The organism is Streptomyces sp. NPDC005483, from assembly GCF_040606035.1.
Taxonomy (GTDB): Bacteria; Actinomycetota; Actinomycetes; order Streptomycetales; family Streptomycetaceae; genus Streptomyces.
This window is the reverse complement of sequence record NZ_JBEXEA010000010.1, coordinates 1-113,663: the sequence shown is the minus strand read 5'-3', so window position 1 is coordinate 113,663 and position 113,663 is coordinate 1. Positions and strand designations below refer to the sequence as shown.

Genomic DNA, 113,663 nt, shown 5'->3' with positions numbered 1-113,663 from the left:
GGCGCTCCTTCTGGGCACCCACGCTCGGCCTGTACGGCATCTAGCGCATCCAGCTGCTGGGCAACGTCGTGGCGCTGGCCGGCGTGGGCGGCTGCTCGCTCGCCTACGCCAGCACCCTCCAGGGAGGGGACGATGCGGCGCAGCGTGCTGATGTGCCGGGCCTGCGGGCCAGTGTTGCATCGTGGGTTCTACCCCGAACGGTTGCTGCCACCACGATCGCCTTGGTGACGGCCGCGGGGGCATCGCCCGTTCCGTGACCGCCGTCGCGAGAACCTGATCGGTGATGCGACGCTGCTTCTCGTAGGCATCCAGGGGTGTGCCGGGCTGCGTGCTGCTCGTCGCGAACCCGGTGCCGGTCCGGCCGGGTTCGACGATCAGGGCCCGCACGCCGCGTTCGCGGACCTCGCGGTCGACAGACTCGAAGAGTCCCGCGACCGCTTGCTTGGAGGCGGCAGAGGCGCCCAGGGTGTCCGGGGACACGGGCTCATCATCATCTCGCGTCCGCCTTCGGACTCACCGCTCCGGCGTACATGGCCCACCTGCCGGATGGCGGTGGTGGTGGTGACCAGACCTGCCGCTGACCACGTTGAGGTCGATGAACGCCAGGCTGTCGAGCGGGGTGACGCGTGCCAGCCCTTCGGGACATGGCGAACGCCTACGCGCGGCTGATCGGCTGGTTTCGACGCGACCCGAGAGGCTCGACAGGCAGATGAATGGGTCCGCGCGGTCTGGATGAGGGTCTGGGAAAGCGTGCAGCTGCCCCGGATGCCGAACCGGACCGCACGAGTCTTCGCCAAGTAGCCGGAAGGCACGGAAGGCACGAAGCCTTCTGGACAGACGAGGCGTCAGCGCACGCCCGCCGCATCCAACAGGGTGACCACCGTGGGGGCGATGAGTCCCGTCATCGCGTCGGCTCCGATCCCCGCGCGGGCGCTGGCGCCGTCGAAGACCAGGCTGAGCTGTCGGGCCAGCAGGTCGGGGTCGCTCGCGCCGCCCTGTTCGGCCTCGGTGCGGAAGAAGTTTGTCAGTTTCGCCTTGATCCGGTGAGCCACCTGACTCGCGGAGTGGCTCTGGTCCTTCAGCTCGATCTGCACAGCCAGGTACGGGCAGCCTCGGAACTCGGGCGCGCCCGCCTGCGACTCCAGTTGCTCGAAGACGTGGAGGATCCGCTCGCGGGAGGAGCGGCCGTCGGCCGCCGGGGGCAGGAGGGCGGCCACGAAGGCGGCACTGCGCTCCTTCAGGCTTGCTGCCAGCAGTTCGTCCTTGCTCTCGAACAGCTGGTACATGGAGCGCTTCGACACTCCCGCCGCCTTGCACAGTGCGTCGACGCCGATGTTGACACCGTCTCGATAGGTGAGCGTGGCCGCCGCTTCCAGCAGGCGCTCTCTGGAACTTGGCTTCACTTCGGTGGTCATACCGTGAGGGTAACTCGAATCGGACGAAATAGAAACCGATCGGTTTCCTTGGGTGCCGGGAGCCGTCGGCACCGTCCGGGGCACCTGGAGTCCGCGCAGCGGCTCGGCGGCTGTCTCGGGGGGAGAAGGAAAGGCTGTCGCCGAGCCCTGATGGTGCGCCGCCCCTCGTCCCCACAACGGACGTTACGCACGGGGCCGCTCCGCACAACGGCCCCGCCCTGGGTGATGCGGGAGGCGTTCCGCTACACCGCGCTGGCGTTCTTCTCGGGCTCCGCCTCGACCGGGATGCGGTGCAGCCCCTTGCGGTCGTACCACCCCAGCACGCCGAAGCCGAACAGCAGGGCCGCCACGAGGCCGGCGGCCATCATGACCCAGCCCCGGGTCAGACCCGCGTCGCCCTGGGCGTCGTAGTAGAGGATCGAGCGGATGCCGCCGGTGATCTGCCGCAACGGCTCGAACTCCGCGAGGAACCGGTAGAAGCCGGGCAGTGCCTGGATCGGCGTGGTGGCGTTGGCCGTCGGCACCGCCATCCCGATGAAGACCAGCGTGGCCACCAGCATGCCGGGGGTGCCGAACACGGCGAGGAGCGTGAGCGCGCCGATCCCGGAGACCGCGACGGCGCACACCGAGAACAGCCACAGCAGCGGCAGGTGGGAGGCGTCCATGCCCATGATGCCGACCGCGCCCACCATGACCAGCGTGCCCATCACCAGGGACAGAGTCGCCAAGAGGGTGCTGCTGACGGCCAGGGTCTGCACCCGGGTCGCCCGGATCAGCGGGCGGTGCATGCGCAGCGGGCCCATGTCGTTATGGGTGTAGCCGAGAGCGTGGTCGACCTGGCCGCTGATGACGTTGGCGGAGAGCATGCCGCACACCACGAGGGCGAGCGCGTAGTAGAACGCCGACAGGCCCAGGCCGCTGTGCGCGTCGAGCGGATGGCCGTCCTTCACCGTGACGGCGGCCGGGTCGGCGAGCAGAACACGGGCCGCGGCGGGCAGCTTGGCCTGCGCGGGCCCGATCTGGGCGGTCAGCTCCTTGCCCACGTTCAGCGAGGCGCTCTCGGCCGCCTGGGTAGTCGCCGTCCGGGCCAGGCCGGAGCCCAGGCTGCCGGCGGACTGGTTGGTCAGCACCGTCAGCGCCGGGCGGACCGGCGTCCCGGTGGCCGCGGTGCCGGTCAGGGCGGTGACCGACGAGGTGAAGTCGGCGGGGACGACAAGCGCGCCGTACAGCTTGCCCTTGCCGAGTTCCTCCTTCACCTCCTTCTCGTCCATCACCTTCCAGTCGATCTTGTCGCCGCTCGCGGTGGATTTCTTGATCGACCCGGTGATCTGGGCCCCCAGGTTGACCTGCTTGCCGCCGACGGCAGCTCCCTTGTCGGCGTTGACCAGGCCGACGGGCAGCTTCTTCATGTGGCCGGCCGGATCGATGTTGGCGCCGACGTACAGCACGGCGAACAGCAGCGCGAGAACACCTGTGATCACACCGCTGGCGATCCACAGGGGTTTCGCGCGCAGCACGCGGAAGGGATGGATTCCATTCATGACTTACTCCGGCCTGGACAACACAACTGGATCGGGAAGTGACCGGACGGCGCCATCGCAGACCGGGGACTTTCTGCCTCAAGACCCTTCAGCACGGTTCGCGGCGACCGGTTGAGGATGAGCCCTGTCGGCGCCCCGACCACCGTCGACGAAGCTACGACGGCAACCGTGGATCACGGTCCCGGCCGCCCCCCAAACGGAAACCGGCCGGTTTCACGCCATCGTAAACCGACCAGTTTCCAAATCCAAGTCGAGAGGCTGACGGCACCCGTCGTGTTGCGTGAGGAAGCGAGGAAGCAACGTCACTGCCCGCCTGGCAAGTGCAGAGCTGGCCGGACCCGCTGGTAGTCCTCACCGGTGGGCACAGCCCCGAGCAGGACCGGCAGATTCGCCGGATCTTCGCGCACCGGCTCCACCTGGTGAGCGAGCTGCACGGCGCGGGTGGGCGGCCGGCTGTGGGCACCGACACCGGCACGGGATACCTCGTCCCGCGCTTTGCCCTGCACGGCGAACTGGTGCTGCTCGTGGCAGCCGGCCTCACCTCGCGCGAGGCCCTGCGCGCGGCCACACAGGACGCGGCGGCCCGCGCCCTCGGCCCGCCTGCCCTGCCTGCCTGCCTGCCTGCCTGCCTGCCTGCCGTAGGCACCGTGGCCCGTGAGCAGGTTGCAGATCTGTTGTCCTCGACGCCGACCCTCTGCGAGACATCCGCAACACCCGCCGTATCCACGGCGTGGTCGTAGACGGCCGTTGGACAGGTGGATCCCGCTGCAGGAACGCCACCGGCTGCTCGCAGCGTGGAACACGCCGCCGCGCACACCCCACCGCCCCAGGAAGGGGTGGCCATCACAGGCTGGAGCTGCGGCGGGCACCCCTGAGGGCCCTGCGTCGACGCCGCCGAGGCCGCACCGTTCGGCCACCGATCGACGGCGCCGCAGACGGCCGTACCGTCGACAATCGGCCCACGGCGCCAGCGATCTGCGGGAAGGACGGGCGAACTCCCGGTGGGCGCCCGCTTCTTCGGCAGGGGGGTGGACGAGCGGTCATGGTGCGAGTCAGAACTTCGGCAGCGGGCTGTCCGCCTCGCGTCGGCCACCCTTATTCAAGGTTTATCTTTCCCGTCCGCGTGCATTCGGGTGGGGAAGGTATTCCTGAACGAGGAGGAGACGTGGGCATCATCGCCTGGATTCTGATCGGCCTGCTGGCCGGCGCCATCGCCAAGCTTCTGCTGCCCGGCAAGGACCCGGGCGGAATCATCATCACCATGCTGATCGGCATCGTCGGCGGTCTTCTTGGGGGCTGGCTCGGCAAGGTGATCTTCGGTGTCGACTCGATCGACGGTTTCTTCGACCTGTCCACCTGGGTGGCCGCCATCATCGGCTCCCTCATCCTGCTCGTGCTGTACCGAGTGGTCACGGGCAACCGGCGGTCCCACCGCCACGCCTGATGTGCGGCCTCGGCCGGCCTCGCCGTTCAACGCCAAGGCCGGCTGAGGCGCGTACCTCCGTGACACGCAGCCCGAACGCCGCGTGACACGGATGCGGTCCTCCGGTGCGGGTCGCGGACAGTGTCCGCGGCCCGCATCAGTTTTTTGCCGATCCCCGAGAACTCTTCCGAAGGCATCTTTGGCGTGATGTCGGTCGACGACCCATCGGTGTCGATGTCGATCGGCCTATTGCGCGGCGCGGTCACCGGCCTCCGTCGAGGAGGGGAAGACAGGGGCGTAGGTCAGACCGAGGTGCACGGTCAGCCGCCTTCACGCGAGGGGCCTGTTCGGGGCAGTGCCGCCGATCCGTTCCGAGTCGATGTGGGCAGTGGCGCTCTCGGGAAGCCTGGTCGCGGCCGGTACGGGGTACGGGTGCGCGGTGCTGGGCGGCGCAGCGGCTCCTGCGCGTGGGCCTGGAGCGACGGCGCATTCCGCAGGGAGCCGAGGCGCGGCAATGGATGAACGGATCGACCACGAGACGACTTCTCCCGCAGAAAGCCAGAGGACCAGAGGGCGCGGGCGCAGTCCGCGGCCCGACGCAGGTTCTCGTCGACCGCGTGCGGTATGCCGAGGCCCTCGGAGCAAGATGTGCCGTACGGCCGGCCCGTCAGGCGTCGACGACGGGACAACCACGCCACATCAGCGACGCCAGGCCAAGCGTGCTCCAGGGCGCACATCGGCGGTCGGCCACCGGAACTGAACAGTCCCCCGACGGCTTGGCTGTTACGGTCTGAATGCCGGTCCGTCCCGCCAGTGGGCGACCGGATACAGTGCGCCAGACGGCAGCCTGGTCAGAGAGGACAAGCGTGAGCGCCACCAGCAACACCCAGTCCGCGGAGGGTGAAGCGCGAGCGCCGCGGCCGAGCCGACTGCACCGCCTGATGCGCTACCTCCCCCTGATCGCCCCGGTTCTGCTGTGGGCCGTGCCGTGCGGCGTGTTGCTGTACAGCGGCCAGCACTGGCCGCTGCCCGTCACGCTGGTCGGCACCACCCTGTTCGTCCTCGGCCTCGTCGGTATGCCGCTCGCGATGGCGCGCGGCCACGGCCGGCGCCAGCAGGACTGGGCAGCGATCATCGGTGACACCCTGCTGGGCACCAGCTGGGTCCTGTTCACCTGGTCCGTTCTCCTCGGCGTCTTCTTGCGGCTCGCCCTGACCCTGGCCGGCGTCGGCGAGAGCCAGGACCGCGCCCGCATCGTCACCTGGGCCGTCCTCGGTGTCACCGCCGTCCTGCTCGCCTGGGGGTACGCCGAGGCCCGCCGCGTGCCACGCGTGCGCCGACTCGACGTGCAACTCCCGCGGCTGGGTGCCGGGTTGGACGGCCTCCGGGTCGTCCTCATCACCGACACCCACTACGGTCCCCTCGATCGCGCCCGCTGGTCAGCGCGGGTGTGCGAGACGGTGAACTCCCTGGAAGCGGACGTGGTCTGCCACACCGGCGACATCGCGGACGGCACGGCCGAACGCCGCCGCGCCCAGGCCGCTCCCCTCGGTACCGTGCGGGCAACTCGCGCCCGTGTCTACGTCACCGGCAACCACGAGTACTACAGCGAAGCCCAAGGCTGGGTCGATCTGATGGACGAGCTGGGCTGGGAGCCACTGCGCAACCGCCATGTGCTGGTCGAACGCGGAGGCCACACCCTCGTCGTCGCCGGCGTGGACGACGTCACCGCCGAGTCCTCCGGTCTGGCGGGCCACCGCGCCCACCTTGCGGGCGCCTTGAACGGCGCTGACCCCGACCTGCCCGTCCTGCTCCTGGCACACCAGCCCAAGTTCATCGACCGGGCAGCAGCAGCCGGCATCGACCTCCAGCTGTCCGGACACACCCACGGCGGCCAGATCTGGCCCTTCCACCACCTCGTCCGCATCGATCAGCCCGCGCTAGCAGGTCTCAGCCACCACGGCTCCCGCACCCTCCTCTACACCAGCCGCGGCACCGGATTCTGGGGCCCGCCGTTCCGCGTCTTCGCCCCCAGCGAGATCACCCTGCTCGTGCTCCGCTCCCCGCACTCGCCCGCCTCGGCGTAGCACAGGATCCTGCTCCTCAGGTTCACGGTTGTTGTGCCCAAAGCGCCCCAAGGGCCTCCAGCTCTCAGGGGATTCGGAGTGCTGTCCCGGAGTGTTGTCGGCCCGCCACCGATGCCCACGAGTTGCGGCTTCGGTGACGGGCCGACGGCGGCGCCTTCGCGTCGGTTACGGGAACTGCGTGACCTTGGAGGGCACCGTGTCGGTGCCGGACGTAGGCGCGCCGGTGTCGTTGACGACGTGGGCGTACTGGCCCTTGCCGCCCAGCGAGATCACCAGCAGGTCATGCATCCTGACACCGGATCTGACGGGCACCTGGAAGCCATGGTGCTGCACGATCGAGGGGTCCGAGGTGTAGTTGCAGTAGCTGCCCAGCCCCCACGCCTCGTGCTGCGCCACCGTGTCGGCGACCTTGTAGGCCGCGTAGCCGACGATGCCGTCATGGGAGATCGCGGCGGCGTTCGGGGCGTCGTAGGCCTTCTCGTTCTGGAAGAAGATCGTGCGGCCTCGTTCGCCGCTCCACAGCACGTCGTACTTGTTGAAGTGTTCCACGAACAGACCGGTGGCCAGGACGTCGTCGCCGTTGACCTTCAGGCCGTAGTCGGCGCGGTTGGTGTCCCAGCCGACGCCGTCGCCGTGGTCGGCGCGCCAGAGCCAGGTGTGGTCGATGACCACGTCGTCGCTGTTGACGACGACGGAGTTGGTCGCGAGCCCCGGTCCCGCCCCGCCGATCCGGACGAAGACGTCCTGCATGGTGGTGGGGTCGGCCGCGTGGTCGGCGGAGGCGCCGGGCTCGCCGATCCGCAGCAGTGTGTCGGAGTTGGCGCGACCGGCGTCGATGAGGAAACCGGCGAGCCGTACGCCGTTGACGTCGGCCACGTGCAGGGCGTCGACGCCGTTGTCCGGCACGATCGTGGCCAGGCCCAGTCCGAGCACCACCGTGCCCGGCCTCGTCACGTCGATGGTCCGGTCGAGGTGGTAGACCCCGGGGGTGAACAGCAGGTTGAGGCCCTGGGCCAGCGCCTGGTTGATGGTGGCGGCGGTGGCGCCCGGCTTGACGACGTAGAACTGGTCCAGCGGGAGCGAGGTGCCGGCGTTCGCCGGCCAGGACACCCCGCGCGCATTGGTGCGCTTGGCGGGCACGAACACCTTGTAGGTGCCGCCGTCGAGGTAGAGGAACGGCTTCTCGCGGGAGACGGGCGTCGTGTCGAGGGTGGTGTACGGGCCCGAGTCGAAGTTGGTCGCCGGCGCGCCCTGCACACCGGTGAACGTCATGTTCCACACGCCGTTGGTCCAGCCGCCGACAGAACTGTCGCGGGTGTACCACTGCTGCTGGGAGTACGGGCCGACGGTGCCGTCGATCCTGGAGTCGGCGATGTAGCCGCCCGAGGCCCAACCGTAGCCGTTGGGCGCCAGGTTGAGGCCGCCCTGGATGTGGATGCGACGGAAGGGCGCGGCCTGTGCCACGGCCCAGCGGTCGGTGCCGTTGGACGGTCTGATGGCGAGGTTTTCGGCCGAACGCCAGAAGTTCTGGGTGGCGTTGCCGTTGAACCAGCCCGCGTCGACGGTGACGTCACCGTTGATCTGGGTGTCGTCGGGGTTCAGTCCGAGGCCCGAGATCGAGGTGTAGAAACCGAGTTGGGCGTTGATGCCGTTGTAGGTGCCCGGCTTGAGCAGGAACTGGTAGCGCCCCGAGCCGAACTGCGCCGACTCCTGCTGGGCGAAGACCTGATCGAACTTCTGCTGGAGGTTGGGGGTGGAAGGGTCCACGACGATCACGTTCGGGCCGAGGTCACCGCCGCCCTGGATCGGGCCGCTGCCACCGCCCATGGCGCCGAAGACCTCGAACTCCCAGGCGGAGTAGCCCCATTGGGTGGCACGGTGGACACCCAGGAGCCGTACGTACCGGCCTTGACCGGAGACGTCGAGGGTGTCGGTTCCGCCGTCTCCTCCGGTGACCGAGCGCAGATCGGTCCAGGTGCTGCCGTCGTTCGAGGACTGGATCTTGTAGTCCTTGCCGTAGGCGGTCTCCCAGTTGATGACGACTTGGCTTATGGAGGCCGTGGCGCCGAGATCGACCTGCAGCCACTGGTCGTCGGTGAATGCCGAGGACCACCGGGTGGCGGTGTCGCCGTCCACGGCCGCGCTCGCGGGGGTGCCGGGGTTCTCGGTGGAGGAGGACGTCGCCGTCCTGCCCTGGGACAGGTTCGCGTCGGCGCTCGGGGCTGCGGCCGCCGGGAGTCGGGTGATGGGCAGGGTGATCAGTGCTGCCGTGGCGGCAAGCGCGACACCCAGGGATCTGAGTCTCATGAAGGTTCCTGCGGGTGCGTCGGGGAAGCGTGGGGAGCGCCGACGGCAGGGGCCTGGGACATGGTGCATTCGCCGCGGCGGCGCTTAGTTCACGTCTTGATTTAACTGATGAGTCGTAAGTTTCGGCAAGCCTTCGGAAGTTGAAATCTTTCCCGGTCCACTCCCGCCGGATCCCTTGACATCTTGATGACATGCCCTCAACACTCCTCGTCGAGAGAGCGCTCTCGGGCATCGCCCGCAATGACGTCGCCGACTCGCTCCCGCACGCCCCGGCCCGGGAACACCCGCACCGAGAGAGCGCTCTCACATCTGCTGTTGCTCCAATCCCCCCGCACGCCGCAACGGCTTGAGGAGACTCACATGCAGAGGCTTGTCAGCGCCCCCACCAGCAGTCCCCCGCCGGGCACCACGCACTCACGCGCCGCACTCGGCATAGTCCTCGCCCTGATCGCCGCCTTCTTCACCGTCCTGGCCCCTACGCCCGCGCGCGCCGGGGACCAGCTGTTGTCCCAGGGCAGACCGGCCACCGCCTCATCGACCGAGAACGCGGGCACACCCGCGAGCGCGGCCGTGGACGGCGACGCCGGCACCCGCTGGTCCTCCGCTTTCTCCGACCCGCAATGGATACGGGTCGACCTCGGATCCGTCCAGCAGCTCAGCCGCGTCAGCCTCAACTGGGAGGCCGCCTACGCGACCGCCTTCCAGATCCAGACCTCCACCGACGCCGGCACCTGGACCACCGTCCACTCGACCACCACCGCGACCGGCGGCACCCAGAACATCACCATCTCCGGCAGCGGACGCTACGTCCGCCTCTACGGCACCGCGCGCGGCACCCCGTACGGCTACTCGCTGTGGGAGTTCCAGGTCTACGGCCCCGGCGGCACCACTCCGCCGGACGACTTCTGGGGCAGCACCACCGGCATACCCCCGGCGAACAACGCCGTCGAGGTGAAGATCCTCAACCGCACCAACGGCAAGTACCCCGACAGCCAGGTGTACTGGAGCTTCAACGGCCAGACGCACTCCATCGCCGAGCAGCCCTACCTCGACATGGCCGCCAACTCCGCGGGCCGCATGTACTTCTACCTCGGCTCACCCGACGGCCCGTACTACGACTTCATCGAGTTCACCGTCGGCAACAACGTCTTCAACGGCAACACCACCCGGGTCGACGCCTTCGGCCTGAAGCTGGCCATGCGCCTGCACACCAAGGATGGTTACGACGTCGAGGTCGGCGAGAACCGTCAGACCTTCGCCGAGGACCGCGCCACCACCTTCCAGCGCTTCACCGACGCCGTGCCGAGCGAGTTCAAGGTACTGGCCCGGACCCAGGCCCCGTACCGGATCATCGCGCCCGGCAGCGATCCGAGCTTCCGCGCGGGCGGCGCGAACGCCAACTACTTCACCGCGTACGCCCAGTCGGTGGGCGTGAACGCGGCCACCTCCGACATCTTCGGCTGCGCCGCCTCCCTGGCGGGCAACCCCGACATGTGCGCCGCCCTCAACCGCCACGTCGCCACCCTGCCGGCCTCCCAGCAGTCCGACCCGGCGCAGTTCTACAAGGCGGCACCGGCGAACTACTACGCAAAGTTCTGGCACGACAACGCCATCAACCACCTCGCCTACGGTTTCCCCTACGACGACGTGGCGGGCCAGTCCACCTTCATCTCCCACGCCAACCCGCAGTGGCTCCTGGTGGCCGTCGGCTGGTAGACCGGACACACAGCCGGTCGAGTCACTACTGCCGTCCGACACTCCCGTGGAGGCGCCGGTCGACGTGACCGGCGTCCACGACGAATGCACCGGTCCACGGTGGTCAGTCTTCCGGGGCCGATGGGTTGCACGGAGCCGTCCCAGACGTTGCGGAAATTGGCGACCAGCATGCCGAGTCCAGACCCCAGGCGGCGACTCCTCCGGCTTGGCGGCACGTGGGCCACTTCACCGAAGCCGGCGATACGCGTGCCCTTTCGGGTGCCGGCTGCGGCGGCCCCCGGCGTTCGTCGTGACTGCCTGGGGCCCCTCGGTCGGCCGGGCCCACCCGTCACGACTCGGCTGTCACGCCCCACGGCAGGGCTTCTCCCGAGCGCACGTGGCCTCTCAGCCACTGCTCGGTGTTGCTGACGTGCAGTAGCGCGGCGGCCTGGCTGAGGGGGGCGTTGCGGGCGGACAGTGCCCGGAAGATCGCCTCGTGCTCGGCGAGGGTCCGGTCCGAGGCCTGGGTGTCGACAAGGCCGCGCCAGATGCGGGCACGCAGGGTACGCCCGGAGATGCCCTCCAGGAGCGTGAGCAGGGTTTCGTTGCCGGTGGCGGAGATGACGGCGCGATGGAAGGCGGCGTCGTGAGCGTTGAGCCGCTCGACGTCGTCCCGGGCTTCACGCATGGCCTCCAGGTGCCGCTCGACTTCGGCCAGTTGCCCGTCGGAGATGCGGGTGGCGGCCAGCGCGGTGGCGACCGGTTCCAGGAGCCGCCGTGTCTCCATGAGGTCCTGCAGCGCGGTCAAGTCACCCTGCAGCAGTTCCACCGCACCGCCGAGCCCCTCCAGGAGCAGGCTCGGCTGCAGGCTGGTCACGTAGGTGCCGTCGCCCCGCCGGACCTCCAGGACCCGGGCGACGGACAGCGCCTTCACGGCCTCCCGGGCCAGGTTGCGCGAGAGGCCGAGCTGGGCGGCCAGCTCCGGCTCCGGCGGGAGCTTCGAGCCGGGCGGCAGCGCTCCGGTGCGGATCAGCTCCCGGATCTGCGATATTGCCTTGTCCGTGAGAGACACCGCGCACTCCTTCCGGGCCCGTTCGCCGCGGGCACGTCCGACCTGTTCCGCGGTCCGCATCCCGAGGGTGACGTTGATGATAAGGGGACGGCAGTACGGGAAGGAGACGGCCGGCCATGGGCAGCGTCCTGGCGTGCGCCGTGCAGACGTCGGCAATCGCCAGAGCGCCGGTCACCAAAGCCGGGGGGCCTCCTGGTAGTCGTACTTCGTGCCCTCGGTGGGCCGGTCGCCGGAGAGCAGTGTTGACGTTTCGTTGTCGTACTGGCGCTGGTAGTCGGCGACGGTGTCACCGAACTGGGGGCCTCCGAGTTGGTGCAGGCCGCCGTCGCGCCGGTCCACAACGATGGGGCCGGTGCCCACCCACAGGTCGCGGGTCCGGCGGGTCCTGGCCCAGGTGGCGCTCTGATAGTGGAACTCCCAGCCGAAGCGGTGCTCGGTGATGCTGATGATGACGGCGGCGATGTCGTCTTCTGCGGGCGTCTGGGCGAGATGCATCTCGACGACTCGGTGTGCTTGCTCGGCTGTGATCACGGGGTGAGGTTACTTCCGCGGAACCGGTGCCCAGCCGCTGTTGGTGGTGCCGGCGTGAAAAGACGGTTGTCGCGGAGGAGGGCCCAGAGGATGTCGACGTGGCGGCGGGCGAAGCAGGCGACGGCTGTAGCGCTGGGGCCGGTGAAGGTTGCCGGTGCGGCGTCCGGAGTCCTCGGCGACAGACACCAGGCGGGCGCGGAGGCGAGGTGGCCAGCGTCGGGGTAGGCAGCCAGGTCGCCCGCGGCCACAAGGAACGGCTGAGTGTGCAAGGCGCCGCCGGTCCGCCGGTCGAATTGCATGAGCTGTTCGTCCAGGGCCAGTAGCTGTGATGCAGGCGGCCTCATGATGAGCCAGGTCCTGGGCCGCGTCCGGCGGAAGATGCTGCGCGTCGGTCTGTCCGCCGTGCTCGACGACCTCGGCGAGGACGGCGCACTCCGCCCCGGAAGCAATCTCAAGCCCAGGAGCTGATTTTCGAAGGACGTACGCGGCAGCGGATACCGGGCCCCTGAGCCCCTACAGCAAGGATGTCGACGGCCCCGAACTCCGCCGCCCGGATCCCGAAAGACCCGGGCGGCGGTGTGCTGTCAGGTCAGGGTGCCAGCTGCCAGCGCGCGATGTACCCGACGTCGATGGAGGCCCGGTCCTGCACCCGCAGCTTCCAGGTGCCGTTCAGCGGTTGTGCGGAGGCGTCGACCGTGAAGGTCTGGTCGACGTTGTCGGCGGAGCCGCCGCTGCGGTTGAGCAGGGAGTAGACGGTGCCGTCGGGGCCGACGAGGTCGACGGTCAGGTCACCGCGGTAGGTGTGGACGATGTTGACGTAGACCGTGGTGGTCGCGGAGGCGTTGCCGTCACGGCCGGTGATGGTCACCGGGGACTCGACGGCGGCCCCGTTGTCGGGAATGTCGACGCGGGAGGCGTTGGCGTAGACGTAGGCGATCTGCCAGCTGAAGGTGTCCGAGGTGCTCGCCCCGGTGCTGTCGGTCACCTTGACGGTGACATCGCTGGTGCCGAGTGCGGTCGGGGTTCCGCTGATCAGACCGTTCGGGCTGATGGCCAGGCCGTCGGGCAGGCCGGTGGCCTCGTAGGTCAGCGCGGCTCCGGTGTTCGTGGTGTAGGCGTCCAGCTGAAGGCTGACCGCCTGGTTGATGCCGCTGGTCTGGTCGGCGATCGGGGCGAGGTTGACGCCGAGGGCGATGCGGTTGCCGACGTTGATCGCGGCCCAGGCGTCGGCGACGGCGAGGTAGGTCGGGCTGTAGGCGCCGAACAGGTCGGCGGCGGCGGACAGGGTGGCGGTGCGGGCGCCGGCGTAGTCGGTCGTCGAGGTCATGTACGTCGTCAGCGCGCGGTACCAGACCGCGGCGGCGTTCTCGATGCCGATGCCGGTGACGGGCCGGCCGTCGTAGGTCGGGCTGTCGTAGGAGACGCCGTTGACCGTCTTGGTGCCGCTGCCTTCGGAGAGCAGGTAGAAGAAGTGGTTCGCGGGACCGGAGGAGTAGTGGACGTCGATGCCGCCCAGGGTGGAGCTCCAACTGTCGCGCGAGGCGCCGTCCTTGGAGGGCTCGTCCATGTAACGCAGCGGGGTGCCGTCGCCGTTGATGTCGATCTTCTCGCCGACGAGGTAGTCGCCGGGGTCCGCCGAGAGGTTCTCGTGGAACTCGACGGCGGCGGCGAAGATGTCGGAGGTCGCCTCGTTCAGACCGCCGGACTCGCCCGAGTAGAGCAGGCCCGCGGTGGCGGCGGTGACTCCGTGGCTCATCTCGTGGGCGGCCACGTCGAGCGCTGTGAGCGGGTGAGTGTTGCCCGAGCCGTCGCCGTAGGTCATGCAGAAGCAGGAGTCCTGCCAGAAGGCGTTGACGTAGTTGTTGCCGTAGTGGGCGCGGCTGTAGGCGGCGACACCGTCGTTGCGGATGCCGTTGCGGCCGTAGGCCTCCTTGTAGAAGTCCCAGGTGGCCGCGGCGCCGAAGGCCACGTCGACGCCGGCGGTCTGACGGTCGGACGGCAGGCCGCTGCCCCAGACATCGTTGTCGTCCGTGAACAGGGTTCCGGTACCCGAGGTGCCCTGGTTCAGGTCGTACGTCTTGTGTCCGGCGCGGTCGGGGTCGACGAGCTGGTACGCCGATCCGGACGGGGTGGTGCCGAGCGGGACCGTACCGACGTACTGTCCTGTGCCCTCGCCGGTGTGCACCTTCTCGGCGCTCAGGAGTTCCTTGCCGGTGGAGGCATCGGTGACGACCTGGAGTTCGCTGGGCGTGCCGTCCCTCTGGACGCCCTTGACGAGGTTCTCCCATGCCAGTACGGGTTTGCCGGTTGCCGCCCAGACGACGAGGCGGGAGTCGTTGCCCGCCTGGGCGTCTTCGACCCGGTCCCGCTTGGAGGTCGCGAGGGCCTTGGCGGTGGCGCGGGCGGCCGTGATCCTCGGGTTGAGCGAGGGCACCGAGAGCCGTGCCGCGTTCGCCTTGGTGACGGTCGTACGGCCGCTGCTGTCGTGGACGACCAGGTCACCGCCCAGGACGGGCAGGCCGGCGAAGGTGCGCTCGTAGCGGGTGTGCGTGGTGCCGTCGGCATCGGCGATGACGTCCTTGACGACGAGCTTCTCCTTGGCGCCGAGGCCGATGCGCCGCGCTGTACCGGCCGCCGCGGACTGGGCGCTCCTGACCAGCGCGGTGCGGCGGGCTGGGGTCAGGGAGGTCTGGGCCGCGCCGGCCCGGGGGGTGGCAGTGATCTTCGCGCGCCCCGGGTCCGCCGGGGCCGGGCCGGCCAGGGCGGGGGTGGCCGCGACGAGCAGGGAGCCAAGAGCGGTGAGGGCAAGGGCACTTGCGCGTCTGCGTCGCACGAGCGCGCGGTGGGTCAGGGACAACGGGTTCTCCTTCGGTACGAGGGCCGGCCCGTGGTGGGGGCCGTGGACGAGCGGATCGGCGGGGTGCGCCGGTCCGGAGCGCTGCACGGCATGCGGGTGGAAGGAGGTGGGGGGTGGCGGAAACGCGGCTGATCTCGGCGCGCTGAACCTGTGAGGGAAATGTGATTTCCCGGAGAAGGGTGGCACTGCGTGCCCGATGTTGTCATGCAAGCATCAACGTAACGGCTTGAATTGACCATGCCAGACGGGCAAATCGCCACACGTGAACGCCGGTTTTCGGCCGACGAGGGAGCGCTTCGGCGGCGCCGTTCCCGGAGTCCCCGGCGTCACGGACCGCACGCACACGTAGAGCGGGTGCGTATCCGCGCGCTCCGTGGTGCGTGGCCGTGGTGCGCTGCCCCGTTCGCCCCAAGACAGTGTCGTAATCCCTGTTGACGCCCGTGCCCGTGGGAACCCGGGGGCCATGAGCAAGACCGCACTGATCGTCATCGACATGATCAACACGTACGACCACCCCGACGTCGAACAGCTGCTCCCCTCGGCTCGCAAGGTGGTTCCGGTCCTCTCCGACCTGCTCAAGGCAGCCCGGTCCAAGGACGTCACGGTGATCTACGTCAACGACAACTTCGGTGAGTGGCGCTCTCATCACGGTGAGCTGCTCCAGCAGGCTCTCGCGGGGCCGCATGCCGATCTGGTGGAACCGGTGAAACCTGACCGTTCGTCGCTGTTCGTGCTCAAAGCACGTCACTCGGTGTTCTTCGAGACGCCGCTGTCCTATCTGCTGCGCCAACAGGACATCGAGCGGTTGGTGCTGTGTGGCCAGGTGACGGAGCAGTGTGTGCTCTACTCCGCCCTCGACGCCCACATCCGCCACTTCGAGGTCGTCGTTCCGCGCGACGCGGTCGCCCACATCCACTCCGACCTCGCGGACGCGGCTCTGCACATGATGGAGCGCAACATGGGTGCGCGGGTGTGTGACAGCAGTGAGCTGTGGGACTGAGCCGCGTACCGATGTCTGTCGGACGCGGGGCGTCGGCTGCTCTTGGCTGGTCAGCAGCACGTCGGTCAAGGCCGCGGCAGGAACCGTCCCCTATCGTGACGCCCTCAACCTGCGCTGAGCCCTTGTCACCGGGTTGGGGATCGGGAGGTCAGGTCACCGGCCACGCCCGTCCTGCATTTCTTTCAGCAGCGCCACGGTGACCTGCCGCGTCACCATGACGACTGCCGGTGCGTCGGCGTCGTGGTGCCCTCCTGGCACGGGGAGGATCGGCCCCTTCGCTTGGGTCGTTCGGCCCCTGTGGGGACGTACGGCGTCGGTGCACCGTGACGGACATGAGCCCGCCCACACGCATTGCCGTCATCGGCGTCGGGAACGAGTTCCGGCGCGACGACAGCGTGGGCTGGGCCGTGCTCGCCCTGCTGCGGGAGCGTGCCACACCGCGCCCCCTGCCGCCGGGCACCGTTCTCGTCACCTGCGACGGCGATCCCGGACGCCTGATCGGAGTGTGGGAGGGCGCCGGTCTGGCGGTGGTCGTGGACGCCGCCCACGCACACCCCGCCACCCCCGGCCGTGTGCACCGTCTGGAACTGGACTCCGGACACCTCGCCCAGCCGCCCACGACCAGTTCACACGGCCTGGGCCTCGGTGAGGCGGTCGAACTGGCACGGGTCCTGGGCTCGTTGCCGGACCGCCTGGTCGTGTACGCCGTGGAGGGCGCCGACAGTGCGCTGGGCACCGGCCTCTCCCCCGCCGTCACGGCCGCCGTGGAACCGCTGGTCCGGGCCGTCGAGTCGGAGATCTCCCGGTACTGGGAGACGGTCGCGAGGGGGCGGGCATGACGGTGCGGCGGTTCCATGTGGAGGGGATCGTCCAAGGCGTCGGCTTCCGGCCGTTCGTCTACCGCACCGCGTCCGGCCTCGGCCTGGACGGCTGGGTCGCCAACGTGAACGGACACGTGGAGGGCGAGGTCGCCGGGACGCTCCGCGCGATCGACGAGTTCACCGTCCGTCTGCGCACCGACGCGCCAACCCTGGCCCGGGTGCGCCGCGTCCGGCTGACCGGCGGCACCCCGGAGCCCGCGTACGGCCGGGGTTTCCAGGTGCGGCACAGCGCGCCCGCCGACGCGGACACGGCGCCGCGCGAGACCCCGCCCGACGCGGCGATCTGCGCGACCTGCCTGGCCGAGCTGCACGATCCGCGCGACCGCCGCCACCGTTACCCGTTCATCAACTGCACCGACTGCGGGCCCCGGGCCACGATCATCGAGGACCTGCCCTACGACCGGGTCCGGACCACCATGCACCGCTTCCGGCTGTGCGCGGACTGCGCGGCGGAGTACGCCGATCCGGCCGACCGGCGCTTCCACGCCGAGCCCGTCGCCTGCCCCGCCTGCGGACCGCGTCTGGCCTGGGCGGGGCTGCGCGGCGAGGAGGCGCTGCGGGCGGCGGTCGAAACCGTCGCCGAGGGCGGGATCATCGCGCTGAAGGGCCTCGGCGGCTACCAGTTGGTGTGCGACGCGGGTGACCCGGTGGCCGTGTCGGAGCTGCGGCGCCGCAAGCACCGTCCGGCAAAGCCGTTCGCCGTCATGGTCCGCAACCTCGCCACGGCCGCCGGGTTCGCGCGGATCGGTGTCACCGAGTCGCAGGAGCTGACTTCCCCGGCTCGCCCGGTGGTGCTGCTCGCCCGGCGCCGGTGGCGGGGCGCCGCTCCGCTCGCCCACGAGGTGCACCCCGGGCTGCCCCGGGTAGGCCTGTTCCTGCCCACCACAGGCCTGCACCAGCTGCTCCTCGACGACGTGGACCGGCCCCTCGTGGTCACCAGCGGCAACCTCAGCGACGAGCCCATCGCCGTCGACGACGCCGAGGCCCGGCGCGCCCTGAAAGGGGTCGCGGACGGCTTCCTCACCCACGACCGGCCGATCCGCTCCCGCTACGACGACTCGGTCGTGCAGTTCGCCGGCCGGACCCGGATCACCGTCCGCCGAGCCCGCGGGCTGGCCCCCGCCCCGCTGCCCCTGGGTGTGCGGGAGCCCGTCGCCGGGGCCGGAGCCCAGCTCAAGCACACGTTCACGCTGGCCGCGGACGGCCGGGCCCACCTCGGTCCGCACGCCGGCGACCTGGCCGATCTCGCCACCCACGACGCGTTCCTGACGTCGTACGAACATCTCAAGCAGCTCACCGGCATCGAACCGGTCATCCTCGCCCACGACCTGCACCCCGGCTATCTGTCGACACAGTGGGCGCGGGCGCAGGCGCTGCGGCGCATGCCCGTCCAGCACCATCACGCGCACGTGGCGGCCTGTGCGGCCGAGCACGGGGTGCGGGGGCGGTTCCTCGGCGTCGCCTACGACGGCCTCGGGCTGGGCGACGACGGCACACTGTGGGGCGGCGAGATCCTCGTCGCCGATCTGAGCGGCTACCGCCGCGTGGGCAGGTTCGCGACCGCGCCCCTACCCGGCGGCGACGCGGCGGTACGCCATCCCGGCCGTACGGCCCTCGGCCATCTCCTCGGCGGCGAGACCCTGGGCTCACCGCACCCCTACCCCTGGCTCACCCGGCCCTTCACGGAACGGCTCGATCCGGCCGAGCTCGCCACCGTGCGCGCCATGGTGGAGCGCGACGTCAACTGCCCGCGGGCCTCGAGTGCCGGCCGCCTCTTCGACGCGGTCGCCTCGCTGCTGGACCTGTGCGACCGGGCCGGTTACGAGGGCGAGGCGGCCGTCCTGCTCGAGGCGGCGGCGGGCGACGTACACGCCGCCGCCCTCGCCCATCGCGTCGTACGGGTGCAGGGCCTGTGGGTGTACGACCCCGCGCCGACGCTCACCGACCTGCTGGAGCGCCGGCTCGACGGTGAGCCGGTGGCCCGGCTGGCCGCGGCCTTCCATCTGACGCTCGCGAACGTCACCGCCGAGCTCGTCGCACATGCCGTGGCCGAGGGCGCGCCGCGCACGGTGTGTCTGGGCGGCGGCTGCTTCGTCAACCGCCGACTGCTGACCGAGGTGAAACGCCGACTGCGCGCCCAGGGGCTGCGGGTGCTCGTGGGCGGTCAGGTCCCCGTCGGAGACGGCGGCATCAGTTACGGCCAGGCCGCGGTCGCGGCGGCGCGGCTGGCCGGAGAGAGGTGAACGCGTATGTGCCTGGGCATTCCGGGGCGGGTCGTGGAGGTCCACGACGACGCCGGCCTGCGCATGGCCACGGCGGATTTCGGCGGGATACGGCGCGAGGTCTGCCTGAGCTGCACGCCGGAAGCAGACGTCGGGTCGTACGTCATCGTGCATGTCGGCTTCGCCATCACCCAGGTCGATGAGGCGGAGGCGCACCGCACCCTCGCCGTGCTGCGGGCGATGACGGGGGCGGTGGAGGGCGAGCTGGGCGAACCGCTGCCGTAGTGCCGCTGTGCTGCGCCACGTCGGAACCGCACGCCGTCGTTGCCCCGCTCTCCCTTCGGCGGGAGGAAGATCCGGTCGGCGCGGTGCAAGGGCCGGTCGGCCCCTGCTGCCGGAGCCCTTTCCGCCGGAACCTGACGTTGGACAGGCACGTTCCGCCCCGGACAAGGAGGACCGCCATGACCGCCACCGCAGCCCCGGCCGTACTCGACCGGGACGGTCTGGACGCTCTGGTCTCGGCATTGGTGGCGCAGGGACGGACCGTCGTAGGACCGACCGTCCGCGACGGGGCGATCGTGCTGGCGGAGATGACCTCGGGGCACACGCTGCCGTACGGGTGGGGGGTCGAGCTCGACGCCGGGCGTTACCGGCTCGTCCCCCGTGCGGACGGCGCCGCCTTCGCGCACAGTGCCGGCCCGCAGTCCTGGAAGTCGTACCTGCACCCGCAGCGCGAACTGCTGTGGAGCGCCGACCGGACGCCGCAGGGCGACGTCTCCTTCACCCCGCACGAGCCGGACACTCCGGCCTACGCCTTTCTCGGCGTCCGCCCCTGCGACCTCAGGGCCATCGCGATCCAGGACCGCGTCCTGACCGGCGGCCGCCACGAGGACACCGGCTACGGGCAGCGGCGCCGGCGAGCGCTGCTGATCGCCGCCGAGTGCACCGAGCCCGGCGCCACCTGCTTCTGCGTCTCCACCGGCGGCGGACCCGCCGCCGACCCCGGCTACGACCTCGCGCTCACCGAGGTGGTCGACGAGGGCGGGCACCGCTTCCTCGTGCGCGTGGGAAGCGAGGAGGGCGCCCGGCTGCTGGAGCAGGTGCCGCACCGGGGCGCCGACGGGGTCACCGAGGCCGCCGCCCGCGCCTCGGTGGACAGCGCCCGTGATCGGATGGGCCGCTCGCTCCCCCCGGTCGACCTGCGTGCCCTGATGAGCGCGAGCCTGGACGCCGAGCGGTGGAACGACGTCGCCGGGCGCTGCCTGACCTGCGGAAACTGCACGATGGTCTGCCCGACCTGCTTCTGCACCACCACCGAGGAGGTCACCGACCTGACCGGTGACCACGCCGAGCGCTGGCAGCACTGGGACTCCTGCTTCGACCTGGACTTCTCGTACCTGCACGGCGGACCGGTCCGCGCGTCGGCCCGCGGCCGCTACCGGCAGTGGCTCACCCACAAACTCTCCACCTGGCACGACCAGTTCGACACGACGGGATGCGTCGGCTGCGGGCGCTGCATCGCCTGGTGCCCGGCCGGCATCGACATCACGGAGGAAGTCGCCGCGCTGCACGCCGCACACGAGTCGGAGACGGAGACGGAGCGATGACCCCCTCGATCACCCTGCGCATGGCGCACGCGCTGCCGCCCGCGCACCGCGACCGGCTCCTGCGCACCGCCCGCCAGGTCGACTGGCGGCAGGACACCCGCGTCTTCGAGGAAGGCAAGCGCGCCGACCGTTTCTGGATCGTCCGCGACGGCACGGTCGCCCTCGACATGCACGTGCCGGGCCGTCGCCCGCCCGTGATCGAGACCCTGGGCGTCGGTGACCTGGTCGGCTGGTCCTGGTTGTTCGCACCGTACGTCTGGCAGCTGGGCGCCACGACCATGACACCGGTGCGGGCCTACGAGTTCGACGCCGTCGCCGTGCGCCTGATGTGCCTGGACGATGCCGAGTTCGGCCGCTGTCTCGAGCACTGGGTCGGCCAGGTGCTGGCCCACCGGCTGAACGCTGCCCGCGCCCGGCTGGTCGACCTGTACGGGACCGACGAGATGAAGGAAGCGCGATGACCGCCGTACCGGTCCCCCATCGCGTGGTCGACCGCCGGCCGGAGACCGCGGACACGGTCACCCTGCGTCTCGAACCGGTCGGCGAGGCAATGCCCGACTTCGCGCCGGGGCAGTTCGCGATGGTGCACTCCTTCGGTCGGGGCGAGATCCCCGTCTCGGTGAGTTCCGTGCAGGCAACAGGCGGCCTCGCGCACACGATCCGGTCGGTGGGCGCCGTCTCCGAGGGACTGTGCGCGGTCCGGGTCGGTGAGGTCGTCGGCCTCCGCGGCCCGTACGGCAACACCTGGGGACTGGAGCGGGCACGCGGCCGGGACGTGCTCGTGGTGGCCGGTGGCATCGGTCTGGCCCCGCTGCGGCCGTTGATCCTCGGCGCACTGGCCGAGCCGGAGGCGTACCGCCGCGTCAACGTCCTGGCCGGGGCGCGCACGCCGGGCGATCTGATCGCCCGGAAGGAGCTGGAGAGCTGGGCCACGGCCTACACCGGAGTGACGGTCGATCAGCCCGACCCGGGCTGGCGCGGCGACGTGGGCGTGGTCACCCAACTGCTGGGGCGGGCGCTCTTCGATCCGGCGACCACGACGGCGTACGTGTGCGGGCCCGAGCCGATGATCCGCGCCACCGCCCGCGACCTCGCGGCACGCGGTGTGCCTGACGAGCACATCCGGGTCTCACTGGAACGCAACATGCGCTGCGCCACCGGGCACTGCGGTCACTGCCAGCTCGGCCCTCTCCTGTTGTGCCAGGCGGGTCCGATCGTGGACTGGAAACAGGCCCAACCGCTGCTGCTGGTAAGGGAGTTGTGACATGCCGACCACCATTCCAACCACCAGGACGCTGCCGACGCTCGCCGTGTTCAAGCTGGCCTCCTGCGACGGCTGCCAGCTCACCCTGCTGGACTGCGAGGACGAACTCCTGGCGCTGACGGGCCAGGTGAGGATCGCGCACTTCCTGGAGGCGTCCAGCGCGGCGTCGCCGGGGCCCTACGACCTCACCCTGGTCGAGGGCTCGATCACCACGCCCGAGGACGCCGAGCGGATCCGGGCCATCCGCGCCGCCTCGCGGCACCTGGTGACCATCGGGGCGTGCGCCACGGCCGGCGGCATCCAGGCTCTCAGGAACTTCGCGGACGTCGACGAGTTCCGGCGCACCGTCTACGCACACCCGGAGTACATCTCCACCCTCGCCACCTCCACGCCCGTATCGGCCCATGTCGACGTCGACTTCGAGTTGCGCGGCTGCCCGATCGACCGCCGTCAGCTCATCGAGGTCATCACCGCCTTCCTCGCCGGACGCAGACCGGACATCGCGAACCACAGCGTGTGCTTCGAGTGCAAGCGACGCGGCACCGTCTGCGTCACCGTCGCCCACGGCACACCCTGCCTCGGCCCGGTCACGCACGCCGGTTGCGGGGCACTGTGCCCGGCGTACCACCGTGGCTGCTTCGGCTGCTTCGGCCCGTCCGGGTCGGTGAACCTGCCCGCGCTGATCCCGCTGCTGCGCCGCGACGGTCTCGACGAGGACGACGTGGAGCGATTCCTGCACACCTTCAACACGGCTGCTTTCGACGAGGAGTTGGGCAAGTGACGCATCGCGGATCCCGTGTCCTGCACGTCGGCTCGCTGTCCCGGGTCGAGGGCGAGGGCGCGCTGCGCCTGCACGTGCACGACGGCACGGTGACCGACGCACGGCTGGAGATCTACGAACCGCCGCGCTTCTTCGAGGCGTTCCTGCGCGGCCGCTCCTACACCGAGCCGCCCGACATCACCGCGCGGGTGTGCGGGATCTGCCCGGTGGCGTACCAGATGAGCGCCTGCGCGGCGATCGAGGACGCGTGCGGGGTCACGGTCGACCCGGTGATCCGGGACCTGCGCCGACTGCTCTACTGCGGGGAGTGGATCGAGAGCCAGGTGCTGCACATCTACCTGCTGCACGCGCCGGACTTCCTGGGCCGGGCGAGCGCGATCGAACTGGCCCGCACACACCGAGCGGAGGTCGAACGCGGGCTCCGGCTGAAGAAGGCCGGCAACTCCCTGATGGAACTGCTGGGCGGGCGGGCCGTGCACCCGGTCAACGTGCGCCTGGGCGGCTTCCACCGGGTACCGACGCGCGCGGAACTCAGGCCCCTGCGGGAGCAGTTGAAGCAGGCGCTGGACGATGCGTGGGAGACCGTGCGCTGGGTGGCCGGCTTCGAGTTCCCGGACGCCCGGGTCGAGGCCGACCTGCTCGCGCTGGCCGACCCGGACACGTACGCCATCGAGGGCGGGACGCCCACCGTGCTGCACGCCGACGGGACCAGGACCTCCTTCCCCGTACGGGAGTTCACCGAGCACGTCACCGAGACCCACGTGCCGCACTCCACCGCCCTTCACTCGCGGCTCGACGGACGCCTGCACCTCACCGGCTCGCTCGCCCGGTTCGCCATCGGCGGCGCACGGCTGTCGCCGGCGGCGCTGCAGGCGGCGGCCGAGGCCGGGCTGGGCGATCCGCGCGAGGGCGCGGTGTGCCGCAATCCGTTCCGGTCGATCCTGGTGCGCGCGGTGGAGAGTGTGTACGCCGTCGAGGAGGCCCTGCGGATCATCGACGCGTACGAGCCGCCCGCGCACCCGTACACCGAGGTGCCGGCGGTCGCGGGCGTCGGCCACGGCGCCACCGAGGCGCCCCGCGGACTGCTCTACCACCGCTACGAACTCGACGCGGACGGCCTGGTGACCAGCGCCCTGCTCGTGCCGCCGACGGCACAGAACCAGGGTGCCATCGAGGACGACCTGCGTCGGCTCACCCAGCACGCGATCAGCGAACACGACCCGGACGACGCCGAGTTGACCGCGCTGTGCGAGCGAGCGATCCGCAACCACGACCCGTGCATCTCCTGTTCCACCCACTTCCTCGACCTGACCGTCGTCCGCACCTCGGGAGACACCCCGGGGGACATCTCGGGAGGCTGCGATGCCTGAATCTCCGTACACCGTGAGCGACGTGATGACCCACACCGTCATCGCCGTCGGCAGCGAGGCGACCTTCAAGGAGATCGTCGAACTGCTCGACCAGTGGAAGGTCAGCGCCCTGCCGGTCCTGGTGGGCGAGGGCCGGGTCGTGGGAGTGGTCTCCGAGGCCGATCTGATGGCCAAGGAGGAGTTCCGGGACACCGACGAGGGCGATCCCGACGCGCGCCGGAAGGCGGGCGGGGTGACCGCGGGCGAGCTGATGAGCGCCCCGGCCGTGACCGTGCACGCCGACGCCTCACTGGCCGAGGCCGCCCGCATCATGGCCCGCCGCCACGTCAAACGACTGCCCGTCGTGGACGGGGTCGGCCTGCTGCAGGGTGTGGTCAGCCGCAGTGACCTGCTCAAGGTCTTCCTCCGCGACGACGAGGAGATCGCCTCGGAGATCCGCCGCGGCGTACTGGGGCACCTGCCGGTCATGACACCCCTGACGGTGCGTGTGTCCGAGGGCGTGGTCACGCTGAGCGGGGCCCTGCCGGACCGGATGCTCGTGCCGGTGGTGGCCCGGGCCGTACGGGCGGTGGAGGGGGTCGTCGACATCCGGCTCGATCTCACGCACCGATGACGCACCCGGAGGGCCGATGAAGTACCTCGACGAGTACCGCGATCCCGTCCTCGCCCGGCGGCTCCTGGCCGAGCTGCGCCAGACCGCCACGCGGCCCTGGCGGATCATGGAGGTGTGCGGCGGCCAGACCCACACCCTGGTCCGCCAGGGCATCGACGAGCTGCTGCCCGCCGCGATGCGGATGATCCACGGCCCCGGCTGCCCGGTCTGCGTGACCCCGCTGGAGACCCTGGACCGGGCCATGGCCATCGCCGCCGAGCCGGGCGTGATCCTCACCAGCTTCGGCGACATGCTGCGCGTGCCCGGCACCGGCACCGACCTGCTGTCGCTGCGGGCACGCGGCGCGGACGTGCGCGTGGTGTACGCCCCGATGGACGCCGTGCGCCTGGCCGCCGACCACCCCGACCGGCAGGTGGTCTTCCTCGCCGTGGGCTTCGAGACGACCGCGCCGGCCAACGCGATGGCCGTGCTGCACGCCGCCCGGCTCGGCCTGGCGAACTTCTCGATGCTGGTCAGCCACGTCCTCGTACCGCCCGCCATGACCGCGCTGCTCGACGACGCCGACTGCGAGGTGCAGGCCTTTCTCGCGGCCGGGCACGTGTGCGCGGTGATGGGCTGGACCGAGTACGAGCCGATCGCCGCCCGGTACCGGGTGCCGATCGTGGTCACCGGCTTCGAGCCCCTGGACCTGCTGGAGGGCATCCTGATGGCCGTACGACAACTGGAGGCCGGCCGGGCCGAGGTGGAGAACCAGTACGTACGGGCTGTGCGCCGCTCCGGCAACACCGACGCCCAGGACGCCGTCCGCACGGTCTTCCGGGTCACCGACCGGGCCTGGCGCGGCATCGGGGCGCTGCCCGACAGCGGACTCGAACTGGCCGAGGAGTACCGGGAGTTCGACGCGGCCCGTCGCTTCGACGTCGGCGGACTGTGCCCCGTCGAGGACCCGGAGTGCATCGCGGGCGCCATCCTCACGGGGGCGAGACTGCCCACCGACTGCGCCGCGTACGGCACCCGCTGCACCCCCCGCCACCCCCTGGGCGCGCCGATGGTGTCGTCCGAGGGCACCTGCGCCGCCTTCCACGCGGCCGGACGCGTCGCTGCGAGGAGCACGGTATGAGCATCGAATGCCCCACCCCCGTTCACGAGGACGAGGTCGTCCTGCTGGGCCACGGCGCCGGCGGCCGCCTGACCGCGGAGCTGCTCGACACGCTGGTGCTGCCCGCCTTCGGCGGCTCCACGGGCCCGCTCGAGGACGCGGCGCTGCTGCCCGGATACCGGGAGCTGGTGATCAGCACCGACAGCTTCGTCGTCAGCCCGCTGTTCTTCCCCGGCGGGGACATCGGTTCCCTCGCCGTCCACGGCACGGTCAACGACCTCGCCATGCGGGGGGCCTCGCCGCTCGCCCTGTCCGTCTCCCTGATCGTCGAGGAGGGCCTGCCGCTGGCCGAGTTGCGGGCCGTGGTGGAGTCGTTGGGCAAGGCGGCGCAGGATGTCGGCGTGCCCGTCGTCACCGGGGACACGAAGGTCGTGGACCGCGGCGCCGCGGACCGGCTGTTCATCAACACCACCGGAGTCGGGCGGCGGCACGGCGCGCTGCACCCGTCCGCCGCGCTGGCCCGCCCAGGTGACGCGGTGCTGCTGTCCGGGCCGATCGGTCTGCACGGCACGACCGTGCTGAGCACCCGGGAGGGCCTGGGCTTCGAGAGCGACATCGCCTCGGACAGCCGGCCGCTGCACCGGCTGGTGGAGGTGCTGGCCCCGCTGGGGGCGTCCGTCCACGTGCTGCGGGATCCGACCCGGGGCGGACTCGCCGCCGCCCTCAACGAGATCGCCCGTGACTCCGCCGTCGCCGTCGAGATCGCGGAGAGCGCGATTCCAGTGCCCGCGCCTGTCGCCGCCGCCTGCGACCTGCTCGGTCTGGACCCGCTCGTCGTCGCCAACGAAGGCTGCATGGTCGCCTTCATCGACGCGGTGGCGGCCGAGGCGGCGCTGGCCGCGCTGCGGTCGGTGCCCGAGGGTGCGCAGGCGGTGCGGATCGGAGAAGTGCTGCCGACGGAAGCGGGCGGGCGGGTGACCGTGCGGACCCTGGTCGGCGCGCGGCGCATCGTGGACATGCCTCTGGGTGAACAGCTCCCCCGTATCTGCTGAGTGCACTGATCCGCACGAGCCGTGCGGGCCTCGGTCCGCGCAGGGCGCGGCCGGCTTCGCGTCAGCCGGTCTTCCGGCCCCACTGCGGGCCGATCAGGGTCCACTCCATGTCCCACTGCTCCTGCCGCCGCCGGTCCAGGCCCGCGCAGGCGAGGCAGCCGAGGAGGATCACCGACGCGCCCGCGCTCACGGCGGCCGCGGCGCCCAGCACCGCGCCCTGCAACTCCGCCTCGTCGACTGTCGCGGGCTCGGGCACGAGACGGCCCTTGGCGTCCAGCCACACAAGGGTGGTGCTGCCGATCCTGCTGGCGGTGTCGACTCGCGCGACTCCCGTCCGGGGCGTGCCGTCCGCTGCCTTCCACCGCACGTGGGCCCACGCCCGGTCACTGTCCGTGCCCTCGACACTTATGTTCCGTTTCGCGTCCTCGGTGACCACCGCCGGTACGGCGTGGCGCTCGGCGCGCAGTCCGTCGAGGTCGCCTTCGACGGCGTGGGCGGTCAGCACACCCGCGACGATCGCGGCTGTCACCGCGAGGATCCCGGTGGCCAGCCGCAGCCAGGCCTCCACGAGGTAGCTGCGTCGCCGCAGCGGGTTGCGGCGCAGACGCCACCACCGAACCTGACCCTGCCTTCGCCTCCTGATCCGGATCATCGTCACCACCGGGCCGTGACGTCTTCGCGGACGAGGACCTGCGCGGGCGGGCGTCGGTGTGTACACCACGCTTGCTGCTGCGGCGGCGACACGTGTCCGAGGCGCAGGGCCAGCTGCGGATACCGGCCGGCAGTGCATTCCGTCCGTCGGAGGGCACGCGGGGCGGGGAGCTCCAGGGGCTGCGTGGGGAAGGCGGCCATCACGTCGTGCGCCGCCGCGTACAGCAGCACACGCTGCAGCGCCTGCCAGGCCCGCAGCCAGTCCGGGCGGCGGCAGTGGGGCGTGGACAGGACCACGACGGTCCCGGTCCCCCCACCGCGATCGCGGGCGGAGACGAGGTGTCGCCGGGTGAGGGACAGGTAGCTACGGCCGGGCAACAGAGTCGCGTCCGAGTGCTGCCGACAGGCATCGACGGGCACCCGGTGAGGGCCGGCACAGCGCGCCGGTTCGGTGACGTGCCGGATGTCCGCTCGGTGCGCGTCCTTCGCGGTGCGCACCAGATCCGCGACCAGCTCCGGCTGGTCCGCGTCGTCGACGACCTGGAGAGTGGCGCCCTCGGCCCGGGCCTGCTCGTACAGCTCGGCGAGGGGCGCGTCCGCGACCGGCTCGGCGCCGAACCGTCCCCGGTGGGTGTGCCTACGGGCGATCGCCCGGGCCGGAAGCGGCTCCTCGGCGGTGCTGGGCGCGTGGGCCTGGTGGTGGGCGTCCCCTGGAGCCGGCAGGAGGTCGAGCACGGGCCGGAAGCCGAGCTGCCGCACGGCGAGGCGCACGTTGAACAGTGTCGCCCCGCAGGCTATGACGGCCGCCCTGGCGAACAGGAAGAACCAGGGCTGGCTGTGGTGCGGCGAGGGCGCGAGGGATGCGGCGCGGGCCAGATGGAGCGCGGCGCGGCCGGGCCTCTCGTACGTGACCGACATGATGCATCCCGCCTTTCGCGAAGCCTTCACCTCCAGGATCCGCTTCCACCGGGCTGGCGCACTTGGGCCGTCCGTCCCGCCTGATCGGACCTGCTCCGAGCACAGCGGCCTCGCCGGCCTCCTGGCGCCCGTTCGCGACGCCGCAAGGGTCACATCCGCCCGGCTCCGGGCTGCGAAGACGATCGGCGGATCTGGTTGGGCCGGCGTGCCCAGGGCGGATGAGGCAGGACTCGAGGGGTCGCGCTCATTACTCACTCGACCGCCCCTACGACCTGCCAAGTGCGAGGGCGTGTCCGTGGACGACGCCCGCAGCTCCCCGCTTCCGAACTCACCGCTGATGACCCTGTGTGGGCCGAGCAGCCATCTGCGGTGGGTCGAGTACCACTGGGTCCGAGTGATCATCTGGCGTCGTCGCAGGCAGCGGCGGTTGCGGCGACAGGAAGGCGGCTTGTCGCCGACGACCACGACCGCGTCGTAGCACGTCATGTCCGAGACGGATCCGGCCGCCGGCGCCTCGGCCGCGAGGCCCGCCTTGCGCAGGCTCTCGGCAACGCTCTCGGGGATCTGCGCGGTCGATCCGTTCGTCGTCCCGTGGGCGACCAGCCCTTGGTGCGCCTCACGGCCTGTGCAGCCAGTCGTCGGCGACACCGTGGAATGCCGGCTTGTCGGGCCGCAGATGGGAGTCGTCCATCCGGGAGGTGAGCTTGTCCACCACCGCGACGACCCCGTCGATCTGGCGAACCATGGAGACGGCGATCTCCGTCTCGCTCTTGCGTTCCATGTGGCCGGTCAGCGTGACGACGCCTTCGGTCACGGAGACGTCGATACTGCGCGGCGGCAGCCACAGTGCGCGCACCAGCACCTCTTCGACGACCTCGGTGCGGATCTCCGCGTCCGGTCGCAGGAAGACCGTCAGCAGGTCGCGGCGGGTGACGATGCCGACGAGCCGGTTCTCCTCGTCCAGGACGGGCAGCCGCTCCACGCGGTGCTGAGCCATGGTCCGGGCGGCCTCGACGATGCTGTTGTCCGCGTGCACCGTGACGGGTGGCTCGGTCATCAGGTGGCCGGCGGTGCGGGCCCGGGTCTTCACGGCCCGTGTCCTGCCTTCGCGGGTGAGCGAGGCGAGGCGGTGGTGCTTCTTCGGCTCGTACGGGTCCGGCGTCTCCGCCTGCCGGATCATCAGGTCCGTCTCGGAGATGACGCCGATGACCTTCTCGTCCTCGTCGACCACCGGGAGTCCGCTGATGTGATGCTCGCCGAGCAGTCGCGCCACCTCCTTGAACGGGGTTCCGTACATGGCGCGGACCACCTCCGTGGTCATCACGGAGCCGACCTTGTTGTGCTTCATGTCCCTAGCCTCCTCATGTGTCCAGCCTCCTCAGCGAAGTCGCCGCAGATACGGGTCCTGGGGCCTGCGCGGCAGCAGGCGCACACGCGCATCGAGCACACTGACTCCGCCCGGCGTCGCGAGGACGGGGTTGAAGTCGGCCTCGGCCAGTTGCGGCAGGTCGGCCGCCATCCGGGACAGCCGCAGCAGCAGCTGTTCCAGGCGCGCGAGGTCGACGGGCCGCGCGCCGTTCGCACCGAACAGGAGCGGGGCGCAGCGGGGGGCCGTGATCAGGTCGTGCACGTCGTTGTCGGTGAGCGGGGCGAGCCGGGCGGCGTGATCGGCGAGCAGCTCGGTGGCGGTACCGCCGAGGCCGAAGAGCACGAGCGGCCCGAAGACCTCGTCCTGGACGACCCCCGCGAACAGCTCGGTGCCGCGGTCGGCCAGCGGCTGCAGCACCACGCCCGTCAGCAGGCCGGCGAACCGGGTCTCCAGGTCCCGGAAGGCGGCCCGGATCTGGGCGTCGCCGCGCAGGTCGAGGTGGACGGCGTGCTCGGCGGTCTTGTGCAGCAGACCGGGCCAGTGCCCCTTCATGACCACCCGGCCATCGGCGCCGCGCAGCCGGTCGGCGGCGAGGACTGCGTCGTCCTCGGTCTCCGCCCACGCCCACGGCGACTGCGGAATGCCGTAGCAGCCGAGGAGTTCGGCACAGGTACGCGGGTCGAGCCAGCCACCGTCCGGATGCGCCTCGAGGTAGGTCTCGACGACGGCGTGGGCGCGCGCCGTGTCGACCCCGTCGAGGCTGGGGACGGTGCCCGCGGGCCGGGCCAGCCAGGCGGCGCGCCGGCTCGCGTGGGCGAGCGCCCGCGCCGCCGCCTGGGGTTCGGCGTACGAGGGGACGGTGCCGCCGTCGGCCGGCAGGAGTTCGACGGGCAGGGCCTGTTCGAGCCGTATCACGGCGATCGGCTTGGTCCGCCGGGCCGGGGCCCGGGTGAGGGCCCGGACGAGGTCGTCGCCGGTCGCCACGGCGAGCGCCGTGGGGACCAGGGCCACCAGCACGGCGTCGACACCGCTGTGCCGCATGATCCGGTCCACGCAGTCCGTGAGTTGTTCCTCCGTGACGGCGGCGGTCGCGTCGACCGGGTTGCCGACGGCGGCGCCGTCGGGCAGGACGGCGAGCAGGTCGTCGATCAGTTCGGGGGTGGGCGGTGGCAGGGTCAGCCCGGCCTCGGCACAGGCGTCCGCCGCGAGCACGCCCGCTCCGCCCGCGTTGGTGACGATCGCGACCCGGGAGCCGTCGGGCAGCCGCTGGGAGTGCAACAGGGCTGCGGCTTCCAGGAGTTCGCCCACCGAACGGGTGGCGGTGATGCCTGCCTGTGTGAACAGCGCACCGCGGGTCATGGTGCGGGTGGCGGCGGCCGCCGTGTGCGAGGCGGCGGCGCGCCGTCCCGCGTCGGTGCGGCCCGCGTCCACGGTCAGGAGCGGCATGCGGCGGGTCACGCGGCGGGCGGTACGGGAGAAGGCCCGCGGATTGCCGAAGGACTCCAGGTGCAGCAGGGCGAGATCGGTGCGGCCGTCGCTCTCCCACCACTGAAGCATGTCGTTGCCGCTGACGTCGTACTTGTCACCGAGGGAGACGAAGCTGGAGACGCCGATGCCGAGCCGGGACAGCCCGTCGAGCAGGGCGATGCCGACGCCCCCGGACTGTACGGCGACGCCCGCGGTTCCGGGGCGCGGGTGGCCGGCGGCGAAGGTGGCGTCCAGGGACAGGGCCGGGTCGGTGTGGGAGATGCCGAGGCAGTTGGGACCGACAAGGCGCATGCCGTACGAGCGGCAGGTCGCCGTCAGCGCCCGGGACTGGTCGGCGTCGAGGCCCGCGGTCACGACGAGGAGGGCGCGTACGCCTGCCTTGCCGCACTCCTCGGCGGTCTCCGGGATCGCGGTGGCGGGCACGGCGAGAACCGCGAGGTCGGGTGTCACGGGCAGGGCGGCGACCGACGGGTAGGAGGGCACGCCGAGGATCGCGGAAGCGCCGGGGTTCACCGCGAACAGACGCCGGTTGAACCCGCCCGATTGCAGGTGGTGCAGGATCGCCCGGCCCACCGAGGCGGGTTTGCGTCCGGCGCCGAGGACAGCGACTGCGTTCGGTCGCAGCAGCGGTTCGAGGCTGGCCACGTCGGCGGCGCGGCCGCGTTCCTCCACGGCCGTGAGGTAGGTGTCGCTGTCGTCGAGGGCGATGGTGCAGCGCACCTCCGGGCCGTCGAAGCGGCGGGTCGTGCGCAGGCCGAGGTCGGCGAAGAGCCGCAGCACCTCGCGGTTCTCGCTGAGGGCATCGGCCGTGAAGGCGGTGACGCCCTCGGCGCGGGCGGCGGAGACCAGGTGCTCGACCAGGAGGGTGCCGACGCCGCGGTGGTGGAGTCCGTCGGCCACCGTGATGGAGATGTCGGCCGTGGTGCCGGTGCCGCCTGTGTCGTACTCGGCGAGCCCGATCACCTGGCCCTTCGTCTCGGCCAGCAGGGCGCGGTATCCAGGCCGCGGTGTGCCGCAGGCCCGGTCGGCCGCCATTTCGGCGGAGCGGCGGCTGACGGCGAAGAACCGCAGCCGGAGGTTTTCCGGGGACATCTCCTCGTACAGCCCTTGGAGCTGGTCGTGGTCGCCCCGGTGAACGGGACGGATGCACACGGTGGTGCCGTCCGCGAGCAGGGCGTGAACCATGGGACGGGTGAGTGCTTCGTGCGTCATCGCAGATCTCTCCTCCGGGTCACCTCACCCTTCGAGCCTCCAGCGGAACGGACGGCGGCCACAGGGGCTGTCCGGGCGCTACGGGTGGGCCGATCGGCCCTCGAAGCCCAGCCGGCCCGGGGCATCCGGTCGATGACGTCCCCGCGATCCGGGGCATCGGGCAGGGCCGGCGCCAGCCGCGCGATCTGCAGACCTACGTCCTCGATCACGCCGCGAGCCTGTGAACAGGTCGACGGACGAGTTTGCCGCCACAGCGCGGCCCGGAGTCGACGGCGGCGAAGGCGTCCTCGTTCACCGCCAGGGCGATCGCCGCGTGCGCGGCCGTACCGGTTGAGGACCTGGCCACGTCGTCCTTGCGGGCCCCATGACGAGGGCCGCGCTGCTACGCCGTCAGTCTCCGAGCACCAGTCGGCCCGTCTCCCCCGGTTGCAGGCAGACCGCCCGGTCCGGCAGTCGTACGTCGATCGGTGAGCCGTCGGAGGAGGGCACCGCGATCTCCAGCAGTCCGCGCTCCAGCCTGAGTTGCACTCCCCAGTGGCCCTGGTAGCGCAGGGCGAAGCCGTACGAGGACAGCTCCGGGAGGGGTACGGGATCGAGCCACAGTGCTCCGTTCCGCGTCTCCAGGCCGGTCAGCCCGCGCTGGACGAGGTCGAGGGTGCCGGCCATGGCGCCCAGGTGGATTCCCTCGCCGGTGGTGCCGCCCTGAACGTCGGCGATGTCGCCCTGGAGGGCCTCCTGGCAGAACTTCCATGCCTCCGCGCGCCGGGCGCGGGCCAGCACCCAACCGTGGACCAGACCGCTGAGTGTGGACCCGTGACTGGTGCGCCGCAGATAGTGGTCAACGGTGCGCCGCCAGGTGTCCTCGTCGAGCCGCAGCCCCAAGCGCCGGAAAAGGCCCTGCAGTTCGGCCGGTGAGAAGAGGTAGCCCAGCATCAGTACGTCGGCCTGCTTCGAGGCGCGGTAGCGGTTGACGGTGTCGCCCTCCGCCTCCAGGATCCGGTCGAGCCGCCTGATGTCGCCGTACCGCTCCCGGTAGCCGTCCCAGTCGAGCTCGGCGAGGTCGCCGTAGCCCTCGAACTGGCTGATCACGTCGTCGTGGAAGGGCACATGGAGGGTGCGGGACACGTCCTCCCACTGTTCGAGTTCGCCGCCGTCCAGTCCCGCGCGCTCGACGAGTTCGCGCCGCCGGGGCTCGGGCAGGGAGTCCAGCAGCTCCAGCGTGCGGGCGAGCACCCAGGCGGCCGTGACATTCGTGTAGGCGTTGTCGTCCAGGCCGGGTTCCGCCGCGCCGGGATACGCGTCGTGGTATTCGTCGGGACCGACCACGCCCGTGATGCGGTGCCGTCCGAGGGTCTCGTCGTAGACCGCGGAGTCGGCCCAGAAACGGGCGATCTGCAGCAGCATCTCGGCGCCTTTGGTGTGCCGGAACTCGGCGTCGCCGCTCGCCTCGCAGTACTGCCACACGTTGTAGGCGATGGCCGATCCGACGTGGTGCTGCAGCCGGGAGTGGTCGGGCAGCCAGCGTCCCGAGCGCGGGTTGAGGTGCAGTCGCTGGGTCTCCTCGCGCCCGTCGCTGCCACTCTGCCAGGGATACAGCGCACCCCGGCGGCCCCACTCCGACGCAGCGGTGCGGGCCTGTTCGAGCCGGCGGTGCCGGTAGCGGAGCAGGGCGCGGGACACCTCGGGGAAGTGCAGGTTGAGATAGGGCAGGACGAACAGCTCGTCCCAGAAGACGTGTCCGCGGTAGGCCTCGCCGTGCAGGCCGCGGGCGGGCACCCCGACATCGAGGTCGGCGGTGTGCGGGGAGAGCGTCTGCAGGACGTGGAAGAGGTGCAGCCGCAGGATGCGGCCCGCCTCGCCGTCGACCTGGAGGTCCGCGCGACGCCAGAGCTGGTCCCAGGCCGTGAGGTGCGTCTCCAGGATCTCGTCGAAGGCCGGCGCCCGGGTCACCCGGTCGACGGCGGCGAACAGCGGGTCGCTGATCGCCGGGTCGCGCGAGGTGTGCAGGGCGACGGTCTTGTCGACGACGGCGGTGCTCCCCGCCACCAGTTCCAGGCGCAACCGCTGGACCGCGCGAAGGACTTCGTGGCCGACCGTGGCCGGCTCATCGGCACGGAGGCGAGCCGCCATGCCGATACGGATGTCCGACGTGCGGGTGCGGCAGCGCAGCCACACGGTGTCGGGGGCGGCCGTCCCGGTGTGCACATGGGTGAGGTGGCCGCCGTCCAGGTCCCGGTAGCGGGGCACGCCGGAGTTGGTGACCCCGCCGTCGAGGGCCACTTCGACATCGAGCCCGCCGGAGAAGCCCTCGGCGGTGAACTCGGTACGCAGCGCGGCCAGATGGGGGTCCGCCATATACACGAGGCGCTGCTGACGGACCGCCAGAACCCGTCCTTCACCGAGGTCGTAGCGGGTGCGTCGCTCCAGCAGCCCGGCGGACAGGTGCAGGGTCATGCGGTGCTCGAGCACGGTCGCGGTGTCGGGGGTGACCCACGGCTGCCCGGGGAGGCGGAAGCGCAGGGGGAGCCAGTTCGGCAGGTTGACCATGTCCTCGTTCTCGACCTGGTGACCCGCCACTTCGGAGGTGAGTCGGTTGTAGCAGCCGGCCACATACGTGCCTGGGTAGTGCACCTCGTCCGCGGCGCACTCGGGCAAGGCGCCCCGCGTGGCGAAGTAGCCGTTGCCCACCGTGCAGAGGGATTCCCTCAGGCGTTCGTCGGCGGGCACGTAGCCCTCGTACTCCCAGGTCCAGCCGGTCACTTCGACGCTCCTTGCGCGACAGGTTCTGCCCGGTCGGGTACGACGATGTCGGGCACGTGCCGCAGCACTCCGCCCCCGGCCCTTGGACCGACCGGACGCTCCACGCTGATCACCAGGGCGACTCCGCCGCAATGGCCCGCCACCAGGAAGAGGCCAGGCCGCGGCTCGCCCGGCCGGCCCGGACGGGCTGCCTCGCCGTCGTCCGAGCGGGACGCGGAGGCCGATGCGTTCCGCGGACAGTCGTGCCCTACGTCGAGCCGGCGGCGTCGGTCCGGGTCATGCGTCGGACGGGCGTGCAGGCAGGCGTCGAAGACCGTCTTCCACGCCGCTGCACGCACCCGGGCCGAGTCGGTGATCACTCCGTCGGTGTCGAAGACGACGGCGCACACGTCGCGCAACACCGGTGCGAGCGCGTTGCGGGACGTGGCGCGGGCCGGCGGACGGCGCACGGTCATGCCTGCTGCGGCACGACCGCGACCGGGCAGTCGGAGTGGTGCAGCAACGTGTGGGCCACCCTGCCGAGTTGGAGGCCGACGTGACCGGTACGGCGCTGCGCTCCGACGATCAGGAGGTCCGCTGCGGCCGACCGCGCCAGGAGGACCTTGCGCGCCGGTCCTTCGACCGTGCTGCGGCGCAGCCGGACCTTCGGGTGGTCCGCGACTGCGTCCTCCAGCAAGGAGTCGAGCAGAGCGGACGCCCGCTCCTCATGGCGGTGGGCCGGATCCTCGGCCAGCCGTGGGTGGTCGGCACCTTCGTGCGCGGGGCAGCGCCAGGCCCGTACGACGTCCAGGGTGCACCCGCGCGCCTCGGCCTCACGGAAGGCGAACCGCACTGCCTCACCGCTGGTCGCCGACTCGCCCGCACCGAGCACGATCCGCTCGTGAGTGGCCTCGAGCCCGGCCTTGTCGCCACGGACGACGACCACGGGGCCGTGGGCACGGGCCGCCACGGCCAGTCCGACGGAGCCGAGGAGCAAGCCCGCCAGCTCGCCACGGCCGCGTGAGCCCGTCACCAGGACGGACGCGTTGTGGCCTTCACGGAGCAACGCGGCCACCGCTTCCTCGGGGACCACCTCGGCGGTGACCTTGATCTCCGGGTTGTGCCGACGGGCGCGCTCCGTCGCGGAGGCGACGACGTGCTCCGCCATCACCCGCTCGGAGGGGCGTTCCAGGCTTTCCGACGGAACGGCACCTTCGTAGCGTTCCCACAGGGAGGCGTAGACCAGCCGCAAGGGCAGACCGTGCCGAGCCGCCTCGTCCACGGCCCAGTCGACCGCCGCGAGGCTCCCGTCCGATCCGTCGACGCCCACGATCAGGGGCAGCTCCATCGTCCCCACCGCCTTTCGTCGGTCTGTACGGTTGTTCAGCCCATGACCCACCTTCACCGTGGCACCCGCAGCCGGGCTGCAGCAGGGGTGGTTCGGCCCCGGACGGGGCCGTTCGGCCCACATGCCGCGTCATGTTCCGCTCGGCACCGGATGAAGGCGCCGGTGCCCGTCATGCTGCGTGGACGGCGACGACCTCGCGCCGCGGTCCGCCGAGGACGACCTTGAGCGCCCCGGTCTCGGCCGCGTGGGCGAAGACCTCGTACGCCTCTTCCATGCGGTCGAGCGGGAAGGTGTGGGTGACCAGTTGCGAGGTCGGCAGCCGTCCGGACGCCGCCATCCGCAGCAGGGTGGGCGTGGAGTGGGTGTCCACCAGCCCCGTGGTGATGGTCACGTTCTTGATCCACAGGTCTTCCAGGTGCAGGGTCGCGGGCTTGCCGTGCACGCCGACATTGGCCACGTGCCCGCCGGGCCGCACCATGCGGGTGCACAGTTCGAAGCTCTCCGGCACGCCGACCGCCTCGATGACCACGTCGGCTCCGAGCCCGTCGGTGAGGTCGGCGATCAGCTGCTCCGGCTCCTCGCTCGCGTCGGCCACCGCCTCGGCCCCCAGTTTCCGCGCCGCCTCGAGGCGGGACGCGGCAAGGTCCACGGCGACGATGCGCTCGGGGGCGAACAGCCGGGCCGTGGCGATCGCGGCCAAGCCGATGGGCCCCGCCCCGACCACGGCGACGGTGTCTCCGGGACGCACCTGACCGTTGAGCACACCCACTTCGTAGGCCGTCGGGAAGATGTCGGCGAGCAGTACGGCGTCCTCGTCGTCCACCGCGCTCGGAAGGGCATGCACGGAGAGGTCGGCGTAGGGGACCCGGACGAACTCGGCCTGGGTGCCGTTGGTCAGGTGGCCGAGGATCCAGCCCCCGCCGCCCCGGCACTGGCCGTACATCGCCTCGCGGCAGTAGCGGCAGCGTCCGCAGGCGCTGATGCAGGAGACCAGGACCCGGTCTCCGGGACGCACGGTGCGCACGTCGGCGCCGACCTCGACGATCTCGCCCACCGCCTCGTGGCCCAGGATCGTGCCGGGCCGGACCTCGGGCACGTCGCCCTTGAGGATGTGCAGGTCCGTCCCGCAGATGGTGACGGCGTGGGCCCGCACGATCGCGTCGGTGGCCTCCTGGAGACCGGGGTCGGGGACCTCCTCCCAGGCGGCCTGCCCGGGGCCGTGGAACACGTAGCCTTTCATGTCACCCCTCACTCTCCTGATCGCTTACGGCGTCCCGGCCCGGCCAACCGCCGTCGACGGGCAAGAGCCGAGCATCCGAGTCGCCGCCGGGTTTGCCCCGCACTTCCAGCTTGTCCCGGGTCCGTGCGATCCGCATGAGCCGGTCGGCCCCGTCCCGCCTCGCTCTGCCGCGTCACCTTCTGAAGGTGGCGAGAGAGTGAGGGCCGAGAACGGCCGAGTGACGCTCGGCGGCGGAGCGACGCAGCGCTTGCGACGGCGGCGCAGTGCGTTGCGATCGCTGCCCCATGGGCTGGACGGGCGCATCCGCGCACCGTCCGGCCCTCCCCGGGCGGGTGGTCCGTAACACGATGCCGGAATCGACGGAAGCGAGTTGCGTTCGTGAAGTGTGGGTCGAACGGCCCTGCCGTCGGGCTTCGAGGGCGGCGCACACTGAAACACGCACGGACGCGGCGCACCTGACCGTCCAGGAGGCGGATCGCAACCATGAACGGACGGACCCGAGGGGAGTCCGAGGAGACGCGAGTCCTGGTCGTGGAGGACGAGCGGGGCATCGCGGAGTCCCTCGTGCGCGGTCTGCGGCAGGCCGGATACGCGGTCGAGGGCGTCCGCACCGGCCGGGCCGCCCTGGCGGCCGCGTCCTGCGACGTCGTCCTCCTCGATCTGGGGCTGCCCGACATCGACGGGGTCGAGGTGTGCCGGCGCCTGCGTGCCCGGTCCGACGCCGCGATCATCGCCGTGACAGCGCGGGGTGAGGAGGCGGACCGGGTGGTCGCCCTGGACGAGGGCGCCGACGACTACCTGGTCAAGCCGTTCGGCCTCGCCGAACTGCTGGCCCGGATGCGTGCCGTGCTGCGCCGCCGGCGCCCGGCCGGACCGGAGATCCTGCGGCACGGGCCGCTGGCGGTCGATCTGCGCACCCGACAGGTCGCGGTGGACGGCGCCCCGGTCTCTCTGACGCCGAAGGAGTTCTGCATCCTGGAGTGTCTGGCCGCCGATCCGGGACGGGTGGTGAGCCGGCAGGAGATCCTGGAACGGGCCTGGGACGCCCACTGGTACGGGCCGACCAAGGTCTTGGACGTGCACGTCGCGGCACTGCGCCGGAAGCTCGGCGCGCCGGGGCTGATCGAGACGGTGTACGGGCACGGGTTCCGGCTCGGGGCGGTCGAGGGGCTCCGGGAGCAGCCGTGACCCGCCGGATCACCGTGACACTCCTCGCGCTGACCACCGTTCTGCTGGTGCTGGCGGTCCTACCGCTCGGGGCGCTGATGACGGCCCGGGAACGCGTGGCCTTCCGCGACGACCAGCAAGCGACCACCCGGGGGATCGCCGCGGCGGCCGAGGAACATCTCTCCGATCACCGGCCGGCCACCGCCATGCGTCAGGAGCTGCACGCCGCGGCCGAGGCGGGCGACTGCGCCGCCGTGTACGACGCGTCCGCGCGGCTGGTGGCTGGCACGCAGTGCTCGGCCGCTCAGGGTGAGGAGGCGCGCGAGCTGGTGGATCGGGTGCTGGCCGGACATGAGCCGGTGCCGCCGGAGAACGAGGGCCGCCTGCTCGCCGCGGAACCTGCCGGTGATGTCCGAGAGCCCGTGGGTGCCGTCGTGCTGGCTCGTTCCGCCGCGCCCTTGAATGCCCGGATCGCCGCGATCTGGGGCTGGTCCGCCGGGATCGGCTTGCTGGGGCTCGCCGCGTCCGTGCTGCTGTCCGTGCGCCTGGCCCGCTGGGTGAGCCGACCTCTGTCGACCTTGGATTCCGCCGCCCAGCGGCTGGGTGAGGGTGCCCTCGGAGAGCGGGCGGTCGTCGACGGGGGACCACCGGAGGTGCGCCGACTGGCCGCCAGCTTCAACACGATGGCGGGCCGTACGGAGGCTCTGGTGCACGGCCACCGGGCCGTGATCGCCGATGTGTCGCACCAGTTGCGCACACCGTTGGCCGCCCTGCGACTGCGGCTCGACGTCCTGGCGGCCGGAGCCGAGGGCGACACCGCGGAGCAACTGGCCGCCGCTCAGGGGGAGATCGCCCGGCTGTCCCGACTGGTCGACGGGCTGCTGGCGGTGGCACGCGCCGAACAGGCGACCCCGCGTCCGGTCGCCGTCCGGGTCGACGAGGTGGTGGCGGCACGCGTGGACGCGTGGTCGCCCGTGGCCGAGGAGCGCAACGTGCTGCTGAGCACGCCCTCGGGACCCGCCCTGACCGCCTCGCTGGGCAGCGGACACCTGGAGCAGATCCTCGACAACCTGATTGCGAACGCCGTGGACGCCGTTCCCGACGGCGGAAGTGTCACGGTCGGACATGGGGTGGCGGGCCGCTTCGCCAGGGTGCGGGTCAGGGACGACGGTCCCGGCATGGACACCGACGCCAAGGCAGCCGCGTTCCACCGGTTCGGCAATCCGGAGGCCCGGGGCACCGGGCTGGGGCTGGCCATCGTCCACCGGCTCGTCACCGTCAACGGCGGCACCGTGGATCTGGAGGACACTCCAGGGGGCGGGCTGACCGTCGTACTGGATCTGCCGCTGTGGCCGCGAGGTGAGCACGGGCGACGGGCGACGTCCGTGCCGGCGGCCAGTGCGTGAGCGGCGGAGATCTTTACCGGTTCTGAAGAAGAGGTGAGCAGGTTCCCGGGTGCCGGCCGCACAGCCTGGAGATGCACGCAGCCGAACCCGGGCCGCCTATCCTCCAGGAGCCGCTGCCATGTCCTTCCCGCCGCACGACTTCGACCCCGCCGCCCCGCCCGGTGCTGCGGCGCGCGCACGCGATCGCGGCGTGACGCGGGTCCGCGGCCTCACCCGGTGGATCGCCGTCGCCGCCCTCGCCGGCACCGCCGCCCTCGGAGCCGTCTACACCCACCTGCTGCCGGGAAGCCCGACGCCACCCACCCCGGCGGCACCGGTCGTACACAACCCGGTCGCCCCCTCCTCCACAGCCACCCACGGCGCCACCGGCGACGACTCCGGCAGCCACGAAGGCGATGACGACGAAGGCGAGGGGGCAGCCCGCACGACCCAGCCGGCCCTGCGGGCTCCGGCGCAGCCGCCCACCCCCACCCCACAGCAGCCCCAGTCCACGACGGGGGCGTCATGACCAGTCAAGCCGCACCCCGGTCCCCCGTGCCGGCGCCCGCCGAGGCGGTGTTTCCCGCCCTCGGCACCACGGCCGCGCTGCTCGTGACCGACCCGCCCGCCCTGCCTGCCGCGGAGGCGGTCCTGCGGGCCGAGCTGGCCGCCGTGGACGCGACGTGCAGCCGCTTCCGGCCGGACTCCGAGCTCACCCGGGTGAACCTGGCCGCGGGCACCGCGGTGACGGTCGGCGAGCGCTTCGCCGAGGCACTGGAGGCCGCGCTGCGCACCGCCGAACTCACCGACGGAGCCGTGGACCCCACCGTCGGCCGCGCGGTGATCGCGCTCGGCTACGACCGCACCTTCTCCTCCCTGCGACCCGACGACGTACGCCCCCTGCCGGTGTTCCGACCCGCGCCCGGCTGGCGCAGCATCGTCTGGAATCCTCGCGACCGGCGGCTGCGCCTGCCCGTGGACACCTACCTCGACCTGGGCTCGTCCGCCAAGGCCCTCACCGCCGACCGGGCCGCCCGCCGGGCCGCTGCCGCCGCCGGCTGCGGTGTGGTGGTCAACCTGGGCGGCGATCTGGCGGTGGCCGGGACACCGCCGGACGGCGGCTGGCGGATCGCCCTCGCCGACGACCACGCCCAGCCTGCGCGGGCCCATTGCCCGACCGTCGCGGTGACCACCGGCGCGCTGGCGACCTCCGGTGTCCGGGTGCGCACCTGGCGGCGGGCCGGACGGAGCGTGCACCACATCGTGGACCCGATGACCGGTGAGCCCGCCGCGCCCGTCTGGCACACCGTCACCGTGGCGGCAGCCGACTGCGTGGACGCCAACGCCGCCAGCACAGCGGCGATCGTGCTGGGCCACTCGGCCGAGGACTGGCTGCGCCGCACCGGTCTCCCCGCCCGCCTGGTGGACCCGGATGGCCGCGTCGTACGTCTCGGCGGCTGGCCGTCCGATGCCCTCCCCGGAGGTGCGCGATGACGGCCCTGGCCCTGACGGGCAGCCCCCTCTGGTACGCGAGTCGGGCCGGCGGCACCCTGGCGCTGCTGCTGCTCACCGCCACGGTGGTGCTCGGCATCGCCGCCGGAGGGCGCGCGGCTCCGCGGCGGATCGGCCGTTTCGAGATCGGCCTGCTGCACCGCAACCTGTCCGTGCTGACCCTGGTGTTCCTGATCGCGCACGTGGTCACCGCGGTGCTCGACCCGTTCGTCCATCTGGGATGGACGGTGACCGTGGTTCCGTTCGGTGCGTCGTACCGTCCGCTCTGGCTCGGGCTGGGCACGGTCGCGCTCGATCTGCTGCTGGCGGTCCTGGTCACCAGCGCGGTGCGGTCGCGTATCGGGGCGCGCCGCTGGAAGGCCGTGCACCTGCTGGCGTACGCGGCCTGGCCGGTCGCCCTCTTCCACGGCGTGGGGACGGGCACCGACACCCGGCTGTCGCTGCAGCTGTGGCTGTACGCGGGCTGTCTCATGTCCGTGGTCGGCGCGGTGTGGTGGCGGCTGGCGAAGTCCGGCCCGGGACGTGTCGGGGGACGCCTCGTCGCCGCGGTGACCGCGGCCGCCGTACCGGTGCTGCTTGCCGCGTTCCTGGCCGCCGGGCCGCTGCAGCCCGGCTGGGCCCAGCGTGCCGCCGCCACGATCGCACTCCATCTCGGGGGTGGACGATGAACTCCTCGGTTCCGACGGCTTCCGACGCGCACGGCACGAACGCGACGGGCGCGTCCGCCACCGCCCGGCTCCTGGCGGGCTGGTACGACACCGGTAGGCCCGCCGACCTGCGGGAGCACCTACGGCGGTACGGGCCTCCCCCGGTCGCCGTGGCGCGCGGCCACCGCCACGCGGTGCCTCTGGTGCGGGCCGTGGAGGCGGCCGGGCTCACCGGCCGCGGCGGCGCCGGCTTCCCCACCGCCGCCAAGCTGCGTGCGGTGGCGGCGCGACGGGGTCGGGCCGTGGTCGTCGTCAACGCCATGGAGAGCGAACCGCCCAGCCGCAAGGACCAGTTCCTCCTCGCGGTCGCACCCCACCTCGTCCTGGACGGTGCCGTCCTCGCCGCGGAGGCGGTCGGCGCCGACACCGTCCACATCTGCCTGCCGCGCGGTCGCCCCGCCCAGTACCGGCAGCTGAACGCCGCCGTGGACGACCGCAGACGGGCCCGCCTCGACGCCGTGGCGCTGCTGCCGCACGCCCTCCCGCACGCCTACGTGTCCAGCGAGTCGACCTCCCTGGTGCGCTGGCTCAACGGGGGCGAGGCCCGGCCGCTGGGCCACCCGCCGCGCAGCCACGAGCGCGGTGTCGCGCGGCTCCCCACGCTCGTCCACAACGCCGAGACGCTCGCCCATCTGGCTTTGGTCGCCCGCTACGGTCCGGACTGGTTCCGGCAGACGGGGACGCCCGAAGAGCCGGGCACCACACTCGTCACCGTCTCCGGTGCCGTGGCCGCTCCCGGGGTCCTGGAGGTCGCGCTCGGCACTCCGCTCGCGGCGCTCCTGGACGGTGCCGGCGGGCCCACGGAACCATTGCGGGCAGTGCTGCTCGGTGGCTTCGCGGGCGCCTGGCTGCCGGCCACGCACCTGCACACCCCCCTCACCCGGCACGACCTGGCCGAGCTGGGCGCCGCGCCGGGCGCGGGCGTGATCGTCGCCCTTCCCCGGGCCGCCTGCGGGCTGACCGAGACGGCACGGGTGCTCGCCTACCTCGCGGCGCACAGCGCGCGTCAGTGCGGCCCCTGCCGTCTCGGACTGCCCGCCGTGGCCGAGGACTTCGCCGCCCTGGCCGCCGGACGGGCCGAACCGGCCCTGCTGTCCCGCCTGCGCCGGCGCACCGGTTTGCTGCCGGACCGGGGGGCCTGCCGACACCCCGACGGCGCCGCGCGACTCGCCGCCTCCGCCCTGCGTGTCTTCGCCGACGACGTCGACCACCACCTCACGCACGGCGCCTGCCCGGCCGGCCACCGGCCACCCCTGCTCCCCGTACCACCCGCCGAGCCCCCGGAGGCATGGCGATGACCCGCACCCGCACCCTGCGTATCGACCGGATCGCGTGCACGGGCCACGGCCTGTGCGCCGAGCTCCTCCCCGAACTCGTCGACCTCGACGAATGGGGCTTCCCCGTCCTGGGACAGCCGACCGTCCCCGCACACCTGCAGGCCCACGCCCGCCGAGCCGTCGCCGCCTGTCCCGTCCTGGCCCTGCGCGCGGACCGCACACCGCGATGACCGTACGACCTTGTCCGGACCGTCCGTTCCTGCCCCCGCCCGTCGTCATGACGAGGGGGTACACCGTCATGACGGTCTCGGCATCTACGGATGCGGTGCGGTCGGGGCCGTTCGGCCCTGGCCCCGTCGAGGCCCGCGTGGTGTGCTGTAGGTGACGGGAAGGACCCGGAAAGACGCGGGGAAACGGCTCGGGGCCGTGCACCGCGCAATCAGGATCCGCGAGAAGCGGGTGGGGTCCTTCCCGCCGCTCATGGCCGGACGCCTTCCGCCGTGTCCCGCGCCACTGCGCCCCGGTGGCGCACGATCTCCGCCTCGACGCATTCGGCCAGGTGCCCGACCGTCGCGGCGACGGGCTCGGACAGCCCCCGGCCGAACGAGGTGTCCGCGCCGTCTACGGCATACGCCACCAGGTGTCCGGGCAGCCGACCGAGCGCCCGGGCCAGGTTGACGGCTTCCCCCAGGCCGTACGGACGCATCGTGCCGGCCCGCCGCAGCGCCGCGCCGCCGAGTTCGAGGCGGTAGATGCGGCCAGGATGGCTCGGACGGGCATGGGCGGGCTCCAGCACGACGGCAAGCTCCGCGTTCTCCCACAGCCGGATCACCCGGGCCGGGTCGGGGTCGCATTCGGTGAGCAACGTGCCCGGGGGCAGAGGGCGTTCGGCGGCTCGTTCCCTCAACCGGGAGAGCACCGCTCGGGCGACACCTTCGTCGTGGCGGCTCGGATCGCCGACACCGATGATCGCGATGCGGGTGGAGACAGTCATCGTTCCTCTCCCTCCACTGCGGGTGTCTCCAGACTCGGCGGAGCGGAGTGTTCCGGTCACTGGGCCGAAGGACCTCGCGACGGCCCGGTCGGCCCTGCACCGGGTCCGGGTCCGAAGCGCTGCACCGTTCCTGGCCCGGACAGGCGCGTGCGCGGCCGGCGTACCGGCCGCGCACGTGGGCTACGGCTGGGCGCTCCCCTCACTCAGCCGTGCCGCACCGAAATGGTCTTCGTGCCCGTCTTCGTCTCGGGCACCGGGATCGTGACGGTCAGAACACCGTCCTTGTAATCAGCAGTGGCCTCATCCCCCTTGGCGCCGACGGGCAGCCGGACGGAGCGGGCGAAGGTGCCGTAGCGGAACTCCGTGTGGTGCTTCTGCGTCGTCTCCTCACTGCGCTCGGCCCGCAGGGTCAGAACGCCTTCCGTGACGGTGATTTCGACATCCTTCGCGGGTCGATGCCCGGGAGCTCCGCCCGCACCACGTACCGCTCCTCCGCAAGCTGCTCCTCGATGCGGATGCCGTGCAGCCCGGGGACGGTGTGCGCCCCGGGGAACCCGGTCTCGACCCAGCCGAACAGGTCGGGCAGGGTCGGCCGGCCCGGCAGTCGCTCGATCATGCCAGCCATCTCGTTCCCCTCCTCTTCTTGGCCACAGGCCGACCGGTGCCCTACTGGACCCGATGGGCCCTGGCGTTCAACGTTCGCCCGCTGAACGCCAGTTGGTACCACCCCCTCATGACTCGCCGCCGACTCCCGATGGCTGCGTGCTCGTCCCGCCGTCCGGGAGATCCGGGTCGAGGTCGGGTCTGCGGTGCGGGCCCATGAGCGCGCAGTCGACGTCCACGACGCCTTCGACGGCCCGTACCAGGCGGGTGGTGAGGGGGACGAGGCCGGTGTCGGCGATCCTTCCGGTGAGCGTCACGAGTCCGTCGTGGACCTCCACCCGGATCGGAAGGAGCGGTGCGGGGAAGAGAGGGGCGACGATCTCTCGGCGGACCTCATCAGCGATGTCCTCGTCGTCCCGCAGAAAGACCTTCAGCAGGTCGGACCGGCTGACGATGCCCTGCAACCCGCCCTCGTCGTCGACCACGGGCAGGCGTTTCACCTTGTGGAGCGCCATGATCCGCGCGGCCTGTCCGAGGGACGCGTGCGCGGGGACGGTCAGTGGCGGGGCGGTCATCAGCTCCTCGGCGGTCACCGCGCCGGCCTTCACCAGGTCGGCCAGGCGGCGCAGTTGGGTGTAGCGGTCCGGGTCGCCGTCACGGAACTCCTCTTTGGGCAGCAGGTCGGCCTCGGAGACGACCCCGATCACCTGGCTGCCGCCCTCCAGCACGGGCATGGCGCCGACCTTCCAGTGCTGCATGGTCTTGACGATGTCCTTGAACGTCGCTCGGGGGCCTAGGGCGACGACGGTGCGGGTCATCACATCGCTGACGAGGTGCGGAGTGCCGTGCATGGCGTCCTCCAGGGGTTTCGCGTCGCGCAGCATGCTCATCTCGGGACACCTTCAGACTCGGGCACGGACCCGGCTGTGGCATGGGCCGAGTGGCCCCATTCCGGGTTCCGGTGGGCTCCTCCGCCGGAGAAGGCCTGATCAGGAACAAAGGGCCGTTCGACCCCCCGTCGAGGCCACGCGGCCCCCTCCCGGCTGGGCTCCTTCGCCGGGGACGCTGCAGTGCAGTGGTCCGCGGGAAGGTGTGGGGACGTCCAAGCGGGGAGGTGTTGGCCGGGCTTCACCCCGTTGTCGTAGGGGCCCGGCGCTGCATGTCGTGCGGCAACTGCTTTCGAATGTGACGACTGCTACGGCGTCTGCCCGGACAACGCGATCAACAAGCTGGGCCCCGGCAAGGAGTTCGCCATCGACCTCGACCACTGCAAGCGGTGCGGACTGTGCGCGGCCGAACGCCCGTCCGGGGCGATCGACAGCCTGCCAGAGGTGTGAAGCGGACAGGCTGAAGCGACCAACCACCGACGGGACGTATGTGATCGAGGCGGACAGGCAGGACGCCCGCTGAGCGCCCTGCCCACATCCGCCCGCCCCGACCCTCGGGGCGGGACCGCGGCAGTTCAGTCGTCGTCCCCGTGGCCACCTGATGCTGTCTTGGAGTAGCCGTCGTGCCACGCGGCCTTCGCCCCTGAGTCGCCTATGCGGTAGACGTCCACAACCGCTCCGGTGGCCACGGCGAGCGACAGAACCGCCGCCGCGATGCGCACCGGCGCGGCGGACCGGCGCGTGCCGTGCGAGGTTCCGGACTCGGCGGTGCGGCGGGCCCTCCACCAGACGACGACAGCCAGAACGAACAGGGCCCCGGCCCACGGGAGCAGGCCGTCGCCGAGCTCGGCGTGCCGGCGCACCAGCGCATCGCTGGCGACGTGTTCCTCCAGCCACTCCCCCGCCCCCGTGGTGACCGGGACGCTCACCAGCGTCACCAGCGCGAGCAGCGGCAGCACGACACCCATGCGCCGGGCCACACTCGGCCAGATCGCACACGCCGCGAGTGCCAACCCGGTCAGGGGAACGAGCACGACGACGAAATGCACGAGCAGAACGTGCGCAGGCAGGCCGTTCACCAGGCTCATGGGTAGATCTCCTCCAGCAGGTTGGCCACGAAGATGTCGATCAGGCGCGGGCCAGCCTGGCACAGGAAATTCTCAGCTTCTTCTGAGATCAACCAGCATCAATTCGCCAGAAAAAGGGCACTGAGCCAAGCAGGCCCGCCTCCGCCCACCGAACTCAGTCGTGCGGTACCACCGCGACCGGCGCCACAGCGTGCTGCAGCACCGCGTGCCCCACGGGGCCGATGTGAGGGAGGTCTCCCTCACTCCGTACGGAGTGCCGGGCGCCGCTCAGGCCGCCGGGATCTCCGGGCGGACGAGCGTGCCCGACCTGCCGTGCACGATCTCGTACGCCGCGTCGAGGGCGCCGATCGCGGCCAGGCCCCTGGTGCGTTCGACGAACCGGGCGGCCGCGTCGGCCTTCGGGCCCATCGAACCGGCGGGGAAGCAGCCGCGGCGCAGGTCGGCGGGGGTGGCGTCGAGAACGGGGCGCTGCTCGGGGGTGCCGTAGTCGGCGTAGATGTTCGGGACGTCGGTGAGGATGAGCAGGAAGTCGGCCTTGAGGTCCTCGGCGAGCAGCGCGGCGGTCAGGTCCTTGTCGATGACGGCCTCGACTCCGCTCAGCGCAGCGGTGTCCTTGTCTGCGATGACGGGGACGCCCCCGCCGCCGGCGCAGATCACCAGCGTGCCGATGTTGAGCAGGTCGTGGATCGTCTCGGTCTCCACGATCCGCTCGGGCGCGGGCGAGGCGACGACGCGCCGCCATCCGGCGGTGTCCTGGGCGATGTGCCAGCCGCGCACCCGGGCGAGGGAGCGGGCGGTGGCTCGGGGATAGACCTGGCCGACGAACTTCATGGGATGCCGGAAGGCGGGGTCGTCGGCCCGGACGAGGGTGTGCGTGACCAGCGCGGCGATCCGGTGTCCGGGCAGCGTGTCGTACAGGGCACGCACCAGCAGGGAGCCGATCATGCCCTGGGTCTGGGCGCCGAGCAGGTCGAGCGGATAGGGGGCGCTCAGAGCGGGGTCGGAGGCGCTCTCGACCGCGAGCAGGCCGATCTGGGGCCCGTTGCCGTGGGTGAGGACGACTTCGTGTTCATGGGCGAGGGCGGCGATCGCGGTGGTGACCCGGTCGATGTTCGCCTGCTGGACGTCTGCGTCGGGACGTTCGCCGCGGTGCAGCAGGGCGTTGCCGCCGAGGGCGATGACGATGCGCATGGTTCAGTCCTCCAGTGCGGCGACGAGGACGGCCTTGATGGTGTGCAGCCGGTTCTCCGTGCAGCCGCCGGCGTCTTGTCGTTGACCTGGTACGGCAACAGCCACTTCCGCATGTCCGAGCCGGGCCACGACGATCGCGGCGTGCCGGCCCACGCGGCGAGTGATCCCGTACGACCAGGCGTTCAGGAATCCCGCGAACTCTCCGAAGGCCTCACGTACGAAGACGGCGTGGCCGCCGCTCGCCGATACGCGCTTCGACAGCGCTCCGAAAGCCACGGCCGACACCAGCGCGCCCACTGTGACCCCGTACGGTGCGAGCGCCGACGGCAGGGCGAACACACCGGTGCCGATGACGCTGCCGATCGCGAGGGCGGACGCGGCGGGCAGTCCCAGTGCCGCCCGGGGAGCGGGCCCGGTCCCGCACCCTGTGGTTCTGGACATCGCTGTGCTCCTTGTGCGGGCGGCTGGGGGATCGGTCGACCCGTGACCGATCCTTCTGCCCGGCCATGACTGCGGTGAGCGGCCACAAGTCCCCGGACGGGCCCATTGGTCCTGGGACCGGCCGGCCGTTCGGGCCAATGCGTGGGACCTGGGCCCTCTGCGCCGGTGGGAGGCCGGTGCACATGCCCAACCCCCGAGTCCTCGCTCACCGCGCACGCGGCCGCGTCAACAGGACGACGCTCCGTTTTGCAGGTCATCTCGCATTCGCCGCTCTCGAACACGTCGGCCGCGGCTCCTGCACGGTGCGCCACACGCCACTCAGGAGGGCGTTCGCGGCATGCCTTGGCTGTTCGGTACGGCGCTCCAGTACGTGGTCCGCACGGCCGAGCGCGTCGAACTGCCGGTCCTCGGCAGTGAGCAGCGGAACATCCCACTCGGCCCATGGGGTGACCCGAGCGGCCCTTGCCCCGCACAGCTGCGGATGCTCAGGCTGATCGTGACCGCCCGTAGCGTTCAAGGCGGCCGAACGCCGACTGGTACGGCAACGCCTGCGCGGCCGGATCGACACGGCCCTGTACGGGGCGAGGATGCGGTGTCTCGCGGACGGGCGGTGCCCTCGATGGTGGCGACGACCACGATCGTGCTCCCAGTGACTCCGATCGTGCTCCCGGTGACTCGGCCGGGACCGCTTTCCCACGCCATGGGCAACCCGGCCCCTGCCCAACCGTGCCGGACAGCGGGACCGTGGTGGTGGCCGGGGCATCCCGGTGCAGCTGCATCCCGACTCCGGTCGTCGACGCCAGGAAGTGATCCCCATGATGTTCTGGTACGACCGCCACATGAGCGGCTGGGGGTGGTTCGGAGCGTCCCTCGGCATGATCGTCTTCTGGGGGCTGCTGATCGCCGCCTTCGTGCTGCTCCTGCGTGCCCTCGACCGCCCGCAGCCGACGGGTCCGCACCGCGCGCCCTGGGCACCGCCCAAGTCGGCCTCGCCCGAGCAGCTGCTCGCCGAACGGTTCGCGCGCGGCGAGGTCGACGAGGAGGAGTACCGGCGCCGTCTGCACGTGCTCCGCGCCGAGGGCACCGACCTCACCGAAGACTGAACGCCGCACCCGACACCGAGCGCGTCGTCGAACTCTCCGCTCGTCCGCCGTCCGGTCACACGATGTCGAGGACGTCGGCCACGGACCGGCGAGGTGTGGCCGGGCCGCGGGGTCCGTAGCCGAGGCGCAGCACCATCTGCACCTGGCCGATGCCCTGCACCGGGTCGCGAGCCAGGCGCCGCAGGTCGGTGCTTTCCAGCGGGTGGGAGGTCAGGGAGGTGGCCAGGTCGGCCTCGGTGGCCTCGAGCAGGACGCGCTCCAGGGCCTGTCCGGCGCGCAGCCAGTCGGCGGGCCCCTCGCCGGAGGTGCTCAGCAGGGCCAGCTGAGGCGTGTACTCGAAGACGGTGCTGCCGCGGTCGGCCACCGTACGGCGTCCCGCGAAGTCCCGCAGCGGAGCCTTGCCGTCCCGTTTGCGGGGCCCGAACGCGTACTCGGGGACGCCGTCGACGGCGACGTCCGCCTCTGACCCGAGCCGGGTCCAGCGCTCGAGGTCCTTCCTCGTGTCGGCGTCCAGCGCGTCACGGCTCTCCGCGTCATGGACGAGGTCGAGCACCGTCTCGACGTGCCAGGGACCAGGGAAGACCAGCACGGCGCCCTCCGCGGCCGCGGCCTGCTGCAACCGGGCCCGTACGTCTTCGGGTACGTCCTTCTCCGCGAACGGGTGACGGCTGGTGTGCCGCTCCCGGATCACGGCGTGCAGCCGTACGAGATCGTCCTCCACCTCGGGTGCTCCGGCGGGGTCGGCCAGCTGGACGGCGGCCATCAGCAACGGGTCACCCGGCTCGGGCAGAAGCCGCGTCTGCGCGCTCAGGCCCGCGTGGGCGGCGGCCACGCGCAGGTTGAACAGGGCCGCGCCGCAGCCGATGTGCAGCGCACGGTTGTCGGGGTCGGAGCCGGGCATGGCCCGCTCAGGGTCGGCGCGCAGCAGGAGGCGGCGCTCGGCGGTTTCGTAGCGGAAGTGCCAGGGCTGCGCATTGTGCATGGACGGAGCCGTCGTGGCCTCGGCGACCAGCGCGGTCACTGTGCTCTCGTCGAGCTGTGGCTGTCGCATCGCGTCCTCCTCACTCCGGGACACGTGCCGAGCTCAACATGCCGACACCCCGCGGTGCAAGGAGCCGACCGGCCCCGGGTCGAGGCCGACCGCCCCTCTCCCGGCCGGTCCCACGCGTGATCATCAAGTTGGGCCCGCACGCCGGGCACGGCATCCGCAAGGGGTCCCCGGCTCCACCGGCGCCGGCCCATTTGGGATGGGTCGAAGCGTCGTAGCTTCAACCCGGAGCGCCACCGCTGCCACTGCACCGAAAAGAACTGCTCAAGCTCACCCAGCAGATCAGCAGCGGCGCGAAGCCGGCGTGTATCCGGCGCTCTATCTCCCGATAGAGGCGGAGCCTGCTCCGAGGGCGACGGCATGAGGTCGGCACCCGGCGCTACGCAGTCATGCGGACGCGCCGAACAGGGCGTCCATAGTCCTCCTGGCCGAGCAGAGAAGACGGCTGGCGCGCCGTCCTTGTATGACCGTCGGCGCGAGAAAAAAACCGCAGTTCCAGGGGCATACGAACGTGCCTTCCGGGGCGTCAACGGCACGTAAGAACAAGCCAGTTCGACCTCGCCCCGGGAGTATGCCGATGAAGCGCACCGACGCCCCACGCCGGACGGTGGTACCGAGTGGACGCAGTACGCGACGCGCGACCGCCGCGGTGGGCGCGATCGCCGCGCTGGCCTCGCTCGTCCTGACCGGTTGCACGGCTGGCACCAACGCTGCTCACCGCACCTCGCCGGCCGCGAAGGCCGAAGCCGTTGCGGCCGCCACGAAGCTCACCTACGCCCAGGACCTGCGGATCTCCGACGCCGAGCAGCACCTGATCACGCTCTGCATGAGGAAGCGGGGTTTCCGCTACTGGGAGGAAGAGCCACTGGGCCTGGAGGAGAGCCGGCCGGTCGGCTACGTGCAGGACGACGTCGACTGGGCGCACCGCCACGGCTACGGCAGCCGGATCATGGCGAAGGAAGACCGCACCCGCCTGCACAACCCCAACATCGCCTACCGCAAGTCCCTTTCCCGCTCGCGCCAGGAGGCCTTCGACATCGCGATGGACGGCGGCCGGGACGCCGTGGTGCTGAAGTCGCCGACGCCGTCCGGCGGCACGATCTCCAAGCAGTCCGGCGGCTGCGCCGGCCAGGCCGAGGAGATGCTGTACGGCGATCCGGCGGCGTGGTTCCGCTCCGACGTGACTGTCAGGAACCTGCGCCCCCTGTACGTGGACAAGCTGCTGCACGACAAGGAGTTCACGAGCGCGGTGCGCGCCTGGTCGCACTGCATGAACAAGGCGGGCCACCCTTTCCCCGACCCCGACGCGGCACGCCAGTCCACGCGCGAGCACAGCGCGGAGCAGACCCGCGCCGAGGAGGCCAGGACCTTCGCGAACGAGACCCGGATCGCGGTCGCCGACGCCACCTGCGCCCGCTTCGTCTCCCTGCGCGCGATCGGCGAGCGACGCGAGGCCCACTACGTCGGCGAACTGGCCGGAAAGTACGGCCGCGCCCTCGACGCCCACCTTCGGATGCAGCGGCACGCCCTGGCCGTCGCCGAACGCACTGTCCCGGCGCGCACCTGAACCGTGACGCGCCGGCCCCTGACATCCGTGGCCCCGCGTCACGGACGGACCCCGCGATGACGCTCGCGGACCCTCACCCCACCCATCCCATCCACGCCTCCCACGAGGCGCAAGCAGAACAGGAATCCGTCATGCGCAAGCTGACCGTCTCCCTCGCCACCCTGGGCCTCGCGGCCCTCGGCCTCGCCATTCCGGCCACCGCTCACGCGGGCCCCGGCTGCAACGCCAACTGGAACGCCCACGGCCGCGACGGCGACGTCCGCGCCTGGGACGGCACCGACTGCGGCGGCGCACTCCTCGGCGTCACCGCGGGCAGCGACCCCTCATGGGGCGACAACCTCGGCCCCTTCCAGGGCAGCGACGCGAACAGCGCCTCGTCCGTGATGAACAGCGGCTTCGTCGGCGGCAAGGACGTCGTGGCCTTCTACTGGCTCGACAACTACAGGGACACCTCGTACGGCTGCCTCCTGCCGGGCGAGAAGTACGTGGACGACCTCAGCCGGAACCACTTCACCAACAACGAGAACATGAACAACAACATCCAGTCGCACACCTGGGTGACCTCGTCCGCCTGCGCCCCGGGCTCCTTCATCAGCTGAAGCCCCTTGCAGCAAACGCAGTTCCTTCTTCTGGCATGGCCCGTCGGCATCACTCCGGCGGGCCTTGCCGTCATGGAGGCCAGGTCTCCGGACACCCCGGCGACCTGATGCTGATGATCGTCATATGGCACCACCATCGATCAAGCCAACATCGCCCCCCATCCCCACCGACGCGGGGAGCGAAGCACATGAGCGCGGGCCGGGCGGGGGTGAGCCTGGACCGGTTCTTGTCCTTGAGCCGGCCCCGCCCCCGAGCAGGGCTTCCACGCCCGCGTCCTCGCGGCTCAGAGACGGAGTACGCGCGGAGCGGCCGCGCTTCACCCCCGGAGATTTCACGCCGCCTCGTAAGTCAGTCGCTTGAATGAGATCTCACCCTGGGATTGGCTGAGCCGGTCGGCCAGGCACGGACCGAGGAGCCCTTGTGAGTGAGATCCAGAAGGACCAGTCGCTGCCCTATCCGCTCGCCGCCCCGGCGGCGCTTCAGCCGCCCACGGAGTGGCCGGAGCTGCGCCAGAAGTGCCCCGTCGCACACGTGACGCTGCCCAGCGGTGACCGGGCGACGCTGCTCACCCGTTACGGGGACGTCAGGCTCGCGCTGTCCGATCCGCGGCTGAGCCGCGAGGGCCTGGCCCGACCGGACGCGGCCCGGATCACCGCCGAGGCGGGAAGCATCTTCGACAGTCCGATGGCGAGGGCGCTCAACGCCGAGGGACACGGCCGCTGGCGGCGCATGGTCGGCAAGTGGTTCACGGCTAAGCGTATGCGGGCACTGGTGCCCAGGATCGAGGCGATGGCCGACCAACTCGTCGACGGCATGCTGGACCACGGCCAACCGGCCGACCTGCTCCGGCACTTGGCGTTCCCGTTGCCGGTGTACGTCATCTGCGACATGCTCGGCGTCCCGGAGAGCGACCGCGACGACTTCAAGAACTGGTCCGACACCTTCCTCAATCTCACCAAGTACTCCGCCGCCGAGGTGGAAGCGGCGCACCGCGACTTCGGCGCGTACATGGCCGGCCTGGTCACGGAGAAGCGGCGGGCCCCACAGGACGACCTGATCAGCGAGCTGATCATGGCCACCGACACGGAGGGGCGCCCGATGTCCGACCTGGCCCTCGCGGCCACCGGCCAGGCGTTGTTGCTGGCCGGGCACGAGACCACGGCTGGTTTCATCACGACCATGGCGGCCGTACTGCTCGCCGACCGCGAACGCTGGGAACAGCTCCTGCAGGACCGCTCACTCATCCGCTCCGCGGTGGAGGAGGTGCTGCGCTACGAGCCCTACACGGGCTTCGGCATGCTCCGCTACGTCCACGAGGACACCGAGGTACCCAGCGGCGCCGTGCTCCCCCAGGGCACCACCGTGGTGTTCAGCATGGCGGCGGCCAACCGCGACACCGACGCGTTCGGGGGCGCCGAGGAGATGGATCTGGCCCGCACCCCCAACCCGCACCTCGCCTTCGGAGCCGGCCCGCACTCCTGCCTCGGCCAGCCCCTCGCCCGTACCGAGATGCAGACCGTGCTCACCGTGCTGTTGCGCCGTCTGCCCACTCTCGCCCTCGCGGTCGCCCCGCAGGAGCTGCGCCGCGTCGATGGGCTCATCACCACACCGCTGCGTGAGCTTCCAGTGCGCTGGTGACCGCGGGCGCCGCAAGCGTGCGGACCGAGACCGTGCGGACCACGGAGACCCGTGAGCCGATCACGCCGGGCGATGCCCGTTCGCAGCGCAGGTGATGACGAACTCGCCTCCGTCTGAACCGCCTGCCGCGATCTGTGCGCGCCCGAACGATCCGACCCAGCCCGGCTGCTGATCGTCCACCACCGCACCGAACAGCAGCGAACCCCGGCCTAGGGCACTCCAGTCGTTGTGGCAGCACACGGCGACATTGCTCACCGACGCGATCACGGCGACTGCTGCTCGCCCCCCCTCATCCCCCGCCCCCACCAGATCCTGAGGAGGACCCAGCATGAAGATCACCGTCGACGAGGAGAAGTGCTGCGGCGCCGGCCAGTGCGTGCTCATCGCCCCCGAGGTGTTCGACCAGCGCGATGAGGACGGCATCGTCATCCTGCTGGACGCGGAGCCCGCTGCCGAGCAGCATGCCGCCGTGCGCGAGGCCGCGAGCGTCTGCCCGGGCGCCGCCATCTTCGTCGGCGAGGAGGCGTGAGCGCCGCGCTGGACACCGATCCGCACCTTCCGTACGGCCGGCCGCCGTTGTCAGGTCTTAATCCTCTGGCGATCCTGAAGTGGTGCGGGCACAGTGATCGGCATGACAGACAGTTCGGGCCCTGTTCCCGCGCAGGTGGAGGACCGCCAGGCGGTCGAGCACATCCTCGGCCGTCCCTTGAGCCAGACATGGCCGACGGGAGCGCTGGCTCCGGGCAGTCGTGTCACGGTCGTTCGCGCGCAGGACTGGGACGGTCCTTGGCAGGTCGAGTTTGCTGGAACGATCGATGCGATGGCCGCACCCGAACCCAACAAGCATGCCCAGGCGCTCCCGGGTGAGTTGCTGTACTGGGTCGCCTTCGACACACCGCAGCATGACAGCAGCGGGGATGGCCCCTATCGCAAGGCCCAGATCTGGGGTCGTTTTCTGCGGGCCGGGACCGAGCCCAGAGCATAGACGTCCCGGGGGTGGGGCATCACGAAGCCGGTGCCGGGTAGCCGCCGTCCGCGATCGTCATGGTGCAGCCGACCGCGACGCAGAGTGGTTGGTGTAGCCGCTGATCCTGGGACTACTCGGCGACCGTGTAGTCGCTGGTGGGCGCCGGGCGCCAACCACGATCAGCGCGCGGCCGGAGCGCGAGCAGCGGACTTTGAGATCCCGAACAGCGGGGGCCGAACTGCCGCGGGCTCAGGCCGGTGAACGGATCTGTTCAGGACGGTTCCGACGCCGCGGTCCGACGGCCGGACCAGGGATATCATCGGACGATGTCGAATCGGGCCGTAGCAGCTGGAGTAGGTCTTGCCCGGGTGATGGTGCACTGCGGGGGCAGTCCATCAGCAGCCGTGGACCACCTGGCGGGTGCCATCGCCTCCGCGCCCGAGAACCCCGAGCCGTATGCGGTGCTTGCCGAGTTGTGGAGTGACAAGCAGCCGGATCTCGCCGAGGTCATCAGGGGTGCCGACTCCTTGAGGACGGTACTGGCGCAGTCGTACTTCAGTTTCCTTGAAGGGGACATGAACAGCGCGGCGCTGGCGATCGGATCGGTCACGGGTGCGCGACCGGACATCGCGTGGGCCAAAGCCCCCTGGTTCAGCGATGCTGAATTCCTCGGTGCGGTGGGTGCCGACTGGCTGGCCGAGGCCGCGATGCGGACGATGGACCATGGCCATGTTGTGGACAACGAAAGCACGCGGGAACGATTCCGGCCCTGGTTCCGAGCCATCGACGTGGTCGCCGCGCGCCAGCCATTGCCGGACGCGTTGGCCAAGATGGCGATCCTGCTGCGGACATGCGGTCTCACCGATGCGGCCTTTGCCCTCTGCGACCAGGCGGACTCCGTCGAACGGATCATGCTGACGGAAGTCGTGCGAGCGGGCACGTGGCGCAAGCTGGGTGATCTTCAGCAGACCGTGGCGGCGTTCGAGCGTGCTCTTGCCCTGGACCCGGCCAACTGGTCGCTCTGTCTCGACCTGGCCGATGTGCATGCTGAGCAGGGCGACTTCACCTCTGCGGTCCGGCTCGTCGATCAGGGGATGAGGTACGAGCCGGCTGAGCTCTCACTTCGCGCGGCCGGGGCTGCCTACCGGGCACGACTGACCGGCTCGCCTGCCGATCTGAGCGAACTCGTCGAGCTGGCGCCGAACCTGCCGAACGACTCGTACCGCGACCTGCTGATTGATCTCGCGTGCGCCGGCCCCGCGCTTCCTGCCGAACTCGTGGCAGCGGCCCGGCACATCCAGAACAGCTGAGGCCCCGCTCCCGGCGAGATCGTCATGCCGGTACGGCGTTTGACCTCGGCACGGGAACCGGCGTCCTCGCCGCAGTCCTGGCCTATCGCGGCATCCAGCGTGTCGTGGCCACCGGCATCAGCCCGCTGCCCTGGCCTGCGCCAGGGAGAACGTCCACCGGCTCGCGCCCCGCTACCCGCCCGTCCGACCAGCTCCCTCGAGCAAGGCGTCTACGCCCCGGACGGCACCATGCGGTGGGCGGTGCGGGTGCCGCTCATGGCGTGCCGCTCAGATGCCAGAGGGACGTGGTCTCGGCGTCTCGTGCCGTGGGGAGGGGATCGGTGCCGTCCTCGGAGCGCGGGTGCCGGGGACTGGTGTCGATCTTGTCTACGACGCGGAGACCGACTGCCTCGGACAGGATGAGCCAGACCTCGCTGCAGGTCTCCCGCCACGGCACGTCGGCGTCTGGAGACGTCGGCGAGGTTACGCGCCCGCCGGCTCCGCTCGTGCTGTCTCGGGCGTCAGGTACTCCTCCGTGATCTCCTTCGGGCCGAACGGCCACACCTTCTCGAAGCGTGCCCACAGCACGTACGCCACGCAGCCGAGGGCCAGCCAGGCCAGCGACCACTCGATGGGGTGGCGGCCCGGCGAGTTCTTGTCCGCGTAACCGTAGATCACGCACCAGCCGGCGAAGGCGATGATGCTCGGCACCGGGTAGAGCCACATCCGGTACGGCCGCTTCAGCGTCGCCTGTCGCCTGCGCAGCACGCTCAGCGCCACGATCTGGGCCAGCGCCTGGACGATGACCATCACTGTCGTCAGGAGCTGGATCAGGGTCGCCAGGTCGGTGTGACGGCCGATCAGGAACCCGATCGCCGTGATCACGCCCATCGTCGCGAGGCCGAGGGTGGGGAAGCGATGCTTGGAATGGAGCTTGGCGTAGGGGCGGAAGAAGACCCGGTCGCGGGCGGCGTCGTAGGGCACGCGCGAGCCGCCGAGCAGGCCGGTGAAGACCGAGGCGAAGGCCGTGATCAGGATGAGGACGGTGACCGTGTCGGCGGCTCCCTTGCCCCAGGTCTCCTCCAGTACCGCCGAGGCCACCGAGGTGGAGGCGATGTCCTTCGCGTCCGTCATGCGATGCCAGTCGATCACGCCCAGCGTGCCGATCTGCAACAGCAGGTAGATCGCCATGATGCCCAGGATGGAGAAGATGATCGAGCGGGGCAGGTTGCGGCCCGGGTCCTTGATCTCGGCGCCCATGTAGGCGGTGGTGTTGTAGCCGAGGTAGTCGTAGATGCCGATGGTCAGGCCGCCCGCAAAGCCGATCCAGAAGGTGTTGCTGCCCAGGTCGAAGGCGTGCGCCGGGTAGGTGAAGGCGAGATGGGTACTGAAGTCGGTCGCCGCGGCCAGGATGACCAGCAGCACCGATGTGATCATGACCGCCCACATCACGGCCGTGATGCGCGCGATGTGCTCGATGCCCCGCCACAGCAGGATCACGACCAGGGCGATGACGCCCAGGCCGACCAGGTCGCCGGAGGTCTTTCCCAGGTCGGGGGCGAGGTAGCCCAGGTACTGGACGAAACCGACCACGCCGGTCGACATGATCAGCGGGATGAAGAGCATCGCCGTCCAGACGAACAGGAACGGCATCAGCCGGCCGGTGCGGTACTGGAAGGCCTGGCGCAGATAGACGTAACTGCCGCCGGAGCCGGGCATCGCGGCGCCCAGTTCGGCCCACACCAGTCCGTCGGCCAGCGCGAGGATCGCGCCCGCGACGAATCCGACCACCGCCTGCGGGCCGCCGAACGCGGCGACCATCAGCGGGATCGTGACGAACGGACCGATGCCGCACATCTGGCTCATGTTGATGGCCGTGGCCTGGAACAGGCCGACGCGACGGACGAAACCACCGCTGGGCGGCGGGCTACCGGACATGCAGGCTCCTGGGGTGGTGAGGCGCGAAGGGGGTGAGGGGCGGCGTGCGGGCCGGTATCCGGTGTCTTGGCCGATAAAGTTAAGGAGCCTTACTTGATGCGTCAAGAGGGGGCTCCCTGTGCGTGAGAATGGTGCGATGGCCGCCGGTGACGTCGTAGAGCAAGAGCAGCCCTGGAACCGGCAGCGGCTGCGCAGCACCAACGAGCGGTTGCTGCTGGAGCGGCTGCGTGCGGCCGGCCCCGCGTCCCGGGCGCAGCTCGCCCGGGAGAGCGGCCTGTCCAAACCGACCGTCTCCAGCGCCCTCGCCGCACTGGAGTCGGCCGGACTGGTCCGCGAGGTGGGCACCCACGTGCCCGAACGCGGTCGTACGGCGGTGCTGTACGCGCCCGATCCGGCGGCCGGTCATGTCCTCGGCATCGACGTCGGCCGGAGCTGGCTGCGGGTCGCCGTGGCCAACCTGGACGGCACGGTCGTCGCCCGTTCCGACGTGCGCAACCAGGCCCGCAGCTCGGGTGCGATGGCCGACCTGGTGGTGTCGACGGCCCGGCAGGCCGTCGACCGTTCGGGCATGGCGCCGGACGAGGTGGTGCACGCGGTGGTGGGCACGCCGGGTGTGTACGACGAGGAGCACCGCCGGGTGCGGTACGCGATGCACCTGCCGGGCTGGGGGCGTGCCGGCCTCTTCGACCGGATGCGCGAGGAGCTGGGCATCCCGCTGGAGGTGCACAACGACGCCAACCTCGCCGCCCTCGGTGAGTACACGTACGGCGTGGGAGCAGGGAGCCGACTGTTCGCGTACATCCTCATCGGCACCGGTCTCGGCATGGGCGTGGTGAGCGAGGGGCGTTTGTTCACGGGGGCGCACGGGCTCGCCGGGGAGATCGGATTCCTGCCGTGGCCCGGACAGCAGAAGCCGGAGCGGCTCGAGGACGCGGTGTCGGGCGTGGCGGTCGTGGAGGCGGCGCGCCGGTTCGGCATGCGGGGGCAGCTCACCGCGAAGGCCGTGTTCGACGCGGCTCGGCAAGGAAACGACGCCGCCGTCCAGGCGGTCCGGCTGGAAGGCGAGCGCATCGCCCACACGGTGGCCGCGGCGGCCGCCGTTCTCGACCCGGACCTCGTGGTCCTCGGCGGCGGAGTCGGCCACAGCGTCGACCTTCTCCTGAAGCCGGTGCGGGACAACCTCAAAGCCCTGACCCCATTGCGCCCGAAACTCGCCCCCAGCCGGCTCGGCGAGGACGCGGTCCTCCTCGGCGCGGTGGCGACGGCGCTCGGGACGGCCCGGGAGGTGGTGTTCGAGCGACGGTCCGCGATGTCCTGAGCAGCCCGGCCCGGCGCAGGCTCGGGCTGTGGCAGGCCGTGGCATGCCGTGGTGCTCGGGACGGCCCGGGCGGCCTTGCGGGCCTCTGCCGCGCAGGCCACCCGATACCAGCGGTCACCGAGTGCAGTGGGCCTGACTGGCAGCCCTGCTCAAGTGCGCCTGGCTCATGCTCCTGACGCACCTCTGCGGACCAGCACCACCCCTCCCCCACGGCGGGCCCGGGCCCTCACCCCGGACCGGGGCCGACCAGCACGGCAGGCCATCGTCGGACAGTGCCGCACGCTCCGCCGCGACCCCACCCCATTCTGGCGTGCGCGCCCTCGCGAGGAGCCGGATCGCGACCCCGGTGCCGTGCGGCCGCACTCCGCGGGTCTCGTGAGTGCCGCGTCCGCACCGGGTTCAGAGGTGGATCACCAGGCCACCACCCCGTGGCGGTCACGGAAGACTCCGGTCGGGCCGTCCGCGCCGATGGTGGCGAGTTCGACGATCGCGTCGGTCCCCTCGCTCACGGTCTGCGGGCCGCTGTGCCCGTTGAAGTCGGTCGCGGTGTAGCCCGGGTCGGCCGCGTTCACCTTCACGTCCGGCCAGGACTTCGCGTACTGCGTGGTCAGCATGGTCACGGCCGCCTTGGACGAGGTGTAGAGCGGCACGACGGCCCGGCTTTCGACGCGCCCGGGGTCATGAGTGGCCGCGAACGACCCCATACCGCTGGACACGTTGACGATGACCGGGTTCGCGGACTTGCGCAGCAGGGGCAGGAACGCGTGCGTCACCCGGACGATCCCCACGACATTGACCTCGAACACCTCGCTCGCGTCAGCGGCCGTGAGCTGGTCGGCGGGGCTGTGCGATCCCAGGACGCCCGCGTTGTTGATCAGGACGTCGATGCCGCCCTCGCGGCCCCCGATGTCGGCGGCGGCCGCGGCCACCGACGCGTCGTCGGTCACGTCGATCTGCACGAAACGGGCGCCGAGTGTGTCGGCGGCCGCTTGGCCGCGCGCGGTGTCGCGAGCGCCGACGAGGACGGTGTGGCCGGCCTCGATCAGTCGGCGGGCCGTCTCGTACCCGAGGGACTTGTTGGCTCCTGTGATGAACGTTGTGGTCATGCGTTCACTCTCGGCCGGTGACGAGAGGACAACCAGTGCCCCCTGCGACGGTAGGACTGTCAGTACCAGGCACGACGGCCCTCCGGCGGACACAATGGTCCGGTGGACGAGACCCTTGGCACGGCATTGCGGCGCTGGCGCGACCGCCTTTCCCCCGTCGACGTCGGACGGACGTCGCGGCCCGGACGGCGTGCGCTGGGATTGCGACGTGAGGAACTGGCCGACCTCGCCGGGCTGTCCGTCGACTATGTGGTGCGGCTTGAGCAGGGGCGGGCCACGAGCCCTTCGGCCCAGGTCGTCGCGAGCCTTGCCAGGGCATTGCAACTGCAGCCGGCGGAGCGCGATTACGCCTACCGGCTGGCCGGTCTCCTCCCACCCCAGGACGGGACGATCTCCACGCACGTGCCGGCGGGGGTCCAGCGGATGCTGGCTCGCCTCGGGGAGTTCCCCGTGGGCGTGTTCAGTGCCGACTGGACTCTGCTGTCCTGGACTCCCGCCTGGGCAGCGCTCATAGGCGACCCCAGCGCGCGGACGCCCCGCGAGCGGAACCTGGTGCGGACGGTCTTCACCTCAGGGCCCAGAGGGCTCGCGGCCTGGCCCGTCATCCAGGACGGCGACGGCCTGAATCCCGCCCTCGTCGCCGATCTGCGCACGGCCCTCATCGACTACCCCCACGACAGTGCACTCATCGACCTTGTCGCGGAACTGCGCTCCACCAGTGCGGAGTTCGCCCGGCTGTGGGACGAGGGTGCGGTCGGTCAGCACGTCTCCGCCCGCAAGACCGTCGTGCACCCCCAGGTCGGCGAGGTGACGTGCGACTGCGACGTGCTCACCGTCCCGGGATGCGACGTCCGTCTCGTCCTCTACACGGTGGCCGCGGGGTCGGTCGATGCGGAGAAGCTGGAGTTCCTGCGGGTCACGAACGGCGTCGGCGCCGAAGGATCCTCGCCTCCGGAACCCGGCCTGTTCTCCACGAGGTGACCAGTCGGGCGGCGTCCGGATCGACCCGCGACTCACGTGCCGGTGTCGTGCGCCGCCCCGGGGACAGCGCGACACCCGGCCTTCGGGGCCGGTGCGCTGTGCCACCGGGGCGAGTCGGTCGCAGGCGTCGCGGACGTCAGCGGCGGCGCTGGTCCGCAGCGCCTTCTCAGACGCTGACCTTGCGGATGGCCATCGCGTGCACCTGATCCTCGTAGGAGGGCCGGCGGTTCAGCGATCGCCGGTGGGGGTGTGCAGGACGCCGGTGCTGTCCGGGCCGGTGGGGGCCACCGGTGGCGCCTCGACGGCGGCAAGGCTCTCCCGGGCCGCTGCGACCACCGCGTCGGCGGTGAGCCCGAACTGCTCGTACAGCACGGTGTAGGCGGCGCTGGCACCGTAGTGGTCCAGACCGACGATCCGGCCCGCGTCACCGACGTACTCCCGCCAGCCCATGGGCACGCCGGCCTCGACGCTCACCCGGGCGCGGACCGTGGGCGGCAGCACCTGCTCCCGGTAGGCCCGGTCCTGGGCGGCGAACCACTCCCAGCACGGCAGTGACACGACCCTCGTCGCGATGCCGTCGGCCTCCAGCGTCTCGCGGGCTGCGACGGCGATCTGCACCTCGGAGCCGGTCCCCATCAAGATGACCTCGGGGGTACCGCTGGAGGCTTCGGCCAGCACGTAGCCGCCCCTGGCCACGCCCTCGGCGGAGGCGAACTCCGTGCGGTCGAAGACGGGCAGGTTCTGCCGGGACAGCGCGAGCCCGGCCGGGCGGTCGTTGTGCTCGAGGATGGTGCGCCAGGCCACCGCGGTCTCGTTGGCGTCGGCCGGGCGGACGAAGTCCAGGCCGGGGATGGCCCTGAGCGCCGCGTAGTGCTCGATCGGCTGGTGGGTGGGGCCGTCCTCGCCCAGGCCGATGGAGTCGTGCGTCCACACGTACGTGACCGGGAGCTGCATGAGCGCGGCCAGCCGCACCGCCCCGCGCATGTAGTCGGAGAAGGTGAGGAACGTGCCGCCGTACACGCGGGTCCCGCCGTGCAGCGCGATGCCGTTCATGATCGCGCCCATGGCGTGCTCACGGACTCCGAAGTGCAGCGTGCGCCCGTAGGGGCCGCCCGACCACATCTTGGTCTGCCGGTCCGTGGGCAGGAAGGATGCCTCTCCCTTGACCGCAGTGTTGTTGCTCTCCGCCAGGTCGGCCGAACCGCCCCACAGCTCCGGCAGGACCGGGTACAGGGCGGCGAGGACCTCGCCGGAGGCCTTCCGGGTGGCCAGACCCTTCGGATCGGCGTCCCAGGTCGGCAGGTCGTCCGCCCAGCCCTGCGGCAGCCGGCGGGTGGACAGCCGCTCCAGCAGCGCGACGCCGTCGGGGTTGTCGGCGCGCCAGGCGTCGAAGCGCTGCTGCCACTTCGCGTGCGCCTGTTCGCCCCGCTGGGCGACCCGGCGGGCGTGTTCGAGCACCTCCGGGGCGACCTCGAACGTCTTGTCGGGGTGGAAGCCGAGGATGTCCTTGGTCGCCCGGACCTCGTCCTCGCCCAGCGCCGACCCGTGTGCCGCGCCGGTGTTCTGCTTGTTCGGCGCGGGCCAGCCGATGATCGTCCGCAGCACGATCAGCGACGGGCGGCCGGTCTCGGCCCGGGCGGCGGCCAGCGCGCGGTCGACCGCAGCCAGGTCCTCGCCGTCGTCGACGTGCTGCACATGCCAGCCGTAGGCCTCGTACCTCTTACCGACATCCTCGGTGAACGCGACGTCCGTGTTGTCCTCGATCGAGATCCTGTTGTCGTCGTAGACCAGGACCAGGTTCCCCAGCTCCTGAGTACCGGCCAGGGACGACGCCTCGCCGCTGACGCCCTCCTCGAGGTCGCCGTCGGAGGCGAACGCCCAGATGACGTGGTCGAAGACGCTCTCGCCTTCGGGGGCGGAGGGGTCGAGCAGGCCGCGCTCACGGCGGGCGGCCATCGCCATACCGACGGCGTTGCCGACGCCCTGGCCCAGCGGACCGGTCGTCGTCTCCACCCCCGGCGTGTGATTGACCTCGGGATGGCCAGGAGTCAGAGAGCCCCAGGTCCGCAGCGCCTCCAGATCCGAGATCTCCAGGCCGTAGCCGGAGAGAAAGAGCTGGATGTACAAGGTGAGGCTGGAGTGCCCCATCGACAGCACGAAGCGGTCACGGCCGACCCAGTTCGGGTCGCCCGGGTCGTGGCGCAGCCACTTCTGGAACAGCAGGTAGGCCGTGGGAGCCATGCTCATGGCGGTGCCGGGGTGGCCGTTGCCGGTCTTCTGCACGGCGTCCATCGCCAGCACACGCACGGTGTCGATCGCGCGCCGGTCGAGATCTCCCATCCCTTCGGGGAGGGTGGGGTGCGGCTGGAAGGGGCTGCCGGTGGGGGCGTCGCTCGTGGCTTCGGCGGGTGCTTCGGGGCGGGTGCTCTTCGTCGCCGTGGTGGGGTCTGTCTCGTTGGCGGTCATGGGTCGCGGTGCTCCCTCGGGGGTGGGGCGGTGGACGTTCGAACCGCACGACCGGACCCGGCGTGCCTCATCCGGGCGCGGGTTCGGCGGCGGCGGAGGTGTCAGGCGAGTGGGGTGTCGTTCAGCGCTTTCGCGAGGTCGCCGGGGGTGTCGTAGAGGGCGATGGCGCCGGCCTTCTGCAGCTCGTCGTCCCCGAAGCCGCCGGAACGGACGACGATCGCCGGCATCCCTGCTCTCTTCGCCGCCTCAACATCCCATACGGAGTCGCCGACCATCACACTCGACGCGTCGGGCGGCGCGCCCAGCTTCTTGAGCGCCACCTGGAGCAGGTCCGGCGTGGGCTTGGAGGACTCGACGTCGGCGCTGGTGGTCCAGTCGTCGACGATGTCGCGGGCGTCCAGCTTGTCCAGAAAGACGTCCACGTGGCGCTGCTGGCCGGAGCTGGCCAGGACCAGCCGATGACCGCGTTCCTTGATGGCCACGAGCAGATCGCGCGCACCGGGCAGGAGCGCCATCTCCTCCAGCAGCGCGTCGACCTCCTTGCCCTGCTGCTCCCGGGCCACATCGCCCACCCGGCGCTCCAGGTCCTCGCCTCCGACAGCGGTGACCACGTGGTCCCCGCCCATCCCGATCAGCCGGTGCAGCCGCCACACCGGAAAGGTCTCGCCCACCGAGCGCAGGGCCCGGTACCAGGCGAGCGCATGCTGGTAGTTGGAGTCGATGAGCGTGCCGTCAATGTCGAGGATGGCGATGGCGGATTCGGTCACGCTCACCGGCTACCCGCGAGCCCGATGCCCACACAGAGTCCGCGAGGTGATCATCGGGGCGGTCACCTTGCTGGAGGTCGGTGTCGACGTTGCCCGGGACACGTTCCCGGCGTCCTCGTAGGGATCGAGCATGAGGGGCCCGGGTGCGTACTTCACCGCGTTGGTGACCAGCGAGCTGACGACCAGCTGCGTCATGCGGCTGTGGCGAAAGCGGCGGCGATGCTGACGGCCGTCTCGGCGCTGGCATGGATGGCCAGGCGGATGCCGGTTGTATCGGCGTTCACCTCGAGCAGGCGCCGTGCGGGGAAGCTGGGGGTGGCGACGGACATGAACACGCCGAGGTCGCTGCACATCCGGTGGGCGCGCAGAACGGCGCTCACCGCTGCACCGGATGCGGCAGGTTCGTCAAGAACCAGGACCACGGGTGCCGACTTGTGGGCGTGCACCAGGCCGCTGATCTCCGCGAGGAGGGCGGCCCGCCCGCCGATGCCGGGGTCGTCATGCACGACGATGACGAGCACACCCTGTTCCAGTGAATGCGACAGCATCGTAGGCTCCCATCCTTCCTCTGCGAGGGAATCCAAGGTGTAGCTCCCCTTTCCGCATTCTGCAATGCGACATGTGGCGGACAACCGCAGAAATCAGGCCACGGCGACTCGACCGCCGCGCAGATCTCGTCCTCTCGCTGGCTACCAGAACGGGCGCGGGCGCTCCGTATGCCGCAGCCTGGCAGAGCACCGGAAAATCCGAGAAAAGGAACACAGTAGCCATGGGACACGGCGGCAATGTCATCAGTGAACTGACCACCGACCACCGCGAGGTCGACGAGCTCTTCGCGCAGATCCAAGCGCTGCCCGCAGACGACAAGAACCGACGCCGTCTCGCCGACCAGCTCACGATGGAGCTGGTCCGCCACTCGGTCGCCGAAGAGCAATACCTTTACCCCACGGTGCGCCGCTACGTCGACGGCGGCGACGACCTCGCCGACAAGGAGATCGCCGACCACGCCGAAGTGGAGCGGATGCTCAAGGAGCTCGAAAAGTGCGAGCCCGGCGACGTCAGGTTCGACTCGCTCGTGACGCAGCTGAAAACCTCGGTGACCGCGCACGTAGCCGACGAAGAAGGACATCTCTTCCCGCTCCTTGCCGACGTGTGCTCCCCCGAAGCCCTTGAGGAACTGGGCGAGAAGGTGCGCTCGGCCAAGAAGACGGCCCCGACCCGCCCGCACCCCTCAGCGCCCGACACACCGCCGGCCAACAAGCTCCTCGCGCCGGGTGCGGGCATGGTCGACCGCGTACGCGACATGCTCTCCGGCCGCGGCCGAGACAACTGACAGCAGACAGCAGACAGCAGAACCCGACGCCAGAGCCGGTCAGGAGGCGGAGGACGGCCGCCCCCGGTCCCGGCCGGTGCGTTTGCGCCCGCACTCGGTCAGGTCCCGCACAGGTGTCCTCTCCGAGCCCGCGTAGGTCGTCGGCACACTGATCACGGGCAGGCCGGAGGTCAGGGCGATCGCCTTGCCCCGGCCGATCGTGAAGCCGCCGCCGATGGCCAGCCGGTCGTGCGGGCCGCTTCGGCGACCTCGGCCAGGACGGGTGGGCGGGCCTCGGTGTACCCCCGACGCCCCGGCGCAGGAGCCCCGGAGGTGCGGAATTCACAGGGGGAAAGCCGCTGGCGCAGGCGATCAGCACGCCAGGGCAGAAGAAGCGCACGCCCACGCGGAGCGCACGCCGGCCACCACGCAAGCGAGACCAGTGCCCCGCCGACCAGCACACCACGTCATCCCGAAGAAATGCGAAACTCGAACTCGGGACGGTCCCACGGCACGGCGGGCGGGTTCGCGAAGACGGTCCCGGTACGCACCGCACCGACACGGTGGTAGAAGTCCTCGGCGGAAACGTGCGACACGACCCTGAGACGGTCGACCCCGGCGGCACGGGCCTCGGACTGCATGTGCGCGACGAGCAGCCGTCCGATACCCCGTCCTTGCACGTCGTCGGCGACGAACAGCAGGTCGAGCTCCGGTGGGGCGAGGACGAGCGAGTAGAACCCGAGGACCCGGCCTCCGTGCTCGTCGGCACCGACGGCCACAAAGACGCGGTGGGCCGCAAGGTAATCAGGACCGACCCGGTAGCCCGCAACTGCGCCCGCGTACTTCCCCTCGTAGGCGGACGAGCCACGCACGATCCGCGTGAGCCGCTTGGCATCCCGCGCGACTGCCCTCCGTATCGTGATCGGCTGGCTGATCGGGGTTGTGCGTGCACTCATCGGGAGAGTATTTCGCACCGGGGAGCGCCTTCTTGCCGGGGGGTACCGACAGGTCACCGGCGGCCACGACGGATCAGCAATTCTTGTGCCGTTGGGAGGATGCCTGGTAGGACTGTGGCGCGCCGTCACCGTCACATGTTCGATTCTGCGGGGGTTCATGTGGTCGCCACGGCCTTCACGTCTTCGCCGCGGCAACGCCCGGAGACTCCACGCCCGGCCCGCCGACGGCTACCCGTCGTGGCCAGGCGGGCCACGCAGCATGGTCTGGTGCTGGCCGCTGTCACGGTGACCGTGCTGCTCTGTGCGACGTCGCTTGCCGCGCTCGCGGCGCTGGCAGGGAATTCCGTGCAGGCCGGGGCCGTGCGGCGGCTGGCCGCCGACCTCGACGCGCAGGTGAACGTCAGCGCGTCCTTCCGAGCCGGAGGCATGGCCGCCGCCGATCGAGATGTCCGGGCCGCCGCCGAGCGGGTGTTCGCCGGGGTGCCGCAGCGGACCTATGTGGGGCTGGTGGGCACGTCGCCGGTATCCGTGACCGGGGTCGACGGGGCGGACCCGCCGAGCGGTCCCGGGGGCAGCGGGCTGCACCCGGTCGCGGTGCAGGACGGGGGCAGGTTCGGGCGGCTGTTATCCGGGCGGTGGCCCGCCGACACGGCCGACGCCCCGGCCGGCGCGTTCACCTCACTCCCCGAGGTCCGGGTCGCCACCGGGTCCACCGCCCCGGTCGACGCCGCGGTGCCCGACGCGCTCGCCAGGCGTCTGGTGGTGAAACCCGGCTCCAGCCTTCAGGTGCAGGACGCCTTCGGGCGCGCCATGACGCTGCGGATCACCGGCGTCTTCCGGGCGAGCGGCGCCGTCGGGTTCTGGCCCGCGATGGCCGGCGACCTGGCCCCGGGGCAGACCGCCGACCAGCGCCTGCTGGTGGTGTCGGCGTCCGCTCTCAACGGAAGCGCCGTCCTGAACGGGCAGCTGACCGCCCACTGGAGTGTGCAGCCCGACTTCTCCCGTATCGACGCGGGCAGCCTCCCCGACCTGCACGACCGACTGCGCGCTTTCTCCGGCAGCCAGAGCCGCATCTCCGTGTTCGGCGGGCGGGAGCCGTCGCTCGACGACCTGACAGTGAGCTCCGGTCTGCCGGGCGCGATCGACGACCTGTCCGTGCCGATGGTGGCGGCCCGGTCCTCGCTGTACCTGCCGAGCGTGATGCTGGCCGCCCTCGCCCTGGCGACCCTGGTGCTGGCCGCGCGTCAGTTGACGGTGCGTCGGCACGGTGAGCTGGCACTCCAACGGGCCAGAGGCGCCGGCACCCTGCGGTTGCTGCGCGGTGCGGCGGCCGAGTGGGCGCTCACCGGCGTTCCGGCCGCCGTCGCCGCGCCCTTCCTGGCCGAGCTGCTGCACCCCGGTGGCCGGGGCACCGGCGCGTGGGCGGCGGTGGGTCTGACCCTGCTGGTGCACGCGGCGGCGGTGCTGCTGCCCGTGCTGCCGTCGGCGCGGTCGAGGCCGACCCGAGGCGCGCGGGCCGCCGCCGCGCAGCGGCTGGGCGCCGACCTGGCGTTGCTGGCCGTCGCGGCCCTGGGGTATCTGGAACTGCGGCGGCACCACTCGCTGATCGCCGGTCTGGGCACCGGCAGCGCGTCCGCGGACCCGGTGCTGGTCCTGGTGCCCGCCCTGGTGGCCGGCGCCGCCGCGCTCCTGCTGCTACGACTGCTGCCGCTGACGTCCCGGCTGCTGGACGTGTTCGCCCGTCGCAGCCGGGGCCTCGTCCTCGCCCTGGCCGGCTGGCAGTTGAGCCGACGGGCCGCGCGCAACGCCGGGCCGGTGGTGCTGATGTGCCTGGCCGTCTCGGTGAGCGCTTTCGCCACCACCGCGCTGGCCTGCCTGCACGGACTGGCGTCCGAGGAGGCCGCGTTCACGGTCGGCGCGGACGTGCGGATCTCTCCGTCCGCGGCCGACAGTTATCCCTCCTCCGTACTGGGCGCCGCCTATCGCGCGCTGCCGGCGGTGACCGCCGTGGCACCGGTGACGCAGTCGATCGTGACCCTGCCCGGCGGCGCCAACGCGGACCTGGCCGGCACGATCGGCGGACCCGCTCCCCGCACCCCGTCACCGGCCGCCTTCGGGATACGGCTCCCCGGGCGTCCGACCGCGCTGCTGCTGGACGAGCGGCTGAGCAGCGACGGCAGCCGGGCGGCGCCGAGCCTGGAACTGACCGTGCAGGACGCGTCCGGCCTCGTCAGCACGGCGACGACCCGCCTGCCCGCCGCCGACGGAACCAGGCACACCGTCGTGGTCCCACTCGACGTGGCGCTGAGCGGCGGTCACCCCCGGGAGTATCCGCTGACGGTGACCGCCGTCGGCGTCCTGCCGCAGCCGAAGGTGCGTCCCGCGCGGCTGGACCTGGAACTGCTCCGGGTGGGCGCGCGCGGCCCGGCGGACACCTGGGCCACTCGGCTCCCCGCCGGGCAGGTCTGGGCCAACGGCACGGACCACGCCGCCGACTCCACCGCGGGCGCGTGCGAAGGAAAGCTGACCGGCGTCTACGATCCCGGCACCCCCGGAGTGTGCTCCGTCGTTCCCGGCGGCTCCGAAGTCCTCCAGACGACCATCAGCACCGGCATCCGGGCCTCCCAGGCCACCGAAGACGCCCTCGGTGGCCTGTCCGACAGCGACTACGACACCCGGCCCGCCAGCCGGGTGCGACTCGTAGCGGGCCCGACCGGCCGGCCGGCACCGCTGCCCGTGCGCGCCGACGCCTCGGCGCTGAACGAGGCGCGCCTGGGCGTGGGCAGCACCACCACGCTGGAGCTGGGCGGCGCCCGGGTCACCGCCACGGTGGTGGGCCGAGTCGACGCGCTGCCCGGACTGGGCCGCGGACAGGGGCATCTGATCGCCGACCAGCGCCAACTCGCCACCGCCCTGACCCGGGCCGGTGCCGACCCCGAGGATCCCGCGTTCTGGCGGCTCAGCAGCACCGACAGCGCGCGTACGGCCGCCGCCGCCGAGGCGCAGCCCGCGCTGGGGCGCGTCACCACCACGGCACGCACCGCCGCATCGTTGCGGGACGACCCGTTCCGCAGCGGGCTGCGCCGGGTACTGGAACTGGTCCGGTATCTGGCCCCAGGTTTCGCGGTCATCGCCTTCACCGTGCACGCGGTGGTCTCCACCCGGCAGCGACGCAAGGAGTTCGCCCTGCTGCGGGCGATCGGCGTCCGTGCCGGAAGCCTGTCCGCGCTGCTGGGCGCCGAGCAGCTGAGTCTGTCGCTGTTCGCGGTCGTCCCGGGGGCGCTCATGGGCGTGGCCCTGGCATCGGCCGTGCTGCCCCTGGTCACCGTGGACGACAGCGGACAGGCCCCCTATCCGCCGCTGCCGCTGGTCATCCCCTGGGGTGTCGTGGCGCTGACCGCGGTGGCGACCGCTTGGGCCATCAGCGCGGTGGTGCTGGCCCTGGCCCGGCTGCTGGCCCGGGTGGACCTGGTACGTGTGCTGCGAGCGGGGGAGGACCGTTGAACCGGGCGGCCGGACACGACCGGAGAGAGCGGACGGTGACGCGACCCGTGGGCACTGGCGCGGCGGTGACGCGGCGCCTGATACGCAAGGAGACCCGCGGCGACCTTCCGCTGCTGGTCTGTTTGGCGGTGGTGGTCCTGGTCCTGACGGCGCTCTGCGCCTGGGTCCCCGCCTTCGCCGGCGGCCAGGAGGACCGGGCCCTACGGCAGCGGGTCGGCGCCGCGCAGGCCCAGGGGCCCCTGATCAGCCTGAGCACCACACCCCAGGTCTTCGACACCGTGCCGCCCGCCCTGGACGCGGCCTCCCTGCTCGACGCCGGCCGCACCCTCACCGAGCAGCTCAGCGGGCCCGCCGCGCGGCATCTGACCATCACGGGCGGCAGCTACGACTACGGCCAGGCGTCCCTGATCTCACCGCAGCCGCCGGGGCCTGCCGACACCAGCACCCAGCTGACCGCCAATTATCTGCCGTCCGCGCGGGCCCACCTGCACTACGTCAGCGGCCACGCGCCGGCCGACCACACGCCGCCCGGCAGCGCGCCCCAGATCGGGCTGTCGCAGACCACAGCGCAGGCCCTCGGTGTCCGCGCGGGCAGCCTGCTGACCCTGGAGTTCACCAAGACGCTCGGGGTACAAGATGCCCCGCCCCGGGCACAACTGCGGGTGAGCGGGATCTTCCGCGCAACGGCCGGGACCGATGACTTCTGGACCGGCCGGGAGACGCTGGACCAGCCGTCACGCTACCCGGCCGAGCACTCCGCAGGCACGGTGCTCGCCGTCCGCGGCCTCGTCGGGCGCGACGCCGCCGACCTGCTGGCCGGCGCCGGGGTGGGCGGCCCGCGGGTGACCTGGCAGCTGCGCGCCGACCTGTCCGGGGCGGCACTCGACCGTGCCCGCGCACTGACCGGGCCGCTGTCCCACTACAGCGCGGACCTCAGCGACGCCCTGTGCCAGGGAGTCGACCCGATCACCAGCGACCTCAGCTGCCACATCGGCGGCCAGGCCACCGGTCCCCTGCTGGTGACCGACTCCCTGACGCCGCTGCTCGCCGCCTTCGCCTCCCAGGACCAACAGGCCAGGGAACTGGGTACGTTCGCGGTCGACGCGCTGGCCGCGGTCGCGCTGGCCACCGTCATCGTCGCGGTACGGCTGCTGTTGCGCCGTAGGCAGGCACACCTGCGGTTGCAGCGCGCACGGGGCGCGTCCACCGCGCGGCTGGTGCTGCTGCGCTCCGCGGTGGCCTGGCCGGTGGTGATGGCCGCCGCCCTGCTCGGCTGGGCGGCTGGAAAGACCCTCGCTCCCACCGGCACCTCAGGATCGCCGCAGCCGATGACCGCCGCCCTCGCCGCCGCGGTGGTGGCGCTGACAGTGCCGCTGATGACCTGGCTCGCGGTCCGCGAGCCCCGCAGACCCGGCCGGCTACGGCGCTCACGCCGGAACATCGCCGTCGGCCGACGCGTGGTCCTGGAGCTGACGGTGCTGGTCACGACGGCGGCGGGCGTGGTCGCGCTGCGCACCCAGGGCCCCGACGGGATCCTGGGCGCGGTGCCGGTGCTGGTGGCGCTGACCGTCGTACTCATCCTGCTGCGCGGTTACCCGCTCGTCCTGCGCCCGGTGCTGCGGCGGACCCGGCGCGGCCGCGGAACGGTGGCCTTCATCGGGGCAGCCCGGGCCGCCCACGACGCCCCGGCGACCGGGCTGGCCCTGTTCGTCCTGGTGCTGACCCTGGGGACGGCCGTGTTCGGCGGCCTCGTGCAACGGACGATCGACGTCGGGGTGGCCACGGGTGCGGCCTGGACCGCCGGAGCCGACGCGAGCGCGAACGTGGCCGGGACCGTAACCCCCGCGCCCGGGGCCGACACCACCGGAACACGGACCGCCCTCCAGCACCTGTACACCCTCCAGCTGGTGGGACAGACCGACGGCACGGTGATCTCGCCGGTCGCCGTGATCACGGTGGATCCCCGGCAACTGGTCGCCGTCGCCCCGAAGTCGGCCCTGGCCGGCGCCCTGCTGTCCCGGCTGCCCACCCCGAAGGGAACCCGAGCCGACGCGAGCGCCCCGCTACCGTCCCTCGTCTCGCCCGGCCTGCGGGCGAGCGAGCGCACCGGCGGCTTCACCTCCACGATCGTGCCCAACGGGCAGCCACCGAAAGACCTGACCTTCAAGCCGGTCGGCACCCTCACCGCCGCGGAGCTGCGGGACCCTCTTCTCGGCCCGGTCACGGCGCAGATCACTGCCGGGACGCCGATGCTGATCACCACCGTCGCAGCCGAGCAACTGATCCCCCGACAATCCTCGGGAAGCACCGTCCTGCTCCTCAAGGGTGACGGCCCTGCCGACCCCGGACCGGCGGCACTGCGGTCGGCGGCGGCCAGGGCCCTCGGGCCGACGGCGCGGATCCACGTCCGCTCCCAGACGCTGAGCGCTCTGCGCGCGGACGGTCTGACGCGGGGACTCGGCACCCTCTACACCACCAGCTCCCTCCTGGCCGCCCTGTCGGGCCTGCTCGCGCTCATCCTGGAACTGACCCTCACCTCGCACGAGCGCAGCCGCACCACCTCGTTCCTGCGCACGCTCGGACTCGACGGCAAGGAAGCCGGGGCGCTGCACTTCCTGCAACTGCTGCCGCTGGCGGTCGCCTCAGCGGTGGGCGGCACGGTGCTCGGGCTGCTCGAACCGCGGCTCATGACGCGGACACTGGACCTGCGACAGTTCACCGGCGGCCCGGCCCAACCCGCGCTGCGCACCGACTACTCACTGACGATCGCCCTCATCGCCGGCGTGACGGCGCTGATCCTGGCCGCCGCGGTCACCGAGACCGTCCTCGCCCGCAGGCGCGGACTGGCAGGCGTACTGCGCCTCTCCTGAAGGCTCTCCCTCTGAGCGCTCTCAGCGCACTCAGCGCTTCGGGCCGCCGCTCGCCGCGTCCTGCGCCTCGGACCTCGCCCGGCGCGCGGCCTCGTCGGGCCACACACCGACGTGGTCGCTCTCCAGCACCAGGCGCACCCGCTTGCGCAGGTGCAGGCGCTCGGTGAACTCGCCCGGCAGCTGCAGCCGGCCGCTGGCGTCCAGTACCGCGTACTCCTCAGCGGTGAGCACCTGGACCCCGTCCTCGCCTGCGGCGACCCGGCGCAGCACCTCGGTCGAGGTGCGGCCGTTGCGGATCCCTACGGTGCGCTGCACCTGCTCGGCCACCAGCGCGTCGTGGGTGACCACCATCACGGTGACGCCCAGTTCCTCATTGGCTTGGCGCAGCGCCGCGAAGACCTCGTCGCTGGTGGCGGTGTCGAGTTCGCCTGTGGGTTCGTCGGCGAACAGCACCCGCGGCTCGTTGGCGTTGGCGACGGCGATGGCCACCCGCTGCTGCTCGCCGCCGGAGAGCGTGTCGGGGGTGCGGTCCCGGCAGTGGCCGACGGACAGCAGGTCGAGCAGTTCCTCCGCCCGGGCCCGGCGCCGGGAGCGCTTGATCCCGATGTACGTCATCGGAAGCATCACGTTCTCGGCCGCCGAGAGGTAGGGCAGCAGGTTGCGGGAGGTCTGCTGCCAGACGAAGCCCACGGTGCCGCGCCGGTAGCTGAGCCGCTCGCGGCGCTTCATCGCCAACAGGTCGTGTCCAGCGACCTCAGCGGCCCCCGCGGTGGGCACGTCCTGGCCGGAGAGTATGTGCAGCAGGGTGGATTTACCGGAGCCGGAGGCCCCGATCACCGCGATCATCTCGCCCTGTGCCACGGTCAGGTCGAGGCCCTGGAGAGCCTGTACCTCGACGCCCTCGGTCTGGTAGATCCGCACCAGGTTCTCGCAGACGACCATCCCCGCCTCGCGTTGCGGGGCCGTGGCTACGGTCCTCCGGCGCAGCTCGTCCAAGTCCGGTCCCCCGGGCGGCTGTTCGTGAACTGGCACACGGTCCCCCGAGAAGGCGAGGTTTGCGGACAACGCTGTCAAAGCGTCGCCAGGATAATGCGGAAGTCCGTACGAGGGGCGGGTTCCGCCGGGTCGGCGGCGGAACGCCGACCAGCGCGGCGCGATGCCCCCGCTTCCCTCCGGGCGGTGGCGTCCCCCGCCACCTCTGGAGAGGCGGTCCGGCGGGGCCGTACGCACCCGAGAAGACCCGGCTCCCGCGGCTGAGGTCAGCCGGGCCGCGACGTTCACGCCGATCAGCCGGTGCACCCGGCAACCGGCGTCGCGCATGACGACGGTGCGGCCGTGGCCGACGGTGGCGGGCAGCGGATTCCGTGGATCAGGCCCGACCGTCCGCACCGCCGCGTGTCCCGGAGGCAGACCTGGCCGGCGTGGGCACACCATGTGACCGATCCTGCGGCCACTGGCCGGTTGCCACAGCCGAAGGCGACTCACCCGGCGATCCCCCTCCGCGAACCCCGCCGATGAGTTTTCGGTGGTCGTGCCGTCTACCTCTCGACGAAGGGAGCGCACCATGCGCAAGATCATTGTCTGCACGTTCCTGACACTGGACGGCGTCATGCAGGCGCCGGGTGGTCCGGACGAGGACGCCGAGAGCGGCTTCGAGCACGGCGGCTGGCAGAAGCCGGTGTCCGACGACGAGGTCGGTGCGGCCATCGCCGGCTGGTACGAGCCCTCCGACGCGATGCTGCTCGGCCGCAAGACGTACGAGATCTTCGCGTCGTACTGGCCGACCGCCGATCCCGACAACCCGTTCACCGATCGGATGAACAGCATGCACAAGTACGTGGCGTCCCGAACCCTGACGTCCGTCGAGTGGCAGAACTCCACCCTGCTGGAGGGCGACATCGTCGATGCCGTGCGCACGCTGAAAGCGTCCGACGGAGGCGACATCAACGTCGTCGGCAGCGGCGACTTCGCCCAGACCCTCGTGCGGCACGGCCTGGTCGACGAATACCGGCTGACGATCCATCCGGTGATCATCGGCACCGGCAAGCGGCTGTTCGCCGACGGAGCGATCCCCACCGCGCTGGAACCGGTCAGCGTCTCGACGACGAAGAGCGGCACGATCGTCGGCGTCTACCGGCCGAACGGCAAGCCCGGCTACGACAGTTACTAGGCTTCCTGAGCCTCGTGCGGCAGCATGTGATCACGCTGAAGCCACGACGGGAGGGATTGCGCTCATGTCGTCCGGGTACGGCTTTCGGCCCTGGGCTCTCGGGGTGCGGTTCGTGTTGGAACTGGTGGCCCTGGCGTGCTTCGGCCTCTGGGCATGGGCCACCGCACCCGCACCCCTGCGGTATGTCTCCGTGATCGCCGTACCCCTGGTCGTGGCCGTGCTGTGGGGGGCGTTCGCCACTCCGGATGACGCGTCCCGGTCCGGGAAGACGGTGATCGCGACCCCTGGCCCCCTGCGGTTCCTGCTGGAATTGGCTGTGTTCTTCGGCGGTGCGGCGGCCTTGTACGCGGCGGGATCCCGCACTCCCGCCATGCTGCTCGCGGTCGCGCTGCTCGTGTACCACCTTCTGTCCTGGGACCGGGTCCTGTGGCTGCTCAGGCATTGAGGCCGCATCAGCCTTACCCAGGTCGGCTCAGCAAATGGCCGCGAAGTACCTACCGTCCCGAGCCGCTTTCCTGACGGCGTCGGCGCTGCCCCTTCCCGTCGGCCGGACTCCCGGACACCTGCAGCCATCCGACCTCTGATTCAACTCCCCTCCATGTCCGCCCCATTGACACTCCCCTGCGCCTCCCCAATCATCAAGACATCCGATGACTGGGAGCCGCCATGAGTACGTATCCAAGACGTCATGTCCTCGGCGTCACGGCGGGTGTTGCTGCCTCGGCCGCCCTTTCCTTCGCCTCCCCGACCGACGCCCGAGCTGCCCAGGAAGCCGAACAGCAGCGCGGAACGTGGGCGGCCGTGCCCGCTCCGGTCCCCGTCCCGCTCGACGGCCTGTACGACAACGACGGCATCGACACCGCCTCCGCGCGAGGCGGTGACTACGACGGGTCCGGCTACACGTTCCCGGGCGAGGAACTCCCGGCGGGCCAGGTGGTGGTGGACGGCGTTCCCTTCGTCTTCCCGTCCTCGGCCGCAGGCGCCAAGAACAACGTCGTCGCGCTCGGGCAGCGCATCGACCTGCCCAAGGGCCGCTACCTGGCGGCCTACTTCCTCACCTCGGGGAGTTACGGCAACGCCTCGGGCAAGGCGACGGTGCACTACGCGGACGGTTCGACCACGACAGGCGGCCTCACCGGAGCCGACTGGTACGCGGCGGGCGGCTCACTGTCGGCGTCGTACCGCTACGGCCCGGACGGCGCGAAGGACGCACACAGCGTCGGCATCGGCACGTCGGAGCTGTGGGTCGATCCGCAGCGCGAGGCGATCGCCGTCACCCTGCCGGTCACCCACGCACCCGAGGCGAACCAGACCTCGCTGCACGTGTTCGCGCTCTCCCTCCAGCCGGTCGCCCAGGGACGCGCACTGGTCCTGCGCGACGCCCGTTCCACGAACTCGCTCCTGACGTCCACCGGCGCCCAGAGCGTCGAGGCAACCGTCGTCAACGCGGGCACCGCCACCGTGCTGGCCGGCGACCACGTGTCGGTGCACGTGGACGTCCCGGGCGCCCGGACCGTGGAACCCGCCACCGTCCGCCGCCTCGACCCCGGCGAGCAGGCTCGCGTCCGCATCGGAATCCGCAACCGCGCGGGGACGGCACCGGGCACGTCCCAGGACGGCGTGGTGACGGTCACCGGCCGTGGCGCCACGGCCGCCACGCAGCGCAGCCGACTGTCCCTGGGCGTCGCCGACTACCAGCCGACCGAGGCGTCCCTCTCCGGTCACCAGGCGCCGTACTGGTTCCACAGCGCCAAGTTCGGCATCTTCATCCACTGGGGCGTGTACTCGGTGCCCTCCTGGGCGCCGGTCGGAAAGCAGTACGCCGAGTGGTACTGGGACCAGATGCAGGACCCCGCCAACGACACCTACGCCTACCACCGGCGGACGTACGGCGAGGACTTCGCGTACGACGACTTCATCCCCATGTTCACCGCGAAGAAGTTCGACCCCCGAGCCTGGGTCGAACTGTTCCGGGACGCCGGTGCCCAGTACCACGTGCTGACCTCCAAGCACCACGAGGGATTCGCCCTCTGGGACACCAAGGTCTCGGACCGCAACGCCGTGAAGATGGGCCCGAAGCGGGACCTGGTCAAGGAGTTGTTCGAGGCGTCCCGGCGCTACACGCCCGAACTCCACCGCGGCCTCTACTTCTCGATGCCCGAGTGGTTCAACCCGGACAACCCGTGGATGGGTCACGCCCCGCGCAACCCGTACACCCTCGACCCGGTGCCCTACACCGGATACAGCGCGGGCAAGGACTTCGTGAAGGACTACCAGGCCCCGCAGATGCTGGAGCTGATCCACGGTTACGACCCGGAGCTGATCTGGTGTGACATCGGCGGCGCCAACGACAGCGTGCACGTGCTCGCCGAGTACTTCAACCACGCCAAGAACCGGGCCCGCCCCATCGACGTCACCGTCAACAACCGCTCCGGGATCGCCTTCCACGACTTCACCACGCCCGAGTACACGACGTACGACAACACCGTGATCGCCAAGTGGGAGTCCAGCCGCGGCCTGGACCCCTTCAGCTACGGCTACAACCGGGCGACCCCCGACGGCTCCTACATGACGACGGAACAGGTCGTGCAGAGCCTGGTGGACATCGTCTCCAAGAACGGCAACTTCCTGCTCGACATCGGCCCACGCGCCGACGGCACCATCCCGGAGATCATGCAGACGCGGCTGCGTGAGACGGGTCAGTGGCTGCGGACGAACGGCGAGGCCATATACGACACGACGTACTGGTCGAAGATGGCGGAACTGGGTGAGGACCTCCGCTTCACCATCAGCCCGAACCGCGCCTTCTACATCCACTCGCTGGCACAGCCGGGCTCACGGCTCACCGTCGAGGCACCGGTACCGATCCGCAGCGGGGACACGGTGACCATGCTCGGTCACGACCGACCCCTGAACTGGATCGTCAACAAGGGAGCGTTGGTGATCGACGTCCCCGCGGCAGCCCGCAAGGCGGGACAGCATGTGTGGGTCTTCAAGGTGAAGTGGAGCTCCTGACCGACGACGCCGAAGCGTCGGCCGCCATCACTTCACGCCATGTGGTGTCCGACGCCGGCTCCGTGGGGATTTCCGTGCTGTGCAGTCCAACGCCCAGCGAACGGAGCCGACATGGAGTACCCGGACCTTTCCGCACTGCCCGCGGAGCTGCAGGACGAGGTGACCGCCCGCGGTTCGCTCAACGTCTTCCGGATGATGATGCACTCCCCCACGCTGGCACCCGGTGTGCTGGCGCTGGGGGACGCCGTCCTGCGGCGCAACTCGCTGCCCGACCCCTTGCGCGAACTCGCCATCGTCCGGGTCGGCCACGTCTACCGGGCGACGTACGAGATCCACCACCACGAGAACATCGCCCGTCTCGTCGGACTCGGTGAGGAGGCGATCGCCGCCGCCGCGACCGGTTCCCCCGAGGGGCTGTCCGCGGCCGAGGGGGCCGTCCTCACCGCCACCGACCGACTGCTCGCCCGGCACTCCCTCGACGACACCGAACGCAAGGAACTGCAGGCGTTCCTGACGGTGAACCAGCTCGCCGATCTCGTCATCACCGTCGGCTTCTACCAGCTGATCTGCGACTTCCTCAACACCTTCGAGGTGACGACGGCGGGTGAGGCCCCGCCGCCCTACGGCGATGTACCGCCTGCCGGGAGCGGCGAGGACCGGTGAAGCGGGCGTCGCGTTCTGCGGTGTATCGGTTGGTGCACACCCGCCACCGGCGCCGCCGGCGCGACGTACCGTGGCCCTGCGCTCGGCAGGGCGCGCCGGGCGGGCAGACCACGGTACAGGCGTCACTGCTCCCGGTGGCCCTGACCGGCGCAGGTCGAGGAGCCCCTTGGCTGGGCTGTCACTGCGCCATCTCGTACGCCCCGGACAGTGCCTCCACGCGCCGCCAGACGCGACCCGAACGCGCTTCGTCGACGACGGGACGCCGGACGGCAGCGAGTGCCCAGCGCTGCTGATCCTCGGTGGCGGAGTCCTTGCCGTGCAGTTCGACGGCGAAGGCGGAGAAGTCGCGGACGAGGACGGCGAACAGCTCGTCGAGCACATCCTCGTCGAGGGCCGTCAGACGGGCCTGCTCCAGGATCAGCTGAGCGTGCACCACCAGCGCGAACAACTGGCCGACGGCGAGCAGCAGATCGAGGTCGCGGCTCTGCTCCTCGTCGGGGGCCGCGCTGGTGACGAACTCGCACAGGGCGTCGGCCTGTTCCCGGAAGCGGGCGACGTTCGGCACCGCGGCGTACGCGTCGTAGGCGGGGCGCCAGTCGTGGAAGCGCACGGAGCCGAGGCCGCGGGCCGGCCCCTGCTCGAAGAGGAACGTGTCGTCGGCCGCGTCGAGGCGGGTCGGTACGGGCTCGAACTCGGCCGGGTTCAGGAGGTGGTTGCGCATGAACTTGAGGATCAGCGCGAGGTTGACGTGCACCGTGCCCTCGAGCTTGGGCAGCCCCCGGATCTCGACGGCGGCCTGGGCGAAGTAGGTGTCCTTCTCGAAGCCCTTGGCGGCGATCACGTCCCACATGAGGTCGATGACCTTCTCGCCTTCCGTGGTCACCTTCATCTTCGTCATCGGGTTGAACAGCAGATAGCGGCGGTCGTTCGAAGAGGCGGAGCGGAAGTAGTCGACGGCGCGGTCGCTGAACAACTTCATGCCGACGAGGCGGACGTACGCGTCGGTGAGCTCCCGGCGCACGTGCGGGAAGGCGGTGACGGGGCGGCCGTACAGGATGCGCTGATGCGCGTGGGTCACCGCCTCGTACATCGCGTGCTCGCAGATGCCGATCGTCGCGGTGCAGAGGTTGAACTTGCCGACGTTGACGGTGTTCAGAGCGGCGTCGAAGGCGGCGCGGCCGGTGTGCAGGACGTCGTCCGGGCCAACGGGGTAGTCCTCGAGGCGGAACTCGCTGACGTACTTGGAGGAGTCGACGACGTTCTTCACGAGGTGATACGCCGGGTGGCGGCTGTCGGCGGCGAAGAAGACGTAGCCGTCCGGGCCCTCGATGTCGGTGCGCCGGCCGAAGACCGAGACGAGCCCGGCCGCGTTGCCGTTGCCGATGTAGTACTTGGAGCCGGTCGCCCTGAAGCCACCGTCGGCGTCCGGTGTCAGGAGCATGTCGGTGGAGTAGATGTCGGCGCCATGGGGCTTCTCGGAGAGCCCGAAGGCGAACACCTCGCCCTGGGACAGGAGTTGCGCCGCACGGGTGCGGGCGGTCGCGTTGTCGCTCTGCCAGACCGGCCCGAGACCGAGGATGGTCACCTGCCATGCGTACCAGTAGTCGAGACCGTAGAACCCGAAGATCTCGTTGAGGGCCGCGATCCGGGCCGTGTCCCAGCGCTGGTCCTCGCCTCCGCCGGCGGAGGCCGGGGTTAGGAAGGTGGCGAACAGCCCTTCCTTGGCTGCGAACGCGAGGAAGTCGGCCAGCCAGGCGCGCGAACGGTAGTCCTCGATGAGCCTGCGCTTGCCGCGGTCCTCGAACCAGTCGACGGTGGCACGAAGCAACCTGCGGGTCTCGGGGTCGAAGTGCGCGGGGTCGTACGTACGCGGGTTGAGGAGGAGGGGGTCGGCCATGGAGGTCCGCCTTCCGGGGGTTGAGGGTGAAGGGGTCGGGTCTGGGGCAGAGCTGGAGGGCGCGGAGCGCGGGCGGCGTCGGGCGGCGGTTCAGGCGTGCGGCTGTGAGGTGGCCAGCCGCCGGAGGGTGGCGAGCACGTCGTCGAGCCAGGCGATCGTCATCCGCTCGTACGCGATGCCGCCGCGCAGCACGACGTGCTGGAGCTCCTCAGCGGCGTCGAGCGGGGCGGGGGCCGCAGGGCCGGTGAAGTCGCGCTGCTCCCCCGCGAGATAGTGCGCGAGCCGGTCGCTGTGGATCTGACGGTGCCGTTCGACCTCGCGGACCAGCACGGACGGGTCGTCGAAGGCCGCACCGCGGATCTTCACGGCGAGGTCGTGCCGCATGCTCTCGGGCTGGATCGATTCGTGCAGCCACTGGGAGAGGGCGGCGCGGCCAGGGCCTACGACGGAGTACTCCTTCTTGTCCGGTCGACTCTGCTGCGGCATCTCACGGACGGCGAGCAGGCCATCGCTCTCCATGCGCCTGAGAACGCGGTAGATCTGCTGGTGGGTGGCGGTCCAGAAGTATCCGATGGACCGTTCGAACCGCCGGGCCAGTTCATAGCCGGAGCCCGGCTTCTCCAGCAGGGAGACGAGGATCGCGTGCTCGAGCGCCATGCCGCGATCTTGCTATGCAACGAGTTGCATAGCCAAGAAGCGCAGCCCAGGTGAGACAGGGCTCACTGCGCTCCCCCGCGACTGGCGGTGCGTGTGCGGCAGACGGTCAGGGGCCAGTGATGCCCTGCGATGCGACACCGCCGTCCTGTGCTGCGCGGACTGACCGCGAGCCACCGCGCTCGGCCGCACCACCCACACCTACGTCGTCTGACCCGGCGGCCGGGGCCAGGGTCACGTACGGGCCGTGACGCATTCCTTCTCGCCGCCGGCCGCGGGGCTGAAGCAGGCCTGCACGGGCGTTCCGGGGCCGGCCACGCCCATGAGGGTGTGGACGTAGGTGTCCGCCTCGTCGCGGGTGGCGACCCGGGCACTGTGCAGGGAACCGTGTCGGCCTCCCACCCGCATCTCGACACGGTCCTTCACGACGGCACCCCACATCCGGACCCAACTCGTCCCGCATTCCTGGCTGTAGCGGATCTGGATCCAGGCACCGGTGGCGGTCTCGTGCTCGGCCAGAGTCAGCGGCGCGGCACCGCATCGCGTCGCGATCGGGTCCTTGTCCTGGCAGGCCGCGTGCCGACAGAGCACCCCGGTGACCGCGGCGGGCCCGGGGGACGGTGCCGCCTCCTCTCGGTGCGCCGGGGGAAGGTGGGTGAGTACCAGCACCCCGAGGACGACGGCACAGGTCGACAGGAGGGCGGTGACGATGTTCGCGCGCCGGTGGCCGGTCGGGACCGCGCGCGTATGGTCGGTGCCGCTCGGCAACGTCTCACTCGGGCCGGTGGCGGCGGCGGTGTTGGCGCCCGTGCCGGTACCGGTGTCCGCGTCGGTTGGGACAACGGCGAAGCCCGTGGCCGGTGCGTCCGTCCCGGTGATCGTGCGCTGTCGGTCCGAGGCCCCCCGTGTCGGCCCGGCACCTTCCGTCCGGTCCGTGCGGTCCGTGCGGGCGATGTCCAGGAGGGCCAGCGCATGGCCGGCGGGTTCGTCAGCGAGACGGCACAGCTCGTTGACCGCGCTGCGCGGTGGCAGGCTCCTGCCGTTGAGGTAGCGCTCCCAGGACGACTTGCTGTATGTGGTCGCGTTCGCGAGCTGCGCGAGGCTCAGCCCGGTGCGCTGCCGCAACTGCCGGAGTACGGCAGCCAGTCGGGCGCCCGGCGGTGAGGGTGCGCCGGGTGTCATCCGCGCAACGCTTTCCACGAGCGCGGCCCCAGCATGCCGTCGACGGTGAGACCCGCGCGAGCCTGGAACGTCTTGACCGCCCGCAGCGTCAGCGGGCCGAACATCCCGTCGATCCCGCCGGGTGAGATGCCTGCCCGGCGCAGCAGGCACTGCGCCTCGGCGACGTCTGCCCCTCCGGCGCCGTAGCCGATCTCGGTGTCGCGGCCCTTGTTGATGCCCGCCGACCAGCGGCCGCCGACCCGTGTGATGCGGCAGGTGTAGGAGGGCGGCGGGGAGGCCGCGGTGGTGCGGGGCGGGCCGGTGACGACTGCCTGGCTCCCACCGTCGTCGAGGCGCAGCACCAGCAGCAGCACCGCCGAAAGGGCTACGGCCAGGGCGGCGAGGCCGGCGATGAGGGCGAGGTGCGGAATGCGACCGGGGGCCGGTTCGGAGGGCCGGGGCGACGTAGGCGCGGTGGAGGCGGCCGGTGGCGTGGTGTGCGGGGTCGTCGGACGTGCCGGTTGCTCCTGGTCCCGCTCGCGCTGCTCGTCCTTCCGCTGTACGGCGGGCCTCGCGCGGCGGCCGTCCCGGAAGTCGGCGGCGATCTCGTGCAGCGCCAGCAGGGGGACGGGGTCGGTGCCGGTGATCCGGGCCAGTGTCTCCACCGCCTCCCGCGGTGGCAGCGACATGCCTCCCAGATAGCGCTCCCATGACTTGGCGCTGTAGCCCGTCTTGGTCGCGAGCTGTCGCATCGTCAGTTCGCTGTGGTCCTTCAGCAGACGTAGGCGGGTCACCAACTGTCGTGCGCTGGGGTCGAGTTCCGCGGGCAGCGTCCTGGAGCGCGGCATGTTTCCCCCAAAGCGGTCGTCTGCGTGGTCGTGTGCGTGAACAGCGGTCCCCTCCGTTGCTGCGCATTCTGCATGAGCCCACCACATCTGTCACAGGCGTCCCACATCACCGTCCCACCGGCTGCTGTCGTCGCAGGTCAGCAGGGTGGTCGTCCCGCAAGACCGCCACCTGGGCCGCACCCGTGGCCGCCGTGCCCGGGCGCCCGGCACCTTGGTCTCGCCACCTGGCCCGCTCGGCGTGACAGGTGCCGACCCCACAAACGAAAGAGGAACGCATGCGACCGAACGCTCTGGGCAGGACCATCGCCGGTGTCATCGCCGTTGTCGGCCTCGCGGCCGGCAGTGTGGCGACCGCGGGCACCAGCTTCGCGGCGACCACGGGCACCGCGCACACCTCGGTGGCCGCCCAGCCCGCCGCCGTGGCCGCGACGCAGAACTTCGGTCTGACCACGGCCGAGGCCAAGAACGTCCAGGACTTCCTCGCGGACTACTGGGGCTACACGGGGGCCATCGACGGCCAGCTGGGCACCAACAGCTGGAAGGCGTTCCAGCGCTGCCTGGCGAAGTACTGGGGCTACACCGGCGACATCGACGGGGACCCGGGCCCCAACACCATCAAGGCGTTGCAGCGTCTACTGAAGGACGACTACGGCTACACCGGTGACATCGACGGCATCGCCGGGGCGGGCACCCGGGCGGCGTTCAAGCGCTTCGCCGCCTGACCGGTACGACCCGCCTGACCGGTACGACCGTACGACCTGCCCGACGCCACGACCCGCCCGTCCGGGCTGATCGTCGAACGACCGGGCTGACCGCCGAGTGAGCGACCGCGGCCCGTCCTTGCCCGCAGGGACGGGCCGCGGATGCGTGTTCTCGCTCCCCGGTCCGCAACCGCTCCGAACCCCTGGGAACAGCGGCGCGTCGAGAGGCGCGGTTCCTCGGCGTCCCTCCCCGCCACGTCCCACGCCCGTCTCGAGAAGGAGAACATCGCCGCCATGGGAAGACTCGCGTTCACCGTTCGCGCCGAAGACAAGAACCCACCGCACCCCACCGCGCACCGCACCGGGCCGTCCTGGCGGATCCGCGTCGGAACCTTCGCCGCCACCGCGGCGATGGTCTCGGCCGGCATCGTGCTCGGTGCCGGCCCGGCGTCGGCCGCGCCCGCCCCGGTCAGGCTGACCTCCGCGTCCTGCCCCAACGAGATCGTGCAGGGCCAGACGAGCGGCTGTGTGACGGAGCTGCAGAACCTGCTCAACGCGCACGGCGCCGGTCTGTCGGTGGACGGTCAGTTCGGGTCGGCCACGCTCTACGCGGTCCGTGAGTACCAGGCCGCCACAGCGATCGCCGTGGACGGGCGGGTGGGCCCCGCGACCAAGAGCAAGCTGTACGCGACCGGCGGCTCCGCGCCCGCCCCCATCAATCTCAACTCCTCCTCCTGCCCCGCGAACATCGTCCAGGGCGCCAAGGGCGGATGCGTCACCGAACTCCAGCGGCTGCTCATCCACCACGGCTACACGGTCGACGTGGACGGCGACTTCGGCGCCGGGACCGCCAGTGCCGTCCGCAGCTTCCAGTCCGCCCAGGGACTCACGGCCGACGGCCAGGTCGGCACCAACACCAAGCGAGCGCTGTACGACACCGACGAGTCACCGTCGACGGGCCTGGACCTGAGGTCGGCGTCGTGCCCGGAGAACATCGTGGAGGGGCAGAGCGGCGGTTGCGTCGCCACGCTGCAGTCCCTGCTGAACGGCAAGGGGCAGAGTCTCGACGTCGACGGCAGCTTCGGCCCGCAGACGCTCACGGCCGTGAAGGCGTTCCAGTCGGCGAGCGGCCTCAGCGCCGATGGCCAGGTCGGCCCGAACACCAAGGCCGCCCTGTACTCGAACATCGGCGGTGGGGGTGGCAACGGCGCACCCGCGCCGATCAACCTGAACTCCACCTCATGCCCGAACGAGGTCCTGCAGGGCCAGCGCAGCGGCTGTGTCACCGAGTTGCAGAGCCTGCTCAACCACCATGGCGCCGACCTCGCCGTCGACGGCGACTTCGGTCCGCTCACCGACAGTGCCGTCCGGGACTTCCAGGCCGAGAAGGGCCTGTCGGTCGACGGCCATGTGGGGCCGAACACGAAGGCTGCCCTGTACGGCGCGGTGACCGCTCCGTCGTCGCCTCCGCCCGGTGGCGGTTACGCGAAGATGCTCGACGTGGCGGCGGCCGAGGCCGGCACGGTCGAGGGCAGCGCCCGCGCGAACAGCTACGGCTCGGCCGTGGGTCTTTCGCTGTCCACCAGCAACTACGCCTGGTGCGCGACCTTCGTGAGCTGGGTGGCCAAGCAGACCGGCGCCACCTCGTACCGGAACACCTATGTCTCGGGCTGGGTCAAGCAGGCGCGGGCCGGCGCCTACCACCTCTCCGTGACCACCAGCCCTCAGCCGGGTGACATCGTGGCCTTCGACTGGGACGGCGGAAACGACTTCACCGGCGGCCACGAGCACATCGGCTTCGTGCGGACGGTGTCCGGGTCGTCCTTCACCACCGTCGAGGGCAACACGACCAACCCCAACGGCAGCAACGACGGCGTCTACGTCAAGTCCCGTGCCACGAACAGCGGTTACGACGTGGTCTTCATCCGCGTCCGCTGAGCCGAACTGCCGGGGTCCCCGGCAGGCCGCGCTCTCGTACGGCGGCCTCCCCAGGACTCCGGCACCGGTGACCGCTCCCGCGACTGCTCCGGCGACTGCTCCGGCGGGCGCGGAGGCGCTGCCCGCGCCGCGATGCCTCGGTGGGTGTTCAGCGCTCCGCGCGGCGGGCCAGCAGGACCGAGTCCTCGGCCTCGACCGGGCCGCCGTCCCGATTGAGCGTGCGAGTGCGCTGCTCCACGACGACGGGCTCGAAGCCGTCCGGCAGGCCCAGGAGGAGTTCCGCGGCCAGGAACATCGCCTTGCGGCGGCTCTCGGAGAGTTGTGTGAACTCATGGGACGGCGCATGCCCGACCACCAGCAGCAACCCGCCGGGGGCGACGGCCGCGGCGAGGCGGCGGGTCACGTCGACCATGCCGCCGTCCGGGGCGTGCAGATAGTGACTGGTGACCAGGTCGTACGAGCGGTCTCCGGCATCGAAGGTCCTGGCGTCCACCTGCCACCAGTCGACCAGGTCGGCCACGCCGGCCTGCTCGGCGTGGCGGGCGGCACGGGCCAGACCCTCGGCCGAGAAGTCGGCGCCGGTCACGCGCCAGCCCTGCCCGGCCAGCCAGACCACGTCGCCTCCCTCGCCGCAGCCGACGTCCAGCGCGGTGCCGGGGGTGAGCGCACCGGCGGTGGCCACGAGCTGCGGATTGGGCTCGCCGCTCCAGTACCGCTCCTGTCCCGTGTACCGCTCGTCCCAACCCGCAGGCTCGAACATCGCGGCCACCGCCTGCTCGTCGTGCTCGCTGCTTCGACCGTGCTCGTGGTGTCCTGACACCGGTTGCCTCCCGCTGCTCGTTGTGCCGCGCCGCCCCGCTCGGGCGCGTTGTCGATGGTGCTCGGACCTGCGCCGATCCGCACGCAAAGTTGCCGGACCGGCAAACGGCAGGGTCTCTGACGGCCGCAGACGGGCTGCCCTGAGCTGTCGGGCCGTTCATCCTGAGACCTGGCTCCTGTGCACCGCCCGGCTACACCGTGACGGGAAGGGCGGCGAGCCCGCGCACGAGACGAGTGCGCCGCCAGTCCAGCCGATCGGACGGTACGGCGAGCCGGATGCCGGGGAACCGGGTCAGTACCGCTCGCAGGGCGATCTCCGCCTCGGCCTTGGCCAGGGGCGCGCCGACACAGCGGTGGATGCCGTGGCCGAAGCCGAGATGAGCAGCGGCGTCCCGGTCCAGGTCGAGCAGGTCCGGTGCCGGGAAGCGCGCGGGGTCGCGGTTGGCCGCGCCAAGAGCGACCAGTACCGGGATCCCACGCGGAATGTCGACACCGCCGAGGGTGACCGCCTCCGTCGTGAACCGGAAGGTGGCTGTACTGACGGGCGAATCGAACCGGAGCAACTCGTCCAGCGCGGCCGGGACGTCGTCCGGATTCCGGCGAAGACGATCCAGTTCGGCTGGGCGCTGCAGTAGTGCCAGGGTGGCGTTGCCGAGGAAGTTGGTGGTGGTCTCGTGCCCGGCCACGAGCAGCAGCACCGCCAGGGAGACCAGTTCCTCCTCGCTCAGACGCTCGTCTCCGTCGCGAGCCGCGATGAGCCGGTCGAGGAGACAGTCACCGGGGTCCAGGCGCTTGGCTGCGACGAGCCCCGTCATGTACTCGGCCAGGGAGTGCGAGGCCGCGTCGATGACGTCGGGCCTGCCTGCCGCGAACAGCTCTGCGGACCAGCGCTGGACGTCGGGCCGGTCCTGCTGCGGGACTCCGAGCAGCTGGCAGATCACGATGACCGGCAGCGGCACCGCCAGCGCGGTCACGAAGTCGAATCGCTCACCGACCGGCCATCGGTCCAGCAGTTCCTCGGTGACCCGCGCGATGAACGGACGCAGCTGTGCGACGGCCCCGGCCGTGAACGCCTTGGTCACCAGCCTGCGCAGCCGGGTGTGCCGGGGCGGATCACTGGCCAGCATGGTGTGCGCCACCGCGGGGTGCAGACGACGCCGTGACTCCTTGCCCGCGAAGAAGGCGGCCGTGTCCTTCGAGAGCCGAGGATCGCACAGCGCCTCCCTGGCTTCCGCGTAACCGGTGACGAGGTAGCTGGGGCGCCCGCCCGACTCCGTGGGCATGGACTGCACGGGGCATCTGGACCGCATGGCCGCGACGGCGGGGTAGGGGCCCTGGAGAAAGCGGGAGTCCTGAGTCGGGTCGGTCATGCTTTCAGCCTCCAACGGACTCCGGCCCGCGGTCGCAGGCGACACGCCCAACACCGTGCGCGGGGGCGCCAGTTACCCCTTCTACCCGTCCGGTGCGTGTTCAGGTTTCCAGTGCGCAGGGAGGCGGCGGTGCAGCGGGGGCGGCGATCAAGACCCCGAGACCGGTCAGGATTCGAGAAGCCAAGGCCGCCGTCCACTCCCTAGCGTGATGGCCATGGCAACCACTACTTCCACCACAGCCCGCACGAGCCTCGCGTCCGTCACCCTTGAGGTGGCCGACCCCGAGGCCGCCCGCCGCTTCTACGGCGCCTTCGGCGTGGACCCGTACATTCGCCTGCGGGCGTCCGGGGCGCCCTCGACCGGTTTTCGCGGCTTCACCCTGGCGCTCACGGTGTCCGGACCGGCCACCGTCGACGGCTTCGTCGCCGCGGCCGTGAACGCCGGCGCCACGGTGCTGAAGCCCGCGGCGAAGTCGCTGTGGGGGTACGGCGGCGTCGTCCAGGCCCCCGACGGAACGATCTGGAAGATCGCGACCTCGGCGAAGAAGGACACCGGCCCCGCGACCCGCGAGATCGACGAGGTCGTCCTGCTGCTCGGTGTCGAGGACGTGAAGGCCACCAGGCAGTTCTACGTGGGCCGGGGTCTGACCGTGGCCAAGAGCTTCGGCGGCAAGTACGCCGAGTTCGCCGCCGGTCCGTCCAGTCCCGTCAAGCTGGCGCTGTACAAGCGCCGCGCCCTGGCCAAGGACCTCGGCGTCCCCGCCGACGGCACCGGCTCGCACCGCGTCGTCCTCGGCAGCACCGCCGACACCTTCACCGACCCGGACGGATTCGCCTGGGAGGCCGCCGCGCCGCCTGCCCCCACACCGTCCTGACCTCCGGTCCCCCGACCTAACCTTGCCTTCTGCAATGATCGAAGGTCCGGATGCAGTCGCGGGGACCGCCAGGTCACCGGGCGGAGAGGTGGAACGGACAGGATGACGCAGCACGAACCCCATCGGCTCGACCCCGCTGCAGAGCCGCGCTCTCATGTGGAGCTGGACCGGGAGGCCGAGGAAGTGACCCTCTCGGTCATGGCGGCGTCCAGGCTGCTCGTGGCGATTTCCGCACGGGCTCTCGCGTCGGCCGACGAGCCCCTCACCCTGCCCCAATTGCGGGCCCTGGTCGTGCTGGATGCGTGCGGGCCCGTGAAACTCGCCGCCATGGCCGCGACCTTGGGGGTCAATCCCTCGACGGCCCTGCGCATGGTCGAGCGTCTGGAAGCCGCCGGCCACATGGACCGCAAGACCAATCCCGACAACCGGCGCGAGGTCGTCCTCACCCTGACGCCTACTGGGCGGGAGCTGGTGGAGCGCGTCCTGGCACACCGGCGCGCCGAGATCCGCGCCCTCGTGCGGCGACTGCCCCACGAAGCGCGCACAGCACTCGTTCCCGCCCTGAAGGCGCTGACCGAGGCGGCCGGCGAAATGGCCGTGGACCCTTTCGAGGAAGTCCGGCGCGTCGGTGGCCTCATCGACGACCCTCTCGACCCGGCTCCGCCGGACACACCCCAGGGGCACCGCCGGCCATCCGAGGGCAGAACCGCCTGACCCGGATGTCCGGTCGCCCATCGCTCCATAGCCCCGGCGCCGGCGCCGGCGCGCCCGAACCCCCCAGCATGGTCCAGGGCACCGGCATTCACCTGTTCAGCGGCACCCCTGGACTGGGACACCTCCTGGCCGGTGCCGGGATCGGGGACGCCGTCATCGGCCGGGTGCTGTCCGGCACGAGCGGATTCCATGACCTGTCTCGGCACCGGCCCCCGCGTCTCGCTCGCGGCGGCATCCGAAAGCGCCCATGATCGAAGACGATGCCGCGGCCGGGCAGGCTGGTGATCACATCGAAGGGCACTCGTGAACGCCGGGCCCCGCACGCGTTCCCCCCGAAAAGGCACTCTTGCACTCTGCAAGGTTGGGTACCCGGGAGCAGCGTCGCGCACGGCAAATGGCTCAGAAAGGCGGCTTCGTCTGATGACTCGCTCCCCCGTCGACGTCTCCGGGCTGGATGTGCCCCGGTTGGAAGCGGCGCTGCGCGAGGCGGTGGACGCCGAGGTCAGGTTCGACGCCGGCAGCAGAGGCGCGTACGCGACCGATGGTTCCAACTACCGCCAGGTGCCGATCGGCGTCGTGGTGCCCCGTTCGGTGGAGGCCGGGGCACAGGCCGTCCAGGTGTGCGCCCGCTTCGGCGTCCCGCTGCTGTCGCGGGGTGGTGGCACCAGCCTGGCGGGCCAGACGACGAACGCGGCCGTGGTGATCGACTGGAGCAAGTACTGCCACCGGCTGGTCTCCGTCGATCCCGACGCACGGACCTGCGTGGTCGAGCCGGGCATCGTCCTGGACGTCCTCAACCGGCGTCTGTCCGGTCACCGGCTCCAGTTCGGGCCGAAGCCGTCGACGCACAGCCACTGCGCCCTGGGCGGCATGATCGGCAACAACTCGTGCGGCTCCTCCGCACAGGCGTACGGCAAGACCGTCGACAACGTGCGCCGCCTGGAAGTGCTCACCTACGACGGCACCCGGATGTGGGTCGGCCCGACGTCCCAGGCCGAGCGCGCCCGGATCGCCGCGGAGGGCGGCCGTCGCGCCGAGCTGTACGACGGCATGGACCGCCTCGTCACGGAGTACCTCGCCGACATCCGGCGCGGCTACCCGAAGATCCCCCGCCGGGTCTCCGGCTACAACCTCGACTCGTTGCTGCCGGAGAACGGCTTCGACGTCGCCAGGGCGCTCGTGGGAAGCGAGGGCACTCTGGTGACCGTGCTGCACGCCGAGCTCGACCTGGTGCCGGTGCCCGCGTACCAGTCGCTCTTGGTCCTCGGCTACGACGACATCTGCGCGGCCGCCGACGACGTCACCCACCTGCTGGAGCACTGCGAGCCCGGCCAACTGGAGGCCCTGGACGGGCGCATGGCCCAGCTGATGCGTGAGGAGGGCGCCTACCTGGAGTCCCTCGACGCCCTGCCGGAGGGCGACAGCTGGCTGATGCTGCAGTTCGGCGGCGACAGCCAGGAGGAGGTCGACGAGCAGGCGCACGCGCTGCTGCGCGCCGTCGGCCGCACCGAGAAGGACACCACCGTCGCCTTCTCCGACGATCCCGAGCGCGAGCAGAGGATGCTCAGGGCGCGCGAGGCCGGGCTCGGCGTCACCGCGCGCCCGCCGGACGACCGGGAGACGTGGGAGGGCTGGGAGGACTCGGCCGTTCCGCCCGAACGGCTCGGTGACTATCTGCGGGACCTGAAGAGGCTGTTCGAGGAGTTCGACTACGACCACCCGTCCCTGTACGGGCACTTCGGGCAGGGCTGTGTCCACACCCGCATCCCGTTCGGGCTCAAGACCGCCGAGGGCGTGGCCGACTTCCGCCGCTTCCTGGAGCGCGCCGCCGACCTCGTCACCTCCTACGGCGGCTCCCTTTCTGGAGAGCACGGCGACGGGCAGTCCCGCGGCGAACTGCTCATCCGCATGTTCGGCGAACGGCTCGTGACCGCGTTCGGCGAGCTGAAGGCACTGTTCGACCCCCGCAACCGGATGAACCCCGGCAAGATCGTCCACCCCAACCCCGTCGACGGCCAGCTGCGCCTCGGTCCCACCTGGCGCCCGAGCACCCCGGCGACGCACTTCGACTTCCCCGAGGACGATCATTCCTTCAACCGCGCGGTGATGCGCTGCGTCGGTATCGGCAACTGCCGCGGCCACTCCGGCGGCGTCATGTGCCCCTCCTACCGGGCCACCATGGAGGAGGAACACTCCACTCGCGGCCGGGCCCGGCTGCTCTTCGAGATGCTCGACGGCCACGCCGACTCGGCCGTCAAGGACGGCTGGCGCTCCACCGAGGTGCACGACGCACTCGATCTGTGCCTGGCCTGCAAGGGCTGCAAGTCGGACTGCCCCACCGGCGTCGACATGGCCACGCTCAAGGCGGAGTTCCTCTCCCACCACTACGAGGGCCGCCTGCGCCCCGCCGCCCACTACTCCATGGGCTGGCTCCCGGTCTGGGCGCGCCTGTCCCGCCTCGCCCCCAGGCTGCTCAACAGCGCCCTGCACGCGCCCGGTCTGGCACGGGCGGGCAAGCGCCTGGCCGGCGTCGCCGAAGCCCGCTCGGCCCCCGTGTTCGCCGAGCAGTCCTTCCTGCAGTGGTGGCAGGCCCACGACCTCGACGAGCCCGACCCGGCCGACCCGCACACCGTCGTGCTGTGGCCGGACACCTTCAGCACCTACTTCCATCCCTCGATCGCCGTCTCGGCCGTACGGGTCCTGGAGGACGCCGGTTTCCGTGTCGCCGTACCCACCGAACCCGTGTGCTGCGGCCTGACCTGGATCTCCACCGGTCAGCTGCCGCTGGCGCAGAAGGTGCTGCGCCGCACCCTGGACGTCCTGCGTCCCTACCTGGAGGCGGGCACCCCGATCATCGGCCTCGAACCGTCCTGCACGGCCGTCTTCCGTTCCGACGCCCCCGAGCTGATGCCCGCCGACCAGGACGTGCAGCGGTTGGCGGGACAGGTCCGCACCTTCGCCGAACACCTCGTCCACCACGCGCCGGAAGGCTGGCAGCCGCCGCGGCTCGCCCGGCAGGCGACCGTGCAGACGCACTGCCATCAGCACGCCGTCATGAAGTTCGACGCCGACCGCGAACTGATGCGCCGCGCCCACCTCGACGCCGAGGTCCTGGACGAGGGCTGCTGCGGCCTGGCCGGCAACTTCGGCTTCGAACGCGGGCACCACGAGGTCTCCATGGCCGTCGCCGAACAAGGTGTCCTGCCCGCCGTCCGCGGCGCGGCCCCCGACAGCCTCGTCCTCGCCGACGGCTTCAGCTGCCGGACCCAGATCGAGCAGGGCGGCACCGGACGGCGGGCCCTGCACCTGGCCGAGGTCCTGGCCCTCGGCCTGGACGGCACCCTGCCCGCCGAACACCCCGAACGCCTGGCCCAGCGCCCGGACCAGCCCTCCCGCACGGCCCGTTGGGCGACCACCACGGCCGCCGCCGTCACCGCGACCGCTGCCGCCGCCGCGGCGGGCCGAACGGTCGTACGCGCGCTTCGCCGCCCGTAGCCACCCGTCACCAGCACCCCCGGAAAGGTCTTCGAACATGTCGAAGAAGGTCTCCGACCACATTCTCGAGCGTCTGCGCGAGTGGGGAGTCGAGCACGTCTTCGCCTACCCCGGCGACGGCATCAACGGTCTGCTCGCCGCCTGGGGCCGCGCCGACGACAACCCCCGCTTCGTCCAGGCCCGCCACGAGGAGATGGCCGCCTTCGAAGCGGTCGGCTACGCCAAGTTCTCCGGCAAGGTCGGGGTGTGCGCCGCCACCTCCGGGCCCGGCGCCATCCACCTGCTCAACGGGCTCTACGACGCCAAGCTCGACCACGTGCCCGTCGTCGCGATCGTCGGGCAGACCAACCGCAGTGCGATGGGCGGCTCCTACCAGCAGGAGATCGACCTCTTGAGCCTGTACAAGGACGTGGCCTCCGACTTCTGCGAGATGGTCACCGTCCCGGAACAGCTGCCCAACGTGCTGGACCGGGCGATGCGCACCGCCATGGCCCGCCGTTCGGTCACCGCTGTGATCATCCCCGCCGACGTGCAGGAACTGGACTACTCGCCGCCCGGGCACGCCTTCAAGATGGTCCCCTCCAGTCTCGGCATGCCGCAGTACGCGCCGGTGCCGAGCGACGAGGACCTCATCCGGGCCGCCGAGGTGCTCAACGCGGGCGAGAAGGTCGCGATCCTGGTCGGACAGGGCGCCCGCGGGGCGCGTCAGGAGGTCATGGCGCTCGCCGACCGGCTCGGCGCCGGGGTGGCGAAGGCGCTGCTGGGCAAGGACGCCCTCGACGACGACCTGCCGTACGTCACCGGTTCCATCGGCCTGCTGGGCACAAGGCCGTCGTACGAGCTGATGACCGGCTGCGACACCCTCCTGGTCATCGGCTCGTCCTTCCCCTACACCCAGTTCCTGCCCGAATTCGGTCAGGCGCGGGCGGTGCAGATCGACATCGACCCGCACATGGTCGGTATGCGCTACCCGTTCGAGGTCAACCTGGTCGGCGACGCCCGCCAGACGCTGACCCGGCTGCTGCCGATGCTCGACGCGGCCAAGGACAACGGGTGGCGCAAGAAGATCGAGAAGGACACCGCCCGCTGGTGGGAGGTCATGCAGCGGCGCGCCGCGGTGGACGCCGACCCGGTCAACCCCGAGTACGTCGTCCACGCGCTGAGCGACCTGCTGCCGGAGAACGTGATCCTGTCCTCCGACTCCGGCTCGGCCGCCAACTGGTACGCCCGGCACCTGAAGCTGCGCGGCGCCATGCGCGGCTCGCTGTCTGGCACGCTCGCCACCATGGGGCCGGGCGTGCCCTACGCCATCGGTGCGAAGTTCGCGCACGGCGACCGCCCGGCGATCGCCCTCGTCGGGGACGGGGCGATGCAGATGAACGGCATGGCCGAGCTGATCACCATCGCCAAGTACTACCGGGAGTGGGAGGACCCGCGGCTGATCGTGGCCGTCCTCAACAACCGGGACCTCAACCAGGTCACCTGGGAGATGCGCGCCATGGAGGGCGCCCCCCAGTTCGAGGCCTCGCAGTCGCTGCCCGACTTCCCGTACGCCGAGTTCGCCCGCATGGCCGGCCTCGACGGGCTGCGCGTCGAGAAGCCGCAGGACGTCCGGGGCGCCTGGGAGACGGCGCTGGCCGCCGACCGGCCCTGTGTGCTGGACTTCGTGACCGACCCGGCCGTCCCGCCGATCCCCCCGCACGCGACCCTCGACCAGATCGAGGCCGCCGCGACCTCGATCCTCAAGGGGGACAGCGACCGCGCGGGCATGGTCCGTCAGGGCTTCAAGGCCAAGGTGCAGGAGTTCCTGCCCGGTCACCGCCGCCGCGAGGACAAGCCCGGCACCGAGGACGGCACGTGAACCACTCCCCGGTCGTGGCAGGGGTGGATACCGCCGTGTTCACCGTGCCCACCGACGCCCCCGAGGCGGACGGCACCCTCGGCTGGGACAGCACCACCCTCGTCCTGGCCACCGTCCGCTGCGGGGACGTCACCGGCCTCGGCTACACCTACGCCCCCGCAGCCACCGCGCGCGTCATCGAGGACCTGCTCGCCGACGTGGTCACCGGCCTGCCCGCGCTCGACGTGCCGCGCATGAACGAGGCCATGCAGCGCGCGGTACGCAACGCGGGACTGCCCGGCGTCGCCGCGCAGGCGATCGCAGCCGTGGACATCGCCCTGTGGGACCTGAAAGCGCGCCTGCTCGATCTGCCCCTCCTCCACCTGCTGGGCGCGGCCCGCGAGGACGTGCCCGTCTACGGCAGCGGCGGCTTCACCACCTATGACGACGACCAGCAGGAGCGTCAACTGCGCGGCTGGGTCGAGACCGACGGCATCCCCCGCGTGAAAATCAAGATCGCGGAGTCGTGGGGCCGTTGCGAGGAACGCGACCGGCGGCGTGTCGCCAAGGCCCGCGCCGTGATCGGCGACGCCACCGCCCTGTACGTCGACGCCAACGGCGGATATGTCGCCAAGCAGGCCGTCCGGATGAGCCGGGCGCTCGCAGACGAGGGCGTGACCTGGTTCGAGGAGCCCGTCTCCTCCGACCACCTGGCGTCCCTGGCCGCGATCCGCGGCCAGGTCACCCTCGACGTGGCGGCCGGCGAGTACGGCTACACCCTGCCCTACTTCGAGCACATGCTCGCCGCCGGAGCCGTGGACTGTCTCCAGGCCGACGTCACCCGCTGCGGCGGCATCACCGTCTGGCTGCGTGCCGCCGCGCTCGCCCAGGCCCATGGTCTCGAGATCTCAGGGCACTGCGCCCCGCACGCCCACGCGCACGCCGCGGCCGCCGTGCCCAACCTGCGCCACCTGGAATGGTTCCACGACCACGTCCGCATCGAGCGGCTCCTCTTCGACGGCGTCCTCGCCCCCGACGGCGGCGCCGTCTTCCCGGGCTCCGACGGCACGCCGGGCCTCGGCCTCACCCTCAACTCCGAGCGTGCGGGGCCCTACCGGGTGGGCTGACGGAAGCGGTACGGCCCGACGTGCTCCGGCGTCAGGGTGTACACACCGCGCTGCCTCCGCAGGGGCCGGCACCGGACGAGGTCATGGTGGGGCTGAGGGGGACGCCGTTGGTGCGCAGTACGTCGCGGACATGCAGGATCAGCGGGAACACCTCCTGGTTCCGGTCCTCGCCCTGCTCGTCCCAGGCCCGCTGCTCGGCCTCGACGGCCATCCGGTCCTCCGCGAACACCCGCTCGGTGAACCTCCGGATGAACGGCCAGGCGGCATGAAGGGCTCCCGGGATCGGCGGCTTCGCGATCATGAGCAGTCCGAAGGTGTGGTTGACGCGCTGTTCCGCGTCCTGCGGCACGTAGGCGGCCCACAGGGAGAAGGCCGGCAGCTCGGCCTTCTCGGGCACCGCTTGCAGGGTCTGGTACGGGTACTGGGTACGGACGGTGATGACGTCGGGCGACGAACCGCCGCTCACCCCTTCGGCGGACAGCAGAGCCGCGCCGCGGTCCTTCTTGCCGCCCGCGGGAACGAACAGGTACCGCGCCTCCACGAAGTCCGGACCCGTGTCGAATCCCAGGAGTTCGGGCTGGATCCTGCCGAGGACGCCCCGGTGCAGGAACTGGTGGTTCATGTCGAGCAGGTTCTCGTGCATGAACGAGTAGTGGCACCGCACGGTACGCGAGAACGTCATGGTCCGGTGCCGGGCCGAACCGAACTCGGGCAGGTCAGGCAGCGGCGTCGCGGCGGCCTTCTCGGCATCGCCGGGAAAGACGAAGACGAGGCCGTAGGCTTCCCGGACCGGATAAGCGCGCACGCCCCGCGGCGGCCGGTCCACTCCCTTGGGAAGATACGGGATCTGCGAGATGCGACCGTTCCCCCGGTAGGCCCACGCGTGATAGCAGCAGCGCAGCACCTCGCCCTCCACGACCCCCATGCTCAGGGGCACCTGGCGGTGGGCACAACGGTCCTCCAGAGCGAAGACCGTCCCGCTTTCACTGCGGTACAACGCGATCCGCTCCCCCGCGAATCGGGCAGCGAACGTCTTCTTCCTCGCCACGCTCCGGGACACCGCGACCGGATACCAGAAATCCGGGTTGATCCCGCGACGACGGAGATCGGGGGCCACTCCGTCCCTGTACTGGAGCGACGCGTGCGGGTCCCTTTCGGACTGAGCCTCGATCACCTTGTCCCTTCCTTGTCGGGCGTCTGTCACGCTGCTCCTTGCACCTTGGTCTGCGAGTGGGAACGAGGAACAGGGCAGGGAGTCTCTTCGCACGGACCAGCGTTCGGAAGTCATACGTCCCACTGAGGCGCCGAGGCCGCACGCCCTCGGCACGCCACCACTCGAACGGCTGAGCCCACTCGGGCCCGCCGGTGTCGCGGTCCCCCACCCTCTGGGCCGCGTGCCCCTCAGCCCCGACGTGAGCTCGCCGGACACGTTCGTCTTCGGCTCGTTCATGGCCTCGACCCTGTGATCAGCTGTCCCACGCAGCTGGGGCCATCAGGATCCGCCGCGACATGATGCGGGTCGGGGTCAGGAGCTGCTGCACTTGAGGTATGGACCTCGACCGGACGACCCCTCCGGACGGGTTCTGGGCGCCGCGACTCCACTTGGTCACCTTCGGCCACAGCACCGCGGAGCGGGGAACGCTGGCACGTCTCCTCCGAGAAGCCGGCGTCGCCGCTGTCGTCGACGTCAGAACCGCCCCCGGCAGCCGTCGCGACCCGGATCTGTCACGGGAGCGCCTGGCCCGGTGGCTGCCCGAGGAGGGCATCGCCTACCGGTGGGAGAAGCGCCTCGGCGGCTTCAGGAAACCGTCACCGGACTCGCCCGACACGGTATGGCGCAACGTCTCGTTCCGCGGCTACGCCGCTCACACCCGCAGCCCGGAGTTCGTCACCGCCATGGATCGAGTCGTGGGCGAAGCAGCCGAACGGCGCACCGCAGTGATGTGCAGTGAAGCGGTGTGGTGGCGATGCCACCGCCGTCTCATCGCCGACTTCGCCGTCCTGGCACGCGGCATGCTCGTGCACCATCTGATGCACGACGGGCGCCTCACCCCTCACACCCCGACACAGGGCGTGCGCCTTCGCGGCGACGGCCTTCTCGTGTACGACGACACTGCTTCCCGGCCTCCGTGATCACGGAGGCCGGGAAGCAGACGGCCGGGAACCGCAGTCCCGGCCGTTCCCTGCAGACACCCGACCAGGCACAACACGCCAGGGTGCGCGGTCGACCCGCCCGGTCGCCCTCAGTCCTCGGCAACGCGGATGATCGTACGGCCGGGGACGCGCTGTCGTGAGGCGAAGGCGGCGGCCGCCTCGGCCAGCGGCCGCACCGCGCCGACACGTACCCGCAGCCGACCGTCCCGCAGGCGCCGGGCGAGGTCGGTGAGGCGTGCGCGGTCGGGTTCGACCACGAAGAACACGGCTCGACCGTCGGCGGGGCGCACAGTGGGCTGGTGAGCGACGCTGACGAGTGTGCCCCCGGGTCGCACGAGGGCGGCCGAGCGGTCGAGGACCTCGCCGCCGATGACGTCGAACACGACGTCCACCTGGCCGGTGTCCTCCCAACGGTCGGCCTCCAGGTCGAGGAAGGCGTGCGCGCCCAGGTCGAGGACGGTGTCCCGGTCGGCGGAGCGGCCCGTGCCGACCACGCGGGCGCCCGCCTCGTGAGCGAGCTGGACGGCGAGCGAGCCAACGCCTCCGGCGGCACCGTGGATCAGGACGGTCTGGCCGGTGGTGAGACGGGCGTGGTCGAACAGGCCCTGCCAGGCGGTCAATCCGGAGATCGGCAGTGCGGCGGCCACCGTGTGGTCGACGTCGGCGGGGAGCGGAGCGAGGTTTCGGGCTTCCACGGCGACGTACTCGGCGAGCGAGCCGTCACGGGTCCAGTCGGCCAGTCCGAAGACCCGCTGGCCGACGGTGAGGCCGGTCGTTCCGTATCCGAGTTCCGTCACCACCCCCGAGACCTCGTGGCCGGGCACACTCGGGGTACGGTCACGGCCGGCGCGGTCGGTCCAGGTGGCGGGCCAGTCGAGCTCGCCTCGGGTGAAGCCCGCTGCGTGCACCCGCAGGATGACGTCGTTCTCGGCGGCGTGAGGATGGGGAAGCTCCTCGAGGGTCAGCCCCGTGAGGCCTGCCTCCCGATCCCGGACAGTGATGGCTCGCACGAGTATTCCTTTCTTGGTTCGGGGTGTGAGGTAGGGGCGGCCACCCAGTCACCGTGGCCAGGGAGCATTCAGCACGCGCTCCACCATGGACGTACGGCGAAATCCGGGAACGAAGTGTTCCAGGATGTCCGCGTTGACGGTGCCGTAGGTGGTGTCCGGTCGGTCTTTGAGGCCGTCGACGAATGCCTGGAGGAATTCCTTCTTGAAATCGTCGCGCGGATGAACGGCGACGATCTCGTCCGTCTGGTCACGCTCCAGCCCGTCCAGGCCCCAGCCGACCGCGTCGGTCAGCACGCCGTAGTTCGTGGCGGCGACCTCGGGGTCCATCCGGCCAGGAATTCCCGGTGTCGTGTGCAGGGCGATCGCCCTCCAGGCCACCTCGGCGGCGTTTTGGGAGAAGCCGCGTGCCAGCAGGAACTTGTGCGCGTGGTCGGCGCCGTCCAGCTCGAAGCGCTGCTGTGTGTCGCGGAACGGGATCAAAAGGCCCACGTCATGGAACATCGCCGAGATGTAGAGCAACTCGGGATCGGGCCTCAGGTCCCTGGCACGCGCGTGGAGGGAACCGAAGAGAAATACCCGCCGGGAGTGGTGGAAGAACAGGGGATTCGTCCTCTCCCGGAGAAACTCCGTGGCCTCGGCGACAGCCGGGGTCCCGGGTATTTCCACCCCTGCGATGATGTCGGTCATGATGTCCGCGCTTTCCGATGCGATGTCCTGCGAGTGGGCCGTGCGCCCGTCGTCCACAGTGCCGCCCGCGCGTCCTGCGCCGCCGCCTCGGTCCGGCCATGAACCACTCGAATACGGTCATCCCAGGGTGGGCCCGTGAGCTCCGGTCCGCACCGGGTGGCGATCCTCGTCTACGACGGCGTCAAGATGCTGGACGTCGCCGGCCCGGCCGAGGTGTTCGGGGAGGCGAACCTGCTCGGCGCCGACTACCGGATCACCCTGCTGTCGACGACGGGCGCCCACGTCACCTCCTCGATCGGCATGCGGATCGCCGTCGACGGCAGCGCCGCCACGCAGGCCGATGCCGACACGCTCCTGGTGCCGGGCGGGGACATCTACCCCAGGACCCCCGTCACGCGGGACCTGGCCGAGGCGACCGGAAACCTGGCAGCCCGTGCCGGCCGGGTCGCCTCCGTGTGCTCCGGCGCCTTCGTCCTCGGCGCGACGGGTCTCCTGGACGGCAGACGAGCGACCACGCACTGGAAGATCGCCGACGAACTCGCCAGCCGGCATCCGAAGGCCCGCGTCGAGCCGGACGCCATCTATGTGCGCGACGGCACGATCTACACATCGGCGGGAGTCACCGCGGGCATCGACCTCGCCCTCGCTCTCGTCGAGGAGGACCACGGTCCCGAGACCAGCCGGGAGGTGGCCCGCTCCCTGGTGGTCTACCTCCAGCGAGCGGGCGGCCAGTCACAGTTCTCCGCACCCCTGCGAGGCTCACCACCCCGCTCCCCCGCCCTGCGCAGGATCGTCGACCTGGTCACCGCGGATCCCTCCGACGACTACTCCCTGGCCCGCATCGCCGGACGACTCAACGTCAGTACGCGCCACCTCACCAGGCTGTTCCGGGAGGAACTGGGCACCACGCCCGCCCGGTACGTCGAGTCGATCCGCTTCGACATCGCGAAGTCGCTCCTCGACCAGGGGCACACCGCCACCCAGGCGGCAGCCATGGCCGGCTTCCCGAGCTACGAGAGCCTGCGCCGCGTCTTCGGACGGGAGTTGTCCATCAGCCCCGCCGCCTACCAGCGCCGATTCGCCACCGCCCGCCGCGAGCCGGCCGAATAGCGACCGAGGGACCGCGCCGACGCGGGTAGGCGTACGGGACGGCCTCGTCCAGGCGACGACTCGGTCATCGAGGCAGGGCGGGGCAGGGATGCGGGTGCCGGTCGAGCAGGCGGGCCCGCGCCCAATTCCCTCTGTCGACCAGCGGAGTTCCGTCCGTCAACTCGTGCGGGAGCATCGCGTAGATGTACTCGCTGCCCCAACGGTCTCCGTCGAGGTCGTTGTCGACCAGATGGGCATCGCGACGCATCCCCAGACGCTCGCACACCCGCACCGATGCGGTGTTGAGGACATCTAGGCGGGCGAAGACCCGATGGACCAGCAATCGGTCGAAGGCCACGGAGACCGGAGCACGCGCCGCTTCGGAGGCGTAGCCCGTCCGGCATGCTGCGCGGTAAAGATCCAGCCGATCTCGGCCTGCCGGGCGGCAGCACTGCGCAGGGTGAGGACCACCTCGCCGACGACACCTGGTTCGTCCACCCGGCACACGGCCGGCAGGAGCACATCGCCGTCGGCCTTCCAACTCTTCCCCGTGTCACTGACCTGACTGGACGGACTAGTTGATCACCATGCGATCACGTCGAAGTGGGGCTGTGCAGCGCGGAGTTGGGGCACGGCACGGGCGGGCAGCAAGGGACAGAAATAGCGCAGCAGTTCGGGTATAGGTGATTCAATGAGTGCATGGTGAGGGACGGTGCATTCTTCGGTCCGCTGGAACTGGTCGACGGACATTGGGGAATCGGGGACGCCACGCGAGCGGGCACTCACTGGGTCGAGTTGCGTCCGGACGGGCTCTACCAGCATGAGCCGGATTCCGGGGGCCGGCTGATCCCCTGGTCCAGGATCATGACGGGCATCTGGATCACCTGGGGCAAGCACTCCTGGGCCTCGAGCAGCAGGGGCAGGTACACGGTCAAGGGCATGGTCGCCGGGCGCGGCGGCGGCTGGATGCACATGACGCTGCGCCACCCTTACGAGGACCACCAACTGCGCTTCGACCAGCACGCGCGCCCGTACCGGGCCATAGACGTCCTGAGGCTGGAGTATCTGCTGCGGCACCTCATCGCCGAGGGAAAGCCGCAGCTCCTCGGCGACCCGGAATGGGTGGGCCACTCCGTGGCGAATCTGGCCGGCGGAAAAAACCGCTGGATCACGACCCGCGAGCTGCGGCGGGCGGCGGCGGAAGCCGTGGCAGCGGCAGGTACGGACAACCCCTGACGGCCCGCTGTCCCCCTCGGCGCTTCCCGGGAGTCCGACCGCGACACTCCGGCCGAGCCGCGATCGCCTTGCGGAAAAAAGAGTTTGGGCCGGGCGGTGCCCCGCTGCTACTTTCCTGTCGGACCGTGAAGTCGTCGTATGGAGGTGAGCCCCCGTGAACACAGTTACCCGTGGGTGCTCCCTCAACCCGTCACGGTCCGGCGGCTGACGTTCGGTGTCGCCAGGAGCGCCTGAGATCGAGGCACTCCTGGAGGGAGACTCCGATGAACACAAAGCCTTTCACCTCTGGCCTGAGCGAGAACGCGGTGACGGTCACGCGCGTCGCGGACAGGCAATGGCATGCACTGGATGACGACCTGGTGGTCGGCCGCGGGCATGCGCAGCACCGGCCGGACGGGCGCTTGTACGTCAGCATCGACGCCTGGCACGGCGCCGTCTTCGACCGGCTCGCCGAAGCGATGCTGGCGGAACTGCCGGCGCCGCTGCACACGGTGGTCGACGAAGCCGATGCCGAGCTGACGGCCGCCTGGCGGCGGGCCGGTTTCACCATCCGGCGCCGCGAGTGGGAGTACGCCGTTCCGACCGACCCACAGGTCACAGGGCTCGACGCGGTCCTGCCACCGGCGGGCGTGACGATCGTTCCCGCCGGTCAGGCCGACGAGAGTCTGCTGCGTGCGGTGGACCGCGCGATCCGCGACGAAGTCGAGGCGACCGTCGGGTGGCAGTCGATGCCCGCGGAGGTGATTGCCCGTCACGAAGGCGACACCATCGTCGACCCGTCGAAGTACGCGGTGGCCGCGGCACCCGACCGCTACCTGGGGCTGATCCGGGTGGTGACGGCGATCCGGCCACGTATCGGGCTGGTCGCGGTCCGGGCCGGCGAGCAGCGCCGCGGCATCGCGCGGGCGCTGCTGGCCCACGCGCTGTCGACGCTGCACCGCTCCGGGTTCACCGCGGCCTGGACCGAAGTCCAGGAGCCCAACCAAGCCGCCACGGCCCTCTTCGAGGGCATCGGCTCCCGGCCGATGAGCAGCAACCTGGAGCTGGTGCGATGACGAAACACAAGAACGTCATCGAGGTCGAGGGCAAGGTCGTCGAGTGCCTGCGGAGCGCCATGTTCACCGTGGAGCTCCAGAACGGCCACCACGTCCTCGCGCACATCAGCGGGAAGATCCGCAAGAACTACATCAAGATCATGCTGGAGGACCGGGTGCTGGTAGAACTCCCGCCGTACGACCTGACGCGCGGCCGGATCGTGTTCCGGTACCGCAACTAGCGGCGGTCGGCATCTTTCCCGGTAGCTGATCTCGGGGCCCCGGTCACGGAGTTCGTGTGACCCGGGCCCCGAGCAGGGCCGGCGCGAGCCGCGTCACGGCCCGCGAGGACATTCTCAAACACACCCGACCACCAAGTGACAGATTCCGACCGTGGCGAAGTCATAGCGCGCCGGCGCACGAAATGGCAAGCCCCTCCGCAGGCAGGACGGATGGCCGAAATATCGGACAGAGGGTGCGACAGTCAAAAACAAACAAAATCGATCGCACTCATTGACGTCACGGGGCCGCCGCCCCTCTCATTGATCACCGCCAGGCGGCAGGGACCCGCCTGCTCGGATCGGAGAGGCAAACGCATGCCCAAGGGAACACCTCATCGGCCGACAGGCCGATGGCGCCGAGCCGCCACTGCAATTCTGACGCTCTTCGCCGGCGTCGCGGCCCTCCTGCTTCCGGCGACCGACGCACACGCCGCCACGGTGTCGTTCACCACGGGTGCCGCACGCACCGACCAGAGCGGCAACACCCTCCAGTTGCACGGGCTCGGCATCATCAAGGTGGGCAGCACCTGGTACGGCTTCGGTGAGGACAAGACCGGCGAGACCTCGGCGGACACGTCCTTCCAGGACATCACCTGTTACACCTCGACCGACCTCGCCAACTGGACCTATCAGGGCCAGGCTCTGAGCAGGCAGGCCGACGGGGACCTGGGACCGAGCCGGGTCGTGGAACGGCCGAAGGTCATCTACAACGCGTCGACCAGCACGTACGTGATGTACATGCACATCGACCGCACGGACTACTCCGAAGCCAAGGTCGGTGTGGCCACCAGCAGCACGCCGTGCGGCCCCTACACCTACCGGGGCAGCTTCCGGCCACTGGGCAACCTCAGCCGTGACCTCGGCCTGTTCCAGGACACCGACGGCACCGCCTACCTGCTCAGCGAGGACCGCAACAACGGCCTGCGCATCGACAAACTGTCCGCCGACTACCTGTCCGTCGACAGCTCGGTGGCCGTGCTCGGCAGCAGCGGCAGCGGCAGCGTCGAGGCACCGGCCATGATCAAGAAGGACGGCACCTACTACGTGTTCGGCTCCCACCTGACGGGCTGGAGCCTGAACGACAACATCTACGCCACCGCCACCTCACTGAGCGGCCCCTGGTCGGCCTTCCGGAACTTCGCCGCCCCCGGAACCCACACCTACGGCAGCCAGACGGCGAACGTCATCACCGTCCAGGGCTCTGCCGGCACCACGTACATCTACGCCGGCGACCGCTGGGACACCTCCAACCTGGGCGCGTCGAAGCTGATCTGGCTGCCCATCACCATCAGGGGCACGACCGTGAACGTCGGCCAGTACCCCACCTGGTCCCTCGACGCCGCGGCCGGAACCTGGACCGCCGGCAGCGGGCTTCCGTCGGAGGGCGCCCACACCCTGAAGAACGTCAACAGCTCCCTGCTCATCGACGTGTCGAGCGGCTCCACGACGAACGGCGCCAAGATCATCCAGTGGGCGTCCAACGGTGGCGCCAACCAGCAGTGGACCCTGACGAAGACGGCGGACAACGTCTACACGCTGAAGAGCGTGAAGAGCGGCCTGTGCCTGGACGTGCCGAACCAGTCGACCACCAGCGGCACACAGCTGCAGCAGTGGACGTGCAACGGCGGAACCAACCAGCAGTGGTTCCTCGATCTGGTCGGCAGCTACACCGGCAGCACGTACATGCTCGCCGGGGTGGGCAGCGACCTGCACATCGGCGTCGCGGGGTCGACCACCCAGGGCGCGGCGGTTGACCAGGAGACGGGCACCGGCGCGACCAGTCAGCAGTGGAACATTTCCTGACCCGTCACAGGGCCGGTCAGACAGAGAGGTCGTCCGTCCGGGGCAGGTCCGGGGCCAAAGCGCTCCGGGCCTGTCCTTGCCGAGCACGACCGACATCGGGTGCGCATCCTCAGACCAGGTCGCCCCGCAGGATGCTGTAGCGCACGCAGTCACGCCACTGCCCGTCGCGGAAGACGACGCTGCGAAGGACGCCCTCGCGGGTGAACCCGGCCTTTTCCAGAGCGCGTTGCTCGGCGATGTTCCCCACTTCGGTGTCCGCCTCGATCCGCACAACCGCTGTATGCGCGAAGAGGTAGCGGGCCAGCTGCCGTTGCGCCTCGGTCCCGACGCCGCGTCCGCGCGCCTCCGTCAGCAGGCCGATGCCCATGTTCCAGTACAAGCTGGCCGAAGTCGTCTTGACCTTCCGCCAGGCGACGAACCCCAGCCGCTCCGTGCCGCTCACCACCATCAGATGACCGCCGTCGTCGCCGAGCAGCCCGTTCTCCGCCCAGAGGCGACGCCACCGCCCGGTGTCCCACCAGCCGAACCACTGGAAGGGCGCCGCGGTCTCCGGGTCGGTGAGGAAGTGTTCCATGACCGCCAGGTCGTCCTCGGCCACGGGCCGCAGCGAGACCTCGTCGATGCTCATGTGGGACACCCTACGGCGCGGCTCCAGAGTGGTCGACGTAACCCGCGAACACCGCCAACTCCACCTGCTACAGCCATATTTGACTGAAGCACTCCGGCAAAGATCTTCTGCCTCTGCAGGTGGGACGTAACTCTGCGGCCACAGCGTCTTCAGAATGTGGACGACGAACAGGAACTCGGGTGAAGCGCCGGTACGAAGAGGAATTCATGGCGTGCGCCGCCGCGCGATCCGCACCTCTGTTCCGCTCAGCGTGCGTACTCACCAGCGGTGACGTGCACCTGCAAGACACGCTGGGCCGGATGTATGCCAACTGGCGCAAGATCGCGCAGGTCGAGGACCCAGCGGCCTACACCCACACCGTCCTCGTACGGACCTACCTGTCCTGCCGCCACCGAGCACGACGCCACACTGCGCCTCACGTTGCTCGACGCCCTGGGCCGGCTCTCCGCCCGGGACCGGGCCGTACTGCTCCTGCGTTACCGGGAGGACCGCAGCGATCCTTCAGGTCCGGCCGGGCGCGGTACGCAACCAGAGCATGCGCGCGCTCACCCGGATCCGGGACCTGCTGGGCCACGACCTGTCCGAGCTCGTCAGTCCCTGACCCCGGTCCCACGGCGCCCCACCTCCACCTCCTCACCGACCCCGAAACGCGGTGACCCGCCATGCCCATCGAAGAAGACTTCACCGAAGCCCTCCGCACCACCTTCCTGCCCTTCGAGCCGCCCGCTACCGATTCCCTCGTGCAGGGCGGAGTCCGCAACGGCCGCCGCAGGCGCCGCCGCCGCGCCACAGCCGTCGCCGTGAGCGGAGCGGCCGCACTCTCGCTCGTCGGGTTCGGCGCGGTGATCGTTCCCGGACTGCTGTCCGACGGGCGAACGACCGCACACTCGCAACTCCGACGGCCTCGGCCACAGCCTCCGCCACCCCGAAGGCAACCTTCACCGGCGCACTGCCGGCCGACCGCACCCTTGCCACCCTCACTGCTACCGACCGGCCTGGCCCCTTCGAACCCACCCGGCGGCCGACAGCCCGGACAGCTGTGGGTGGACGACGGCCACGGCAGGTCGCTGCTCGAGGTGCACGTCTCCCGGCTGACCTCCACCAGCGCCGTCCGCGACCATGTCTTCGTCGGTGCGACCCCCCTCGCCGACGGCACCCTGATCCAGTCCCGTCCTGCGTCCCGACGGGCTCTACGTCACCATCATGCAGTGGCAGGCGCAGAGCCAGAACGCCCCCTCGACCCGGACCACACCGACCCTGACAATGGCCCAACTCCGGGCCATCGCAACCAGCCCGCGATGGCGGTGACGCCCGCACCGGTCGTGCGGCGGGCCGACAGGCTCACGGCGGCAGACCACCCCGGTATCCGGTCATCCGGCGACCGTCTGGCCGCGTCCCCTCCGGGCGGCACGGCCTGACCGAGATGCGGGATCACCCGTCGCGGGCGAGGCTGGTGCCGTGTCCGAGCGCCGAGCGATCATCGTCCCGCCCCTGAGACAGGCGGCCGGCTGATGCGCGTCGACGACCGGAACTCCGGAACCACGTACAGGCTCCACGACCCGACCCGGTTCCTGCGGAGCACCCGCCTGACCGGCTCGCACGAACGGGATGTCACCGACTCGGATCTGATCGCGCGGCACGAAGGCGAGCCAGAGGCATGTGTGCCCTGAGTAGGCGCAAAGGGGCGAAGAGTGGCGCGGAACGCGCTGTGGAAGCGGTTCTCGACGAGCTCTACACCACGCCCCCGGCGGACTTCGTCGCCCGCCGTGAGGAACTGGCCGTCGCGGCCAAGGCAGCCGGCCGCGCCGACGACGCCCGCCGGATCCATGCCGCCCGCCGGCCCACCCTGGCGGCCTGGGCCGCGAACCTCCTGCTGCGCTCCCAGCCGCAGGAGAGCCGGCGGTTCCTGGAGCTGGGGCAGGCTCTGCGGGAGGCGTACCGCACCCTGGACGCCGCAGCGATCAATGAGCTGTCCGAGCAGCGACGGCGCATCGTGGCTGCCCTGTCCCAGCAGGCGGCGCAGCTCGCCCAGGAGGCCGGGCACCGGCTGTCGGACCCGGCCCGGCAGGATGTCGAATCCACCCTGCGCGCCGTGCTCACCGATCCGGACGCAGCCGACCGGTGGGCCGGCGGCCGCCTGGAGGGCGCTCTCACGCCGCCGTCGGACTTCCCCGGCACCGCCCCGCCGACCGGCTCTGAGCGCAAGCCGCGCCGGGAGACGGCTGCACAGTCGTCGGCGCGGACGCGGGCGAAGGACGAACTCGCCGAGCGGCGCCGCCAGAGCATGGAACGACTCGATCAGGCCCGGGCAGCAGCCGAGGAGACCGCGCGGCGGTTGCGGGAGGCGCGTACCGAAGAGGCCGATGCCGAGGCGGCACGGCAGCGGGCACGCGACCGGCACGACGAGGCCCGGCAGCAGGTGTCCGCCGCCGAGCAGCAGCTGCAGCAGGCACGTCAGGAGCTCCAGCGGGCCGACCGGGAACAGCAGGAGGCCGAGGAACGCAGCCGCGCGGCCGCTGATGCACACGCAACGGCCCGCCAAGAAGCGCGCGAGGCTGAACAGACGGTGAAGCGCCTCACCGCACGCACCAAGTAGGTGACGGCCCCGCTTACGACAACTGGCCCGCGAAGAAACTCAGTTGATCCAGACTCTGGCGCATGAATACTGGCAGTCGTCTCAGTTGATCCGGTCTGCTTGCGGCGTTTCGCATGGGCCCAGGGGAAAGGCCCGTACTGATGAGCATGCACGATGACCAGGTGGACGTGACCACCGAAATCGTCGCGACCTTGATCCGGGAACAGTTCCCGCAGTGGAGCGGCGAGGCGATCCGACCCCTGTCGTCGACCGGGACGGTCCACGCCATCTTCCGCATCGGGAACAACCTCTCCGCCCGTTTCCCCCTGCGTCCGGCCGATGCTGCCGAGGCACTGGCGGTTCTGGAACAGGAAGCCCGGGCGAGCGCGGAGCTGGCACAGGTGTCTCGGTTCCCCGTGCCGGAACCCGTCGCCTTGGGAAAGCCCGGAGCGGGCTACCCCATGCCGTGGTCGGTGCAGACATGGCTGCCGGGAACGGTCGCCTCCGACGCCGACCCGAGTGGCTCGGACGCTTTCGCCGAGGACCTTGCGGCCTTCATCGCAGTCCTGCGGGACGCCGAGACGCGGGGGCGGGTCTTCAGCGGGGACAATCGTGGCGGCGTTCTCGCTCACCACGACGGTTGGATGGCGAAGTGCTTCGAGGAGAGTGAGGGGCTGCTCGACGTGCCCCGACTGCGCCACATGTGGAGCCACTTTCGGGAGTTGCCCCGCGCGGGTGGCGACGTGATGAGCCATGGTGACCTGATTCCCGGCAATGTACTGGTCGCGGAAGGCCGGCTCAGCGGCGTACTCGACACGGGCGGCTTCGGGCCGGCCGACCCCGCGCTGGATCTGGTCAGTGCCTGGCACCTGTTGCAGCGAGGCCCGCGGGAAGTACTCCGGCGGACACTGGGCTGTGACGATCCGGAATGGGAGCGCGGCAAGGCATGGGCGTTCGAACAGGCGATGGGTGTTGTCTGGTACTACGTCGAGAGCAATCCGACGATGAGCAGAATGGGGCGCCGGACACTCGATCGCATTCTGGACTCGATGGAGTGATGTCGCCCCGGCCCAAGGCCGTGCCAGGGACGATCCCTTACCGGTCCCGCACCCCAGCACTGCCCTCGAACTGCTCCGACGGCGGCAGAGGCAGCAACAGCCCGGTGAGCGCCGCGCTGTTCGTGTCCCGCCGCCGCAAGCCGACGTCATGACCGACTCCGTACCGGCGCGGTCCCGGCAGCCGGTGCCGCCGCCCGCCGGTACCGCACGAGGACGGCGGCGCCGGCCCGCTCGGCCGACAGGCACTCGAGATCGGTCTGCGGGCCGTCGTCGGGGAAGAGCCGCCGGCCGGAGCCGAGGACCGTGGGGAAGGTCAACAGCCGGTATTCATCGATGAGTTCCTCGGCCATGAGGGTCCGTACGACGCTCAGGCTGCCGGTGACGATCACCTCGCGTTCCTCGCGCTTGACGACGTCGACGAGGTCGCCGTCGATGACCCGGGAGTTCGCCCACGCCGACACGTCGGTCAGCGAACGGGAGACGACCAGCTTCGTCGCGGCGTTCATCCGCGCAGCGAACGGGTCGTCTCGTCCCGGCCAGATCCGCGAGAACAACTGCCATGTCGTACGTCCCAGCAGCATGACCCCGGCGTCGAGCGTGCTGCCGAGCCGGAACTTGTCCCCGGCGACCGCCTCGGGGCCGTGCCGGAAGGCCCAGCCGCCGGACGGCGTTCCTCCAGATCCGTCGGGGTCGGACACGATCCCGTCCAGGGTGACGAACTCAATGACGATGACGCTCACGATGGGTGTCCCTTCGATCGATGCTCACCGGTATGTACCGGCGGCACCGGCTCGACTCATCGCGGTCGGCGGAACTCGTCGGAAGAAATCTGCCGGGGCAGGTCGAACGCCTCGAAGACGTGCGGATCGGCGAACACCACGTTGTGCGCGACCCGGCCGCCGGTCACCGTGAAGACCTGCAGCGTGTGCAGCCGATGCCGGCCGCCGGGCTCGGGCGCGTACGCCGCGAGCGCGGGCTGCCCGTTGGCCGTCAGGTGCCTCATGCCCCACCCCGTCCCACGCATCGCGAACACCCGCTCCATGAACAGGCCGTAATCGCGGCTGCCCCGGAACCACAACGGCACCGGCGGCATCTCCAGCACCGCCTCATCCGTGAGCAGCCGCACGAGCGCGGGGACGTCGGCCGCCTCGAACGCCCGCACGTACCGTTGCAGCACTGCCCGTGCCCCGGCATCGTCCGGCTCCGAGACCTCCTCCACGCCACCCACCTCCGCGAGGGCGGCACGAGCCCGCTGGAGCGCGCTGTTGACGGCCGCGGCCGTGGTCCCCAGCTGTCCGGCGACCTCGGCGGCGGTGAACTCCAGTACCTCGCGCAGCACCAGTACGGCACGCTGCCGCGGAGGCAGGACCTGCATCGCCGCCACCAGCGCAAGCCTCATGTCGGCCCGTACCTCCACATCGAACCGTGCGTCCGGGAACGGCTGGAGCCAGGGAATGTCCAGAGCCGGGGTGAGCGGCGTCCCGGGGTCGTCACTCGGTGCCCCCAGCCCGGACGGCAACGGCCGCCGCGTCCGCCCTTCCAACGCGGTCAGGCGTACGTTGGTCGCGATCCGGTACAGCCAGGTCCGTACGGAGGCGCGCGCGGGGTCGTACCGGTCCCGGGCCTTCCAGGCGCGCAGCATCGTCTCCTGCACCAGGTCCTCGGCCTCGTGGTACGAGCCCAGCATCCGGTAGCAGTACGCCACCAGCTCACCCCGGTACGGCTCGAAATCCACGGGCCCATCATGGCTCACCGGGACGGATCGCATCCTCGGGACCGGTCACGTCCGCGGGGGTGGGGTATGGCGGTGCCGTGTCGGTTCCGCGCCACACGTGTCCCTGCGGGCTTTCGCGTAGGCCGCGTCGATGGAGCGATCGGCAGCGGCGGGACTCGCCGGTCCTCGCAGTCTCCGCTGCGGTCGCCTGAAGTCCATGTCCCGCAGCACGGCCGGGCCGGGATTCCACAACGAGCAGCAGCTCACGACAGTCCGGTGCGGCAGGCAGGGGGAGCTGGTTCGCGCAGTCTGCCCAGGCGGCGGCGCGCCGGACGAAGGAAGCGGCTCCCCGACCCGAATGGCCATACCCAAGCTGCGCTCGGGCAGCTTCTTCCCGAGCCTGCTGGAGCGTCGCCGCCGCATCGACCAGGCCCTGTTCGCCGTCATCATGGAGGCGTACGTCCACGGGGTGTCCACCCGCTCGGTCGACGACCTGGTCAAGGCACTGGGAGCGGACAGCGGGATCTCCAAGAGTGAGGTCTCACGGATCTGCGCGGACCTGGACACCCAGCTGACCGCGTTTCGCGGCCGGCCCCTCGACCACACCCGCTTCCCCTACGTCTACCTCGATGCGACGTACTGCA

Annotated in this window: 100 protein-coding genes and 8 pseudogenes (1 of these 108 running past the window's edge); 61 read left to right on the top strand and 47 right to left on the bottom strand. The window is 71.0% G+C overall.

What is annotated here, in order from left to right; translation table 11 throughout:
* Positions 1–119, top strand: a pseudogene (locus tag ABZT06_RS20745) (cholesterol oxidase) (its annotated part extends 79 nt beyond the left edge of the window); the annotation flags it as partial.
* A 726-nt stretch (positions 120–845) separates the two neighbouring features.
* Here ABZT06_RS20745 and ABZT06_RS20740 read toward each other — a convergent pair.
* Both ABZT06_RS20740 and ABZT06_RS20735 read right to left on the bottom strand, forming a co-directional pair.
* Complete coding sequence (locus ABZT06_RS20740) at positions 846–1,415, bottom strand: TetR/AcrR family transcriptional regulator (RefSeq protein WP_355742544.1); 570 nt, start codon at positions 1,413–1,415, stop codon at positions 846–848.
* A 242-nt stretch (positions 1,416–1,657) separates the two neighbouring features.
* Complete coding sequence (locus ABZT06_RS20735; protein WP_355742541.1) at positions 1,658–2,956, bottom strand: SNG1 family protein; 1,299 nt, start codon at positions 2,954–2,956, stop codon at positions 1,658–1,660.
* A gap of 320 nt (positions 2,957–3,276) precedes the next feature.
* Between ABZT06_RS20735 and ABZT06_RS20730 the strand changes: the two genes are divergently transcribed.
* From ABZT06_RS20730 to ABZT06_RS20720, 3 genes are all read left to right on the top strand, one after another.
* Positions 3,277–3,696, top strand: coding sequence for a hypothetical protein (locus ABZT06_RS20730; protein WP_355742538.1), 420 nt, complete (start codon positions 3,277–3,279; stop codon positions 3,694–3,696).
* A 425-nt stretch (positions 3,697–4,121) separates the two neighbouring features.
* On the top strand, positions 4,122–4,400 hold the full coding sequence (locus ABZT06_RS20725; RefSeq protein WP_355742535.1) for a GlsB/YeaQ/YmgE family stress response membrane protein: 279 nt from the start codon (positions 4,122–4,124) through the stop codon (positions 4,398–4,400).
* A gap of 845 nt (positions 4,401–5,245) precedes the next feature.
* A complete protein-coding gene (locus tag ABZT06_RS20720; RefSeq protein WP_355742532.1) occupies positions 5,246–6,466 on the top strand; it encodes a metallophosphoesterase in 1,221 nt (406 codons plus the stop codon).
* 165 nt (positions 6,467–6,631) lie between these two features.
* On the opposite strand, the gene ABZT06_RS20715 is transcribed toward ABZT06_RS20720, so the two are convergent.
* Entirely contained in the window at positions 6,632–8,773 is a 2,142-nt protein-coding gene (locus ABZT06_RS20715; RefSeq protein ID WP_355742529.1) for a discoidin domain-containing protein, read from the bottom strand.
* A gap of 360 nt (positions 8,774–9,133) precedes the next feature.
* On the opposite strand from ABZT06_RS20715, the gene ABZT06_RS20710 reads away from it, so the two are divergent.
* On the top strand, positions 9,134–10,489 hold the full coding sequence (locus ABZT06_RS20710) for a beta-1,3-glucanase family protein (RefSeq protein ID WP_355742526.1): 1,356 nt from the start codon (positions 9,134–9,136) through the stop codon (positions 10,487–10,489).
* Between the two features lie 328 nt (positions 10,490–10,817).
* Here ABZT06_RS20710 and ABZT06_RS20705 read toward each other — a convergent pair whose 3' ends face one another.
* The 3 genes and pseudogenes from ABZT06_RS20705 to ABZT06_RS20695 form a co-directional block, all read right to left on the bottom strand.
* Entirely contained in the window at positions 10,818–11,540 is a 723-nt protein-coding gene (locus tag ABZT06_RS20705; protein ID WP_355742523.1) for a FadR/GntR family transcriptional regulator, read from the bottom strand.
* A gap of 171 nt (positions 11,541–11,711) precedes the next feature.
* Positions 11,712–12,071, bottom strand: coding sequence for a YrhB domain-containing protein (locus ABZT06_RS20700; RefSeq protein WP_355742520.1), 360 nt, complete (start codon positions 12,069–12,071; stop codon positions 11,712–11,714).
* Positions 12,068–12,322: pseudogene (locus tag ABZT06_RS20695) on the bottom strand (hypothetical protein); the annotation flags it as partial. The pseudogene ABZT06_RS20695 and the gene ABZT06_RS20700, both read right to left, overlap by 4 nt.
* A 91-nt stretch (positions 12,323–12,413) precedes the next feature.
* Between ABZT06_RS20695 and ABZT06_RS20690 the strand changes: the two are divergent.
* Positions 12,414–12,539: a hypothetical protein gene (locus ABZT06_RS20690; RefSeq protein WP_355742517.1), complete on the top strand. Its 126-nt coding sequence runs from the start codon at positions 12,414–12,416 to the stop codon at positions 12,537–12,539.
* A gap of 121 nt (positions 12,540–12,660) precedes the next feature.
* Here the strand turns inward: ABZT06_RS20690 and ABZT06_RS20685 are convergent, their stop codons facing one another.
* Positions 12,661–14,928, bottom strand: coding sequence for a M4 family metallopeptidase (locus tag ABZT06_RS20685; RefSeq protein WP_355743072.1), 2,268 nt, complete (start codon positions 14,926–14,928; stop codon positions 12,661–12,663).
* A gap of 463 nt (positions 14,929–15,391) precedes the next feature.
* On the opposite strand from ABZT06_RS20685, the gene ABZT06_RS20680 reads away from it, so the two are divergent.
* From ABZT06_RS20680 to hypE, 12 genes are all read left to right on the top strand, one after another.
* The gene (locus ABZT06_RS20680; RefSeq protein ID WP_355742514.1) at positions 15,392–15,928 is read left to right on the top strand and encodes an isochorismatase family cysteine hydrolase; all 537 of its coding nucleotides are present in this window, start codon (positions 15,392–15,394) and stop codon (positions 15,926–15,928) included.
* Positions 15,929–16,260: 332 nt separating this feature from the next.
* The gene (locus tag ABZT06_RS20675; protein WP_355742511.1) at positions 16,261–16,767 is read left to right on the top strand and encodes a hydrogenase maturation protease; all 507 of its coding nucleotides are present in this window, start codon (positions 16,261–16,263) and stop codon (positions 16,765–16,767) included.
* Complete coding sequence (hypF, locus tag ABZT06_RS20670; protein WP_355742508.1) at positions 16,764–19,052, top strand: carbamoyltransferase HypF; 2,289 nt, start codon at positions 16,764–16,766, stop codon at positions 19,050–19,052. Before ABZT06_RS20675 ends, hypF begins: the two co-directional genes overlap by 4 nt.
* Positions 19,053–19,058: 6 nt before the next feature.
* Positions 19,059–19,316, top strand: a complete 258-nt coding sequence (locus ABZT06_RS20665) for a HypC/HybG/HupF family hydrogenase formation chaperone (protein ID WP_355742505.1) — start codon at positions 19,059–19,061, stop codon at positions 19,314–19,316.
* Between the two features lie 176 nt (positions 19,317–19,492).
* On the top strand, positions 19,493–20,638 hold the full coding sequence (locus tag ABZT06_RS20660; protein WP_355742502.1) for a 4Fe-4S dicluster domain-containing protein: 1,146 nt from the start codon (positions 19,493–19,495) through the stop codon (positions 20,636–20,638).
* A complete protein-coding gene (locus ABZT06_RS20655) occupies positions 20,635–21,099 on the top strand; it encodes a cyclic nucleotide-binding domain-containing protein (RefSeq protein WP_355742499.1) in 465 nt (154 codons plus the stop codon). The genes ABZT06_RS20660 and ABZT06_RS20655 overlap by 4 nt, the downstream gene beginning before the upstream one ends.
* Positions 21,096–21,902, top strand: coding sequence for an FAD/NAD(P)-binding protein (locus ABZT06_RS20650; protein WP_355742496.1), 807 nt, complete (start codon positions 21,096–21,098; stop codon positions 21,900–21,902). The genes ABZT06_RS20655 and ABZT06_RS20650 overlap by 4 nt, the downstream gene beginning before the upstream one ends.
* A 1-nt stretch (position 21,903) precedes the next feature.
* On the top strand, positions 21,904–22,683 hold the full coding sequence (locus ABZT06_RS20645) for an oxidoreductase (RefSeq protein WP_355742493.1): 780 nt from the start codon (positions 21,904–21,906) through the stop codon (positions 22,681–22,683).
* On the top strand, positions 22,680–24,053 hold the full coding sequence (locus tag ABZT06_RS20640; protein WP_355742490.1) for a nickel-dependent hydrogenase large subunit: 1,374 nt from the start codon (positions 22,680–22,682) through the stop codon (positions 24,051–24,053). The genes ABZT06_RS20645 and ABZT06_RS20640 overlap by 4 nt, the downstream gene beginning before the upstream one ends.
* Positions 24,046–24,666, top strand: a complete 621-nt coding sequence (locus tag ABZT06_RS20635) for a CBS domain-containing protein (protein WP_355742487.1) — start codon at positions 24,046–24,048, stop codon at positions 24,664–24,666. The genes ABZT06_RS20640 and ABZT06_RS20635 overlap by 8 nt, the downstream gene beginning before the upstream one ends.
* Positions 24,667–24,682: 16 nt before the next feature.
* Positions 24,683–25,786 carry a hydrogenase formation protein HypD gene (gene hypD, locus ABZT06_RS20630; protein WP_355742484.1) on the top strand — a complete coding sequence of 368 codons (1,104 nt, stop codon included), beginning with the start codon at positions 24,683–24,685 and terminating at the stop codon, positions 25,784–25,786.
* Positions 25,783–26,817, top strand: coding sequence for a hydrogenase expression/formation protein HypE (gene hypE, locus ABZT06_RS20625; protein WP_355742481.1), 1,035 nt, complete (start codon positions 25,783–25,785; stop codon positions 26,815–26,817). Before hypD ends, hypE begins: the two co-directional genes overlap by 4 nt.
* Positions 26,818–26,878: 61 nt before the next feature.
* Here the strand turns inward: hypE and ABZT06_RS20620 are convergent, their stop codons facing one another.
* Positions 26,879–27,469 (bottom strand): hypothetical protein, encoded by a 591-nt coding sequence (locus ABZT06_RS20620; RefSeq protein WP_355742478.1) that lies wholly within the window; start codon positions 27,467–27,469, stop codon positions 26,879–26,881.
* Between the two features lie 2 nt (positions 27,470–27,471).
* On the bottom strand, positions 27,472–28,386 hold the full coding sequence (locus ABZT06_RS20615; RefSeq protein ID WP_355742475.1) for a hypothetical protein: 915 nt from the start codon (positions 28,384–28,386) through the stop codon (positions 27,472–27,474).
* A gap of 274 nt (positions 28,387–28,660) precedes the next feature.
* Here ABZT06_RS20615 and ABZT06_RS20610 point away from each other — a divergent pair.
* A pseudogene (locus ABZT06_RS20610) lies at positions 28,661–28,786 on the top strand (mini-circle protein); the annotation flags it as partial.
* A 216-nt stretch (positions 28,787–29,002) separates the two neighbouring features.
* Here ABZT06_RS20610 and ABZT06_RS20605 read toward each other — a convergent pair.
* The 7 genes from ABZT06_RS20605 to ABZT06_RS20575 form a co-directional block, all read right to left on the bottom strand.
* Positions 29,003–29,734 carry a CBS domain-containing protein gene (locus ABZT06_RS20605; protein WP_355742472.1) on the bottom strand — a complete coding sequence of 244 codons (732 nt, stop codon included), beginning with the start codon at positions 29,732–29,734 and terminating at the stop codon, positions 29,003–29,005.
* Between the two features lie 30 nt (positions 29,735–29,764).
* The gene (locus ABZT06_RS20600; RefSeq protein WP_355742469.1) at positions 29,765–32,455 is read right to left on the bottom strand and encodes a GNAT family N-acetyltransferase; all 2,691 of its coding nucleotides are present in this window, start codon (positions 32,453–32,455) and stop codon (positions 29,765–29,767) included.
* A gap of 205 nt (positions 32,456–32,660) precedes the next feature.
* Positions 32,661–32,801, bottom strand: coding sequence for a hypothetical protein (locus tag ABZT06_RS20595; RefSeq protein WP_355743110.1), 141 nt, complete (start codon positions 32,799–32,801; stop codon positions 32,661–32,663).
* Between the two features lie 44 nt (positions 32,802–32,845).
* A complete protein-coding gene (locus ABZT06_RS20590) occupies positions 32,846–35,215 on the bottom strand; it encodes a glycosyl hydrolase family 65 protein (RefSeq protein WP_355742467.1) in 2,370 nt (789 codons plus the stop codon).
* Positions 35,212–35,670 carry a hypothetical protein gene (locus ABZT06_RS20585; RefSeq protein WP_355742464.1) on the bottom strand — a complete coding sequence of 153 codons (459 nt, stop codon included), beginning with the start codon at positions 35,668–35,670 and terminating at the stop codon, positions 35,212–35,214. Before ABZT06_RS20585 ends, ABZT06_RS20590 begins: the two co-directional genes overlap by 4 nt.
* Positions 35,667–36,542, bottom strand: coding sequence for a universal stress protein (locus ABZT06_RS20580; protein WP_355742461.1), 876 nt, complete (start codon positions 36,540–36,542; stop codon positions 35,667–35,669). Before ABZT06_RS20580 ends, ABZT06_RS20585 begins: the two co-directional genes overlap by 4 nt.
* Positions 36,543–36,711: 169 nt before the next feature.
* Positions 36,712–37,782, bottom strand: coding sequence for a zinc-dependent alcohol dehydrogenase family protein (locus ABZT06_RS20575; protein ID WP_355742459.1), 1,071 nt, complete (start codon positions 37,780–37,782; stop codon positions 36,712–36,714).
* A gap of 483 nt (positions 37,783–38,265) precedes the next feature.
* On the opposite strand from ABZT06_RS20575, the gene ABZT06_RS20570 reads away from it, so the two are divergent.
* The 7 genes from ABZT06_RS20570 (at position 38,266) to ABZT06_RS20540 (ending at position 44,060) form a co-directional block, all read left to right on the top strand.
* Complete coding sequence (locus tag ABZT06_RS20570) at positions 38,266–38,970, top strand: response regulator transcription factor (protein WP_355742457.1); 705 nt, start codon at positions 38,266–38,268, stop codon at positions 38,968–38,970.
* The gene (locus ABZT06_RS20565; RefSeq protein ID WP_355742455.1) at positions 38,967–40,355 is read left to right on the top strand and encodes a HAMP domain-containing sensor histidine kinase; all 1,389 of its coding nucleotides are present in this window, start codon (positions 38,967–38,969) and stop codon (positions 40,353–40,355) included. Before ABZT06_RS20570 ends, ABZT06_RS20565 begins: the two co-directional genes overlap by 4 nt.
* A gap of 118 nt (positions 40,356–40,473) precedes the next feature.
* Positions 40,474–40,863: a hypothetical protein gene (locus ABZT06_RS20560; RefSeq protein ID WP_355742453.1), complete on the top strand. Its 390-nt coding sequence runs from the start codon at positions 40,474–40,476 to the stop codon at positions 40,861–40,863.
* Positions 40,860–41,828 (top strand): FAD:protein FMN transferase, encoded by a 969-nt coding sequence (locus ABZT06_RS20555; RefSeq protein ID WP_355742451.1) that lies wholly within the window; start codon positions 40,860–40,862, stop codon positions 41,826–41,828. Before ABZT06_RS20560 ends, ABZT06_RS20555 begins: the two co-directional genes overlap by 4 nt.
* Positions 41,825–42,514 (top strand): ferric reductase-like transmembrane domain-containing protein, encoded by a 690-nt coding sequence (locus ABZT06_RS20550; RefSeq protein ID WP_355742448.1) that lies wholly within the window; start codon positions 41,825–41,827, stop codon positions 42,512–42,514. The genes ABZT06_RS20555 and ABZT06_RS20550 overlap by 4 nt, the downstream gene beginning before the upstream one ends.
* Positions 42,511–43,851: an NADH-ubiquinone oxidoreductase-F iron-sulfur binding region domain-containing protein gene (locus ABZT06_RS20545; RefSeq protein ID WP_355742445.1), complete on the top strand. Its 1,341-nt coding sequence runs from the start codon at positions 42,511–42,513 to the stop codon at positions 43,849–43,851. The genes ABZT06_RS20550 and ABZT06_RS20545 overlap by 4 nt, the downstream gene beginning before the upstream one ends.
* Entirely contained in the window at positions 43,848–44,060 is a 213-nt protein-coding gene (locus tag ABZT06_RS20540; RefSeq protein ID WP_355742442.1) for a ferredoxin, read from the top strand. Before ABZT06_RS20545 ends, ABZT06_RS20540 begins: the two co-directional genes overlap by 4 nt.
* Before the next feature lie 248 nt (positions 44,061–44,308).
* On the opposite strand, the gene ABZT06_RS20535 is transcribed toward ABZT06_RS20540, so the two are convergent.
* The 4 genes from ABZT06_RS20535 to ABZT06_RS20520 all read right to left on the bottom strand — a co-directional run bounded on the left by ABZT06_RS20535 (position 44,309) and on the right by ABZT06_RS20520 (position 46,278).
* The gene (locus ABZT06_RS20535; protein WP_355742439.1) at positions 44,309–44,824 is read right to left on the bottom strand and encodes a hydrogenase maturation protease; all 516 of its coding nucleotides are present in this window, start codon (positions 44,822–44,824) and stop codon (positions 44,309–44,311) included.
* Between the two features lie 203 nt (positions 44,825–45,027).
* The gene (locus ABZT06_RS20530; RefSeq protein ID WP_355743069.1) at positions 45,028–45,231 is read right to left on the bottom strand and encodes an Hsp20/alpha crystallin family protein; all 204 of its coding nucleotides are present in this window, start codon (positions 45,229–45,231) and stop codon (positions 45,028–45,030) included.
* A 2-nt stretch (positions 45,232–45,233) separates the two neighbouring features.
* Positions 45,234–45,449 (bottom strand): hypothetical protein, encoded by a 216-nt coding sequence (locus ABZT06_RS20525; RefSeq protein ID WP_355742437.1) that lies wholly within the window; start codon positions 45,447–45,449, stop codon positions 45,234–45,236.
* 106 nt (positions 45,450–45,555) lie between these two features.
* Positions 45,556–46,278 carry a CBS domain-containing protein gene (locus ABZT06_RS20520; protein WP_355743066.1) on the bottom strand — a complete coding sequence of 241 codons (723 nt, stop codon included), beginning with the start codon at positions 46,276–46,278 and terminating at the stop codon, positions 45,556–45,558.
* Between the two features lie 369 nt (positions 46,279–46,647).
* On the opposite strand from ABZT06_RS20520, the gene ABZT06_RS20515 reads away from it, so the two are divergent.
* Positions 46,648–46,764, top strand: a complete 117-nt coding sequence (locus ABZT06_RS20515) for a hypothetical protein (protein ID WP_355743063.1) — start codon at positions 46,648–46,650, stop codon at positions 46,762–46,764.
* Between the two features lie 125 nt (positions 46,765–46,889).
* On the opposite strand, the gene ABZT06_RS20510 is transcribed toward ABZT06_RS20515, so the two are convergent.
* The 3 genes from ABZT06_RS20510 to ABZT06_RS20500 all read right to left on the bottom strand — a co-directional run bounded on the left by ABZT06_RS20510 (position 46,890) and on the right by ABZT06_RS20500 (position 49,034).
* Positions 46,890–47,402, bottom strand: a complete 513-nt coding sequence (locus ABZT06_RS20510; RefSeq protein WP_355742434.1) for a DUF2231 domain-containing protein — start codon at positions 47,400–47,402, stop codon at positions 46,890–46,892.
* A gap of 267 nt (positions 47,403–47,669) precedes the next feature.
* Positions 47,670–48,593, bottom strand: coding sequence for a carbamate kinase (locus ABZT06_RS20505; RefSeq protein ID WP_355742431.1), 924 nt, complete (start codon positions 48,591–48,593; stop codon positions 47,670–47,672).
* Between the two features lie 3 nt (positions 48,594–48,596).
* Positions 48,597–49,034, bottom strand: coding sequence for a hypothetical protein (locus ABZT06_RS20500; RefSeq protein ID WP_355742428.1), 438 nt, complete (start codon positions 49,032–49,034; stop codon positions 48,597–48,599).
* An 815-nt stretch (positions 49,035–49,849) separates the two neighbouring features.
* Here ABZT06_RS20500 and ABZT06_RS20495 point away from each other — a divergent pair.
* Positions 49,850–50,137, top strand: a complete 288-nt coding sequence (locus ABZT06_RS20495) for an SHOCT domain-containing protein (RefSeq protein WP_355742425.1) — start codon at positions 49,850–49,852, stop codon at positions 50,135–50,137.
* 55 nt (positions 50,138–50,192) lie between these two features.
* Here the strand turns inward: ABZT06_RS20495 and ABZT06_RS20490 are convergent, their stop codons facing one another.
* Positions 50,193–51,188 carry a nitroreductase gene (locus ABZT06_RS20490; RefSeq protein ID WP_355742422.1) on the bottom strand — a complete coding sequence of 332 codons (996 nt, stop codon included), beginning with the start codon at positions 51,186–51,188 and terminating at the stop codon, positions 50,193–50,195.
* A gap of 574 nt (positions 51,189–51,762) precedes the next feature.
* Here ABZT06_RS20490 and ABZT06_RS20485 point away from each other — a divergent pair.
* The 3 genes from ABZT06_RS20485 (at position 51,763) to ABZT06_RS20475 (ending at position 54,990) form a co-directional block, all read left to right on the top strand.
* The gene (locus ABZT06_RS20485; protein WP_355742419.1) at positions 51,763–52,752 is read left to right on the top strand and encodes a hypothetical protein; all 990 of its coding nucleotides are present in this window, start codon (positions 51,763–51,765) and stop codon (positions 52,750–52,752) included.
* A gap of 131 nt (positions 52,753–52,883) precedes the next feature.
* Positions 52,884–53,351 carry a hypothetical protein gene (locus ABZT06_RS20480; protein ID WP_355742416.1) on the top strand — a complete coding sequence of 156 codons (468 nt, stop codon included), beginning with the start codon at positions 52,884–52,886 and terminating at the stop codon, positions 53,349–53,351.
* Positions 53,352–53,772: 421 nt separating this feature from the next.
* The gene (locus ABZT06_RS20475) at positions 53,773–54,990 is read left to right on the top strand and encodes a cytochrome P450 (RefSeq protein WP_355742414.1); all 1,218 of its coding nucleotides are present in this window, start codon (positions 53,773–53,775) and stop codon (positions 54,988–54,990) included.
* A gap of 60 nt (positions 54,991–55,050) precedes the next feature.
* On the opposite strand, the gene ABZT06_RS20470 is transcribed toward ABZT06_RS20475, so the two are convergent.
* The gene (locus tag ABZT06_RS20470) at positions 55,051–55,329 is read right to left on the bottom strand and encodes a hypothetical protein (protein ID WP_355742411.1); all 279 of its coding nucleotides are present in this window, start codon (positions 55,327–55,329) and stop codon (positions 55,051–55,053) included.
* Between ABZT06_RS20470 and ABZT06_RS20465 the strand changes: the two genes are divergently transcribed.
* The 4 genes and pseudogenes from ABZT06_RS20465 to ABZT06_RS20450 form a co-directional block, all read left to right on the top strand.
* Positions 55,319–55,519: a ferredoxin gene (locus tag ABZT06_RS20465; RefSeq protein ID WP_355742408.1), complete on the top strand. Its 201-nt coding sequence runs from the start codon at positions 55,319–55,321 to the stop codon at positions 55,517–55,519. The two genes, ABZT06_RS20470 and ABZT06_RS20465, sit on opposite strands and share 11 nt — an antisense overlap.
* Before the next feature lie 102 nt (positions 55,520–55,621).
* Positions 55,622–55,975 (top strand): ferrous iron transport protein A, encoded by a 354-nt coding sequence (locus ABZT06_RS20460; protein WP_355742405.1) that lies wholly within the window; start codon positions 55,622–55,624, stop codon positions 55,973–55,975.
* A 386-nt stretch (positions 55,976–56,361) separates the two neighbouring features.
* On the top strand, positions 56,362–57,267 hold the full coding sequence (locus ABZT06_RS20455; protein ID WP_355742403.1) for a tetratricopeptide repeat protein: 906 nt from the start codon (positions 56,362–56,364) through the stop codon (positions 57,265–57,267).
* Between the two features lie 32 nt (positions 57,268–57,299).
* Positions 57,300–57,489, top strand: a pseudogene (locus ABZT06_RS20450) (50S ribosomal protein L11 methyltransferase); the annotation flags it as partial.
* A 240-nt stretch (positions 57,490–57,729) separates the two neighbouring features.
* Here the strand turns inward: ABZT06_RS20450 and ABZT06_RS20445 are convergent.
* Positions 57,730–59,184: an APC family permease gene (locus tag ABZT06_RS20445; protein WP_355742400.1), complete on the bottom strand. Its 1,455-nt coding sequence runs from the start codon at positions 59,182–59,184 to the stop codon at positions 57,730–57,732.
* Between the two features lie 136 nt (positions 59,185–59,320).
* Here ABZT06_RS20445 and ABZT06_RS20440 point away from each other — a divergent pair, with 136 nt between their 5' ends.
* Entirely contained in the window at positions 59,321–60,502 is a 1,182-nt protein-coding gene (locus ABZT06_RS20440) for an ROK family transcriptional regulator (RefSeq protein ID WP_355742397.1), read from the top strand.
* A 410-nt stretch (positions 60,503–60,912) separates the two neighbouring features.
* Here the strand turns inward: ABZT06_RS20440 and ABZT06_RS20435 are convergent, their stop codons facing one another.
* On the bottom strand, positions 60,913–61,608 hold the full coding sequence (locus ABZT06_RS20435) for an SDR family NAD(P)-dependent oxidoreductase (protein WP_355742394.1): 696 nt from the start codon (positions 61,606–61,608) through the stop codon (positions 60,913–60,915).
* A 102-nt stretch (positions 61,609–61,710) separates the two neighbouring features.
* Between ABZT06_RS20435 and ABZT06_RS20430 the strand changes: the two genes are divergently transcribed.
* The gene (locus ABZT06_RS20430) at positions 61,711–62,589 is read left to right on the top strand and encodes a helix-turn-helix transcriptional regulator (protein ID WP_355742391.1); all 879 of its coding nucleotides are present in this window, start codon (positions 61,711–61,713) and stop codon (positions 62,587–62,589) included.
* Between the two features lie 228 nt (positions 62,590–62,817).
* On the opposite strand, the gene tkt is transcribed toward ABZT06_RS20430, so the two are convergent.
* From tkt to ABZT06_RS20410, 4 genes are all read right to left on the bottom strand, one after another.
* Complete coding sequence (gene tkt, locus ABZT06_RS20425; protein ID WP_355743061.1) at positions 62,818–64,929, bottom strand: transketolase; 2,112 nt, start codon at positions 64,927–64,929, stop codon at positions 62,818–62,820.
* Between the two features lie 227 nt (positions 64,930–65,156).
* Positions 65,157–65,822 (bottom strand): HAD family hydrolase, encoded by a 666-nt coding sequence (locus tag ABZT06_RS20420; protein WP_355742388.1) that lies wholly within the window; start codon positions 65,820–65,822, stop codon positions 65,157–65,159.
* A 9-nt stretch (positions 65,823–65,831) separates the two neighbouring features.
* A complete protein-coding gene (locus ABZT06_RS20415) occupies positions 65,832–66,017 on the bottom strand; it encodes a hypothetical protein (RefSeq protein ID WP_355742386.1) in 186 nt (61 codons plus the stop codon).
* Entirely contained in the window at positions 66,014–66,370 is a 357-nt protein-coding gene (locus ABZT06_RS20410) for a hypothetical protein (protein WP_355742383.1), read from the bottom strand. Before ABZT06_RS20410 ends, ABZT06_RS20415 begins: the two co-directional genes overlap by 4 nt.
* 221 nt (positions 66,371–66,591) lie before the next feature.
* Here ABZT06_RS20410 and ABZT06_RS20405 point away from each other — a divergent pair, with 221 nt between their 5' ends.
* Complete coding sequence (locus tag ABZT06_RS20405; protein ID WP_355742381.1) at positions 66,592–67,155, top strand: hemerythrin domain-containing protein; 564 nt, start codon at positions 66,592–66,594, stop codon at positions 67,153–67,155.
* A gap of 66 nt (positions 67,156–67,221) precedes the next feature.
* Here the strand turns inward: ABZT06_RS20405 and ABZT06_RS20400 are convergent.
* Positions 67,222–67,377: pseudogene (locus ABZT06_RS20400) on the bottom strand (maleylacetate reductase); the annotation flags it as partial.
* A gap of 224 nt (positions 67,378–67,601) precedes the next feature.
* Complete coding sequence (locus ABZT06_RS20395) at positions 67,602–68,090, bottom strand: GNAT family N-acetyltransferase (protein WP_355742379.1); 489 nt, start codon at positions 68,088–68,090, stop codon at positions 67,602–67,604.
* A 267-nt stretch (positions 68,091–68,357) separates the two neighbouring features.
* Between ABZT06_RS20395 and ABZT06_RS20390 the strand changes: the two genes are divergently transcribed.
* Positions 68,358–71,594 (top strand): ABC transporter permease, encoded by a 3,237-nt coding sequence (locus ABZT06_RS20390; RefSeq protein ID WP_355742376.1) that lies wholly within the window; start codon positions 68,358–68,360, stop codon positions 71,592–71,594.
* A gap of 35 nt (positions 71,595–71,629) precedes the next feature.
* Entirely contained in the window at positions 71,630–74,464 is a 2,835-nt protein-coding gene (locus tag ABZT06_RS20385) for a hypothetical protein (protein WP_355742373.1), read from the top strand.
* 30 nt (positions 74,465–74,494) lie between these two features.
* Here ABZT06_RS20385 and ABZT06_RS20380 read toward each other — a convergent pair whose 3' ends face one another.
* Complete coding sequence (locus ABZT06_RS20380; protein WP_355742370.1) at positions 74,495–75,460, bottom strand: ABC transporter ATP-binding protein; 966 nt, start codon at positions 75,458–75,460, stop codon at positions 74,495–74,497.
* A 568-nt stretch (positions 75,461–76,028) separates the two neighbouring features.
* On the opposite strand from ABZT06_RS20380, the gene ABZT06_RS20375 reads away from it, so the two are divergent.
* From ABZT06_RS20375 to ABZT06_RS20360, 4 genes are all read left to right on the top strand, one after another.
* On the top strand, positions 76,029–76,634 hold the full coding sequence (locus ABZT06_RS20375) for a dihydrofolate reductase family protein (RefSeq protein WP_355742368.1): 606 nt from the start codon (positions 76,029–76,031) through the stop codon (positions 76,632–76,634).
* Between the two features lie 64 nt (positions 76,635–76,698).
* Positions 76,699–77,079: a YrdB family protein gene (locus tag ABZT06_RS20370; protein ID WP_355742365.1), complete on the top strand. Its 381-nt coding sequence runs from the start codon at positions 76,699–76,701 to the stop codon at positions 77,077–77,079.
* 221 nt (positions 77,080–77,300) lie between these two features.
* Entirely contained in the window at positions 77,301–79,649 is a 2,349-nt protein-coding gene (locus ABZT06_RS20365) for an alpha-L-fucosidase (RefSeq protein WP_355742362.1), read from the top strand.
* A gap of 111 nt (positions 79,650–79,760) precedes the next feature.
* A complete protein-coding gene (locus ABZT06_RS20360) occupies positions 79,761–80,312 on the top strand; it encodes a carboxymuconolactone decarboxylase family protein (protein WP_355742359.1) in 552 nt (183 codons plus the stop codon).
* Positions 80,313–80,490: 178 nt separating this feature from the next.
* On the opposite strand, the gene ABZT06_RS20355 is transcribed toward ABZT06_RS20360, so the two are convergent.
* The 4 genes from ABZT06_RS20355 to ABZT06_RS20340 form a co-directional block, all read right to left on the bottom strand.
* Positions 80,491–82,209: an acyl-CoA dehydrogenase family protein gene (locus ABZT06_RS20355; protein WP_355742356.1), complete on the bottom strand. Its 1,719-nt coding sequence runs from the start codon at positions 82,207–82,209 to the stop codon at positions 80,491–80,493.
* Positions 82,210–82,299: 90 nt separating this feature from the next.
* A complete protein-coding gene (locus tag ABZT06_RS20350) occupies positions 82,300–82,866 on the bottom strand; it encodes a PadR family transcriptional regulator (RefSeq protein WP_355742353.1) in 567 nt (188 codons plus the stop codon).
* Positions 82,867–83,097: 231 nt separating this feature from the next.
* On the bottom strand, positions 83,098–84,045 hold the full coding sequence (locus tag ABZT06_RS20345) for a helix-turn-helix domain-containing protein (protein WP_355742350.1): 948 nt from the start codon (positions 84,043–84,045) through the stop codon (positions 83,098–83,100).
* Entirely contained in the window at positions 84,042–84,872 is an 831-nt protein-coding gene (locus ABZT06_RS20340; protein ID WP_355742347.1) for a peptidoglycan-binding protein, read from the bottom strand. Before ABZT06_RS20340 ends, ABZT06_RS20345 begins: the two co-directional genes overlap by 4 nt.
* 275 nt (positions 84,873–85,147) lie before the next feature.
* Here ABZT06_RS20340 and ABZT06_RS20335 point away from each other — a divergent pair, with 275 nt between their 5' ends.
* Entirely contained in the window at positions 85,148–85,594 is a 447-nt protein-coding gene (locus ABZT06_RS20335) for a peptidoglycan-binding domain-containing protein (RefSeq protein ID WP_355742344.1), read from the top strand.
* 273 nt (positions 85,595–85,867) lie between these two features.
* Positions 85,868–87,511, top strand: a complete 1,644-nt coding sequence (locus ABZT06_RS20330; protein ID WP_355742341.1) for a peptidoglycan-binding protein — start codon at positions 85,868–85,870, stop codon at positions 87,509–87,511.
* 148 nt (positions 87,512–87,659) lie between these two features.
* Here ABZT06_RS20330 and ABZT06_RS20325 read toward each other — a convergent pair whose 3' ends face one another.
* Positions 87,660–88,331: a class I SAM-dependent methyltransferase gene (locus ABZT06_RS20325; RefSeq protein ID WP_355742338.1), complete on the bottom strand. Its 672-nt coding sequence runs from the start codon at positions 88,329–88,331 to the stop codon at positions 87,660–87,662.
* 190 nt (positions 88,332–88,521) lie between these two features.
* Positions 88,522–89,700 carry a cytochrome P450 gene (locus ABZT06_RS20320; protein WP_355742335.1) on the bottom strand — a complete coding sequence of 393 codons (1,179 nt, stop codon included), beginning with the start codon at positions 89,698–89,700 and terminating at the stop codon, positions 88,522–88,524.
* Positions 89,701–89,908: 208 nt separating this feature from the next.
* On the opposite strand from ABZT06_RS20320, the gene ABZT06_RS20315 reads away from it, so the two are divergent.
* The 5 genes from ABZT06_RS20315 to ABZT06_RS20295 all read left to right on the top strand — a co-directional run bounded on the left by ABZT06_RS20315 (position 89,909) and on the right by ABZT06_RS20295 (position 97,750).
* Complete coding sequence (locus ABZT06_RS20315; RefSeq protein WP_355743058.1) at positions 89,909–90,574, top strand: glyoxalase; 666 nt, start codon at positions 89,909–89,911, stop codon at positions 90,572–90,574.
* A 102-nt stretch (positions 90,575–90,676) separates the two neighbouring features.
* The gene (locus ABZT06_RS20310) at positions 90,677–91,288 is read left to right on the top strand and encodes a MarR family transcriptional regulator (RefSeq protein ID WP_355742332.1); all 612 of its coding nucleotides are present in this window, start codon (positions 90,677–90,679) and stop codon (positions 91,286–91,288) included.
* Between the two features lie 420 nt (positions 91,289–91,708).
* Complete coding sequence (locus ABZT06_RS20305) at positions 91,709–94,783, top strand: FAD-linked oxidase C-terminal domain-containing protein (protein ID WP_355742329.1); 3,075 nt, start codon at positions 91,709–91,711, stop codon at positions 94,781–94,783.
* Between the two features lie 37 nt (positions 94,784–94,820).
* Positions 94,821–96,644, top strand: a complete 1,824-nt coding sequence (locus tag ABZT06_RS20300; RefSeq protein ID WP_355742326.1) for a thiamine pyrophosphate-requiring protein — start codon at positions 94,821–94,823, stop codon at positions 96,642–96,644.
* A complete protein-coding gene (locus tag ABZT06_RS20295; protein WP_355742323.1) occupies positions 96,641–97,750 on the top strand; it encodes an enolase C-terminal domain-like protein in 1,110 nt (369 codons plus the stop codon). Before ABZT06_RS20300 ends, ABZT06_RS20295 begins: the two co-directional genes overlap by 4 nt.
* A gap of 31 nt (positions 97,751–97,781) precedes the next feature.
* Here the strand turns inward: ABZT06_RS20295 and ABZT06_RS20290 are convergent, their stop codons facing one another.
* A complete protein-coding gene (locus ABZT06_RS20290; RefSeq protein WP_355743056.1) occupies positions 97,782–98,867 on the bottom strand; it encodes an aromatic ring-hydroxylating dioxygenase subunit alpha in 1,086 nt (361 codons plus the stop codon).
* Positions 98,868–99,298: 431 nt separating this feature from the next.
* Here ABZT06_RS20290 and ABZT06_RS20285 point away from each other — a divergent pair, with 431 nt between their 5' ends.
* Entirely contained in the window at positions 99,299–99,883 is a 585-nt protein-coding gene (locus ABZT06_RS20285; protein WP_355742320.1) for a DUF488 domain-containing protein, read from the top strand.
* A 110-nt stretch (positions 99,884–99,993) separates the two neighbouring features.
* On the opposite strand, the gene ABZT06_RS20280 is transcribed toward ABZT06_RS20285, so the two are convergent.
* Together ABZT06_RS20280 and ABZT06_RS20275 are read right to left on the bottom strand one after the other, a co-directional pair.
* Complete coding sequence (locus ABZT06_RS20280) at positions 99,994–100,914, bottom strand: NADP-dependent oxidoreductase (RefSeq protein ID WP_355742317.1); 921 nt, start codon at positions 100,912–100,914, stop codon at positions 99,994–99,996.
* Positions 100,915–100,962: 48 nt separating this feature from the next.
* Positions 100,963–101,601: an HD domain-containing protein gene (locus tag ABZT06_RS20275; RefSeq protein WP_355743053.1), complete on the bottom strand. Its 639-nt coding sequence runs from the start codon at positions 101,599–101,601 to the stop codon at positions 100,963–100,965.
* A gap of 135 nt (positions 101,602–101,736) precedes the next feature.
* Here ABZT06_RS20275 and ABZT06_RS20270 point away from each other — a divergent pair, with 135 nt between their 5' ends.
* Positions 101,737–102,711, top strand: coding sequence for a GlxA family transcriptional regulator (locus ABZT06_RS20270; protein WP_355742313.1), 975 nt, complete (start codon positions 101,737–101,739; stop codon positions 102,709–102,711).
* A 169-nt stretch (positions 102,712–102,880) separates the two neighbouring features.
* Here ABZT06_RS20270 and ABZT06_RS20265 read toward each other — a convergent pair.
* A pseudogene (locus ABZT06_RS20265) lies at positions 102,881–103,215 on the bottom strand (GNAT family protein); the annotation flags it as partial.
* A 174-nt stretch (positions 103,216–103,389) separates the two neighbouring features.
* On the opposite strand from ABZT06_RS20265, the gene ABZT06_RS20260 reads away from it, so the two are divergent.
* The 4 genes from ABZT06_RS20260 (at position 103,390) to ABZT06_RS20245 (ending at position 107,044) form a co-directional block, all read left to right on the top strand.
* Positions 103,390–103,926, top strand: a complete 537-nt coding sequence (locus tag ABZT06_RS20260; RefSeq protein WP_355742310.1) for a hypothetical protein — start codon at positions 103,390–103,392, stop codon at positions 103,924–103,926.
* Between the two features lie 263 nt (positions 103,927–104,189).
* Positions 104,190–104,981 (top strand): GNAT family N-acetyltransferase, encoded by a 792-nt coding sequence (locus tag ABZT06_RS20255; protein WP_355742307.1) that lies wholly within the window; start codon positions 104,190–104,192, stop codon positions 104,979–104,981.
* Entirely contained in the window at positions 104,978–105,202 is a 225-nt protein-coding gene (gene infA / locus ABZT06_RS20250) for a translation initiation factor IF-1 (RefSeq protein ID WP_355742304.1), read from the top strand. The genes ABZT06_RS20255 and infA overlap by 4 nt, the downstream gene beginning before the upstream one ends.
* Before the next feature lie 477 nt (positions 105,203–105,679).
* Entirely contained in the window at positions 105,680–107,044 is a 1,365-nt protein-coding gene (locus ABZT06_RS20245; RefSeq protein ID WP_355742302.1) for an RICIN domain-containing protein, read from the top strand.
* Between the two features lie 109 nt (positions 107,045–107,153).
* On the opposite strand, the gene ABZT06_RS20240 is transcribed toward ABZT06_RS20245, so the two are convergent.
* Positions 107,154–107,672, bottom strand: coding sequence for a GNAT family protein (locus tag ABZT06_RS20240; RefSeq protein WP_355742299.1), 519 nt, complete (start codon positions 107,670–107,672; stop codon positions 107,154–107,156).
* Between the two features lie 179 nt (positions 107,673–107,851).
* Here ABZT06_RS20240 and ABZT06_RS20235 point away from each other — a divergent pair.
* The 3 genes and pseudogenes from ABZT06_RS20235 to ABZT06_RS20225 all read left to right on the top strand — a co-directional run bounded on the left by ABZT06_RS20235 (position 107,852) and on the right by ABZT06_RS20225 (position 111,305).
* A pseudogene (locus ABZT06_RS20235) lies at positions 107,852–108,273 on the top strand (SigE family RNA polymerase sigma factor).
* A 1,056-nt stretch (positions 108,274–109,329) separates the two neighbouring features.
* Complete coding sequence (locus ABZT06_RS20230; RefSeq protein ID WP_355742296.1) at positions 109,330–110,268, top strand: hypothetical protein; 939 nt, start codon at positions 109,330–109,332, stop codon at positions 110,266–110,268.
* 140 nt (positions 110,269–110,408) lie between these two features.
* Positions 110,409–111,305 (top strand): aminoglycoside phosphotransferase family protein, encoded by an 897-nt coding sequence (locus ABZT06_RS20225; protein WP_355742294.1) that lies wholly within the window; start codon positions 110,409–110,411, stop codon positions 111,303–111,305.
* A 146-nt stretch (positions 111,306–111,451) separates the two neighbouring features.
* On the opposite strand, the gene ABZT06_RS20220 is transcribed toward ABZT06_RS20225, so the two are convergent.
* Positions 111,452–112,045 (bottom strand): dihydrofolate reductase family protein, encoded by a 594-nt coding sequence (locus tag ABZT06_RS20220; protein WP_355742291.1) that lies wholly within the window; start codon positions 112,043–112,045, stop codon positions 111,452–111,454.
* A 56-nt stretch (positions 112,046–112,101) separates the two neighbouring features.
* Positions 112,102–113,040, bottom strand: coding sequence for an RNA polymerase subunit sigma-70 (locus ABZT06_RS20215; RefSeq protein ID WP_355742288.1), 939 nt, complete (start codon positions 113,038–113,040; stop codon positions 112,102–112,104).
* Positions 113,041–113,383: 343 nt separating this feature from the next.
* Between ABZT06_RS20215 and ABZT06_RS20210 the strand changes: the two are divergent.
* Positions 113,384–113,663: pseudogene (locus tag ABZT06_RS20210) on the top strand (transposase); the annotation flags it as partial.

Coding starts and splice junctions, on each gene's coding strand:
- ABZT06_RS20535 (WP_355742439.1), bottom strand. CDS start 44,824: ATGACTGTCTCCACCCGCATCGCGATCATCGGTGTCGGCGATCCGAGC.
- ABZT06_RS20485 (WP_355742419.1), top strand. CDS start 51,763: ATGAAGCGCACCGACGCCCCACGCCGGACGGTGGTACCGAGTGGACGC.
- ABZT06_RS20465 (WP_355742408.1), top strand. CDS start 55,319: ATGAAGATCACCGTCGACGAGGAGAAGTGCTGCGGCGCCGGCCAGTGC.
- ABZT06_RS20405 (WP_355742381.1), top strand. CDS start 66,592: ATGGGACACGGCGGCAATGTCATCAGTGAACTGACCACCGACCACCGC.
- ABZT06_RS20500 (WP_355742428.1), bottom strand. CDS start 49,034: ATGTCCAGAACCACAGGGTGCGGGACCGGGCCCGCTCCCCGGGCGGCA.
- ABZT06_RS20540 (WP_355742442.1), top strand. CDS start 43,848: ATGACCCGCACCCGCACCCTGCGTATCGACCGGATCGCGTGCACGGGC.
- ABZT06_RS20605 (WP_355742472.1), bottom strand. CDS start 29,734: ATGAAGCACAACAAGGTCGGCTCCGTGATGACCACGGAGGTGGTCCGC.
- ABZT06_RS20330 (WP_355742341.1), top strand. CDS start 85,868: ATGGGAAGACTCGCGTTCACCGTTCGCGCCGAAGACAAGAACCCACCG.
- infA (WP_355742304.1), top strand. CDS start 104,978: ATGACGAAACACAAGAACGTCATCGAGGTCGAGGGCAAGGTCGTCGAG.
- ABZT06_RS20445 (WP_355742400.1), bottom strand. CDS start 59,184: ATGTCCGGTAGCCCGCCGCCCAGCGGTGGTTTCGTCCGTCGCGTCGGC.
- ABZT06_RS20660 (WP_355742502.1), top strand. CDS start 19,493: ATGACCGCCACCGCAGCCCCGGCCGTACTCGACCGGGACGGTCTGGAC.
- ABZT06_RS20350 (WP_355742353.1), bottom strand. CDS start 82,866: ATGGCGCTCGAGCACGCGATCCTCGTCTCCCTGCTGGAGAAGCCGGGC.
- ABZT06_RS20340 (WP_355742347.1), bottom strand. CDS start 84,872: ATGCCGCGCTCCAGGACGCTGCCCGCGGAACTCGACCCCAGCGCACGA.
- ABZT06_RS20575 (WP_355742459.1), bottom strand. CDS start 37,782: ATGAAAGGCTACGTGTTCCACGGCCCCGGGCAGGCCGCCTGGGAGGAG.
- ABZT06_RS20305 (WP_355742329.1), top strand. CDS start 91,709: ATGACTCGCTCCCCCGTCGACGTCTCCGGGCTGGATGTGCCCCGGTTG.
- ABZT06_RS20255 (WP_355742307.1), top strand. CDS start 104,190: ATGAACACAAAGCCTTTCACCTCTGGCCTGAGCGAGAACGCGGTGACG.
- ABZT06_RS20715 (WP_355742529.1), bottom strand. CDS start 8,773: ATGAGACTCAGATCCCTGGGTGTCGCGCTTGCCGCCACGGCAGCACTG.
- ABZT06_RS20355 (WP_355742356.1), bottom strand. CDS start 82,209: ATGGCCGACCCCCTCCTCCTCAACCCGCGTACGTACGACCCCGCGCAC.
- ABZT06_RS20370 (WP_355742365.1), top strand. CDS start 76,699: ATGTCGTCCGGGTACGGCTTTCGGCCCTGGGCTCTCGGGGTGCGGTTC.
- ABZT06_RS20260 (WP_355742310.1), top strand. CDS start 103,390: ATGGTGAGGGACGGTGCATTCTTCGGTCCGCTGGAACTGGTCGACGGA.
- ABZT06_RS20495 (WP_355742425.1), top strand. CDS start 49,850: ATGATGTTCTGGTACGACCGCCACATGAGCGGCTGGGGGTGGTTCGGA.
- ABZT06_RS20525 (WP_355742437.1), bottom strand. CDS start 45,449: ATGGCTGGCATGATCGAGCGACTGCCGGGCCGGCCGACCCTGCCCGAC.
- ABZT06_RS20480 (WP_355742416.1), top strand. CDS start 52,884: ATGCGCAAGCTGACCGTCTCCCTCGCCACCCTGGGCCTCGCGGCCCTC.
- ABZT06_RS20510 (WP_355742434.1), bottom strand. CDS start 47,402: ATGAGCCTGGTGAACGGCCTGCCTGCGCACGTTCTGCTCGTGCATTTC.
- ABZT06_RS20740 (WP_355742544.1), bottom strand. CDS start 1,415: ATGACCACCGAAGTGAAGCCAAGTTCCAGAGAGCGCCTGCTGGAAGCG.
- ABZT06_RS20560 (WP_355742453.1), top strand. CDS start 40,474: ATGTCCTTCCCGCCGCACGACTTCGACCCCGCCGCCCCGCCCGGTGCT.
- ABZT06_RS20655 (WP_355742499.1), top strand. CDS start 20,635: ATGACCCCCTCGATCACCCTGCGCATGGCGCACGCGCTGCCGCCCGCG.
- hypE (WP_355742481.1), top strand. CDS start 25,783: ATGAGCATCGAATGCCCCACCCCCGTTCACGAGGACGAGGTCGTCCTG.
- ABZT06_RS20275 (WP_355743053.1), bottom strand. CDS start 101,601: ATGACCGACATCATCGCAGGGGTGGAAATACCCGGGACCCCGGCTGTC.
- ABZT06_RS20240 (WP_355742299.1), bottom strand. CDS start 107,672: ATGAGCATCGACGAGGTCTCGCTGCGGCCCGTGGCCGAGGACGACCTG.
- ABZT06_RS20300 (WP_355742326.1), top strand. CDS start 94,821: ATGTCGAAGAAGGTCTCCGACCACATTCTCGAGCGTCTGCGCGAGTGG.
- ABZT06_RS20490 (WP_355742422.1), bottom strand. CDS start 51,188: ATGCGACAGCCACAGCTCGACGAGAGCACAGTGACCGCGCTGGTCGCC.
- ABZT06_RS20690 (WP_355742517.1), top strand. CDS start 12,414: ATGATGAGCCAGGTCCTGGGCCGCGTCCGGCGGAAGATGCTGCGCGTC.
- ABZT06_RS20680 (WP_355742514.1), top strand. CDS start 15,392: ATGAGCAAGACCGCACTGATCGTCATCGACATGATCAACACGTACGAC.
- ABZT06_RS20520 (WP_355743066.1), bottom strand. CDS start 46,278: ATGCACGGCACTCCGCACCTCGTCAGCGATGTGATGACCCGCACCGTC.
- ABZT06_RS20230 (WP_355742296.1), top strand. CDS start 109,330: ATGTGTGCCCTGAGTAGGCGCAAAGGGGCGAAGAGTGGCGCGGAACGC.
- ABZT06_RS20365 (WP_355742362.1), top strand. CDS start 77,301: ATGAGTACGTATCCAAGACGTCATGTCCTCGGCGTCACGGCGGGTGTT.
- ABZT06_RS20375 (WP_355742368.1), top strand. CDS start 76,029: ATGCGCAAGATCATTGTCTGCACGTTCCTGACACTGGACGGCGTCATG.
- ABZT06_RS20395 (WP_355742379.1), bottom strand. CDS start 68,090: ATGAGTGCACGCACAACCCCGATCAGCCAGCCGATCACGATACGGAGG.
- ABZT06_RS20735 (WP_355742541.1), bottom strand. CDS start 2,956: ATGAATGGAATCCATCCCTTCCGCGTGCTGCGCGCGAAACCCCTGTGG.
- ABZT06_RS20410 (WP_355742383.1), bottom strand. CDS start 66,370: ATGCTGTCGCATTCACTGGAACAGGGTGTGCTCGTCATCGTCGTGCAT.
- hypF (WP_355742508.1), top strand. CDS start 16,764: ATGACGGTGCGGCGGTTCCATGTGGAGGGGATCGTCCAAGGCGTCGGC.
- ABZT06_RS20710 (WP_355742526.1), top strand. CDS start 9,134: ATGCAGAGGCTTGTCAGCGCCCCCACCAGCAGTCCCCCGCCGGGCACC.
- ABZT06_RS20345 (WP_355742350.1), bottom strand. CDS start 84,045: ATGACACCCGGCGCACCCTCACCGCCGGGCGCCCGACTGGCTGCCGTA.
- ABZT06_RS20585 (WP_355742464.1), bottom strand. CDS start 35,670: ATGACCGTGCGCCGTCCGCCGGCCCGCGCCACGTCCCGCAACGCGCTC.
- ABZT06_RS20545 (WP_355742445.1), top strand. CDS start 42,511: ATGAACTCCTCGGTTCCGACGGCTTCCGACGCGCACGGCACGAACGCG.
- ABZT06_RS20360 (WP_355742359.1), top strand. CDS start 79,761: ATGGAGTACCCGGACCTTTCCGCACTGCCCGCGGAGCTGCAGGACGAG.
- ABZT06_RS20315 (WP_355743058.1), top strand. CDS start 89,909: ATGGCCATGGCAACCACTACTTCCACCACAGCCCGCACGAGCCTCGCG.
- ABZT06_RS20675 (WP_355742511.1), top strand. CDS start 16,261: ATGAGCCCGCCCACACGCATTGCCGTCATCGGCGTCGGGAACGAGTTC.
- ABZT06_RS20320 (WP_355742335.1), bottom strand. CDS start 89,700: ATGACCGACCCGACTCAGGACTCCCGCTTTCTCCAGGGCCCCTACCCC.
- ABZT06_RS20285 (WP_355742320.1), top strand. CDS start 99,299: ATGGACCTCGACCGGACGACCCCTCCGGACGGGTTCTGGGCGCCGCGA.
- hypD (WP_355742484.1), top strand. CDS start 24,683: ATGAAGTACCTCGACGAGTACCGCGATCCCGTCCTCGCCCGGCGGCTC.
- ABZT06_RS20635 (WP_355742487.1), top strand. CDS start 24,046: ATGCCTGAATCTCCGTACACCGTGAGCGACGTGATGACCCACACCGTC.
- ABZT06_RS20440 (WP_355742397.1), top strand. CDS start 59,321: ATGGCCGCCGGTGACGTCGTAGAGCAAGAGCAGCCCTGGAACCGGCAG.
- ABZT06_RS20310 (WP_355742332.1), top strand. CDS start 90,677: ATGACGCAGCACGAACCCCATCGGCTCGACCCCGCTGCAGAGCCGCGC.
- ABZT06_RS20415 (WP_355742386.1), bottom strand. CDS start 66,017: ATGACGCAGCTGGTCGTCAGCTCGCTGGTCACCAACGCGGTGAAGTAC.
- ABZT06_RS20225 (WP_355742294.1), top strand. CDS start 110,409: ATGAGCATGCACGATGACCAGGTGGACGTGACCACCGAAATCGTCGCG.
- ABZT06_RS20435 (WP_355742394.1), bottom strand. CDS start 61,608: ATGACCACAACGTTCATCACAGGAGCCAACAAGTCCCTCGGGTACGAG.
- ABZT06_RS20570 (WP_355742457.1), top strand. CDS start 38,266: ATGAACGGACGGACCCGAGGGGAGTCCGAGGAGACGCGAGTCCTGGTC.
- ABZT06_RS20460 (WP_355742405.1), top strand. CDS start 55,622: ATGACAGACAGTTCGGGCCCTGTTCCCGCGCAGGTGGAGGACCGCCAG.
- ABZT06_RS20600 (WP_355742469.1), bottom strand. CDS start 32,455: ATGACGCACGAAGCACTCACCCGTCCCATGGTTCACGCCCTGCTCGCG.
- ABZT06_RS20580 (WP_355742461.1), bottom strand. CDS start 36,542: ATGGAGCTGCCCCTGATCGTGGGCGTCGACGGATCGGACGGGAGCCTC.
- ABZT06_RS20550 (WP_355742448.1), top strand. CDS start 41,825: ATGACGGCCCTGGCCCTGACGGGCAGCCCCCTCTGGTACGCGAGTCGG.
- ABZT06_RS20620 (WP_355742478.1), bottom strand. CDS start 27,469: ATGATCCGGATCAGGAGGCGAAGGCAGGGTCAGGTTCGGTGGTGGCGT.
- ABZT06_RS20665 (WP_355742505.1), top strand. CDS start 19,059: ATGTGCCTGGGCATTCCGGGGCGGGTCGTGGAGGTCCACGACGACGCC.
- ABZT06_RS20615 (WP_355742475.1), bottom strand. CDS start 28,386: ATGTCGGTCACGTACGAGAGGCCCGGCCGCGCCGCGCTCCATCTGGCC.
- tkt (WP_355743061.1), bottom strand. CDS start 64,929: ATGGGAGATCTCGACCGGCGCGCGATCGACACCGTGCGTGTGCTGGCG.
- ABZT06_RS20505 (WP_355742431.1), bottom strand. CDS start 48,593: ATGCGCATCGTCATCGCCCTCGGCGGCAACGCCCTGCTGCACCGCGGC.
- ABZT06_RS20555 (WP_355742451.1), top strand. CDS start 40,860: ATGACCAGTCAAGCCGCACCCCGGTCCCCCGTGCCGGCGCCCGCCGAG.
- ABZT06_RS20335 (WP_355742344.1), top strand. CDS start 85,148: ATGCGACCGAACGCTCTGGGCAGGACCATCGCCGGTGTCATCGCCGTT.
- ABZT06_RS20650 (WP_355742496.1), top strand. CDS start 21,096: ATGACCGCCGTACCGGTCCCCCATCGCGTGGTCGACCGCCGGCCGGAG.
- ABZT06_RS20645 (WP_355742493.1), top strand. CDS start 21,904: ATGCCGACCACCATTCCAACCACCAGGACGCTGCCGACGCTCGCCGTG.